This window comes from Vibrio sp. ZF 223, assembly GCF_003050585.1.
GTDB classification, from domain to species: Bacteria; Pseudomonadota; Gammaproteobacteria; order Enterobacterales; family Vibrionaceae; genus Vibrio; species Vibrio crassostreae.
This window is the reverse complement of sequence record NZ_PIGB01000005.1, coordinates 172,558-287,900: the sequence shown is the minus strand read 5'-3', so window position 1 is coordinate 287,900 and position 115,343 is coordinate 172,558. Positions and strand designations below refer to the sequence as shown.

Below are 115,343 nucleotides of genomic sequence, written 5' to 3'. Positions count from 1 at the left end.
CTGGCGACTTCCAAGAGAACGGTGACTACGCTCACGCTTCTCCAGTAGTTCGTCGTCTAGCTCGTGAATTTGGCGTTAACCTTTCTAAGGTTAAAGGTACTGGTCGTAAGAGCCGTATCCTTAAAGAAGACGTTCAGTCTTACGTTAAAGATGCACTTAAGCGTCTTGAGTCTGGTGCAGCTGCATCTGGCAAAGGCGGCGACGGTTCTGCTCTTGGTCTACTACCATGGCCAAAAGTTGACTTCAGCAAGTTCGGCGAAACTGAAGTTCAGAAGCTTTCTAAGATTAAGAAGATCTCTGGCGCTAACCTGCACCGTAACTGGGTAATGATCCCTCACGTTACACAGTGGGACAACGCAGACATCACTGAGCTAGAAGCATTCCGTAAAGAACAGAACGCAATCGAAGCGAAGAAAGACACTGGCATGAAGATCACTCCACTTGTGTTCATCATGAAAGCTGTTGCTAAAGCGCTAGAAGCATTCCCAGCGTTTAACTCTTCTCTTTCTGAAGATGGCGAAAGCATCATTCTTAAGAAGTACGTAAACGTGGGTATCGCTGTTGATACACCAAACGGTCTAGTTGTTCCTGTTTTCAAAGACGTGAACAAGAAAGGCATTTACGAGCTATCTGAAGAGCTAATGGCTGTTTCTAAGAAAGCACGTTCTGGTAAGCTAACAGCGGCAGACATGCAAGGCGGTTGTTTCACAATCTCTAGCCTTGGTGGTATTGGCGGTACTGCATTTACTCCAATCGTAAATGCTCCAGAAGTAGGTATCCTAGGTGTATCTAAGTCTGAAATTAAGCCAGTTTGGAATGGTAAAGAGTTCCAACCACGTCTACAGCTTCCACTGTCTCTATCATACGACCACCGTGTGATCGATGGTGCTGAAGGTGCACGCTTCATTACTTTCCTAAACAGCGCACTATCTGACATTCGTCGTCTAGTACTGTAATTGAGAAAGTAATTATTAAGGTGACTTTCGGGTCACCTTAATTCTTTATATAAAGACTATTTTTAGAGAACAGTTTCCTGCATTTCTCATAATCTGATAGGGAATTGTTGTCTAGCTCACAGGCTAACTTAAAGCTACTTTCACACTGTTAACATCTCTGTAAAATGTTTCCTGTTTGAAAGCCCAATAATTTTAAGAACATCTACTCAGCCTGTTAGGGATAATGACTACAAGAGGTCACAATGAGCAAAGAAATTAAAGCCCAAGTTGTTGTACTTGGTTCAGGTCCTGCTGGTTACTCAGCGGCATTCCGTTGTGCGGATTTAGGTCTAGAAACAGTACTAGTTGAACGTTACAGCACTCTTGGTGGTGTATGTCTAAACGTTGGTTGTATTCCATCAAAAGCACTTCTTCACGTTTCTAAAGTAATCGAAGAAGCTAAAGCGATGGCAGAGCACGGCGTTGTATTCGGCGAGCCACAAACGGACATCAACAAGATCCGTATTTGGAAAGAAAAAGTAGTTGATCAACTAACTGGCGGTCTTGGCGGTATGGCTAAGATGCGTAACGTTACTGTTGTTAACGGTTTCGGTAAGTTCACTGGTCCTAACAGCATTCTTGTTGAAGGCGAAGGCGAAGCAACAACTGTTAACTTCGACAACGCAATCATTGCTGCGGGTTCTCGCCCAATCAAACTTCCTTTCATCCCACATGAAGACCCACGTATTTGGGATTCTACGGATGCACTAGAACTAAACGAAGTACCTGAAAAACTGCTTATCATGGGCGGCGGTATCATCGGTCTTGAGATGGGTACGGTTTACCACTCTCTAGGTTCTAAAGTTGAAGTCGTAGAGATGTTCGATCAAGTTATCCCTGCTGCGGATAAAGACATCGTTAAAGTTTTCACTAAACGTATTAAGAACAAGTTCAAGCTAATGCTTGAAACTAAAGTGACTGCTGTTGAAGCGAAAGAAGACGGTATCTACGTTTCAATGGAAGGCAAAAAAGCACCAGCTGAAGCTGAGCGCTACGATGCTGTTCTTGTTGCTATCGGTCGTGTTCCAAACGGTGCACTTATCGACGCTGAAAAAGCTGGTATCGAAGTTGATGAGCGTGGTTTCATCAATGTTGATAAGCAAATGCGTACAAACGTTCCTCACATCCACGCGATCGGTGACGTTGTTGGTCAACCAATGCTTGCTCACAAAGGTGTGCATGAAGGTCACGTAGCTGCTGAAGTTATCTCTGGTAAGAAGCACTACTTCGACCCTAAAGTAATCCCATCAATTGCGTACACTGAGCCAGAAGTTGCTTGGGTAGGTAAGACTGAGAAAGAAGCGAAAGCGGAAGGCATCAACTACGAAGTTGCTACTTTCCCTTGGGCTGCTTCTGGTCGTGCAATCGCTTCTGACTGTGCTGACGGTATGACTAAGATGATCTTTGATAAAGAGACTCATCGTGTAATCGGTGGTGCTGTTGTTGGTACTAACGGTGGTGAACTTCTTGGCGAAATCGGCCTAGCAATCGAAATGGGTTGTGATGCAGAAGATATCGCTCTTACTATCCACGCTCACCCAACTCTACACGAGTCTGTTGGTCTAGCTGCGGAAGTATTCGAAGGTTCAATCACTGACCTTCCAAACAAAAAAGCAGTTAAAAAGAAGAAGTAATTCTCCTTTAACCACTCGCTAATGTTTTTAAAAGCCGCTGATTCGTCAGCGGCTTTTTTATGTCTGAGGTAAAGAGCAGTAACGTTTCACTTCGAGATGCGAGTACGCTGCGCTCCGAGATACGAAAAGCGAGTACATCAAAACAAAAAGGGTTGATCTACTAGGTCAACCCTTCACAATTTTTCTCGAATCTCGAATCTCGAATCTCGAATCTCGAATCTCGAATCTCGAATCTCGAATCTCGAATCTCGAATCTATTTATAAATGCACAGCATGTTTAAGTAGCTATCTGTTAAGCTTGAAAGCTCTTCAGGTGTTTCTACACGTTTCGCTTGGATGAATAGCGAGTAGCAGATGCCGTGGAATAGGTTCGCTAGATGCTTAGGATCGTGATCGTCACAAACTTCGCCGCGCTCAATCGCTTTACTAAACATGTTTTGTACCAACATTTGGTTAGTGCGGTTTGTTGTTACGAACAGTGGCCATACTTCATCACGCGTCGATGCGCTCCATTCGAACCATACGTTCAACCAGTGGCTGTCTTGAGCTACTAGTGTCACCATTTCAGTCGCAATATTATGTAGGTTTTGTTTTGCGTGAATATCTAGATCGATATTGTCTGAAAGGAAGTTTGAGAATTGACGGACAACATGATTAAGCACTTCATCAACCAGATCTTCACGAGTAGGGAAGTAGTTAAATACTGTTGCTACTGATACCTGAGCGATATCTGCAATGTCAGCGTGACCACCACGGCCAATGCCGCGACGAGAGAACACTTCAAGCGCGATTTCCATCAGCTGAAGTTTTCTTTTTAAAGGTGAAAGCCTAGTTCTAGGTCTCTTAGAGATTGAGTCCATTTTATTTTCCTTGCCAACGATTTTTTTATATTAATGATTTTATTATTATTTAAGCCAAGATGAGTGTAATGGTGCATATGCGAATGGTCAATCCTTTCAGCTTGTTTTATAGACAGTTACATCAAACTTGATACATAAAGCGTGATCAGCATTGATGTGAAAGGAGACGAGTATTGGATAAGGCACCAGCGCACATTTCGTTGAGAATCTGACAGTAAATTCGAACCATAAGGTGGTGTGGGTATTTGAGCAGTGCTAGACTTACGCACAAAATTGAGCGACACAACTGACGAAACTGTCAACATTCGTCGCAATCACCAAATAGAATGAGAGCAGTATGAAGCATACAGTTGAAGTCATGATCTCTGAGCAAGAAGTTCAGGATCGAGTGAACGAACTAGGCAAACAGATCACGGAGCACTACAAAGGTAGTGAAGATCTAGTTTTAGTTGGCTTATTGCGTGGATCTTTTGTCTTTATGGCAGATCTTGCTCGTGCTATCGATTTAACTCACCAAGTTGATTTCATGACCGCGTCTAGCTACGGCAACGGCATGGAAAGCTCACGTGATGTTCGTATTTTGAAAGACCTTGATGATGATATTCAAGGTAAAGACGTTCTACTTGTAGAAGATATTATCGATACGGGTAACACGCTGACTAAGGTGAAAGAGATTCTAAGCCTACGTGGCCCTAAGTCTATCGAAATTTGTACGCTACTAGACAAACCTTCTCGCCGTGAAGTGACTGTAGATACAAAGTGGATTGGTTTTGAAATCCCAGATGAGTTCGTTGTTGGTGTTGGTATCGACTACGCACAAAAATATCGTCACCTACCGTACATCGGTAAGGTAGTACCTCAAGAGTAATCATTGCGCTTGTGGTTTAGAAGTCATTAAAAAGCCCGCTTGATGCGGGCTTTTTGTATTTATTACAGAAGGGGGGTTAGCTTTGTTGACTAAGAAGAGGCGTCGTTAAGATCTTGTTTAATGCATCTAAGTGACTGTTCTCTAGGGTATCGTTACTTGAGCAACGTACGCCAAGGTCTTGCAGCTTGCCATCGCCAATACCATAAACCACACCGTGGATTTCAACTTCTTGGCCACGCTCCCACGCATTCTGCATAATGGTTGAGTTGCCTAGGTTATAAACCTGTTCTGCGACGTTAATTTCGCACAACTTGTCACCCCATTGCTCACGAGGTAGCCCTTCGATTTGCTTACGGTATTTTAGGTAGTTATCACGGATATGAAGTAACCAGTTGTTGATAAGGCCAAGTTTAGGGTTATCAATCGCCGCATTAACACCGCCACAACCGTAGTGACCACAGACAATGATGTGTTTAACTTTGAGTACATCGACGGCGTACTGCACAACTGAGAGGCAGTTTAAGTCGGTATGAACCACTTGGTTCGCCACATTTCGGTGAACAAACAGTTCGCCAGAATATAAACCAGTGAGACGCTCGGCCGGAACACGGCTATCTGAGCAGCCAATCCATAGAAAACCAGGGCTTTGACCCTCTTCAAGCGTTGTAAAATACTCAGGTCGTTGAGAGCGAATTTCTTCTGACCATTTAGAGTTGTTTTCAAAAAGCTGTTTAATCTCTGGCATTTTGCGTCTTACATCCCTTAATTAAGAATCTCAACTATACACAATGTTACAAATTCAATCTCGTAAAAACTGTGTCAAATAGTACTCATCTGACGTGTACTCGTCGTTAAAATCATTAACTTAGCGTAGAAGCTATGATCCGGTTATAAGACATGAATAATGTGATTGAATTAACACTTTCTGAACACTTGATACATTTGTTAAAGTGATAAGGTTTGTCATTTCATCATCAGGAAGGTGTGTTTTGTTTGGAAGTCGTTTTACGGATATCAATCTCAAAGGGGATATGTTTGGTGGTGTCACTACAGCCATCATCTCATTGCCTTTAGCATTGGCATTTGGTGTTGCTTCTGGTGCGGGCGCGGAAGCTGGCCTTTGGGGAGCCATCATGGTTGGCCTATTTGCAGCTTTGTTCGGCGGTTCAAGCAGCCTGATATCTGAGCCAACCGGCCCGATGACAGTGATCATGACGGCGGTAATGACCAGCATGGTGGCTAAATATCCTGAAACCGGAATGGCAATGACCTTCACCGTGGTAATGATGGCAGGTGCATTTCAGATACTACTCGGTACGTTAAAGCTCGGAAAATACGTTACTTTGATGCCATATAGCGTGATCTCCGGATTTATGTCGGGTATCGGCGTTATTCTAATTATTCTGCAGTTGTCCCCTTTATTAGGACACGCCGCCCCTTCTGGTGGGGTGATGGGCACGCTTTCCGCACTTCCAGATACACTGGCTAATCTTAAAATCAGTGAGCTGTTTTTAGGCGCTTTGACACTCGGCATTCTTTTCGGTTTTCCCGCTAAGTATCGTAAGTATGTGCCTGCTCAACTGGTCGCTTTGGTTGCTGTGACGCTCTTGTCTGTCATTATTTTTGATACCGATTCTATTCGCCGCATTGGTGAAATCCCAGCCGGTTTGCCTTCTCTCGTTATCCCTACAATCAGCGCTGAACAGTTCACTACCATGGTTATTGATGCCTTGGTACTAGGTACGCTTGGCTGCATTGATACGCTTCTTACCGCGGTTATCGGAGACTCACTGACTCGTAAAGAGCATGACTCAGACAAAGAACTTCGCGGCCAAGGCATTGCGAATATGATCTCTGGTCTGTTTGGTGCGCTGCCTGGTGCGGGGGCAACCATGGGGACAGTGACTAATATTCAGGTAGGAGCGCGTTCTCCGCTTTCAGGTGTTATTCGAGCTTTAGTACTTGCGCTAGTGGTATTGGTTGCGGGTGGCTTAACAGAACCGATTCCTATGGCAGTGCTGGCTGGTATCGCGATGTATGTTGGTTTCAATATCCTGGATTGGAGTTTTATCCAACGCGCACACAAGGTTAGCTATGCCGGCATGGGCGTGATGTACGGCGTGATGCTCCTGACTGTGTTTGTCGACTTGATTATTGCTGTCGGATTGGGCGTGTTTATCTCGAATATTCTGATTATTGAAAGATTGAGCCGAGAACAAGCCAGACAAGTTAAGGCGATCAGTGATGGTGATGATGAAGACGATATCCCATTGACCGATAGCGAACGTCAGTTACTCGATAGTGCCAATGGTAAGGTTCTTTTCTTCTATCTTTCAGGGCCGATGATATTCAGCGTTTCAAAGGCGATTTCACGCCAGCACTCAAGTATCTCTGACTATGAAGCGATGATTCTAGACCTGACAGATGTCCCTATGATTGATGTCACTGTTGGCCTTGCGTTAGAGAATGCGATTAAAGATGCGTTGGATGCGCAGTGTGAGGTGTACCTGCTGTGTCCTAATGAGAATACTCGTCAGCAACTAGAGAAGTTCCACGTGATTGACCTAGTACCTGAATCCAACACTTATCGATTCAGATATGAAGCGCTGACGGCAGCAACAAGCTATGTCGACAGAGATGAGCATCAATTTGAGTCAGTTTAATTTTCAGTAATAAGCGAACATGAATGAGCTGATATGAATAAGCTATAGACGCTCACTTCAAGGCTGATCATTAATGCCGTTAAGTGAATCACTTAGCGGCATTTTTATATTTACTGAACATTGATTTAGTCTTCACGTAGCCAAGACGCTTATTTTTTTCGAAATAAACTCTCACACGATATTTGTATTCATCGTTAATCAACGATAAACTTGTTTGCAAAATGGCCGAGTAAACAAGTTTGGGTTAGTTTTCTGCTAGCTCGTTTTAAGCATTACTCTCTTCCTCAAGCTCGGTCGTCTACATCTTATCTATAGCAAATGGCAGTCTATCTCTATGTATGCATTAGAAATTGAGCAATTAAGAAAAACTTATGCTGGGGGCTTCGAGGCTCTTAAGGGCGTTAGTTTACAAGTAGAAAAAGGCGACTTTTACGCACTACTTGGTCCAAATGGTGCGGGTAAATCAACCACCATTGGTGTTATCTCTTCACTGGTAAACAAAACTTCAGGCAAGGTTAAAGTGTTCGGTTACGACATTGATACTGATCTGGAGTTGGCGAAGCAGAACTTAGGTCTAGTGCCCCAAGAGTTCAACTTTAACCCGTTCGAAACCGTTGAACAGATCGTGTTGCAACAGGCGGGCTATTACGGCGTGCCAAAAGCATTGGCGAAAGAGCGAGCGAAAAAGTACCTATCTCAACTCGATTTGTGGGAAAAACGTGGCGAACGTGCGCGTAACTTGTCTGGTGGTATGAAGCGTCGTTTGATGATCGCGCGTGCATTGATGCATGAACCTCATTTGTTGATCCTTGATGAACCAACGGCGGGTGTTGATATTGAACTGCGTCGTTCAATGTGGGAATTCCTAAAAGAGATCAATGAGAAGCAGGGCATTACCATTATCTTGACCACGCACTACCTAGAAGAAGCGGAAATGTTGTGTCGCAACATCGGCATCATTAATCGCGGTGAGTTGATTGAGAACACAACCATGAAAGCGCTGTTGGGCAAATTGAGTGCTGAGACCTTTATTCTGGATCTGGAAGAAGGCACGACAGAACCTAAGCTTGAAGGTGTGAATAGCCAAGTCATGCTCAATGGCTCGCTAGAAATCGAAATCGATAAAAACCTAGGTTTGAATACCATCTTCGCTCAGTTGAGCGAGCAACAGGTGAAAGTCCTCTCTATGCGTAACAAAGCAAACCGTTTAGAAGAGCTATTCGTGAGTATTGTCCGTGAGGGGAGTAAATAATATGTACAGCCTATATTGGACAGCTTTCTGCAGTTTGTTGACGAAAGAGATCAATCGATTCACGCGTATCTGGGTGCAAACTCTGGTGCCGCCAGCGATTACCATGACGCTTTATTTCATCATCTTCGGTAACCTGATTGGTGCTCGTATTGGTGAAATGAACGGCTTCAGTTATATGGAATACATTGTTCCAGGCCTGATCATGATGTCGGTGATCACCAACTCATATTCGAATGTGGCCTCGTCATTCTTTAGTGCTAAGTTCCAAAAGAATATTGAAGAGTTGCTTGTAGCTCCGGTTCCTAACTACGTGATTATCGCCGGTTTCGTAATGGGTGGTGTAGTGCGTGGTTTGTTAGTGGGCACTATCGTAACCTTCGTATCCTTGTTCTTTGTCGACTTACAAGTTGACCATTGGGGGGTGATCATTGCGACAGTATTTTTAACGTCGGTAGTGTTCGCTCTGGGTGGCTTGATTAACGCGGTATTCGCACGCACGTTTGATGATATCTCTATTATCCCAACCTTCATCTTAACGCCGCTGACGTATCTGGGTGGTGTGTTCTACTCAATTAGCCTGTTGCCTGAGTTTTGGCAGGGTGTGTCGAAGCTGAACCCGATTGTCTACATGGTAAACGCGTTTAGATATGGCTTTCTGGGTGTGTCTGATGTGGGTATCGTGACGTCGTTTGGCGTACTAGGCGTGTTTATCGTGCTGTTGTATGGCATTGCACACTACCTAGTGACAAAGGGTATTGGCTTACGTAGTTAATACCTAGTTAGCCAGAATTGCAGGCAAAGAAAAAGGTCGATATTACATCGACCTTTTTTGTCTCTTTCACTTGTGCTTTTGCTTTGTGTTTAGAGAAGAAAGCGATTACTCAGCGGTTTCTTCTTTCACTTCTTCTTTGGTTTCCGTTACCAAGTCGAGAACTTGGTTGTCGATAAGACGAGTCTTACCTAGGAAAGCTGACATAAGAATCACAGCTTGAGTGGATTCTGGAGTGATCGCTTGTAGCGTTTTCGCATCACAAATGAATATCTCATCTGGTTGAAGATCTGCAGCGCGTAGCTGGTCGGTTGCATCTTCAATTACTGATGCGTAGTCATCGCGACCACCACGAATAGCACTGCTGATCCAGCGCATAGTACGCGCTAGAACTGGTGCTCGTTGGCGTTCGTCAATCGTTAGATTGCTATTGCGAGAGCTCATTGCCAAGCCGTCCATTTCACGAACGGTCGCAACGCCCACAACTTTAATGTCTAACGCTAAGTCAGTGGTCATCTGGCGAATAACAGCAAGCTGCTGGAAGTCTTTTTTGCCGAAGCATGCAAAGTCTGGCTGAACAATGTTAAACAGCTTGGTGACAATCGTCGCTACGCCACGGAAATGACCTGGACGAGATGCACCTTCAAGCATGTGAGATATGCCAGGGACCTCAACAAACGTCTGTTTGTCTAATCCATCTGGATACATCACCTCTGGCGTTGGTGTAAATACCAGCTCAACGCCTTCGCCAGTTAGTTTGCTTAAATCTGCTTCTAACGTGCGAGGGTAGTTGTTTAGGTCGTCGGCGCGGTCAAACTGCATTGGGTTTACAAAGATGCTTACCACAACGATGTCTGCCAGTTCTCGAGCTTTCTTTACTAGAGTTAGGTGGCCTTCATGTAGGTTTCCCATTGTCGGTACAAAAGCAACCGTACGTCCATCACGCTTAAACTGTTTAATCTGCTCACGAAGAGCCGCTATTTCAGCAAAAGTTTGCATACTTACTCCTAAGCGATTGTATGAGCTTCATCAGGGAAGCGCGCGCTCTCTACTTCTTCTTTGTATAGAGCTACTGCCTTACGCATATCACCGGTTTCTGCTAGGAAATTCTTAGAGAACTTCGGCATGTAGTTCGCAGAAATACCGAACATGTCATGCATAACCAATATCTGACCATCGGTAACATTGCCGGCGCCGATACCGATAACCGGTACGTCACAAGCTTCTGTAATTCGTTTTGCCAATGAAGCTGGCACACATTCAAGTAGAACGATTTGAGCGCCTGCGTTTTGCAGGGCTAGCGCGTCAGCAACCATTTTGTCGGCTTGCTCGTCGTCACGACCTTGAATTTTGTAACCACCAAAAATGTTCACAGACTGAGGTGTTAAGCCTAAGTGTGCACATACTGGTACTGCACGTTCTGTTAGCATCTTTACAGTATCAACCAACCAGCTTCCGCCTTCGATTTTTACCATATTCGCGCCAGCACGCATCAAGGTAGCTGCGCTTTCACAAGCTTGCTCTGGAGTCGCGTAGCTCATGAAAGGCATGTCAGCCATAAGAAGGCAATTAGGGCTACCAGCACGCACTGAGCGAGTATGGTAAGCAATATCTTCAACGGTGACAGGTAATGTATCGTTATGGCCTTGTAGAACCATCCCTAGTGAATCACCGACAAGTAGTACAGGCATCTCTTGGCTTTCGAATAATTGAGCAAAGCTCGCATCATAAGCTGTCGACGTCGCGAATTTACGGCCTTCACGTTTGCATTTGATCAGGTCGTTAATGGTTACTTTTTTCATTGGTTTTCCTTAATGCGCTTGGCTATTGTTGCCAAACATTGAGCCCGTTCTTATCTACTATTTTCAGTAGTTCTGTCAGCTCAGTCCCATCAGGGAGTTGTAAACTTGGTGCGATTTCAGCAAGCGGGTAGAGTACAAACTCTCGTTCTTTCATTCCGTAATGAGGAACGATTAAGCGCTCTGAATCGATCACCTCATTGCCGTATAACACAATGTCGAGGTCCAAGGTTCTTGGCCCCCAACGCTCGTCTTTACGGACGCGCCCTTGCTCTAACTCGATTTTTTGAGTGCAATCAAGCAGTTCAATTGGCGTTAATTCGGTTTGGATAGCGACTACCGCGTTGATGTAGTCCGGTTGATTTTGCGGCCCCATTGGAGTGCTACTATATAGCTGAGAGGTCGCAATAAACGTTGATCGCGGTAGGCTTTTTAGCGTTTCGATAGCCAAATTTGCTTGGCTAACTGGGTTGGCAAGGTTGCTGCCGACCGCAATGTAAGCCGTTATCATTCTGATTGCTTACTCTTTTTGTTTCGGTAAGTCTTACGGCGACGATGGCCTGACTTTGATGGTGCTGCAACGTCGTTAGCCATCGCTTGACGCATGTTGCGACCGGCTGTTTGATAACGCTCCCACCATTTCGCAAGATCTTTAGTTTCGCCACCTTCAATCTCACCACGCATTTCTAGGAAATCGTAGCCTGCACGGAACTTGTTGAGCTCCATTAGACGAACAGCGCGTTTACCGTTGCGACGAGGCAGTCGAAGTTGCAGTTGCCAAACTTCGCGAATGGTTGCGGTGTGACGACGAGGAATAGCAATAGACTTTACTTGCTGATCAAGAATGATGTTACTCGCTTCCATGATCGCGTCGTAGTGCGCCATACCCTGTTCAGCGACAAGTTTGTCTGCCAGCTTGTTCATTGGGTACCAAAGCATCGCTGCGAACATGAATGCTGGGTTTACTCGCTTACCATCTTCGATGCGAAGATCGGTTGAATCGAGAACCAAATCAAGCATCTGCTCTGTGTGAGAGTCGTAATCTTCTGTGAAGTATTCCGCTACAGCTGGGAACATCTGTTGAAAGAGGTTGTACTCGCGCATTAGGTGGTAGGTTTCTAAACCGTGACCTGATTGCAGCAATTTCAGAGACTCTTCGTAAAGACGCGCTGCTGGGATATCTCTTAGAAGGTGCGCTAACTCTTCAATCGGGTCAGCTGTGTCTTCTTCAATATCGAAATCCAGTTTAGCGGCGAAGCGCATTGCACGTAGCATACGTACTGGGTCTTCACGATAACGCGTTTCTGGATCGCCAATCAGGCGGATCAGTTTATCTTCTAAATCTTCTACACCACCCGCGTAATCGTGGATGCTGTAGTCAGCAATGTTGTAGTACATCGCATTGATTGTGAAATCACGACGCTCTGCATCTTCATCAACACTGCCATACACGTTATCGCGCAATAGCATCCCTTCTTTCGATTGTGCAGACACGTTTTTCGATGGCTCTTGGTGGTGGCCACGGAAAGTTGCCACTTCAATGATGTCACGACCAAACATGATATGTGCCAAGCGGAAACGGCGACCGATAAGGCGACAGTTTCTGAAGAGGTGTTTGATTTGCTCTGGCGTTGCGTTGGTCGCAATATCAAAATCTTTTGGCTGAGAGCCTAATAAGATATCGCGTACACCACCACCGACTAGAAATGCGTCAAAACCCGCACCATTCAGACGATATAGCACTTTTAGTGCGTTGTCGCTGATCTGCTTGCGTGAAATATTGTGCTCTTGACGAGTATAAATATTCAGAGCTAATTCGTGGAATCCGCGTTGTTCGCTTGGGGTATTGTCGTTTGTATTCATTAGTTTAGAACAAAGTAGGTATCGCCAACTTTGTTTTTCTCTTAGTCCAAAGTGGTAGTGCAGAGTTTAATTGCGGCTAATAATAGCTTAGCGCGAGCCATTTGAGAACATCGTCTGCTTAACCACAGTGGTTGGTTATGGCATTTTTATGTGTCGTTTTTGCTATTTGCCGTGAGTTTCGAGCTAATTACAGTGCTCTTTTTGTAAACTATCAGGTAACTGACTGACGTTCCATTGTTGGCAGCCCCACAATAAAATCTCATCCATTGAAGCCTCACAAAGGGCTGTCGGGATATCAAAACCTAAGAATCGCATCGCGTTGAGTAACATTGGTTTTGGATTGTCGAGATTGATTGCGGTGGCATGGTTCTGTTTTGACAGTTTATTCCCCAAGTCATCGGTTGCCAATGGTAAGTGCAAGTAGCTCACTGTTTTTTGCTTGAGCGTCTTATATAAACTGATTTGACGGCCTGTTGGCTCTATCAGGTCTGCGCCTCTTACGACTTCCGTTACTCCTTGTTCGATGTCATCAAGGACAACGGCCAAGTTATAGGCAAACAATCCATCTCTGCGTTTAATAATAAAATCTTCTTCAGCTAATGCTTTAGGGATTTGAATCGTGCCGTGGCGCACATCATCAAAGGACTCTACAGGAAAATCCATGCGCAAGCGCACCGCTTGTTCACCTGAATCGATTAAGCCTGCATCTCGACAGTGACCATTGTAAAAGCCACCCAAAGCCTTTATCTGCTTACGAGTACATTGGCAGTAGTAGGCTTGATTGTCTGCGACCCATTGATCGATTTGAGCTTGATACAAGCCATGACGTTGGCTTTGATAGACGACTTCACCATCCCAAAATAGGTGGTAAGCCTCAAGCGTCTTAAGAATGAGGTCTGCAGCGCCGGCCATTTCTCTTGGAGGATCTAGGTCTTCCATACGAACTAACCATTTTCCTTGGTTAGATTTCGCCTGAAAGTAGCTACCTAGAGCAGCAACAAGTGAGCCAAAATGAAGAGGACCTGACGGTGATGGTGCAAAGCGCCCGATATAATTCATGAGTGAACAACCTAATCTAAATGGTACCGCGGTAGCTGATTCTTAAGACGTTTAACTGTCGTATTATTGTTTCTAACTCGCGCTTTAACGCTGAGTTCACCAACAAAAAAGGGAGCCAAGGCTCCCTTTCTTTACATCTGCAAGAATTAACCTTGCATCTGTTTCTCTTTGATCTCTGCAAGTGTTTTACAGTCAATACAAAGATCAGCAGTTGGACGAGCTTCAAGGCGACGAATGCCAATCTCGATACCGCAAGAATCACAGAAGCCGAAATCGTCTTCTTCGATCTTGTCTAATGTCTTCTCAATTTTTTTGATAAGACGACGCTCACGGTCACGGTTACGTAACTCTAGGCTGAATTCTTCTTCTTGAGAAGCACGGTCAACTGGGTCTGGGAAATTCGCTGCTTCGTCCTGCATGTGGTGCACAGTACGATCAACTTCTTCCCTGAGCTGGTTGCGCCAAGCTGCTAAAATTTTTGTAAAATGTTCCGTTTGCTCAGGTGACATGTACTCTTCACCTGGCTTTTCTTGGTACGGTTCAACACCTGCGATGGCTAGGATGCCTAGCGCTTTTTTCTTAGATTCTGGCATACAGCATCTCCTATTTACACCTAGTCAACTGCAAAGCAGCTAATTTTAAGGCGGGTATCTATAGCAGAAAGAACGAATGGTGGCAAATACTCTTATTCAAACTTGCAATCAATGTGATTAGTTCAGCATCTTTGCTTAGCTATTGATAAATTCAACAGCTTGTTTTAGTTGTATTTGAGTATTGCTGAGCTCTGCTTTATAGCAAAGCACTTCAACTCCAGCGTCTTGTGCTTGTTTTAGTAATAACGAATATTTGGCGTCTATATGGTGTGCCGCAGACACTTTTTCAATACCTGAATGTAAAACAGTGAATAAAAGTATGGCTCTATTTCCAGATTCGACCATTTCTGTGAGTTCACGCAGATGTTTTTGGCCTCTGGTGGTGACCGCATCAGGGAAAAAACCTTGCCCTTTAGTTGACGTTTCTTGCTCGTCGAGCAAAGTGACGCTTTTTACTTCGATATAACAAGGCGGCTTTTCGTTATCTTCAAGCAGAATATCAATGCGACTATTCTCACTGCCATATTTTACTTCGGTTCGTAACGCGTTATAGCCTAAGAGTTCAACTATAGTATTATTTTCAATTGCTTCCACTGCCAACTGGTTTGCTCGTGCAGTATTTACACAAATCCGGTGACCTTTGTCTGTTTCTGAGATCTCCCAGCTGTTTGGGTACTTTCTTTTTGCATTATCGGAGGTTGAGTACCACACCGTATTGCCAGGAGTCGCACATCCTGTCATCGCTCCAGTGTTAGCACAGTGGATAGTACGCTCGCTGCCGTCGGGAAGTTTGATGTCAGTGAGAAAGCGTTTATAGCGTTTAATAAGAGTCGCTGGCTCTAATGGGGGATTGAAGTGCATATTACTTATTTAGACAGGTAGGTTTTTATGTACAATGTTGCCAACATTACACCACAAGGTTCTCCCATTGCCACAACTGCCCATAGAAGCTGTGATGCCAGATCTGCTCGCTGGCGTAGAAACACATACTCAACTTATTCTAAAGGCCGCTCCCGGTGCGGGTAAGTCAACATTCTTCCCTTTACAACTGGTTAAGACCAATGCTGTTCAAGGCAAAATTATCATGCTTGAACCTAGGCGTTTGGCGGCAAGAAATATTGCGACTTACTTGGCGAGTCAATTGGGAGAGAAGGTCGGGGAGAGCATTGGCTTTAGAGTTCGTGGTGAATCTAAAACCAGCAGTTCAACTCGCTTGGAAATCGTCACTGAAGGGATCATGACAAGAATGATCCAAACCGACCCTGAATTGACTGGGGTTGATATGGTGATCTTCGATGAATTTCATGAGCGCAGCATTCACGCCGATACCGCATTGGCGTTTAGCTTAGAGATCCAAGAGGCATTGCGTGACGATCTAAAGGTGGTTGTGATGTCGGCAACCTTAGATCAACACGCGCTGCAGTCTTTATTGCCTAGTGCCAAATACGTAGAATCACAAGGTCGCACCTTTCCGGTCGATTTCCGTTATCAGCCTCTTAGCGCAAATGAATATCTAGCCCCTAAAATGGCTAGCGTGATTCGCTCTCTGATGGAGAAAGAGTCAGGCTCACTTCTAGCTTTTTTACCAGGCGTTTCTGCGATTAAGCAGGTGGAATCTCAACTTGAACAGCTTGCTGGTCATATCGATGTGTGTCCTCTTTATGGGCAACTTAGCTTTCCTCTACAACAGAAAGCGATCGCGTCATCAGAGAAAGGGCGTCGAAAGGTGGTATTGGCCACCAATATCGCGGAAACCTCTTTGACTATCGAAGGTATTCGATTAGTGGTGGACTCCGGGCTTGAAAGAGTCGCTAAGTTTGATTTGAAAACTGGTATCACCAAGCTCGAGCAAGTGAAAATCTCACAATCTTCTGCTGAACAACGAGCGGGTCGTGCAGGACGAATTGAAGAGGGCTTGTGCGTTCGTTTGTACAGTGAAACGCAACTAATGCAGCAACCTGCTGTACCAGAGCCTGAGATTCTTCATTCTGATTTGTCTTCGTTGGTGTCTGAATTGACGCAATGGGGCGCTGTGAGTGCAGACGAGTTGCAATGGTTAGACATTCCGCCCCAAGCTTCAGTGGAGCAAGCCAAGCAACTGCTGCAAAGCCTTGAGATATTAGACAGCAATGGTCAATTTACGGCGCTAGGTAAACTGGCTCAACGTTTAGGCCTTGAACCACGTATCGCCAGCATGCTGATAAAAGCGCAACAGAACGGCCAAGCATTGCTGAATGCTGCGATTGTCGCAGCCGCTTTACTTGAAGAGCCTGAACGCAACGTCACAGATATTCAGCATTCGTTGCACCGACTTAAGCAAAGAAAACATTCGAAAAATAACGTGGTGATGCAGCGAGCGAAAAGTCTCGCCAGCAAACTCAATCATCACTTAGATTTGTCACAAGCTGACGAATCATTGCTACCATTAGTGCTTTGTTTTGCCTTCCCGGATCGGATTGCACAAGTGAGAAGCGCGACCAGCAGTGCTTTCCGTCTTGCTAATGGCCACGGCGCCGAGGTTCGTGACGATGACCCATTGGCGAACAATGACTATATCGTAGTGATTGATTTGATGCGCAGCACAGGGCGAGCCAGTCAGATTTTCTTGGCCACCGCGGTTGATATTGCGCTGCTAGAAGAAGCGTTTCCAAATCTCTTTGTCTGTTCAGATTATGCGGATTGGGATGAAAAGCGTGGCCGTTTAGTTGCCGAGCAGCGAGTGTCCCTGGGCAAACTGATTATCAGCACCAAAGCTTTACCTGAGCCCGATTCGAATCAGGCGAGCCAAGCGCTGCTCAACTATGTCGCTCGATGCGGGCTGGATCGATTACATTGGACACCTTCGGCTAAACAGCTGGTTGAGCGTGTGCGCTGTGCTGGTCTTTGGATGCCTGAACATGATTGGCCAGCGATGGATAACGCGAGTTTGGTCGAACATATTGATGAGTGGCTATCTCCATATTTGAATGGCGTTAAGTCGGCAAAAGGGCTCGCTAGTGTTTCGGTTGAACAGGCATTGTCTGCTTATCTTGGTTGGCCTTTGAATCAAGAGATAGACCAATGGTTACCAACGCACTATGTGATGCCGACAGGCAGCAAGAAGACCATTCGTTATCAATATCAGTCTGAACCCGTGATCTCAGTGCGAATGCAGGAAGTCTTTGGTGAACAAGACTCGCCATTGATCGCGCAAGGGGGTAAAAAAGTCGTGCTTGAGCTACTTTCTCCAGCACAGCGACCACTGCAAATTACTCAAGATTTAGCTGGCTTTTGGGCTGGCGCGTACAAAGAAGTACAAAAAGAGATGAAAGGCCGTTACCCAAAACATCCTTGGCCGGATGACCCTGCTAACCATGTAGCAACCACTAAAACCAAACGACAGTTGAATCGATGATGACCAAAATGTTAACGCCAAAAAAGGCACCACCTAAAAAAGCGCCAACAAAGAAGTCACCCGCGACCAAAGCCAAGCCAAGAAAACCAAGAGCGGCTGCGAAAAAGACCAAACCTAAGGCTAAGAAGTCAGGTCAAAGAGGTTGGTTGAAGATCCTGTGGGGTATTTCTTGGAAAGCGGGCATAGCGCTCGCGGCATTGCTGTTGTTTGTCGGTATTTATCTTGATTCTGTGGTCAAGCAGCGTTTTGAAGGTCAGCTGTTTGATTTGCCAACCGTGGTTTATGCGCGAGTACTAGACCTGTCTCCTGGAACTCCAGTGAGTTTGGTGCAGGTTAAGAATGAGCTCGATGTGCTTAATTATCGTAAGGTGAACGCGCCTCGTCACCCGGGCGAATACTCCTCTTCTTCAACCAAGATTGAAATGATTCGTCGTCCGTTCGAGTTTGTCGATGGACCCGAAGCGGATCGTCATGTGATGCTGCATTTCAACGGTAACGAGTTAACTCGAATTCAGTCGTTAGAGAAGAAAGGCGACATGGGGTATTTGCGTGTTGAGCCGAAAATGCTGGGCATGCTTGAGAAAAGCAACGACGAGCAACGACTGTTCTTAAAACGTAACCAATTCCCAGAAGTGATGGTTGATGCGCTACTGGCGACCGAAGACAGAAATTTCTATCAACATGATGGGGTTTCGCCATTGGCGATCGCTCGTGCGATGGTGGTGAATGTTAAAGCCGGGCGCACGGTACAAGGTGGTAGTACGCTGACTCAGCAGTTGGCGAAGAACCTGTTCTTGTCCAGTGAACGTACATTGTGGCGTAAGGTTCGTGAAGCCTACATTGCGCTTATCTTAGACCATCGTTACAGCAAAGATCGTATTCTAGAGGCTTACTTAAACGAGGTTTACCTTGGGCAAAATGGCGGGCAAGCGATTCATGGTTTCGGTTTGGCGTCTCGCTTGTACTTCGGTCAACCTATTCAAGAGCTCCGTATTGATCAGCTAGCACTGCTTGTCGGTATGGTAAAGGGACCTTCGTATTACAATCCGGTTCGTTATCCTGAGCGTGCTAAGACTCGACGCGATCTGGTGCTTCGCTTGTTGATGCAGCAAGACATATTAACTCCGCGACAATACGAAGAAGCGGCGAGTCGTGATTTGGATATTCAAGACAACCCACGTATTGCTAGCCGTCAGCCCGCTTACTTCCAGCAAGTCAATATTGAGCTTAAGAAGTATGTCGGCGATCGATTTGAAGCGAAAAAAGGCATTCGAGTTTTTACCTCTTTGGATCCGGTTTCCCAAGACAAGTTAGAGAAGTCGATTGCACGTAAGGTGCCTGATTTATCGAAAACCGCAGGTAACAAACTGGAAGCTGCAGCTATTGCTGTGGATAGAAATACCGGTGAAATCCGAGCTATGGTCGGTGGTAAACGTACTGGCTACGATGGTTTTAACCGTGCCTTGAATGCGAGTCGTCCTATTGGTTCTTTGGTTAAGCCTGCAATCTACTTAACCGCCTTAGAACAACCCCAAAAGTACACGTTGGCGACAACACTGAAGGACACGCCACTGAGCTTGAAAGGCAGTAAAGGCAGCGTATGGAGCCCAAGAAACTTCGATCGTAAGTTCCGCGGAGATGTGCCCTTGTATGTGGCGCTTTCTAAGTCTTACAACGTACCTACCGTTCGTTTGGGCATGCAGTTAGGCATTGATAGCGTCTCGGATACGATTGAAAAGCTGGGTGTCGATAAAAATGAGATACGCCCAGTGCCGTCGATGTTTTTGGGTTCGTTCTCACTGACTCCGTTCCAAGTAGCGCAGATGTACCAAACCATTACCAACTCTGGTCGTATCGCACCTTTGTCTGCTCTTCGTTCTGTGGTTGATAATGATGGCGAGGTTCTGTATCAATCAATCCCTCGCGTATCGCAAAGTGTTGATCAGCAAGCTGCTTGGTTAACAACTTATGCGATGAAGCGTGGTGTATCGGAAGGTACGGGTCGTTTCCTACAAGGTCAGTTTGCTTGGGCAGGGTTAGCCGGTAAAACGGGCACCAGTAATGACAGTCGAGACAGTTGGTTTGTTGGGGTTGATGGCCGTGAAGTCACCACCATCTGGCTAGGGCGCGATGATAATAAGCCGACTAAACTAACGGGCTCAAGTGGTGCGTTACGTGTCTATGCCGATTATCTTAAACATAGAACTCCGGAGCAATTATTACTGCCTTGGCCGAATGGGATTACGACGGCCAGTTTTACTCGAACTTCTGAAGGGGCTTTAGAGTTTGACTGTGATGGTGCGGTGAAACTGCCTGTTTGGGATGAGAATGGAAACATTAAAAAGGGCTGTGAAAGTCAACCAAAACAGTGGCTAAAGAAGCTTTTTCAGTGGTAAAGTCATAACAGAAAAGAATGACAAGGATAGTTTAAAGAATGATTTCTCGTTGGATAGTGAGCGGCTTAGGTATTGTGGGCACTGTAATCAGTTTTCAGCTGTTTGCATCTACCGCGACACAGGTTGATCAATCTCAGCAAGCTGAACAAGCTCATAAAAGGCCAACCGTTGCTGTCGTTCTTGCTGGTGGTGGTGCCAAAGGTGCAGCTCACATTGGTGTACTTAAAGCCTTAGAAGAGATGCAAATCCCGGTGGATTATATTACCGGTACTAGTATGGGCTCATACGTTGGTGGTCTTTATGCGACAGGGATGAGCGCAGACGAGATCGAGAGCTTTATTTATACGGTTGATTGGAATCGTGGTTATCGTGATCGCGTTAACCGTAGTGATCGCCGAGTGCGTGACAAAGAGTATGAAGACCGTTACCAACTGAACACTGACCTTGGTTTAGGTTGGGGTGAAATCAAAGCAAGGAAAGGGGTGGTTCAAGGTCAGAATATGTTGCGTATTCTACGTGAGACCACAGGTAACCTCTCTCCACTCGACTCTTTTGACCATCTTGCTATTCCTTACCGTTCAGTCGCAACTGACATTATCGAACTTGAAGAAGTGGTCATCGATCATGGTCACCTTGTCGATGCCATGATGGCCAGTATGTCGGTACCCGGTGCGCTTCCCCCTTATTCGCTAGATGGTCGAATGCTGGTTGATGGTGGTGTCACCAATAATATGCCAGTCGACGTTGCCAGAGCGATGGGAGCGGACATTGTCATTGCGGTGGATATCAGTACCAATTACAAAGGCAAAGAAGACTTCACGAATTTTCTAGCGGCAGCTGACCAACTTTCTAATTATCTGGTTCAACGCAGCACTCAGGAGCAAGCTGAAACACTGACCGATGATGATGTTTTCCTACGCCCTGATGTTGGGCAAATGGAGACGACAGAATTCGATAAAATGCCGGGTGCCTACCAAGCCGGTTATGACGCAGCGATTCAGAATAGCTCTGAGCTTTCTAAGCTGTCACTCTCTAACGCAGACTATCAGCATTATATCGAGGACAAACAAAAAGCACGCAGACAGCTGAAGCACGGTGATAAGACCGTCGTTGACCGAGTTGTTATCAATAACAATACTCACTATTCCGATAAGCTGATCGAAAACCGTTTAAACCTAGATTCCGGTAAGATCTTAAAGACCAGTGAAATTGAATCTAAAGTGCAAGACCTCTATGCACTGGATAGATTTGAGTTAGTCACTTATGAGTTTGATAATGTTGACGGTGAAGAGCAACTTACGGTGAATGTGGATGAAAAGTCTTGGGGGCCAAACTACCTCAACTTTCGTTTCTTTCTTGAAGATGATTTCTCTACTACCAGCCAGTACTCGATCGGTGTTTCAGCCAACTTTACCGATATCAACTCGCACGGTGCAGAGTTAAGAACCAATATCGAGATGGGTACGGATAAACGAATTGAGGCCGAACTCTACTCGCCATTCTTTTCGAGCCAAAAATTGTTCACTTCAGCATCGATTGTTTACAGTAAGCAGAACAGAAACCTCCCGGTCGATATTGACGAAATTGAAGAGCCAACACTAGACGTAACGAACGACTACTTTCCAATGACTTATAGCGAGTATGTCGGAGAGTTAGCATTAGGCTATCAACCTACCTTGTGGCAAGAGCTGAAATTCGGCCTTCGCTATACTGATGGGGATGTTGAGGTGGCTTCTTTACCTTCATTGGGCAGTGGTGGCTATAAACGTATTGGTGGCTTTATGGGCTATCGACTGGATACTTTGGATAATTTCAGCTTGCCGACTAAGGGCTTCTTTGTCGATTTGGAGTACCTTGTCTCCCATGATGATTTTGATAATGACAGCTCTGTTGGTGAATCGGATTTAACGTCTGAGAGTGATACGGTTTATGAGTTTTCAGCCAATTTCATGGCTGCACAAAGTATTGAGAAGCATACTTTAGTCGCAAAGCTCGATTACGGCATTGTAGAAAGTAAAAATTCAGTCTTTCCAATTGATCCGAAAGAGCTAGGAGGGTTCCTCAATCTATCCGGTATTCCAAGGAATAGCTTGATCGGTCAAAACTTAGCATACACCAGTTTGATTTATCGCTATAAGTGGTTTGAAAATGACTTCGGTCTCTTTAAATCACCATTCTACGTGGGGGCATCCATTGAACATGGTGGTGTTTGGTCGAACAATGATTTGAGTATTGATGAAGCGCCAATGTACACCGCGGGTTCTGTTTTCGCAGGAGTCGATTCACCCATCGGGCCGATCATTTTAGCTTATGGCCGAACCGAAGATAACTTCGATTCGGTGTATCTGATTGTGGGTACTTCCTACAAATAATCATGCGTAGAGTCGCCATTTAAGTGCGTAATTAGGCAAAAATAGTGGGACTTTCGTCTTAACTTGCTATGTTGGTCAAAATGATAAGATTTTAATTTAACGTTAAATTTGCTATTCTACCGCCCACAGTTTGGCCTCTATGACGCCGCTCATCAATACAAATTGAATGACAAAAATGGCAATGGAGAGCCAAGTTTCCAAGGATGTTCACTTCTTTATTTTACTAACAATTATGAAGGGAAGAAGTGAACCGCAATGAGAGGAAAAAAGTCGTGCTTGAAGCCTACCGTAAACACGTCGAAGAACGTGCTGCCGAAGGAGTTGTTCCAAAACCACTAGATGCTGAGCAGGTAGCTGGCCTAGTTGAACTTCTGAAGAATCCACCTCAAGGTGAAGAAGAAATCATTCTTGACCTACTAGAAAACCGCATTCCACCGGGTGTAGATGAAGCTGCTTATGTAAAAGCTGGCTTTCTTACGGCTATCACTAAAGGTGAAGTAGCTTCTCCACTAGTAAGCAAAGCAAAAGCTGCAGAACTGCTTGGTACTATGCAAGGCGGTTACAACATCGAATCTCTAGTATCTCTACTAGACGATGCTGAGCTTGCTCCAATCGCTGTTAAAGCTCTATCTCATACTCTACTGATGTTCGATGCGTTCTATGACGTAGAAGAGAAAGCGAAAGCGGGCAATGCATCTGCACAACAAGTACTTCAATCTTGGGCTGATGCTGAATGGTTTACAGCGAAAAACAAAGTAGCGGAAAAGATCACCGTTAAAGTATTTAAAGTTACCGGTGAAACTAACACTGATGACTTATCTCCAGCGCCTGATGCATGGTCACGTCCTGATATCCCAGTGCACGCGAAAGCGATGCTGAAGATGGAACGTGATGGCATTACTCCTGATGAGCAGGGTAGCGTTGGTCCAATCAATCAAATTGAAGAAATGCAAAAAGATGGCATTCCACTGGCTTACGTTGGTGATGTTGTTGGTACAGGTTCTTCACGTAAATCGGCAACCAACTCAGTACTTTGGTTCATGGGTGAAGATATCCCATTCGTACCAAACAAGCGTACTGGCGGTGTTTGTCTTGGTGGTAAAATTGCACCAATCTTCTACAACACAATGGAAGATTCAGGCGCACTACCAATTGAACTGAACGTACAAGACATGAACATGGGCGATATCATTGATATCTACCCGTACGAAGGTGTTGTTCACAAGAACGGTTCTGTAATTTCAAACTTTGAGCTAAGCAAAGTTCTTCTCGATGAAGTGCGTGCTGGTGGCCGTATTCCACTGATCATTGGTCGTGGCCTAACAGGTCGTGCTCGTGACGCTCTAGGTCTAGCTGAAACGGATCTGTTTGCTAAACCAATCGATCCATCTGCATCTGATAAAGGCTACACGCTAGCTCAGAAGATGGTAGGTAAAGCATGTGGTGTTGAAGGTGTGCGTGCTGGTCAGTACTGTGAACCTAAAATGACGACAGTCGGTTCTCAAGATACGACCGGTCCTATGACTCGTGATGAGCTTAAAGATCTGGCGTGTCTTGGTTTCTCAGCAGACCTTGTAATGCAGTCTTTCTGTCACACATCTGCATACCCGAAACCTGTTGATGTAAACACTCACCATACGCTACCTGATTTCATCATGAACCGTGCGGGTGTTTCACTTCGTCCGGGTGATGGCGTTATCCACTCATGGCTAAACCGTATGCTTCTTCCTGATACTGTAGGTACAGGTGGTGACTCGCATACTCGTTTCCCTCTAGGTATTTCATTCCCTGCGGGTTCTGGCTTGGTAGCATTTGCTGCCGCAACAGGCGTTATGCCTCTTGATATGCCTGAATCTATCTTGGTTCGCTTTAAAGGCGAAATGCAACCGGGTATCACGCTACGTGACCTAGTACATGCCATTCCTCTTTATGGTATCAAGCAAGGCCTACTAACCGTAGAGAAAGCAGGTAAGATCAACGAATTCTCTGGTCGTGTACTAGAAATTGAAGGTGTTGAGCACCTATCTGTTGAGCAAGCATTTGAGCTTTCTGATGCATCTGCTGAGCGTTCTGCTGCAGGTTGTACGGTTAAGCTATCTCAAGAGTCGATCGATGAGTACCTGAACTCGAATATCGTTATGCTTAAGTGGATGATCGCGGAAGGTTACGGTGATGTTCGTACGATTGAGCGTCGTATCACTGCAATGGAAGAGTGGTTAGCGAACCCTGAGTTGCTATCTGCTGATTCAGATGCGGAATACGCGCACGTTATCGAGATTGATCTTGCTGACATCGATCAACCAATCCTTTGTGCACCAAACGATCCAGATGATGCTCGTCTTCTTTCTGACGTTCAAGGTACTGAGATTCAAGAAGTGTTTATCGGTTCTTGTATGACGAACATCGGTCACTTCCGTGCTGCTGGTAAGATGCTAGAAGAGTTTAACGGCTCGCTAAATACTCGCCTATGGGTGGCTCCGCCAACCAAGATGGATAAAGATCAGCTGACAGAAGAAGGCTACTACGGCATCTTCGGTCGTGCTGGGGTTCGTATTGAAACTCCGGGTTGTTCACTGTGTATGGGTAACCAAGCTCGTGTTGCTGATGCTGCGACGGTAATGTCTACCTCTACTCGTAACTTCCCGAACCGTTTGGGTACAGGCGCGAATGTTTACCTAGCGTCAGCTGAACTTTCTGCGGTTGGTGCGATTCTAGGTCGTATTCCAACGAAAGAAGAGTACCTAGAGTACGCTGATAAGATCAATGCAACGGCTGCTGATACATACCGTTACCTGAACTTCCATAAAATGGGTCAGTACACGGAAAAAGCGGACACGGTTATTTTCCAAGAACCAGCCTAGTTCCTCGTCATATTTGTAGCGGCAGCGTTGTTGACTGCGTACGTTCACCCTAATCACATAGAGCTTCTATGCTCATAGGGATGAACGTACTTGTCGCCTAGCTGCCACTCCAACTATTTAGAGGAACCCAAATGATAGAGCGTCTACTTCGGTAGGCGTTTTTTTATGTCTGAATGTTAGAAGACGAGCGACTCGATCTCTTGATGACTTCGCTATATACTCTCGCCTCATTTTTAACCCTATCTGTCATTAGTGCGCGGAGCCTTTATGGAATTTGAATTTACAAGAAACACTTTAATGGGCGAGTACTATGTAAAGTGCAGTATGGGGCACGAGATCGTTGGCCGCTGGTTACAAGAAGAGATCGGCAAAGATAAGCAGAAACTAGATCATGTGATGGCGCTTATTGAGCAATCTCGACAAGACCTGAGCAATGAAGTGACGCTACTTGGCAAAGAGATTAGCCTTGCCATCAATGAAGATGAAGTCACGATTCAAGAAAACGTGTTAGCGCATGAGCAAGAAATGGAAGAGGGCAGTGAGTTCGACTTCTATAACTGTGAAAGCCAAGCAAGCTGTGGAATCGATGATTTTGAACTACTCATCGAACGCTGGATGGATTTTTTAGGTTACTAGTTTCTAACACCTATTTGTTAGTCATTCAGAGCTTTGAAGGCTCCGTTGCCCAAATCTGGAGCAATAAGAGCAATACGCATTAAGATAGTGAAAAGGCCGCACCATATTGGTGCGGCCTTTTTTGTTTTTATAGTCCTATCATGTGTATTTGATTAAAAATCAAACACTTAACTTTTTGGCACGCTACTTGGATTGTTATAAGAGAATTAACGGATTAAGTAAGAATTTAAGGAACGAATATGAAATTAATAAATGCCATTGTTAAGCCATTCAAATTAGACGATGTACGCGAAGCGCTCTCTGATGTGGGTATTGAAGGTATGACGGTTTCTGAAGTTAAGGGCTTTGGTCGTCAGAAAGGACACACAGAATTGTACCGTGGTGCAGAGTACCAAGTCGACTTCCTACCAAAAGTGAAGCTAGAGATTGCTACTCAAGCTGAAAACGTTGACCGAGTTGTTGAAGCGATCAGTCAAGCGGCACACACAGGTAAAATCGGTGACGGTAAGATTTTTGTGTATGACCTAAGCCAAGCCGTACGAATCCGTACTGGTGAAATGGATGCTGAAGCACTTTAAAGAATTACAAGGACTGGAGACTTTAATATGGAACTTACAACAACAGTAACGGAACTACGTTACGCACTAGACACTTTTTTCTTCCTCATTTCAGGTGCGTTGGTAATGTGGATGGCAGCAGGCTTCGCGATGCTTGAAGCTGGCCTAGTTCGTTCAAAGAACACAACAGAAATTTTAACTAAGAACATCTGCTTGTACGCGATTGCTTGTACAGCGTTCTTAGTGGTTGGTTACAACATTATGTATGTCGACAACGGCGAAGGCGGTTGGTTGCCATCATTCGGTACTCTGATTGGTACTCAAGGTGAAGGCGCAGACCACTCTCTAGAATCAGACTTCTTCTTCCAGGTAGTATTCGTTGCAACTGCAATGTCTGTGGTATCTGGTGCAGTTGCTGAGCGTATGAAACTTTGGTCGTTCCTTATCTTCTCGGTAGTACTAACAGCATTCATTTACCCAGTTGAAGGTTACTGGACTTGGGGCGGTGGTTTCCTATCAGAAGCGGGTTTCAGTGACTTTGCAGGTTCGGGTATCGTACATATGGCCGGTGCAGCAGCTGCATTAGCTGGTGTTCTACTACTTGGTGCTCGTAAAGGTAAATACGGTAAGAACGGTGAAATCTACCCGATTCCTGGTTCAAACATGCCGCTTGCAACACTAGGTACATTTATTCTTTGGTTTGGTTGGTTCGGTTTCAACGGCGGTTCTCAATTGATGGTTTCAGATTTCGAGAACGCGACAGCAGTTGGTCAAATCTTCCTTAACACCAACGCAGCAGCGGCAGCTGGCGCAATCGCAGCACTACTAGTATGTAAAACGACTTGGGGTAAAGCAGACCTAACAATGATTCTTAACGGTGCGTTAGCTGGCCTAGTAGCAATCACTGCGGACCCTCTATCACCATCACCTCTATTTGCTGTAGCGATTGGTTCGGTATCTGGTGCATTGGTTGTATTCAGCATCATCGCTCTAGATAAAGCTAAGATTGATGATCCAGTAGGTGCAATCTCTGTACACGGTGTGTGTGGTTTCTTCGGTCTAATGGCTGTGCCACTAAGCAATGCTGACGCAACGTTTGGTGCTCAACTAATGGGTGCAGCAGTAATCTTTGCATGGGTATTCGGTGCTAGCCTAGCGGTATGGGCAGTGCTTAAAGCAACAATCGGTATTCGTGTTAGTGAAGATGAAGAGCTAGAAGGTATGGACATGCACGATTGTGGTGTCGGCGCTTACCCAGAGTTTGTATCAGTAAAATAATCGATAGTATTTGTCTAATCTGAACGGGTTAGGCAGGACAAAGAAAACCCCATAGCCATTGGTTGTGGGGTTTTGTTATTAATGGTCGAGTAGTTTTGATTGATGTAGATAAACCGATCTAGCCGGCAACGCTTCGCACGCATAAGTGGTCGCTTTGAAATGAATTGTTACAAAAGTGCGAGGCTGATGGCGCAGAGCGAACAATTTTTTTGTCGGACATCATTGTAATTGTGTTACTGATGAATATAATAACGCAACTGATATAGATTATCATTTCGATATAAAGGATTTTACCATGAAAAAACTGCTAACACTTTCAGCTCTAGCGTGTAGTGTCATTGCCCCTGCTGCAATGGCTGCGGAAGAAGTGAACGTATACTCTTACCGTCAACCTTTCCTAGTTGAACCAATGTTCAAGGAATTCACAAAAGAGACTGGCATTAAAGTAAACGTTAAGTTTGCTAAAAAAGGTTTAGCAGAAAAGTTAGCTCAAGAAGGCGAATACAGCCCTGCAGACGTAGTGTTAACTGTAGACATCAGTCGTCTATCTGAGCTAACTAAACAAGGTTTAGTTCAGTCTGTTGAAAGCGAAGTTCTTGAAAAGAATATTCCTGCTCAATACCAAGATACAAACAATGAGTGGTTCGCTCTAACAACACGTACACGTAGCGTTTACTCTTCTCGTGACCGTGTTGGTCGTCTAGGTGAGGAGTTTACTTACGAAGATCTAACTAAGCCTGAATTTAAAGGTAAGATCTGTACGCGTAGCGGTAAGCACCCATACAATGTTTCTCTAGTATCTTCGATGATCGCTCACAAAGGTGAAGCTGAAACGAAAGAGTGGCTAGAAGGCGTAAAAGCTAACCTAGCACGCAAGCCTCAAGGTAACGATCGCGCACAAGTTAAAGCGATTAAAGAAGGCCTATGTGATGTTGCTCTTGGTAACAGCTACTACCTAGGCAAGATGGTTAACGATAAAGAGCAAAAAGCTTGGGCTGACGCTGTTTACATTAACTTCCCTAACCAAGAGACAACGGGTACTCACGTGAATATCTCTGGTATGGCAATGGCTAAATACTCTCCAAACGAAGAGAATGCCGTTAAGCTAATGGAATTCCTATCGGGTAACACAGCACAAAGCATGTATGCAGAAGTGAACTATGAATACCCAGTGAAAGCTGATGTTAAACCTTCTGAGCTTGTTGCTTCATGGGGTGAATTCAAAGCAGATACAATTTCTCTAGACCAAATTGCTGACCACCACGCAGCAGCAATTAAACTATTAGACGAAGTTAAGTTCGATCTTTAATTTATTACTGTAGGCTTCGGCCCAAGTAAAATGACAACCTCAAGTCGCCATTTTCGGTCACTTGGGGTTGTTTGTTTTGGAAAATCACTTTTTGATACAAAGCTCGCCGTTGATCCCTTGAGTTATTAGCATCTCACCTTGAAGTCATTACAGTATATGGGTATAAATAACCCCACCATTAAAAGGACATGAGATGTATTTACAAATGCATTTGTGTTTCATTAAGCCTCTTTGTAGTTAGGCGATGAAAGAAAAGAATTATTTATGGAACACCAGTAGCGGCATTATTGCTGTATTACTGGTTTTACCGATCTTAGCGATTTTTACGACGGCTGTTGGAGAAACAGATGAGCTATTTTCTCATCTGATGTCCACAGTAATGCCCACCTATGCTTACAATACGGTGGTTTTAGTCATGGGAACCTTATTCCTGTCTTTGGTTTTTGGTATTCCGTCTGCTTGGATTATGGCAATGTGCCGCGTTCCGGGAGAGCGGGTTTTGCAATGGGCGCTAGTACTGCCATTAGCAATGCCAGGCTATATTGTTGGGTATATATTCACCGATTGGTTCGACTTTGCTGGGCCTGTTCAAGTTCTACTGCGAGATCTTACTGGGTGGGGACCCGGTGAGTATTGGTTCCCGGATATTAGAACCTTATCTGGTGCTATTATTGTTCTGTCTCTCGTTCTCTATCCTTATGTTTACTTGCTGTGCCGCGCCGCATTTATGGAGCAAAACGTCTCCTTACTGCAATCCGCTCGGTTGCTAAAATGCTCACCTTGGGAAAGCTTTCGTCGTATCTCGTTGCCACTTGTTCGCCCATCAATGGCGGTAGGTCTATCGCTTGTTGCGATGGAAACTATCGGTGATTTTGGTACCGTGAGTTACTTTGCAGTCAACACTTTAACGACAGCGGTTTACGATACCTGGTTAGGTTATTCAAGTTTAACGGCTGCTGCGAAAATATCGGCAATTATGCTAGTTATCGTGATCCTGCTGTTGAGTTCAGAGCGCTACAGTCGTCGTAAACAGAAACTGTTCCAGAATCAATTCAGCAGTCGTGAAGACTTTCGTTACGACCTATCCGGTTGGAAGAAGTGGTTGGCACTGTTTTGGTGCTGGGGGTTAGTGTGCGTTGCATTCTTGTTCCCTCTGGGTCAGTTGATGATCTATGCCTACAAATACTTTGCACAAAGTTGGACGCCTGAATTCAGAGAGTATGCTGTTAACAGTCTTTATGTGTCAGTAGTCGCGGCGATTATTGGCGTTATCATTGCGATGATTGTGAACTTTAATCAACGTGTCAGCCCGAGTAAGAAAAATCAGGCTTACATGCGTATTGCTTCGATGGGCTATGCTGTTCCAGGCACTGTGTTGGCTATTGGTGTGATGGTGCCTGTGCTGTTTATGGATCACTTAGTCAATGATATTGCCAAAGTGATGGAGTGGGGACGCCCGGGGCTGATTTTCTCTGGTTCCATGTTTGCGCTGATCTTTGCAATGGTGGTGCGTTTTTCTGCAGTGGCGATTGGCAGTATTGAAAGTAGCTTGAGTAAAGTATCTCCTTCATTGGATATGGCTTCTAAAACCATGGGTTGCAATACCAACCAGATGTTACGTCGTGTTCATTTACCTTTGATTAAACGCGGCGCGCTGATCGCCGGTTTACTGGTGTTTATCGAATCAATGAAAGAGCTAAATGCGGCATTGCTGCTGCGCCCTTTCAACTTCGAAACATTGGCGACCTATGTTTATAACTATGCCTCAGATGAGCACCTCGAATTGGCGGCGATGCCTGCTGTATTACTGGTGTTAGTAGGTTTAATTCCTCTGATCATCGTAAACCGTTCTTTGGAGCAGAAACACTAATGAGTTGTGCATTATCAATTAAAGATCTGACTTGTAAGTATGAGTCGCAAACCATCTTGGAAGCGCTCTCGTTAGAAGTTGAGCATGGTGAAATTGTTTGTCTTCTTGGTGCAAGTGGTTGCGGGAAAACCACCTTACTTAAGGCGATTGCTGGCCTGCTTCCATTGAGTAGTGGCGTAATGAGTTTAAACTGTCAAACCATCGATGATGGCGATAATTGGTTGCCACCGGAGCAACGAAATATCGGTATGATTTTCCAAGACTACGCTCTGTTCCCGCACCTGACGGTCAACCAGAACGTTGGCTTTGGGCTAAAAGAACTCTCAGAGCAGCAAAAGAAAGAGAAAGTTCAAGAGATGTTAGAGTTGGTTCACTTAGATGAGTATGGTGACCGATACCCGCATCAACTTTCTGGTGGTCAACAGCAGCGTGTTGCGATTGCCCGATCTTTGGCATACAAGCCTGACTTACTGCTGTTAGATGAACCATTCTCGAACATTGACACTCAAGTTCGTCATGAGCTGATTTCTCAAATTCGTAAGATCTTTAAGAAGCAGGGTGTGACCGCTATTTTTGTGACTCACAGTCGCGAAGAGGCATTTGCTTTTGCAGATAAGATGGCTGTGATGAACCATGGTGTGATTGAACAGTATGGTTCGGCATCTGAGTTGTATTTCCACCCTTCGAGTAAGTTCGTTGCTGATTTCTTGGGTGGCGGTAGCTACTTAAAGGCACAGCGTATTTCAGACAATGAGTTTGAAACCAGCCTAGGTCTGATTGAAGCGAAAGCACAAACAGAGATTGAAGTGGGTGCGGATTGCGCGTTGTTGTTAAGACCTCAACATATTGTGGCAAGCCATGATGTCGACAGTAATCTGTCTGTATTGGAGCAGCAATTTATGGGCGATCACTGTCGCTATGTGATTGAAGCCAATGGTCAGAAGTTATTATCGACCTCTTCTGAAGCGCTTGAAGTCGGTATGCCAGTAACTGTGAAAGTAGACACCAAAGGCGTGCTTGCGTTCTAACTCAGTTTAGTCGCTAGCTAGACTCAGTAAATCTTACTCGGCTAAGTAATAGAAGTTCGCTATAAAAAAGCCCAGCACTTTAATTAAAGTACTGGGCAAGAGTTCTTCACCTATAGGCTTTAACAAGGCAGTGATTTGTTAAACCCCATCCAAAACTGCTGCACTCTATAGGCCTATAGAGAGAGGAAGTCTTTCACTTTCTGAAGAACACGTTCTGCTGTCTCTTTATCTTCCATTTCTGCGAAGATTCGTAGTAACGGCTCTGTTCCTGAGAAGCGAGCAATCACCCAGCCGCCATTCTTGAAGTACACCTTAGCACCATCTTCATAGCTGACTTTTTCAATTTCGTACTCAAATTCAGGCAGTTGTTTCTCTACGTAGATCTTAGTGTAGAGTGCCTCTTTCTCCGAAGGCTTAAACTTACAATCGCCTTCAGCGGTGTAGGCGTAGCCATACTTAGAGTAGATTTCATCAAGCAGTTCAGACAATTTCTTACCTGTCACACTGATCATCTCAACCAATAGGCTTGATGCGAATACGCCATCTTTACCTTTGATGTGACCACGAATGGTTAAACCACCTGAGCTTTCGCCACCAATCAGTGAGTCATCGGCTTCCATTTGCGAGCTAATATGTTTAAAGCCTACCGGAACCTCAAAGCTCTTCTCGCCGTGATCCGCCGCCACTTTGTCGAGTAGGTGTGTGGTTGCGATGTTGCGTACGACAGAACCTTTCCAGCCTTTGTATTCCAATAAATAGTAGTAAAGCAGCAATAGCACTTCGTTAGGGTGGATGAAGTGACCTTTCTCATCGATGATACCCAAACGGTCGGCATCACCATCAGTACCAATACCAATGTCATAACCTTCAGCGGCTACTAAGTGCTTTAAGCGATACAGCGTTGCGGCATTTGGTGATGGCATTAATCCACCAAAATCTGGGTTTTTGCCATCGTTGATCACGTCGACATCACAACGACCATTGATAAGAACCGTTTGCAGAGCGTTCTTTGCTACACCAAACATAGGGTCAATCAGTACGCGCAGATTCGCTTTCTTGATCGACTCGATATCGATGAAGTTAATGATCGAATCAACAAAGTCGTTCATTGGATTGATGATCTCGATCTCTTTGTCGTTCAACGCTTGTTCAAAGTCGACACGGATAACGTCTTCGTTGGTTAGAGTTGCGATTTGCTGCTCGATCTTCTCTGTGATGATCTCGTCAGCATCACGACCACCTTCAATGAACACCTTTATACCGTTGTAATCCGCTGGGTTGTGAGATGCGGTAATACATGCCGAGTAGGTACAACCCATCTCTTTTGCTTGGAACATCACGATAGGTGTTGGAACGAATTTATCAATGAAGCTTACTTTGATGTTGTTCGCTGCAAGTACTTCTGCAAACCAGCATGCCGCTTTATCTGAAAGGAAGCGACGGTCATAGCCGATCACAAATCCGTTCTTTGCAGCATCTTCGTTGTTGATGATGTTAGCGAGCGCTTGCGCTACCAAACGGACGTTTTCTCTAGTGAACTCCTCACCAATGAAAGCGCGCCAGCCACCTGTACCAAATTTAATCATTAGAAAATCCTTTTAGTCTCATTGTCTCAAGCCTGTAAAGACTTGAGACAAGAGCTGTTCGTTAAATTGAGTGACTAGCCTAGAACAACGACAACATCGTTCACGCTGCCTTCTGCTTGTACTGGGATTGCACCTTCAACTGACTCACCATTGATAGTGATAGAAGCAACGCCTTTGCTTACTGCATTCGGGTTTTGCACTGTGATGTTGTAAGTTGCGCCACGCCATTGACGAGTAACCTCGAACTCTGGCCAATCTGTTGGGATACATGGATCAACCGTTAATCCTTCAAAGCCAGTACGAACACCAAGAATGAAGTTGGTTACCGCAAAGTAAGCCCAACCAGAGGTACCGGTTAACCAAGGGTGGTTTGCGCGGCCGTGGTCTTGGTGGTCTTTACCCATGATGAACTGCACGTACGAGTATGGTTCTGCGTAACGTGTTTCAATCATGTCGTTTTGGTTATACGGGTTAAGTGCATCGTAGAATTTCATCGCACGGTCACCACGGCCAAGTTTCGCTTCTGCTACCCAAGCCCATGGATTCGGGTGAGAGAAGATTGCGCCATTCTCTTTTACGCCTTGGTAAACGCGAGTCACGAAACCGATGTCATCGTTTGGTGTTGCAAATGAAGGGGAGTTTAGGTGTAAGCCGTATTCAGAGAATAGGTTCTCATCTACTGCGTCCATCGCTTTCTCACCGCGCTCTTGAGAAACGGCACCAGACAGAACTGCGAGCGTGTTTGACTCAAGGTGTACACGGCCTTCAGCTTGTTGTGCAGTACCGATCTTGTCGCCATTTTTAGTCAGGCCACGGATGTACCAACCACCCTCGTCATCCCAAAGGTGAGTTTCACACGCTTCGCGTACGTTCGCTGCCATTTCTGTGTATTTAGCAACATCAGCATCGTTATTGCGGAACTTAGCAAGGTCTAAAAATTCTTGTAGCGCCCAGAAGTGTAGGAATGACACCATTGAAGATTCACCGCCACCTAGGTTCAAACAGTCATTCCAGTCAGCACGTAGACCTTTACAAATACCAGTTTGCCCCACGTATTCTGCAGAGAAGTTCAGTGCCGCTTTCATGTGTTCGTAGACAGTCGCTTCACCTCCGTCTGCGTATGGAATTACTTCATCAAAGAAGTCATGTTCACCGGTTTCCATCACATATTTGATGATGGTCGGAACGATCCACAAGTGATCATCAGAACAAGTATCTTCAATGCCGTGGATCTTGTCGTCATCTGACGGTGTTGGAACAACAGTTGGTGATTTTGAAGGCTCAACGTCTGCTTTCTCTGGATCGAACCAGTCTGGATCGAATAGGTGTAGACCGTAGCCCGCTTTTACTTGGCCACGAAGCAGGTCGATAATACGTTTCTTGGTCATTTGTGGGTTGGCATGAGGTACTGAAATCGCATCTTGCGCAGTATCACGGTAGCCAAGACCAGTACGCCCCCCAACTTCAATGAATGATGCAAAGCGTGACCAAACTACACAGGTTTCTGCTTGGTACAGTGTCCAAGTGTTGATCATGGTGTCTAAGCCTTCGTTTGGAGACTTAACTTGGAACTTGTTGCAACGCTCGTCCCAGTGATCTTTGATGCCTTGGAAAGCCGCATCAACGTTTGCTGTATCTTGGTACTTCTCGCGTAGGCGTTCCCCGTTGCCTTTACCTATACCTAGTACGTACGCAAAGCGAACTTCTTCACCCGGTTGAATGGTAAATTGCTTGTGCAGAGAACCACAGTGGTTGTAACAGGTTTGAGCGCTGTTAGAACACTTACCGTTTTCAACCGCAATTGGATTAGCTTCATCACGGTACATGCCAAGGAAGCTGTCACGTTGGCCATCGTAGCTGTCTGGCGAGAAGGTTGACGCTAGGTAGTAGAAGCCTTCAAAGTCGTTAGTGTTGTAGTATAGGTCGTATTCCAACACACCTTCTTGGTAAGACGTGCCCGCAGAGTACAAAGACATCTGGTGGTTCTGGTTGTCCGATTGGATGTGGCTGAACGAGAACTCAACAAATGAGAAGGTGCTGATAGTACGTGGCTTATCAGTGTTGTTCTTTAGCACAACGTCCCAAACTTCTGCATCTTCGCCTTTAGGTACGAATAGCGTTTTGGTTGCGGTAATGCCGCTGTATTCACATTTGAACTTTGAGTATGACAGGCCGTGACGAACCTCGTAGTTCGCTTCATCTAGGCTCTTGGCCACTGGTTGCCAAGAGATAGACCAGTAATCACCCGTCTCATCATCACGCAAGTAAACATAGTGTCCAGGACGGTCAAAGGTGCCGTTTGGACGGAACTTAGTAACACGGTTGTATTCCGGAGAGTTGTAGAACGAGTAACCGCCCGCATTGTGCGAAATCACGGTACAAAACTTTTCAGTACCTAGGTAGTTGGTCCAAGGTGCTGGTACATCAGGGCGAGTGATGACGTATTCGCGATTGTCGTTATCGAAATAGCCGTATTTCATTGTCATTTCCTTTTTAACAAACTGCATCTATGCAGCTAATTTTTAAATAGTGATGCTGAGTCTTATCTGACTGAGCACCTTAATTTGAGTTAGCAAGCGCTCGATGTGAGTGTTGCTTTGGTTTTGTTTTATTGAGCTTTCCAAGGGTTGCGATAGTCAACATTGAGTCTGTCGAGTAGCGGCAAGTGACCCTTTAGGCGAGACAGGTAATCTAGCCAGTTTCGGTTGTTTTTATGTGTCCAACATCCTTCAGCTAAAGCGCTAATTCTTGGAAATACCATGTAATCCATACGCTTTTGGTTGGTGACGATCTCACACCATAGAGCACACTGAATTCCGCGGATCCGCTTACGAATTGGGTCGGTGTCGGATATCTCAGCAAGCGCTTCGTAGGTATAAGCTTGTTCTAATGGGATAACGGCAGCCCAATCTACGCCCGGCTCTTCCGGTGCATAATCTTGGGTCATGTCGAGATAGGTAAATTGTGCAGGTTGCAATACCACATCAAAGCCTTGGCGAGCGCAGTTCACAGCCGCTTCTTCACTGAGCCATGAATAGATGATGGTCTCTTTGCTCACCTTGTCGCCGTGCTGAGCTTCTTCCCAGCCCACCATGCGTTTGCCGAGTTGCTTAAGCTTATTCTCGGCATAGCGGAATAGGTGACCTTGCAAATCTTTGCTGTCTTGGTATTGATGTTCTTTCATCAGCGCTTGAGCTGCAGGGCTGTTAGTCCATACGCCCGGTGGTACTTCGTCTGCGCCCATGTGAATCAATTCGCTAGGGAATAGCTCTGCGACTTCTTCAATAACCGCATCTAAGAACTGGTAAGTGCCCGGTAAACCTGGATTTAACACATTGTCGTTGTAGTGCTGAATGCTCTTGTATTGAGTAGTGTCTGCTTGCTCTACCAACATATCAGGCAGTGATTTGATTGCTGCACGGCAGTGTCCCGGGATATCGATCTCAGGGATAACCGTGATGCTGCGTTGTTCTGCGTATTCAATCACTTCGCGAATCTGTTGCTGGGTGTAGAAGCCGCCGTAGTTTTCAGCAATATGGGTATATTGTGGCTCTAATGCATGGTCAGGACCTCGCCAAGCACCGATTTCAGTGAGTTGAGGTAGGCTCTTTATCTCGATCCTCCAACCTTCATCATCGGTTAGGTGCCAATGAAAAACGTTGAATTTGTAGTGCGCCAACTGGTTGATTAAACGTTTCACTTGCTCCACCGAGTGGAAGTGACGTGCACAGTCCAACATCATGCCGCGGTATTTGAAACGAGGTTGGTCGGCGATTTTGCAACATGGCACAGAGAAGCGTTCAGCATTTTGTTGTTGAACTAATTGGATTAAGCTAGCTACTGCATGAGTGAAGCCTGATTGACTGCCTGATTCTACGACCACTTGTTGAGTTGTGATTGTTAGCTTGTACTCGGCTTCATCTAAAGTTGGGTTGCTACGAAGTAGAATGTCTCCGCTCGCTTCTGGTGAGAGTTCTGTTGAAATCGCTAGCTCGAACGTAATCAGTAACTCTTGTTGCAACCAAGCGCTGGCCTTCTCTGCAAGGTGAGATTGAACCTCAATTTTGCATTTACTATTTAACGCGAAGCTACCTTGCTTAAGTTCGAACTGATTCGGCTGAGGAATTAATGCCACCTCAGCAGCGTTCACTTCAGGTATCTGATTGCGTTCACGGTATGGTGACGCCAGAACAATAGGTGATATCGCGACTGGCAGCACCGAGGTTTCGCCTTGGTGATGCGTTTGGATAAAGGCATCGTTTAGACCGTCAGAATAAAAACGGAATGGGGCGCTTTGAATGCTGAATTCAAGGTAGTAATGGTTGTTCGCCTTTAACACTGACGAACTTGGTTTGAACGAACAAAAGCTGCCAACTTGAGTCAGTTCACCCTGCGATAAACTCTCTTGAAGGATGAATCGGTCAAACGCAAAATGCAGTGACCAATCTGTTACGTCAAGGTCACTTAAGTTATGTACCGTAAGGCCAAATCGGCAGTTGTTTTTTTGTTCAGAAAGAACAGCTAAGTCGATGCGATAATTCATATAACTTCCCTGCTAAGCCTGTTGATACAAGTTGTGTTGTGGTTTACCGGCAAACATCAATGCGCCTTCGATAGCGTCGAATTGAGGTTTAACGATCCATTGCTGTACTGGTGGTGATAGCCAGTTGAGAATTCGCTCTGCGATACTTCCCATCAGGCATACCTTGTCCGCACCTTTGTGATGCAGTGCTAGTACAAACATTTCGATATCAGCGGCGGTTTGCTTGAGCATCTCGATAGCCAGTTCGTCACCTTCATTAGCGAGTTGAAAAATAACAGGTGAGAATTGACCGTAATCCTTTGGAATCGCGCCTTTTGACCACTCTACAATGGCATCGACATCATTATTAAAGTGATTCATAACATGCTGAGTCAGTGGGGTTTTACTACGAATTCCATCTTCTGCAAGCAGGACTTGTTGAATCAAACGTAAGCCCATAACAGCGCCGCCGCCTTGATCGGATATCGGGAATTCACGACCGCCAACCACATGTTGTTCACCGTCTTTTAGGTAAATACCGCAAGAACCCGTACCGCCAATCATGATGGCACCGTTATGGCCATTGTGAGCCCCAATGCATGCACCATAAGCGTCGGTATTTAACGTCATGCTAGCGAAAGGGTGTGCTTGTGCCATGAAGTCGAACCATGCTGATTTCTGCTCGGCACCAGCCAGTGCAAGGCCGACATGCATATTGGAAAAATGATTAAAGTCGAGTTGCCCTTGCTGAGCTGCTTGAGTAATCGCATCGACAATTGAGCTCATCGCAACATCAACACCCAAAAGGATATTAGCGCTGCCGCTTTTCGCTTCACCAATGAGTGTGCCTTGGTCATCACGAATACGAGCACGACAAGAAGTGCCGCCACCATCAATACCTACGTAGTAAAGAGTCATGATTATTGCTCCTTACGTTGTGCTAGGAAATTGAACTGCGCAGCGGTTGCCAATAGGAACCAAGCGCCGTGAGGGATCCATTGTTCGCCCCAGCGCCAGTTTTGAAGCATGTCATCTTTTTGTGCTGGTGGATTAAACGCAATGTCTTGATCATCTTCAAAGCCAGCGGTGATACCGTTACAGATACCGCCTTTGGCATTGAAAAAACCAAGCTGAGGTAAGTAGTCAGGGTTGTTATGACCGTGACCATCAAGCATGCACATGTGGTATGGATTGAGACCTAAAATCCAGTCGAGGCTGTTCTGTGAAAGTTGGATTAAACGCTTTTGCAGTTCGCTGTCTTGAATGTGTGGCTGAACTAAATACGCCATGGTTGCGAGTGAGCCAAGACGTGCGTTCTCGCCTTGCCACCAGTAGCCTGTTTCGTTTTTCTGAGCGACGAAGAAAGCATCGCGCTTATCACCATCAACATTTTTAACGTACTGTCTTGGGTAGCCAAATGGGTTGGTTACTTTATCGGTGATGTTGATTTCGAATTGACATGCTTGTTCAACAACAATGCGAGCTTGTTCTTTGAGCTCCGTATCGGTTTCATTGTTGATGTACTCACACAAAGCAATTACTGGAAGGCCAGCTTCAGCTGCATGAAAGTATGGGCGAGAGCCATCAGAGTTTGCTGACCAGAAGTGCTCAAATAAATCATCTGACTGTTGGCGAGAGATTAAACGAGTCGCCCAAGTTCTTGCTTCTGAAAGGTATTGTTCGTCTTGTGTTACTCGATACAGCTCATTGGCTGCGAGTAGGGCGCAATACTCATCGATGATGTTCTCTTCACCATCGTTTAGGTATTGGAGGTTGTACTCTTTAAGATGCCAGTAACCTTTGGTCGCGGTATCAAGATAGGTTTGGCTAGAGTAGCTACCTGAAACCTCAAGTTCAGAAGCCACAGCGAGTGCCGCAATAGCAACACCTGCACCTTGTCGGTAGCCTGCTTGTAAGTCTGTTGATTTATGACCTTCTTGAGTCGCATAAGCACAGATATCGCGCTGGTTGATATCTTTACTCCACTTGTCGAATACTGTCATGTAGAAGTATCCAGCCGCGTCTTGCATACGTACTAAGAAATCAGCACCGAATAGCGCTTCTTCTTTTAGGCGAGTCATGGAGAATTTAGGGAAGTCTGGATTGCCACTGGTTAAGCGCACGCTTTTGAGCATGTTCCAAACAACCATAGGAATCTGTTGTGGATTGAGGTAGTTGCCGTAAGACAAGTGGCTAAAGTACTTGCTTACATCACCTGATGCGTCGTACCAGCCACCGTGGACATCGACGTATCTGTCGGTGCCAAGAATTTGTGCTTGTCGATCTTTCTTGTCAAAAGTGCCGCCACAACGTTGAGACTTAAAGTAATGAAGCACATCAGAAAAGGTGTGGTTCATTAATAGGTTGCTACCAATCTCGAAAACTTCTGAGCGTAGGTTATCAAAACGCAGGTAGTAGCGACCAGATTCAGTGGCTGAACTGAAATCAATAGTGAAGAATTGCCCTTGATGCCAATTTGCTACGCGGCCTTGTTTAACCACATCAAAACTTCCGACAGTCATATGGTTGTCAGCACAGACGAGTAGAGCCGTTGTGCTAGATAGGCGAGCTTTCTTAGTTTGTAAGATAGCTTGCTTGGGGCCTGTGGACTCATACCCAATATGGTTGGTCAATAACAGCATCAATATTCTCCGACAGTCCTAGTTTCTATTGGCTAGGTACTTGAATTTTTTTGGATATAAATAGTTAGGGCCCGCAGACCCTAACTTGGGTTTTTATGCTTAGCTTTCGTGTAGGTAACAGCGTACAAAGTGGTTATCAGCTAGCTGTGTAACCCCTGGTAGCTGCTCTTTACACTTGTCCATCGCATGAGTACAACGGCCTGCAAATGGGCAGCCTGCTGATACTGGTGTCCAAAGAGGAATCTCACCTTTGTTGCCAGCAAGTTGCTCGTGGATCGATTTCTTAGGATCTGGAACGGCAGAAACCAGCAGTTGAGTGTAAGGGTGTTGAGGGTTAGCAATAACGTCGTCGGTATCGCCCCATTCCACCATGTGACCGACGTACATCACTGAAAGATCCTCAGCAATATAACGAGCAGTTGCGATGTCGTGAGTGATGTAAAGCAGTGACATTTGCTTCTCAAACTTCATCTCTTCCATCAGGTTTAAAACACCCGCACGAATTGAAACGTCTAGCATTGATGTTGGTTCATCGGCCAGAACAACTTCAGCACCAACTGCGATGTTACGTGCTAGATTGACACGTTGACGTTGGCCGCCAGACAGTTGGTGAGGGTATTTCTTCGCCGTCTCTTTTGGCGGAATGAGACCAACTTGCTCTAAAAGATCGTAAACGCGTTCTTCTAGTTCTCTTTTATTGCCCGGAGATACTTTCTTGTGGATTAACAACGGTCGAGCAATGTGGTGGAAGATATTGTGCGTTGGGTTCAATGAACCAAACGGGTCTTGCCATACCATCTGCACGCCTTCACGGTAGTGCATAAGATCTTTTCTGCTTGAGATCTCTTGGATATCACGGCCTTTGTATTCTATCGTGCCGCCCGAAGGCGCGTACATTTTTGCGATCATCTTTGCCGTTGTTGATTTGCCTGAACCAGACTCACCAACCACCGCTAAGCCGCGACTTTTATACATCTTGAATGACACGTCGTTAATCGCACGCATCATTGGGGTTTGAATGGTGGTACTGCTTATTGGGAAGTCTTTTACGACATTTTTGCCTTCTACCAATAATTGACCGAAATCTTTGCTCATAATTGTCTCCAGAATCCTTATTCGCTTTGCTTGTTTTTAGGCGGACGGGCCGCCTTGTTCGTTATTCACGCCAAGTTAGCGTGCAAGCTATAGCTTCCTTTGTACTATTGGGTCACCGTACAGGTGGCAGTTAGACAAATGTCCCGGGTCGATAGAACGCAGCTTGGTTGGCACCTTGGTACACGTTTCATGTACACGGTCACAACGAGCTTGGAAACGACACCCTTCAGGGATCTCTAACAGGTTCAGAGGGTTACCTGGAATACCTGCTAACTTTGTCTTTGGCCCTGTCAGTGGAGGGAAAGAACTTCCCAGCCCTTTGGTGTAAGGGTGGTAAGGGTTTTCTAGAATATCTTGAGAGTTAGCCACCTCGATTAGCTCACCTGAGTACATGATGCCGATGCGGTCAGAGAACTCGACCATCAATGACAAGTCATGGGTGATGAACAGAATAGAGAAGCCAAACTCTTCTTTCAGTGCATAGATCTTTTGTAGGATTTCACGTTGCACAACTACATCAAGTGCGGTTGTCGGCTCATCCATGATGATCAGCTTTGGATTCAGTGCTAACGCGATAGCGATAACTAAGCGCTGACGCATGCCACCAGAGAATTGGTGAGGGTAGTCACTCAATCGGCTCGGGTGAATATCTACGATTTCAAGTAGACCTTCAGCACGCTGCTTAGCTTGCTCACGAGTCATGTTAGTGTGACGCATAATTACGTCACAGAACTGCTCTTCCATCGGTAGTACTGGGTTGAGTGCATTCATCGCACTCTGGAATACCATCGACATCTCGCTCCAACGGAACGACTGCATACGGTCATCGCTGTATTCAAGGATGTTCTCACCGTTGAAGATAACCTCACCACCACTGATGTAAGCGGGCGGCTTATGAAGACGCATAAGAGAGAAAGCGACCGTTGATTTACCACAGCCAGATTCACCAGCTAGGCCGAATACTTCACCTGGAGCGATGTCAAAACTTACGTTGTTACACGCACGAACATCGCCAGACTCTGTGATGTAATCCACGCATAAGTTGCGGATAGAAATTAGTGGTTCAGACATGATTATTTATCTCCGCTCCAAAGTGCATTTTGTGGTGGTAGTTCTGGTTCACGTTCTTCTTTGTCTTGAGCTGCTAGTTTTTTCCAACGCTTCATGCCTTTGTGAGAACGCAGTTGCGGGTTAGCAATTTCATCGACAGCGAAGTTAAGTAGAGCAAGGCCAGTTACAAGTAGTGTCAGTGCGATACAAGGAGCCAGCAGTTCCCACCAAGCGCCAATCAGCATTGATGAAGAGGTTTGAACGTTGTAAAGCATGATGCCCCAGCTGATTGTGTTCGGGTCACCAAGACCTAGGAACGAGATGGTTGCTTCCATCATGATTGCGTACATCACCGAACCGATGAAGCTTGCGCCAACGATAGAGATAAGGTTTGGCAGAATCTCTACGAAGATGATGCGGAATGAAGATTCACCCAAAACTTCAGCGGCTTTTACAAACTCTTTTTCACGCAGTGCTAAGGTCTGGGAGCGAACAACACGGGCGCCCCAAGCCCAGGACATAAAGCCGATAACCAAGGTTATGGTGAGTGGCCCTGCCTCACCGATAAAGGCTGCTACTACGAACAGTAATGGGTATTGAGGGATTACTAGCATGATGTTCATTGCGGCTGTTAGAACGTCATCGACACGGCCACCGAAGTAACCTGCAGAAACACCAATAACAGTTGCGAGTAAACATACGGTTAGACCCGCACCAAAACCTACAGCAAGAGATACGCGTGCGCCGTATACCACTTGAGACCAAACGTCACGACCCATGCGAGTTGTACCTAGTACGTGGTCCGCCTTTTTAGACATGATCAATGTACGACGGTCGTCTGCTAAGTTTTGAGCAACCCAGCCATCAGGGTTAGTTTGTGCAGACTTCACTACGAAACCAGGGTATTCATGTGGGTTGCCTGTACGCTTGTCTGGTACATGTTTAGTGATCAATGGAGCTGCAATCGCGCCAAGAATAAAAATACTTAGGATGATGACGCCTGTTAGGGCCATCGGGTTACGCCAAATGAGTTTTAGAAAGTCTTTCATGATTATTTACCACCCTTACGAAGACGAGGGTCAAGAACAACGTAAAGCATGTCTGCAACTAGGTTAAAGAACAGCATGAATAGCGTCATGATAAGCAGCTGACCTTGCAGTACTTGGTAGTCACGAGCGTTAATTGCGTTGAAAAGTACGCTGCCAAGACCTGGGTAGTTAAAGATGATTTCGATAATTAACTGACCACCGATTGCCATACCTAGCGACATTGAAAGGGCTGTCACACTCGGTAGCATCGCGTTACGAGCTGCGTAGTTGAATACCACTCTGTTTTCGCTCAGGCCTTTGCCTTTCGCCATGGTGATGTAGTCTTCGGCTAGTAGGTTGATCATGTTGTTACGCATGTTTACTAGGAAGCCACCAATTTGAACAACAGAAGCACAGAACAATGGTAAGAAGGCGTGGTAAGCGACATCTTTGATGAATGCCCAGCTTGTCCAATCAGGCATGGTACCTGCGGTGTAGGCATAACCGGTTGGGAACCACTTCAAGCCAATTGCAAAGGTAAATAGTGCAATCATCGCGATAACAACTTGAGGAACAGCTTGTAGAATCAGCATCCCTGGCGTTACGAAGGCATCGTATTTACTGCCGCGTTTCCACGCTGCGAAAATACCTAGGATCGAACCAATCGAGAAAGAAAGAATAACTGCGGTGCCGGCTAAGAAAAGCGACCAACCGAATGCTCCACCCAACAGTGTGTTTACAGAAAGTGGGTAGAATTGAATTGATGTACCAAGTTCCCAGCTAAGAATGTTCTTCATGTACGCTACGTATTGAACCAGTAGGCCACCATCAACGAAGCCTAATAGTTCTTTCATTGCAGCAATACGCTCTGGAGTAACTTGTACAGAAGCGTTCGCAAACATCATGGTAACGGGGTCACCAGGCATTGCTCTTGGAATAATAAAGTTTAACGTCGCAGCAACTAATAGCGCGACAAAATAAAATGACAAACGTCTTAAAAAATAACCCATAACTCACACCTTACTCACCCAGATTGTTTCCCTGTTTCTGGATTCAGGTCGCTCCTAGCGAAATTTGGAACGAAAAATCCCCTGACGACTAGCGCCATACTTTCAATTGAGAGTGTGGGGATTTTTATAAGCGGCGTAAGAGGTTACGCCGCAAGGATTGAACGATTACTTATTTAACTGGTTTTAGGTCCAGTACATGAAGTAGACGCTCTGGAATACCAGCCCAAATGTTTGGACGGCCTTTTGGATTTTCTTCGTTCCACCAGCCAGTGAAGCGAGTTGTGTTGTATTGGTACATGTAAGCACCAGACATCACAGGGATTGTCACTTGGTCTGCAGCGATGATTTGCTGAATACCGTGTGCAATATCTAGCTGCTCGTTCTTATCAGCTGTTTTGTAGAAGCTGTTTAGAAGACCATCTAGCTTGTCGTTTTTGTAGAAGTGCATAGCGAAACGAGGCATACCATCACCAGATTGTAGTGATGAGTTGTAAGCACTATTCCAGTACGTGTATGGATCCGCACCGTGGAAGTAGTTTGTGTATGCTACGTCGTATGTACCTTCAAGCATTGCTTGGTTGTAAACAGAGAAGTCAGGTGTACGAGCTTTCGCTTTAATACCGATTTCGTTCAGCTGTTCTACCGCTAGTTGAACTGTGTTGTTGAAGTCAGTCCAGCCGTTTGGCGATTGAATCATTAGTTCAAAAGACTTGCCTGATGGAGTGTCAACAAAACCATCTTTGTTTACATCTTTGAAGCCAGCGTCAGCAAGAAGCTTCTTCGCGCCTTCAGCGTTGTATGTGTTGAAGCCTTTGTACTTATCGTGAGTTTTTTCATCAGACCAAGCTTCAAACGCGTAGCCAAGACCTGATGCGAAATCGTTCACAGTACCGCCGCCGTAGAATGCGATGTCGATGATAGTTTGACGGTCAAGAGCCATAGAGAAAGCACGACGGAAATCAACGTTGCTCAATGCTTCATGCTTCGCAGCATCAGGGTGCTTGAAGTTAACGATGAATGCTTGTGTGCCTGCTGGCGGGTACCAGTAGTGGTGTTTAGGGCTAGCTGCTGCGTATGTACGGTCGATATCAGGAACGAAAGAAGACGTCCAGTCCATTTCACTGTTTACAACTTTACCTAGGAATTGGTCGTTGTTCGCAATTTGTGGAACACGTAGACAGTCAACATCTAGGTTGTCTGCATCCCAGTAGTTTGGGTTTGCACACTGGATGTATAGTTGCGCTGTAAACGTATCGATTTCTGTAAATGGACCAGAACCTACCGGATTCTCATTGGTAAACGTTGATGGATCTTTAACGTCTTTCCAGATGTGCTTAGGTACTACAGGTACTTTAGCAATCTCATAAGGTACGTTTGAGTTTGCTTCTGTTAGGGTGAACTTAACTTGGTTGTCGTTCAGTTTTTCTACAGAAGTTACCCAAGAGTTGATACCAGATTGGTCAAGCTCTGGCTTCTCTTTTACAAGGTTGAAAGAAAAAACAACATCATCAGCAGAGAAAGTTTCTCCGTCAGACCATTTAACACCCTTACGAATGTCGAAAACAACGCTCATCAGATCATCTGACATCTTGAAGTTTTCAGCTAGACGGAACACTGGAGTGTTACCGTGCATTTCGTTAAATACTACTAGCGGCTCATACATGAAGTCAGTTGTAGTATGTAGGTTAGTAGCACCAAGGTACGGGTTAAAGTTACGTACGAATGTAGTGTACTCTTTCGGGTGAACGGTCAGTTCACTGCGTTCTGCAGCTGTTGCTACTGATGCAAAACCTGTTGTAGCAGTTGCAATAATTGCTGTTGCTATTGCTGTTTTTTTTATATTGGCAAGCATAGCTGTTCCTTACTATTTGCTTTCATTTCACTAATGGATTGAATGTTATCTGTCGCTAAATTGTTTAGTAGATACACACTCTGGTTAAAGGCCTACCTCTTCTTCGTTGCTCCAGATTCATCGTTGATTCTGAGAAGTGGTAAGAGTGGCCTGTAGGCCTTTGGCAGGAGTAAGAAAACACCTTATCGATGAATTAATCAAACTCGTTTCCCGTCAAAAACGTTAAAATTAGATAATCCCACGTCATTAACGTCAAAATGGGTTGCTTTGGTGTTTTTTTGTGCGTAATTGTTAAGGTGATGTGACTCGCATTTGGTTTTGTGGTAATTGTTGGTTGTAAGTGGTCACTAACTTTAAAGGCTTTTTATTATAATGCTTTACCATGCGTTGGTATAATTGTAGATCTCGGTCACTTACCAGTTTTACGTTAAATTTCCCTAGAAAATTAAATCTGCCGTTCTGTTGTGACTCGCTTCTCAAACTGCAACAAAGAGTCGGAGGAATGTGAAATTCAGCCAAGAATAGGACTCAAAATAGCGATTGGATTGGTGATTGTTTAAGCTTGAGTAACGTGTCATTTTGCTTGTTTAAAGCAGTGAAAAAAGTGTATTTGGATTGACGATATTGTGCTTTGAGTGAGAAAAGTACGTACAAAAAAAGCCCACGCTAGGTGGGCTCCATTACTCTAAGTATCGTGATGTTGGTTCAGGGATTAACTGGTCAGTAGTTTCTGCAGCTTATCTCTTAGCATCTCAATATGCGTCCTTTCTGGCGTCTGTTCTTTACAGTGTTCCAGTATGAATTCGATTGAGCTCAGTACCGTTCGCCAGCGAGGCGTTTTCGGTAGCGTTTCTACGCGTAGATATTTGTCTAGCGTTCGTGTTTGTAGCGTACTGCGGTCTAAGTAGACCCGCCACAAACCACTTTTCTCTGCGAAAGCAAACTTGGTTTCACCAGTCACCGATTCCCAGTAGATGATGGCATTCGTCATCGCATCGACCAGCACCTCGCGCATCAACTCTTGCTTGTTTTTACCTTCACCGGTTGCCTTGTCAGCAAGACGAGTAAATTCTCCGCCAAGCTCTTTCAGTTGCTGCAACTTATCTTTGTCGCCTTCAAAGGCATAACTAGAGAGAGCCTCAACCGCTGTTTCAAGGTTATTGATTCGGTTGGAGTTAACACCACCACCTACATTGAAGATATACATGGTGTCGAGCCCTGAACCTTCAGGCAGCTTAAGGATGTCACTTGGTATGCGCTGACGTGTGTCATCTATATAGATATCAATGTCACCGCAGTAGTGGGCTTGTTCTACCTTGAGGTATTTAGGCGCAATGATCTCGTCGGCCATAGAGCGCTTAAGTTGTTCCTGTCCGCGTCTGAATAGTTTTGCCGCCGCTTCGTTGGCAAAGCGAATACGTTGGTCATCACGAATACAGATGATGGCTTCAGGTGCCGATTCTAGTTGCTCTAATAAGCGCCCTTGAGTTTCTAACAAGTTAGCTTCAACCATAGCTCTGTGTTTGAGCTCGAGTTGCAGTTGGTCATTTTCAAGGCGTCTCTGTTCGGCTTTACTTGCTGATAGATGCGCTGTAATTCGAGCCGCCAGTTCTTGTTTGTTGAACGGTTTAGACAAGTAGTCATTGGCACCTGCTTCGAAACCTCGAACACGGTCTTCTGCCTGGTTGAGTGCCGTTAGCATGATGATTGGCAATTGAGCATGGTCATATTGCTTTCTCAGAGCTTCACAAACCTGATAGCCGCTCATACCTGGCATCATGATATCGAGCAGAAGCAGCTCTGGCTTCTCTTTTTCAATCAGTTCAATGGTTTCCGGACCGTCACATGCAGTACGTACTCGATAACCTTCTAACTTCAAGAAGCTGTCTAATACTCGCAGGTTAACCGGCTCATCATCGGCGATAACCAGTAACGGGCCATCTGGGTTTTCACTGATAACACTGTTTTCTTGTTGGCTGTTATCTATTAAATCGGGCGCTTGGAAGTGCGAGTAATGACCAGATTCGTTGTAACTGTCCAGCTCATCTTGAGTAGCTAGGGGAAGGGTAAAGCTAAACGTAGTGCCAAGCATTGGTTGGCTACTTACGTACAGTGAACCGCCCATTAGCTCGATCAACTGACGACTGATCGATAATCCAAGCCCTGCACCTTGGCGGTAGTTACTCGCATCTTGGCCTGCTTGAATCAATGGTTCAAAGATGTGCTCAAGGTACTCGGCCGGTATACCTTGGCCTGTATCGACAACTTGTACACGAATGTTGTCATCGATAACGCTGGCAGAGATAACAATCTTACCTTCAGAGGTGTACTTGATGGCATTGCCAACTAAGTTATACATCACTTGCTCAAGTCGTTGAGGATCCGATGAGACTAGCCCTAAATCACTTGGGACTTGGTTAATGATGCGGATTGGTTTATTGCCCAATAGATGATGAGATAACTCTAGGACCAAGCTGGTGGCTGCAGATAAATCAACAGCTGATTTCTTAATGTCTAAGCTGCCATAGCGCATCTTGTGATAATCAAGCAGATCATCAACCAAGGTTGCTAATCGCTGACCGCTATTGATGATGATATCCAACTGATACTTCTGGTTAGCAGGGATGGGGCCATTCGCACCGGATATCAGCGCTTCAGCAATACCCACCATGCCATGCAGTGGTGTTCTCAATTCGTGTGAAGTAGTCGCTAAGAACTCATCTTTAAGTTTGTTCGCCAGTTGCAACTCTTCGTTTTGCTTTTGAATTGTCTTAAGGTTGTCTTCAAGTTCATCGTTTTGGTTTTTGATGAGCTGCATTTTTTCACGAATCGAGCGCTGCATTCTCTCGAAGCTCACCGCGAGTCGGCCTATTTCATCTTTGCGTTCGGTATTGATCATGGTTTCATCGAGATCACCCGCAGATACTTTCTCGGCAGCCCACGTCAGTTTGAGTAGTGGGGATGTGATGAAGTTAGACAGATAGTGCGATGCAACGACTACCAGAATGATCGCCGTTAGCATCACGATCACGAAGATCTTTTCTAACTGATGAATACGAGCAAACGCCTCTTTTTCTGGCAGCTCTACGACAAGAGCCCATGTTGCGTATTTCAGCTCAATTGGTGTATATGCTGCGATGATCGCTTGATCTAGGGTGTTGTCGAAGGTGCCAACCGCTGTTTCGCCAGCCAATGCTTTATCGACAACATCTAAGCTCAAGTTGATAGATTCTTGTGAATGAGCAAGGCTACGCGGCAGGTGATCATCACCTACAAGCAGAGTTTGAATATTCGAACTCTTGTTGAGATCCGCAATCAGCTTAGTAATGCCGTTGATAGGTAATCTAAACATCGCGTAACTGTGTAGGTAGCCCTGTTGAACGATAGGTGCACCTAGCCATGCGGTCTGTTTACCGTTCTCGTCTTTAAAGTCCGACACAATAACAGGCGTGTAATCCTCATTAGACTTACGGCGATCGGTGACATCTTTAGCGAGCCGTTGAAAGGTAACGCCTAGGTTTGAATCTTTGTATTTACCTGTCAGCAAGTTAGTGCCGTAATCGTCATTTTTAAAGACGGAGTAAGCAACGTTACCGTTGATATCAACCAATAGAATATCGTCAAAATCGGAGCGTTTAAGCAACTCTAGGTAAGCGTTATGGTAGCGCTTGTGCAGTAGGCGGTAACGCTCACTGCCAATGAAGCTACTGGATTCAGGAAGAATCGATGTTTTGATTTGATCGCCCGATCCTTGAATGTAGCGTTGCTGCGCATTACTGCGTGCTTCGTCAATATCTAACCCTAGACGTTGGAATGCATTGATCAAACCATAGAATCGGCCGCCACTGGCATTGGCTAGTTCAGAGCGAACAAAGCCCATCACTTGGGATTCTTGAGCTTGTAGGTAGTCGACAATCTGTTGCTGCTTAGTATCACGGACTGAAACAAGGTGTGAGGTGCTTTGTTCCTGAAGGTCCTGACTGTGCGATTGAAGGAAAAAGATCGCGATAAGTGTCACTGGGGTAATACTGAGGACAAGAAATGCCAGCATTAGGGTATTTTGAAGGCGCTTAAACTTCTGCTTACGATAAAATCTAAACATAAATTGGGTACTACTTTCCTTTGATGTACTGCTAAAAGGGGCGAAAACAAGTACAGAGAATAGAATTAATGGTTTCCAATTTAACGAAATTAACGAGTTTTTTTACTTTGACAAGTAAGTGGTATTTAAAGCGTGTGCAAAAGCTCACTTTTATAGAGTTTTGATAAAAATATGAACAGACAGCGCAGATAATGACCCTGCGCTGTGCTAGAGATGCTACTTACTTGCGTGGTAGATCGCGAATTTGGTGGTCTTATTTAGAGTCGCGCATTTTCCAAACGCTTGCTCAATAATTGGGATGTATTTTAAGAAACTGTTCGCAACAATAATCATCTCACCAGAGCGCTTCAAATGCTTAGGGGCCTGAGCAAGTAAGGTCTCAGTCGCGCTGTAGCTAGTGTCTAAACCAGAATGGAATGGTGGGTTACTGATGATGAATTGGTAGTCTTGTGCTGTATCAGAATAGACATCTGACGCGAAGACTTTACCTGTTAAACTATTTGCTTTCAGTGTGGCTTGGCTTGATGCTACGGCAAATGCACTGATGTCGCACATTTCTAGCTCAATATCTGGGTTACGAGATGCCATTACTGCGCCTAACACGCCTGCACCACAGCCAAAATCCAGTACCTTGCCTTTTAGTCTTGGCAGGGTATCCAATAGAAGTTGGCTACCAACATCGAACTCTCCGTGACTGAAGACGCCTGGAAGGCTTTTTACCGTGAGAGGTTGCTCATCAATGTTAACCGTGTAGGTCTTAAACCAGTCTTGTAAGTTGAACGCTTGTGGTTGCTCGAAGCATTGACCCCAGTAGAAAGAGCAGCGACGTGCTGAATCGTATTTAACGACTTTGCCGTAAGGCGCAAACATCTTCTCGATGCTTTTCACGCCTGAGCGGTTCTCACCAACCACGACGATTTCGGTATCTTTGCCTAGCTTAGCAAATAACATCGCCAACAGAAATTCCGCTTCCGCTTTGGCTTTCGGCCAGTAGAGCATCACTAAGTCAGCTTTGGTCTCTTCGGTAAACTCAGCACCGTAAAAACGTTGGATGCTGCTATAACCTTCAAGCTGACGGTAGTAGCTGTAATTAGAGGTGAACACAGAGACAGATTCACAATGCTTGGCTAATTCAACAGGGAATAAGTCTTCAGCCTCACCGGCAACTAAAACATGTTTGCCTTCAAAGTAGGCAAGTTGGCGCTCAGCAATCTGGCTTGGGGCAATATAAGCTGACATAGGACACTCTATTGAATCGTTAGCAAAAAATGAGGGCGGATTTTCGCATAATCCGCCCAAAGCTTGAAGTGTTTAATACTCGTTCGGCAAGTAAGTGATTGAAGAGCGGTTTAACTCTTGTCTTGCTGGTTTAAAAAGTCCTTAAACTCTTCATCGTAGATGTTGAATAGGACGATAGTAATCGCAAAAATCAGTGGGCCGTAGATAAGACCAATTAGGCCAAACAGTTGAATACCACCCAGTAGTGAGAAGAAAATCATTAGTGTGTTCATGCCTGCGCTGCCTTGCATTAGAAGCGGACGCAGAAGGTTGTCAATTGATCCAACAATTGCCACGCAGTAAACCGTTAGGAAAATTGCCCACGTAGTATCACCAGTTAGGAACAAGTAGGTCGCCGCTGGGATCCAGATTAGTGCTGTTCCCACTACAGGGATGAATGAGGCAAAGCCCATCATAGTGCCCCAGAATAGGCCTGGGAAACCTGCAATCCACATACCTAAACCGCCGGCAAAACCTTGCGCGATTGCTGTTAAGAATGAGCCCATTACTGCTGATTTCGATACTTGTTCTATCTCTGTTAGAAGCTTGTCTTCTTGGCTACGAGATAGCGGAAGAATATGACGAACCACACTGATGATTTTGTCGTGATCTCTTAATAAGAAGAACAGAACAAACAACATCAAGAAGAAGTCCATTAAGAAATTGGTCGCGTCACCTAAGATTTTCGCACTGATACCAACCAGTTTAGAGCCGAAGCTTGTCGCGAACTCACCCACCTTCTGTGCGATGGCTTGTGGTTCAATATTGTCGAAAGGCAGGTAGTTGTTCACGAATGACAGCGCTTTGACCACCAAGGGGTGTGCGAACAGAGTTTGAATGCCGCCGTGTGTTACCCATTGGTAAGTGTTCTGAGAGAGCAGGGAACCTTGCTGAACAATTGCTGCGAATACTGCCAATAAAGGGATAACAATAATGAAAGTCAGGATGATACAAGACAGCAAAGAGACGATGTTTTCTTTATTGGGTATCTTTTTTTCAAGCCACTCATGGATTGGGAACATCAATAGTGAAATGATAAAGGCCATCACAATTGAGTTAACGTACGGCTCAATAAGCAAGTAACAAGCATAAGCCGCCGCAAGTAGGGCGATGATGATCACCCAGTGGCTGGAATTGATTTTAATTTTTTCTGACACGGTAATGGTCTCTATATTTGCGTTCTGAGTTTATAATGGCTGCAAAACAGAGAGTTAGCAATGAGGAGTTTTGATTATGGGATGCTGTGATAAAGATAAGAAATGCCAAGACGAACAACAGCAAACAAAAAAAGAGATCCCTTGGTTCAGAATGTTCCTTGGTACGCTGATGTTGTTGGTTTTTCTTTTCTGGGAACGTTAGACGTTTTTCGTCAAGTTTTCGAACAAATTGACGCGTAATCTAAGCGGAAATATTCGAGTTTAATTAAGTCGATGCATTAAAAAGGGCTGCGTTAATGCAGCCCTAAATTCAATCGGTTAGCGACTTATAAAGTGCTTTCGATTATTTGCTTTCAGCAGCAATGATCGCAAGAGAGCGGTCAGCGGCTTCTAGTGTCGCATCTAGCTCTTTTGAACCATGAGCAAGAGAAGTAAAGCTTGCTTCGAATGCTGAAGGTGCAAGGTAAACACCGTGATCCAGCATTAGGTGGAAGAAGCGCTTGAAGCGTTCTACATCACACTTAGTTACATCTTCGTAGCACGTCACCGTTTCTTGGTCTGTGAAGAAGAAACCAAACATACCGCCAACTTGGTGTACTAGCATCGGGATACCGTGCTTGTCAGCAAGTTGCTTGAAGCCATTTGCCAGTTGCTTAGTTTTTGAAGCTAGACGTTTTTCGTTGCCTTCTTCTCGTAGAAGGTTCAAACACGCGTAGCCAGCAGCCATTGCAACAGGGTTACCTGAAAGCGTGCCTGCTTGGTAAACCGGGCCTGTTGGTGCGATGTATTGCATCACTTCCTTACGACCACCAAAAGCACCCACAGGCATACCGCCGCCGATAACTTTACCAAGACACGTTAGATCTGGCTTGATGTTGTAGTAAGCCTGCGCACAGCCTTCAGCAACGCGGAAACCTGTCATTACTTCATCAAAGATTAGCAATGCACCTTCTTGGTCACAGATTTCACGTAGACCTTCGTGGAAGCCTTCTACTGGTGGGATACAGTTCATGTTGCCCGCAACTGGCTCAACGATGATGCACGAGATCTCGCCTTTGTTTGCTGCGAACAGCTCACGTACTGAATCTAGGTTGTTGAAGGTTGCAGTCAGCGTGTGCTTAGCAAAATCAGCTGGAACGCCTGGTGAGCTTGGCTGACCTAAAGTCAGTGCACCAGAACCGGCTTTTACAAGTAGGCTGTCTGCGTGGCCGTGGTAGCAGCCTTCAAACTTAAGAATTTTGTCACGACCAGTGAAGCCACGAGCAAGACGAATCGCACTCATTGTTGCTTCTGTGCCTGAGCTCACCATACGTAGCTGTTCCATTGATGGAACCATCTCAGATACAAGCTCAGCCATTTTGATTTCAGTTTCGGTTGGAGCACCGAAGCTAAGGCCGCGTTGAGCTGCTTCAATAACCGCATCACGGATAACAACGTGGTTGTGACCAAGGATCATTGGACCCCAAGAGCCAACGTAATCGATATATGCTTTACCATCAGCATCAAAAATAAGTGGGCCATCAGCGCGTTCAACGAAGATTGGAGAACCACCTACGCCATTGAATGCACGAACTGGAGAGTTTACGCCACCAGGAATAGTTTGCTGTGCTTTTTCGTACAGCTCTGCTGATTTGGTCATTGATATATCCTCTTTTGACTGTCGGACCAATTGGCACGCATTGTACCTATCCCTAATCCAACTAGGAATGCTTTCGCCCAGATAATCACCCGAATCTGGTTGTTTTGTGTTGTTACACGTTTTAATTGCCAGATATTGACGAGTTTACAACAGTAAAAGGAAGGATCCGGTGGTGAATACTTGAACGTTTCAGTCAGGTATTAGATAATCACCCGAATATAAGAAAATACTCAACAACTATGGTCTCGAATTAGATTTGTATCATGTTGTTTTTGACACAGGTAAGAGAGGTTGTCGTGAGCGAAGTAAATATCCCATTGTCTTTTTCTGATGCAGCAGCTACCCGCGTACAAACGCTAATCGCTGAAGAAGAAAACCCAGAACTAAAACTACGTGTATACATTACAGGTGGTGGTTGTAGTGGTTTCCAATACGGCTTCACATTTGATGAAAAAGTAAATGATGGCGACACTACGATTGTAAATAGCGGTGTAACGCTGGTTGTTGACCCAATGAGCCTACAATACCTTATGGGCGGCATGGTTGATTACACAGAAGGCCTAGAAGGCGCACGCTTCTTTGTGAACAACCCGAACGCTACAACAACATGTGGTTGTGGCGCATCATTCAGCGTATAGCTTGAAAGATAGCTAGAGTTAAAAGACAGCTTTAGCTGAAAGCTACACCATAAGGTTGTAAACGCCGAACTTATGTTCGGCGTTTTTGTTTTTATATCCCCAAATTTCTCTTCATAACAAAGCTCGGTTCTGAACAAGGCACTTGTTTTTCACGCAGCTTCAAAATTGATAAGACATATTAAGTCATTGCTTTTAAAACCATTCCAACCCTCTATTTTGACATTTTTAGTACACGGCATATTTTTTAAACTGTCGATAGCGTCCAACTTCGTTTGATTTTGGTCTGTTAAGGTTACCTATGTGTATCAGGAAGTTGCACATGACAGTGTTAAGCCATTTAGCGCGCCTTAATCACATCGGACAAAAGGATTTGTTATGCCCACTCTATCTTCTAACTCACCACTTTTTCAGAAACTGAAACAGCCGTGGCTGGTGTCTCTGATTTTAGTGATGTTGTTGTCTATCTGGCTTGGTTTAGGGGTGGGGCAGGCAGAAGAGTCGCCAGAGAAAAAAGCGACAGAAATCCCGTTAGCCAAAGTTTCCTTTCAAACCTTCACCTCATCACCCACCTTTAAAACCATTGATTTATACGGTCGAACGGCACCCGATAGGCATGCTCGATTAGGCGCGGAAGTCGCGGGAAAGATTGTTCGATTGAACGTTGTGAAAGGCGATGCGGTTAAAGCAGGGCAGGCTATTGCTCAGATTGATAAAGGTGACTTGGAAATACAGTTAGAGCGTGCAACGGCTCTGTATCGTTTAAAGCAGAAAGAGTTCAAAGCAGCGCAATCACTGAAGAAAAGAGGTCTGCAAGGTGAGATCGCCTACACCACAGCAGAGGCTTCGTTAACGGAAGCAAAAGCCATGATGCGCAATGCGGAATTGGCTTTAAAGAATACCGTTATTAGCTCGCCTTTTTCGGGTGTGGTTCAAGATTTGATGGTCGAGTTGGGTGACTTTGTTGGGGTTGGCGATCCGGTTGCGGGCGTGATTGACCTTGATCCTTTGGTTATTGAGGCCGATGTCAGTGAACGTCATATCCAGCATTTGTTAGTTAACCAGTCTGCCTTGGTTCGCTTGCTAGGAAGAGAAGAGGTGGAAGGGCGCTTGCGTTATGTGTCTCGAATTTCTTCGGCCTCAACTAATACTTTTCCAATCGAAATTGAAATCGATAACTCTGAAGGCCTACTGCCTGCAGGTGTCAGCGCTGAAGTGAAGCTCAACCTTGAAACAAGGGATGCTATCAAAGTCACACCTGCGATGTTGGCTTTGGATGAGGCGGGTAACCTTGGGGTCAAAACGTTGGTTTCAGTCGATGACTCACCAGTTGTGAAATTTGTCGGTATTCAACTAGTGAAGGCAGAGCAAGATGGAGTTTGGCTCACAGGTTTGGGTCAACGGGTCGATATCATCACCGTCGGACAAGGGTTTGTGCGTGATGGTGATTCAGTGATTGCGGTTGAGCAAGAAGCCGAACTCTCGAATGTAACAACTGAGTAGGAGATAACAGATGTATTCAATTATTGATGCAGCCTTGTCTCGTGCTCGAACAATGCTCTCTCTTTTGGCGCTCATCTTGGTTGCAGGTGTCATTACCTATATCACGATACCTAAGGAGTCGAGCCCAGACATTACCATCCCGATTATCTACGTCTCTGTTGGGCACCAAGGGATCTCGCCAACTGATGCTGAGCGTCTGTTAGTTCGACCTATCGAGCAAGAATTAAGGTCGATTGAGGGCGTAAAAGAGATGACAGCAACCGCAGCAGAGGGTCATGCCTCTGTGGTGTTGGAGTTTAATGTTGGAGTCGATCTTACCAAAGCGATGGCGGATGTTCGTGATGCCGTTGATCTTGCCAAACCAAAGCTACCAGAAGACAGTGATGAGCCGACCGTCAATGAAGTCACACTCGCTTCGGAGCAGCCAGTACTTTCTGTTGTGCTGTTCGGCACCGTTCCTGAACGTACTATCGTACAAATTGCCCGAGAAGTAGGAGATAAACTCGAAAGCTATCGCCAAATATTAGAGGTCAATATTGCAGGTGATAGGGAAGATATCGTTGAAATCATCGTTGACCCTCTTTTGATGGAGAGCTACAGCCTAGATCAAGCGGATATCTACAACCTGATCGCTTTGAATAACCGAGTGGTTGCCGCGGGTTTTGTCGATACTGGTTATGGTCGTTTTTCTGTCAAAGTCCCTTCGGTATTTAACTCCTTAAAAGACGTGCTTGAGCTACCTATCAAAGTGGATGGCAAACAGGTGGTCACTTTTGGTGATGTCGCCACGGTTCGTCGAGCGTTTCGAGATCCAGAGAGTTTTGCTCGTTTAGATGGTAAATCTGCGGTGGTGTTGGACATCAAAAAGCGCGCAGGTGAGAACATCATCGAAACGGTTGAGTTAGTCAAAGCTGTAATGGCCGGGGCTCAGCAGCAAGCAGAATGGCCAAATAACCTGTTGGTCAAATACACCTGGGATGAATCGAAAGATGTGAAGATCATGCTTAATGATCTGCAAAACAATATTCTATCCGCCATCATCCTGGTGGTGATCGTCATCATCGCGATTCTTGGCGTGCGTACTGCTTTGTTAGTCGGCATTTCAATTCCGGGTTCATTCTTGACCGGACTATTGGTTCTTTCTGTATTTGGCTTAACCGTTAACATCGTAGTGCTGTTTTCGTTGATTATGGCGGTCGGGATGTTGGTTGACGGTGCGATTGTGGTAACTGAATTTGCCGATAGGCGGATGCAAGAAGGGGAAGGGCGTAAAGCAGCCTATCGAGATGCGGCTAAGCGAATGGCATGGCCAATAACCGCATCAACGGCTACAACCTTGGCGGCGTTTGCTCCACTCCTGTTTTGGCCTGATGTAACAGGCGAATTCATGAAGTTCCTTCCATTAACTCTGATCGCTACGTTAACTGCCTCATTGATTATGGCGCTGTTGTTTGTGCCCGTGTTAGGTGGTTTGATTGGCAAACCGCAATACGTCTCGTCTCAGAGCCAAGCTCGAATGGTGGCTTTGCATAATGGGGATTTCTCACAGGCGACAGGCTTAACCAAGGCGTATTACCACACACTTTCTATTGCGATTAAGCACCCCTTTAAGATTCTTTGTAGTGCGATACTGCTCGCGGTTGCGGTTGGTTTCACGTATTCAAAAGCGGGGCTCGGTGCTGAATTCTTCCCTGAAGTTGATCCGCCATTCTTTAATGTCAAAGTTCGCTCTCATGGCGATCTTTCTATTCAAGAAAAAGATGACATCATGCGCGATATTGAACAGATGATGCTGAATCATGATGAGTTCGATACCGTTTATACGCGAACCGGTGGTGACGACCAGATTGGTTTGATTTCGATAACGCCCGTCGATTGGCAATACCGCCGCAGTGTTAAAGCGATCATTGATGAATTAAAGGTGCAAACCGATCAATACGCTGGTGTCGAGATTGAATACAAGTTCCCTGATGCAGGACCTCCGGTTGAAAATGACTTGGTCATCGAGCTTTCTGCTAAAACACCTGAGCAACTTAATCAGGCCGCAAAAATTGTGAGAAACTGGGCTGATGGCAATCAAGCACTGACCAATATCAGCGACACTGCGAGTAAAGATGGCATCGATTGGAAGGTGGATATCCGCCGCGATGATGCCGCCCGTTTTGCAGCTGACGCGACCTTGGTCGGCAATACCGTTCAGTTCGTCACTAATGGATTAAAGATTGGTGATTACTTGCCTGATGATTCATCGGAAGAGGTCGATATCTTGGTGCGTTACCCGAATGATAAAAGGGATATCGGACGCTTTGACCAGCTGAGAGTGAAAACGCCAGCTGGCTTGGTGCCGATCACCAACTTTGCTCAGATTGTTCCCGACCATAAGCAAGATACGATTAAACGTCTCGATGGTAAGCGTGTGGTGAACATCATGGCGGATATGGAAGAAGGTTATAACCTTGCGCTCGAACTGCCAAAGATTGAGCAAGCGTTAAGTGAGTTAGGTTTACCAAGTAGTGTAGAATTTCGTATCCGTGGTCAAAATGAAGAACAAGAAAACTCTTCCGCCTTCCTACAAAGTGCTTTCTTGGTTGCTTTGGCGGTAATGGCTTTGATTCTGATTACTCAGTTTAATAGCTTCTATCAAGCATTCCTGATTTTGAGTGCGGTGCTGTTCTCAACGGTTGGTGTGTTCGTTGGTTTACTTATCTTCCAGCGCCCGTTTGGCATCGTGATGTCCGGTATTGGGGTGATTGCGCTGGCTGGTATAGTGGTGAATAACAACATCGTGCTGATCGATACTTATAACCAATTGATTAAAAGAGGCTTGGATAAGCGAGATGCGATTCTGAGAACCGGTGTTCAGCGTTTAAGGCCAGTAATGCTCACGACGGTCACCACCATTTTAGGTTTGATGCCGATGGTGCTAGAAATGAATATCGACTTGATTAATCAAAAGATAGAATTTGGTGCGCCGAGCACGCAATGGTGGTCGCAACTCGCTACGGCAATTGCGGGAGGTTTGGCATTCGCGACAGTATTGACCTTGGTCCTGACCCCTTGTCTATTAATGTTAGGTCGAGATAAGAAGCCGGAAAAATAGTAGATACAGTGGTTCGATGAACATAAAAAAGAGCGCCTTGATGGGCGCTCTTTTAGTTGGTTTATATGGCTATCAACCTAATTGGTTGCGAGTAACTGACCGTATCGCTCAAGGTTATTCAGTCGAATCTCTGAGTTCGCAATAAATGTTGCTTTTGCTTTACCCGTTAAAGACTTAGATTGAGGCAACTTCACGGTACGCGCATTCTTATGTACGCCATTAACCAAGAATTCATAGTGTAAGTGCGGGCCAGTAACTCGGCCTGTACCGCCCAAAGTACCAATGGTTTGGCCTTGTTTTACGCGCTGGCCTGTTTTCACCATACGTCGCTTCATGTGCAGGTACTTGGTGATGTAGGTGTTGCTGTGGCGGATAAACACGTAGTTACCATTGAATTGGTTGTAACCCGACTTCTGAACAATACCGTCACCGGCTGCCCAGATAGGCGTGCCAACAGGAGCTGCGTAGTCAGTACCGCGGTGAGCTCGAACCTTACCGGTTACTGGGTGTCTCCTAGTAGGATTAAAGTTCGATGTTACGCGACGAAAATCAATTGGTGAGCGCAAGAACGCTTTCTTCATTGCTCGACCATTTTCATCGAAGTAGTTGCCGCTCTTATCATCCAATACCGCGGTAAATGAATCGCCTTGGTTTTTGAATACGGCTGCCATGATCTTACCGCGACCAACCACTTCACCTTCAACCACTTTCTCTTGGTATAAGATTTTGAAGCTGTCGTTCTTACGAATATCTAACGCAAAGTCGATATCCCAACCGAAGATGCCCGCCAGTTCCATAATTTGGTTTGCGGTTAAACCTGCGCTGACGCCAGCGTTCCAGAAGTTAGAGGTGATGTTGGCTTCGGCATAATTGTATTGGTAGGCCACTTCTTTTTTGTCGAAACTTGATGAGAATGAATCGCCAGATTTAGTGATCTTGAAGCTTTCAAACGCACTAAGTTGTCGTTTTAACTGAATAAGGTCGTTGTTTTCATCGAAGCCGAATTGTAATACATCGCCAGGTCTTAGATTAGACAGCTGCTTCTTAATATCATTATTGGTATTGAGTAGCGTGATCAGCAGGCGGTATGACAGGCCAATACGCTCGAATAAAACAGAGGTACTTTCGCCTGAACGAACGGTGTATTTTTCCCAATTGAGTACTGCCGTTGGTGGTGCGTCACTTGAGCTAACAAGCGCAGATGCATCAATAGTCAGTGGATAATGTTTTCCCACAACTAAAGCGCCCGAATCGTCACGCAAACTGTTGACGTCGGGGAGTAAGAAGATCGCGACGAAAATTATGGCACTAAAAAATGCGATAAAAGCCCGGTGCAAAATAGGAAGGCGTGCAAAAATAGACAACATGTTCCGGTTCGTTCTGTAAATATTATGAAAATCGACGACGGAATAGTGTAACTGGTTTCAAAATACATCGCTATTCAAGTAAGATGTCTAATTAATGTATTTTTGCCAAATCTGTGGGAGTGAACAAGAATGGCGAGTATTGAAGCTGCACTAGCCGAGATCAAACGTGGCGTAGAAGAACTGATTCCAGAAGACGAACTAATTGCAAAACTAAAAGAAGGTCGTCCTTTACGCATTAAGCTGGGTGCCGATCCAACAGCTCCAGATATCCACCTAGGCCATACGGTTATCTTTAACAAGCTTCGTGCTTTCCAAGAGCTTGGTCATGAAGTGACATTCCTTATTGGTGATTTCACTGCAATGGTTGGTGACCCATCAGGTAAGAACTCAACGCGTCCACCGCTAAGCCGTGAAGACGTATTGAAGAATGCTGAAACTTACAAAGAACAAGTATTCAAGATTCTAGATCCTGCGAAAACGCAAATTCGTTTCAACTCTGAGTGGCTATCTGAGCTTGGTGCTGAAGGCATGATTCGTCTTGCTTCTAACCAAACTGTTGCTCGTATGCTTGAGCGTGATGACTTCAAAAAGCGTTACGCTGGTGGTCAACCGATCGCTATCCACGAATTTATGTACCCACTTCTACAAGGTCACGACTCTGTTGCACTAGAGAGCGACGTTGAGCTGGGCGGTACTGACCAGAAGTTTAACCTACTAATGGGTCGTGAACTGCAAAAAGCGGCAGGTCAAAAACCACAAGCGGTACTGATGATGCCACTACTTGTTGGTCTAGACGGCGTTAAGAAGATGTCTAAGTCTGCGCACAACTACATAGGTATCAGCGAAGCACCAAGCGAGATGTTTGGTAAGATCATGTCTATCTCTGACGATCTAATGTGGAGCTACTACGAGCTACTGTCTTTCCGTCCTCTTGAAGAAGTTGCGGAACTGAAAGCTGGCGTTGATGCAGGTAAGAACCCGCGTGACGTTAAAGTACTGCTAGCGAAAGAGATTATTGCTCGTTTCCATAGTGAAGCAGATGCTGAAGCCGCTGAGCAAGAGTTCGTTAACCGTTTTGCTAAGAACCAAGTTCCTGATGAAATGCCAGAATTCGAATTCGAAGCTGGCCTGCCAATTGCGAACGTTCTAAAAGAAGCAGGTCTTGTAAACTCGACTTCTGATGCGATGCGTATGATCAAGCAAGGCGCGGCTAAGCTTGAAGGCGAGAAGATTGAAGACAGCAAATTCGTACCTGAAGCAGGTACTGCCGTTTACCAAGTAGGTAAGCGTAAGTTTGCTCGTATTACTATTAAGTAATAATGCACATCAATGATTGAGCCAAAGGCATCCACGGATGCCTTTTTTATTGACCGAAAGTTGACGAAACTTTGAAACGCCTATTGCTACACTATGCGCGCTGTCAAATTGACAGTAATTCTGGAGATTTTTATGAACAATACCGACCATCCTCCTAGTTTGAATGGAGAAGAATAACCTGTCTCGGTATTGATCTATTGTCCTGCCGTTCAGGTAGGGTATCTTTGTTTTTCCCCCTCATTCTTTTCCACACACTAGATTCTAACAAGTAGACACACCAGTAGCTTTCAGCTCTTGGTGCGCATAAATCTATAAATCTATAAATCTATAAATCTATAAATCTATGCTATTTGTTTTGATGGTCGTTACCTTTGCCAATCGGGAGATTCGCCATGACGGTAATGAACAACACTTTTTTATCTATTGAAGCTCTGTACTCAGAGCAAGACATCCAAGCTGTGTCGAATGCATTTCAACAGTACGGACGTGAACAACAAATTAACCTTTTGAACCGAATGCCGCTCGAAGATGCGGTGTTAGTGCTGGGGCAATGCTCTCTTAGTACGATTCAGACTTTACTTAGTGAGCTAGAAGAGCAGGGCTTTGAGAAGCGCTCTCGACATCTAGCTCACCAACTAGGGCTGATTTACTCAGAGGTAGAACCTCAGCAGGGCTATCTTTCTACTGGCGTCATGAGCCACGTTAGACAGCGTATCGGTTGGATTATTGCGTTAGCACTATTGGGCATCGTCTCAGGGCTTATCATCGCTCAATATGAAGACATTCTCAGTCAGTTGGTACTTTTGGCTATCTACATGCCGGTAATTGCTGCAGCTGGTGGTAATACCGGGACACAAGCTGCGACTTTGGTTATCAGAGCCTTAGCCACAGGTGAGTTAAAAAAACGCCAATGGGCTAACGTTCTGTGGAAAGAGTTTAGAGTCGCTATTTGTTTGGCTTTAGCTATTGCTGTGGTGATGATTGGACGTATTCTGCTATTTAGCGAAAACCAATCGACAGGTGGCTATGACATCAACATGATTGCGTTAGCGATTGCGGTAGCGCTGTTTATTCAGGTGACCATATCAACTGTGCTCGGCGGAGGGTTACCGATCGTTGCTAGGCTATTCAAGCTGGATCCAGCGGTGTTAGTGAGTCCAGTGCTTGCTTCGATAGTTGATATCTCAGGAATGTGGATCTATTTCACTGTCGTGAACTCATTCCTAGGAATTGCTTAAAAGCTGATAAAAATAGCTAAATACATCTGAGAAATAAAAATGGCGCTGAAGATTGAAGGTCTTCAGCGCCATTTTTTAGGTAGAGGTTTACAAAGAGCCAAACATTACTTCGATTTGCTTTGTGTTTGACTGAACTCAACTACATCTTTGTAGAAAGCACGCTCAAACTGGGTGATTGGAGCCTCTACCGGTCTGTCTGGATCTTGCTCTTCAGGGAAGTAATCACGAATAAACTGCACAAACAAAGAGTTTGGTTTCCCGGACTCATCTAAACCATATCCCGCCATGTTGTACGTTCCGTACAAAGAACCACTTTTGGCTGTGATGTTGCCTTGAATCGGTGCTTTTCTCATGCTTTGACGGTATTTGAGCGTTCCATCAGTGCCTGATGTAGGCATAGCCTCAATTAGGTTGAGCTGTTGATCGTTTTCCCAGATATAACGAAGCACTTGAGCCATGGTCTGTGACCTCATTCGGTTATTTCTAGATAGCCCTGAACCATCGACGAGCTGCGCTTTACTGAGGTCAATATTAGCCTTGGTCAGCAATATCTGCTTTATCGCTTCAGTACCGTTATTGAAACTGCCTGGTTGAACATAAAATGTGGCTCCTAGCGTTTTAGTTAGATTATCTGCGATAAGGTTATCTGACTTCTTGAGCATGATATCGAGCAGTTCAGGAAGCTTTTCTGAGTGATGGCTAGCCACTAACGTCGTCTTGTTTGTGCTTTCCTTAGTTCCAATGATCACATCCCCCTTTACTTGTATTTTCAGCTCTTTAAGTAGTGATCTCACCACTTGAGAGGTGTAAAGCTCAGGATTTTGAATAGCGAACTTTAGTGGTAATGGCTTCTTACGTTCCACTAAGCAACCAGATAGCGTGTACGAGTTGTTTGGTGTGGTGATGAGCTCTAAGTCGCACTGTGTGGCTTTTTGTCCTGAGCGCGTCACAGTGGCTGCATTGGTTGTCACGTCGATTGGGTAATGGGTTGGAATATAGACGTGAGTGCTGCCGTTATCTTTTGTATAAATAGAGGCTTGTGCGCAGTTACTGTCTAAGGTCATTGCACTAGAAGGCGCGCTGTAACAAACGCCTAGAATGTCCCAAGGCCAACCAACGGCTCGCTGATAGCCGGTATAAGCCGAGTTATCGAGGTATAAGTTGCCTTTGATGGCTCTGGATTGAGACTTAGCGTATTGAGCTAAAAGGCTTTTAAGCTGTTCTCGTTGCAAGGTTGGGTCGCCACTAAATGAAATGATAGAGTCATTCCCAGAACGAGCAATGCTGGTCGTGTAGTGAAAGTCATCCCCTAACTCCAACTTAGCCGCCAACGCTGTCACCAGCTTTAAAGTACTAGCGGGGGGATAGAAGCCATCACTGTTGGAATTCATTTTGTTTGAATCGCCTTTCAGGGATTCCAAAATTACACTGGTGCTACTGCCATCAGGCAGTTTATTTAGAGGGGGGTAAGCGAAAGCGTTAACTGAGAAAGCGCTAATGGAAAAACTACATACAAGTAGTGTGGATAGAAGGCGCATAGAAGATTTCTTGGATGGCTGATGTTTTCAGTATACAGATATAAAAAAACGCCCGCTATCTAGCGGGCGTTTTGATTCTCAATTAACTAATTAATCAATTAGATAATCAGAATTAGAAGTCGTAACGTAGACCTAGAGCTAGCTCGTCTTCAGCATCTGCTTTAGATGCAGGGCCGTTAAGAAGGCCAACAGAACCTAACTTGTCACCTTCAGAGATAAGGTTGAAGTTGTACGAGATGTACGTACGGAAGTTAGGCTTGAAGTAGTAAGTCGCATCGATAGCAACGTTGTCAGCTGAAGTTTCACCGTCAGTTTCTGCGTTGTTGTACGTTAGCGTGAATGCAGTTTTATCTAGCGTGTACGCAGTTGCGAATTCGTAACCAGTGTAATCGCCGTTTTTGTCTGCTAATTCACCGTCAGTGAATGTACCAGCAAAGTATAGAGCTTCAGTGCGGAAAGATGCCGCTAGCATGTACTCGTTTTGCTCGTCTTGATCAGCGTAACCTGCACCTAGCTTAAAGCCAGAATCACCGATTGCGTAGATACCAGATAGAGAGTAGCCGTCTGCGTTGTTGTCAACGAATTCGCCAGCAGCATTTTCTGAGCGGTCAGCAAAACGGTAGCTTGCTTTAACGCCTAGGTCTTGGAATTGACCTTTGTATGAAACCATGTTGTCTGAACGGTCAGCTACAGCAATTTTCATTGCTGCAGAGTTACCGTGGTAAGACATGATATCGGTAAAGTCTGTGATAACACCTAGTGCACCGTCGTTTTTACCGTAAGTTACTTCACCGAATGTACCGCCGATACCAGCGTATGTGTAACGGTTAGTGATGTCGCCGTCGTTGTTATCAGTAGAGCCGCCGTTTTCAGCAGTTGTGAATTCGCCTTCGTAGAAACCAACACCGTATAGGCCGTCTTGGATTTCAACTTTACCTAGGAAGTTAAGACGTACACGTGTTTTGTCTTCAGCTTTGCCATCTTTTAGAGATAGACGAGCTTCAGCACGACCACCGATCTCTAGAGAAGTGCCGTTTGAGCTGTATACAGAAGTACCGTCAATACCACCAGCTTGTTTACCGTCCGCTGCTACTGCGTTAGTAGCAAGAGCTGCAGCAGATACAGCAAGCGCGATCATAGTCTTGTTCATGTTATTATTTCCTAATTACTGTCCATAGAAGTTTTATCAAGGATTTGAACCCTTTTGTGTATTGCCTGTATTAATCAGGCTTCATAACCATGATTAGAACAGAAGTCTGAAAAATGCCAGTACAATCCATGGGTTACTTTTTACCTCTAAAGTTCCATGGTCAGTTAGTAAAATGATATAAAACTAAAAAATGAACACTGTTTTATTATGTCTCTTGTTGTTTAAGTCATTGTTTTGTAGTTGCTTTTGTAAAAGTGTGATCTGTGTTTATTTTGTTTGTTTTTTGTTTTTTTAGGTATTTATTCCTGAGCTTATTGATGGGGAGGTTATTATTCATTTTTGTGATATCTGTAATTTAGACCTAGATAAAGCTTTTATAACGCAAAGTGGAATAAAGGTGATTTAGCCATAAAGTTTGTTTACACTAAGCCAAATCGTTTTGTTTCTATCACCCAATAACTATGTTGGGTGTATTTATGTTGGCCAAAGAAAGCTTTGGCATAGAGGTAAAAAATGGAAAAGGTTCCAATGACAGTACGTGGCGCTCAGCAGCTACGTGACGAATTAGATCGCCTACTTAAGCTACGCCCTGTTATCTCAGCAGCTATTGGTGAAGCACGTGAACTAGGTGATCTGAAAGAGAATGCTGAATACCACGCCGCTCGTGAAGAGCAGGGTATTTGTGAAGCTCAGATCCGTGATATTGAATATAAGTTATCACTGGCTCAGATCATCGATGTAACGCAAATGGATAATACGGGCAAGATTATCTTTGGTACGACAGTGACGCTAATCGATGTGGATACAGACGAAGAGTACCGCTACCAAATCGTTTCAGAAGACGAAGCAGACATCAAAACGGGTCGTATTTCTGTGAAATCGCCAATTGCTCGCGGCCTTATCGGTAAAATGGAAGGTGACGAAGTTATGATCTCTACCCCAGGTGGCGACAAAGATTTCGAAATCGACAAAGTAGAATATATCTAATTGAATTTTCTTTGTTTCTAATAAGTAAAAAGGTCGCTAAATGCGACCTTTTTCGTTTCTCACGCTACACTAAAAGATAAGCGCTGTGGCTTCCTATTAGTGAAGTTAGCTTATATTAAGCTCGCTTATTTACGTGGAATCTCGATTTTACGTGCTTCTGACTGACGGAACAGTACTAGAACTTTACCGATAGTCTGTACTTTCTCAGCTTTAGTTTCACGTACAATTGCATCGATAATCAGTTGCTTAGTCTCACGGTCTTCTGATGCAACTTTAATCTTGATCAGTTCGTGGTGGTCTAGAGCTAATTCGATTTCCGCTAGAACAGCTTCAGTAAGTCCATTTGCGCCCATTAGCACAACAGGTTTTAAACTGTGAGCTAGGCCCTTTAGATGCTGCTTTTGTTTGGTACTTAGGTTCATTACGCGGCCAATTTTCTTTACTATTAGGGTTGAAAAAACCTATTTTAACGCCATCTAAAGCTGAAGACTATAATTTATTCAGCAATTAGTACTTTCCTCCAATTTAGGTATCCAATGAGCAAACAGAAACACTCGGCCAGTTCAGGCCGTTGGTTGAAGGAACACTTCGACGACAAGTACGCAAATGAAGCAAGAAAGAAAGGCTATCGTTCACGTGCTTATTTCAAAATGGAAGAGATTCAAACGAAAGATAAATTGCTGTCTCCTGGGATGACCATTGTGGATTTGGGTGCAGCACCTGGCGGTTGGTCTCAATATGCTGCTAAGATTGTTGGAGACAACGGACAAATCATTGCGTGTGACTTGTTACCAATGGACCCGATTGCTGGCGTTAGCTTTTTACAAGGCGATTTCCGCGAAGAAGCTGTGCTAGATGCCTTGTTGGAGCGTATACAACCAAACATGGTTGATGTCGTGATGTCAGATATGGCACCTAATATAGCAGGCAACAATTCTGTGGATCAGCCAAGAGCTATGTATTTAGTTGAATTAGCTTTGGATATGTGTCGACAAGTTCTAGCTACCAATGGTAGTTTTGTTGTAAAAGTATTCCAAGGCGAAGGGTTTGACCAATACGTTAAGGACGTCCGCGAGATGTTTAAAACAGTAAAAGTTAGAAAACCCGACTCTTCTCGAGCTCGATCTCGTGAAGTGTTTATCGTAGCCACTGGTTACAAAGGTTAACGATTCTCTTCCAATAGTGAGAGTTAACAACATGGCTACAGGTTACAAACTGTAGTACCCTACCTTTAATTACAATTAGTTATCGAGAGGCTTACACCTTGAGTGACATGGCAAAAAATTTAATTCTGTGGCTTGTTATCGCGGTAGTGTTGATGTCGGTATTCCAGAGCTTTGGCCCTGGGGAAAGTAACGGCAGAGCAGTAGATTACACCACGTTTGTACAGGAAGTTGGCCAAGGCCAGATTCAAGACGCACAGTTCAATAACAGCGAAATCACTTTCACACGTCGTGGTGGTGGCTCTAAGTATGTAACTTACATGCCTGTTTATGATCAAAAGCTACTTGATGACTTAATTAATCAAAACGTAAAAGTTCAGGGTACACCACCTGAAGAACAGAGCCTGCTTGGCACTATCTTCATCTCATGGTTCCCTATGATCTTACTGATTGGTGTATGGATTTTCTTCATGCGTCAAATGCAAGGCGGCGGCGGCGGTAAAGGCGCGATGTCTTTCGGTAAGAGTAAAGCTCGAATGATGAGCGAAGAACAAATCAAAACGATGTTTGCTGATGTTGCTGGTTGTGACGAAGCAAAAGAAGACGTGAAAGAGCTTGTGGATTACCTTCGTGACCCAAGCCGCTTCCAAAAGCTAGGTGGTAAGATCCCAACAGGTATCTTGTTGGTTGGTCCTCCTGGTACGGGTAAAACATTGCTTGCAAAAGCGATTGCCGGTGAAGCGAAAGTACCGTTCTTTACTATCTCTGGTTCTGACTTCGTTGAAATGTTTGTTGGTGTTGGTGCATCTCGTGTGCGTGACATGTTCGAACAAGCGAAGAAAGCGGCACCTTGTATCATCTTTATCGATGAAATCGATGCTGTAGGTCGTCAACGTGGCGCTGGTGTTGGTGGTGGTCACGATGAACGTGAACAAACACTGAACCAAATGCTGGTTGAGATGGATGGTTTCGAAGGTAACGAAGGTATTATCGTTATCGCTGCGACTAACCGTCCAGACGTACTAGACCCTGCATTACTTCGTCCTGGTCGTTTTGACCGTCAAGTTGTGGTTGGTCTGCCAGATGTACGTGGTCGTGAACAGATTCTTAAAGTACACATGCGTAAAGTGCCACTATCGGGTGATGTTGAACCATCTCTGATTGCTCGTGGTACTCCAGGTTTCTCTGGTGCAGATCTTGCGAACCTTGTGAACGAAGCGGCGCTGTTTGCTGCTCGTGGTAACAAGCGTAATGTATCTATGGTTGAGTTCGAACTAGCTAAAGACAAAATCATGATGGGTGCAGAGCGCCGTTCAATGGTGATGTCTGAAGAAGTGAAAGAGTCAACGGCTTACCACGAAGCGGGTCACGCAATTGTTGGTCGCTTGGTGCCTGAACACGATCCAGTGTACAAGGTTTCAATCATTCCACGTGGTCGTGCGCTTGGTGTAACTATGTACCTACCTGAGCAAGACCGCGTAAGCATGTCTCGCCAACATCTAGAATCAATGATCTCTAGTTTGTACGGTGGTCGTCTTGCTGAAGAACTTATCTACGGTAAAGACAAAGTTTCGACTGGTGCGTCTAACGATATCGAACGTGCAACTGATATTGCTCGTAAGATGGTAACGCAGTGGGGCTTCTCAGAAAAACTGGGTCCTCTTCTATATGCTGAAGAAGAAGGCGAAGTTTTCCTAGGTCGCGGTATGAGCCAAGCGAAACATGTTTCTGACGATACGACTAAGCTGATCGATGAAGAAATTCGTATTCTAATCGACCGCAACTATGCTCGTGCGAAGCAAATTCTTGAAGAGAACATGGATATCATGCACTCGATGAAAGACGCGCTAATGAAGTTTGAAACGATTGATGCAGGTCAGATTGATGACTTGATGGAACGTAAAGACGACATTCGTGAGCCAGCTGGTTGGGGTGATCAGGCGAAAGCAGAACCTGCAAAGGAAGAAGCTAAACCTGAAGCGAAATCAGAAGAAGCAGCAGCCGAACCAAAAGCTGAAGAGTCGCAAGTTGAAGAAGTTAAGTCTGAATCAGATGATGCTCAAAACAAAGATTCTTAATCACTAGGCTTTAAATTAAAACCCTGAGTACGCTCAGGGTTTTTCTGTTTATAGCCCAAGATGTTTTTACCTTTAAGACCCACCTTCCATGATATTAAAAGCACATAATAAAACGCTCGTTTTAGACCGCCCACATGTGATGGGTATCCTCAATGTTACGCCTGACTCTTTCTCTGATGGCGGGAAATTCAATTTATTAGATAATGCTTTACTGCAAGCAGAGCGAATGATTCAAGCAGGTGTTAGCATTATTGACATTGGTGGTGAGTCAACTCGCCCGGGAGCACCTGACGTATCTTTAGAAGAAGAGCTCGCTCGCGTTATACCTGCCATTAAAGCAATTCGCGCCAAGTTCGATGTGTGGATCTCTATTGATACCAGTAAAGCTGAAGTGATGCGCCAAGCCGTTGAAGCAGGGGCTGATTTGATCAATGATGTGCGCGCATTGCAAGAGCCCGGAGCTCTAGAGGCAGCCGCCGATGCTAATGTGCCAGTTTGCCTGATGCACATGAAAGGTCAGCCAAGAACCATGCAAGCCAACCCAAATTACGATGATGTCCTAACGGATGTTGAAGCGTTCTTAAAAGAAAGGGTAGAAGCGTGTGAGGCTGTTGGCATACCAAAAGATCAGCTGATTTTGGATCCTGGTTTTGGTTTTGGTAAAACCATTGAGCATAATTACCACCTATTAGCGCACCTTGAAAAATTTCACAGGCTTGGGTTGCCAGTCTTAGCGGGGATGTCGAGAAAGTCGATGCTCTTTAAGCTACTAGACAAAGCTCCAGCAGATTGCATGGTTGCTAGCGTCACTTGCGCTACCATCGCTGCAATCAAAGGTGCACAAATTATTCGCGTTCACGATGTTGAAGATACATTGGAAGCGATGAAGATAATCGAAGTGATGAATAACAATCACTAATCATAATTAAGGAAAATCAATATGTCTGATAAGAGACGTTACTTCGGCACAGATGGTGTACGTGGCAAAGTTGGCCAATACCCGATTACACCTGATTTTGTTCTGAAGCTTGGCTGGGCTGCGGGTCGTGTTCTTGCGAAACAGGGCACTAAGAAAGTCATCATTGGTAAAGACACCCGTATCTCTGGCTACATGCTGGAGTCTGCTCTAGAAGCTGGTCTCGCTGCTGCGGGTCTTCAGGCTACTTTTACTGGCCCAATGCCAACACCAGCCGTGGCTTACCTAACACAAACGTTCCGCGCTGAAGCTGGTATTGTTATCTCAGCATCACACAACCCTTACTACGATAACGGTATTAAGTTCTTCTCTTCTGAGGGAACAAAGCTACCGGACGATATCGAGTTGGCGATTGAAGCTGAACTGGACAAAGACATTGAATGCGTTGATTCTTCGGAGCTAGGCAAAGCAGTACGTTTGAACGATGCCGCTGGCCGTTACATCGAGTTCTGTAAAAGTACGTTCCCACATAAAATGACATTAGCTGGCATGAAGATCGTTATCGATTGTGCCCATGGTGCCACTTACCACATTGCGCCTGCTGTATTTAAAGAGCTGGGTGCTGAGGTTGTGGCTATTGGTGTTGAGCCAAATGGTACTAACATCAACCACGAAGTAGGCGCGACGGATGTACGTGCTCTGCAAGCTAAAGTGCTTGAAGAAAAAGCGGCATTAGGTCTGGGCTTTGATGGTGACGGCGACCGTATCATCATGGTTGACGAGCTAGGCAACAAAGTTGATGGTGACCAAATCGCTTACATCATTGCACGCGATGCACTGCGTCGTGGTGAGTTGAAAGGTGGTGTTGTTGGTACACTAATGACCAACCTGGGTATGGAAAATGGCCTTAAGCAGTTAGGTATTCCGTTTGTTCGTGCTGCAGTTGGTGACCGTTACGTAATGGAGCAACTTCTTGCTAAAGGCTGGAAGATTGGAGCAGAGAACTCGGGTCACGTTATCCTATTAGATAAAGTAACGACGGGTGATGCTATCGTTGCTGCGCTGCAAGTATTGGCTTCAGTTGTTGATAGCGAAATGACTCTGAATGAGCTGTCTCAGGGCATGACGTTGTACCCGCAAGTTCTAGAAAACGTTCGTTTCAGTGGAGACTCAAACCCACTAGAAGCAGAAGCAGTAAAAGCAGCTGTTGTTGAAGTTGAAGCTGAACTTGGCGAGAAAGGTCGTGTGCTATTACGTAAGTCTGGTACAGAGCCACTATTGCGTGTGATGGTTGAAGGCGAAGATGCTGAGCTTGTTCAAGCATCCGCGCTTAAGATTGCCGATGCAGTAAAAGCAAACTGCTAATTTAACCTTTTACTAAACAGGCGCAATGAATAGCGCCTGTGATTAGAAGTGATTGACTTATATAACGGTCAAGATATAACGGTCAAAAGAGACGTAAATGAGTTTTGTGTCGCTTTTGACCTTTTTTTGACCATTCACTTGGTAAAGGCTTATTTTTTAGCAAATTCTCCTTGTCAGCCATCGTCGCATTCGCTAGTATTGCTCGGCCTTCAGTTAGGAGGTCGCTAGCCTTGTTCTTAAAAATAGTTTTTTGAACGGCGCTGGCTCAACAATTAGGAACATAGGTGGAAAAATGTTTACAGTTCTACTTGTGATTTACCTGTTGGCAGCGCTTGGTGTAATTGGCCTAGTGTTGATTCAACAAGGTAAAGGCGCAGATATGGGAGCCTCTTTCGGTGCTGGCGCTTCAAACACTGTGTTTGGTGCTGGTGGCTCAGGAAATTTCCTTACCCGAATGACTGCAATTTTTGCAACTACATTTTTTATCCTTAGCTTAGTGCTTGGTAATATGTCTACACATAAAACTGAGTCACAATGGATTGACCCGACTCAAGGTCAGGTAATTCAACAAGCTGATGACGCAGTGAGTGAAGTTCCGGCGCAAGGCGACGAAATTCCACAATAATCTGTAAAGATTTGATGCCGAGATGGTGAAATTGGTAGACACGCTAGCATGAGGTGCTAGTGCCTTAGGGTGTGAGGGTTCGAGTCCCTCTCTCGGCACCATGTTTACAAACTTGTAAAACATCTTGTTGGGCGTATAATGCTCGCAAGTCGGACGCGGGATGGAGCAGTTTGGTAGCTCGTCGGGCTCATAACCCGAAGGTCGTCGGTTCAAATCCGGCTCCCGCAACCAATTTCAATGCTATTATATAGCTTGTATTGGTAGCAAGTTTGCACAGTGTGAACCTCACTGTGAGTTAAGTGTGATATCGAATGTGATGGCACTTAACATATAAGGGTCCAGCAACAAAAACCCCGGCTTATACGGGGTTTTTTGTTATCTAAGCATTTATAAATGCGCTTAGATAATGTTTGCTTGGAATTTAAATTGGGCTTTGAGCCCTTTTTTTGTTTCTGGAGTGGTTAAATGACTGGTTTAGAAAGACAACTTACTGAAATGCTTGACGCTCCAGTAGCAGCATCAGGTTATGAGTTAGTTGGATTAGAATTTATTCGTGCTGGTGAGCACTCAACGCTACGTATTTACATCGATTCACCAAACGGTATCAATGTAGATGATTGCGCTGAAGTTAGTCACCAAGTAAGTGCCGTAATGGACGTTGAAGATCCAATTTCAGTGGCTTATAACCTTGAAGTGTCTTCACCAGGTTTAGAGAGACCACTGTTCAAAGCAGAGCATTACCAACAATTTATTGGTCACGAGGTAAGCATCGTTTTGAAAATGGCTGTCGGCAACCGTCGTAAATGGAAAGGTGATATCCAATCTATCGAAGGCGAGACAGTGAAAGTATTGGTTGAAGGACAAGAAGAAGAATTCGTCCTGAGCAATATTGCGAAAGCTAACCTGATCCCTAAATTTTAGTTCTCCTAGAGAGAAGAGCTTAAGAGGCTAGATTAATGAACAAAGAAATTTTGGCGGTAGTAGAAGCTGTTTCTAATGAGAAAGCAGTTCCTCGTGAGCGTATTTTTGAAGCGCTTGAAATCGCGCTTGCAACGGCAACAAAAAAGAAAAGCGAACTAGAAATTGAAGTTCGTGTTGAAATCGACCGTAAAACGGGTGATTTCGAAACTTTCCGTCGTTGGGAAGCTGTTGAGGAAGTTGAATTCCCAACAAAAGAAATCTCTATTGAAGCTGCAAAGTACGATGACCCAGAGATCGAACTTGGCGGTTTCATTGAAGATGACATCGAATCAGTAACGTTTGACCGTATTACCACTCAAACGGCTAAGCAAGTTATCGTACAGAAAGTACGTGAAGCTGAACGCGCTCAAATCGTTGAACAGTTTATTGATAACGAAGGTGAGCTAGTAACTGGTGCAGTTAAGAAAGTTAACCGTGACACTATTATCCTAGACCTAGGTAACAACGCTGAAGCGGTAATCCTTCGTGATGACCAACTTCCTCGTGAAAACTTCCGTCCAGGTGACCGTGTTCGTGGTCTTCTTTACGCAGTTAAACCAGAAGCTCGCGGTTTCCAGCTTTTCGTTACTCGTTCGAAGCCAGAAATGCTAGCTGAACTATTCCGTGTTGAAGTGCCTGAGATTGGTGAAGAGCTAATTGAACTTAAAGGTGCTGCACGTGACGCGGGTTCTCGTGCTAAAATCGCTGTGAAAACAAACGACAAACGTATTGACCCAGTTGGTGCGTGTGTTGGTATGCGTGGTGCACGTGTGCAAGCTGTTTCTAACGATCTTGGCGGTGAGCGTATTGATATCGTTCTTTGGGATGATAACCCGGCTCAATTCGTAATCAACGCAATGGCTCCTGCTGATGTTGCTTCAATCATCGTTGATGAAGACGCACACTCTATGGATATCGCTGTTGAAGCGGATAACCTAGCACAAGCTATCGGTCGTAGCGGTCAAAACGTACGTCTAGCTTCTCAACTTACTGGTTGGGAACTGAACGTAATGACTGTTGCTGACCTTGAGAAGAAGCACCAAGAAGAAGCAGTTGCTTCTATTGAAAACTTCATGAAGCACCTAGACATTGAAGAAGACTTTGCTCAAATGCTTGTTGAAGAAGGCTTCTCTACGCTTGAAGAAGTAGCATACGTTCCTGTGAACGAGCTTCTTGAAGTAGATGGTCTAGATGAAGGTATCGTTGAAGAACTACGTAACCGCGCGAAAGACGCACTGACTACTCTAGCGCTAGCGAAAGAAGAAACTTTCGATGGTGTTGAGCCTGCTGAAGACTTACTTGCACTTGAAGGTCTTGAGCGTGAAATGGCTTACAAGCTAGCAGCAAAAGGCGTTGCGACATTGGAAGACCTAGCTGACCAAGGCGTTGATGAACTAGAAGGCATCGAAGACCTAACTGCAGAGCGCGCAGGCGAGCTAATTATGGCTGCGCGTAACATCTGTTGGTTCGGCGACGAAGAATAATTCAGCAAGGAGAGAAAGCGGTATGACACAATTAACAGTTAAAGCACTGAGTGAAGAGATTGGTACGCCAGTTGACCGCTTAATTGAACAACTTGCTGATGCAGGCATGAAGAAATCAGGGTCGGATCAAGTGACTGATTCAGAGAAGCAAACATTGCTAACGCACCTTAAAAAGGAGCACGGCGATACTTCTGGTGAAACAGAACCGACTCGTTTAACTCTTCAACGCAAGACCCGCAGCACGCTAAGTGTTGCCGCTGGAGGCGGTAAGAGTAAGGATGTTCAAGTAGAGGTACGTAAAAAACGTACTTACGTGAAGCGCAGCACTATTGAAGATGAAGCGAAACGTGAAGCTGAGGAAGCGGCTAATCGTGAAGCGGAAGAGAAAGCACAACGCGATGCTGAAGAGCAAGCGAAACGTGATGCTGCAGAGAAAGCACAGCGCGAAGCCGAAGAAAAAGTAACACGTGAAGCGGATGCAAAACGTGAAGCTGAAGAGAAGGCTCAACGCGCACAAGCTGAAAAGGCTAAAAAAGACATGAATTCAAAAAATGCAGACGCTAACGCACAAGCGAAAAAAGAAGCGGATGAACTTAAAGCTCGTCAAGAGCTAGAAGCAACTCGTAAAGCAGAAGCTGAAGCAGCTAAGCTTGTTGAAGAAGCTCGTAAGTTAGCAGAAGAGAACCAAGAACGTTGGTCTGAAGAAGAGAAGAAGAAGAAAGAGCAAGAGAAATCTGCGGATTACCATGTGACTACTTCTACTTACGCTCGTGAAGCTGAAGATGCGGCAGATAAGAAAGATGAGAAAGCACCTCGTCGTCGCAAGAAGAAAGCAGCTCCTGCTAACCAACCTGCAAACAACCGTGGTGGTCGTAACCAACGTGGTCGTGGCGGTAAAGGTAAGCTTGCTAAACCAACTTCAATGCAGCAAGGCTTCGATAAGTCAGCGACTGTTGCTAAATCTGACGTTGCTATCGGCGAAACTATCGTTGTTTCTGAACTGGCGAGCAAAATGTCAGTTAAAGCAACTGAAGTTATCAAAGTAATGATGAAGATGGGCGCTATGGCGACTATCAACCAAGTGATCGACCAAGAAACAGCACAACTTGTTGCTGAAGAAATGGGTCACAAGGTAATCCTGCGTAAAGAAAACGAACTTGAAGAAGCAGTACTAGCTGACCGTGATAGCGATGCTATCGCTGAAGGTCGTGCTCCTGTTGTTACTATCATGGGTCACGTTGACCACGGTAAAACTTCAACACTTGATTACATTCGTAAAGCACACGTTGCTTCTGGCGAAGCTGGCGGTATCACGCAGCACATTGGTGCTTACCACGTAGATACTGACAACGGCATGATCACTTTCCTTGATACTCCTGGACACGCGGCGTTTACCGCTATGCGTGCTCGTGGTGCTCAAGCGACAGATATCGTTGTACTTGTAGTTGCAGCAGACGATGGCGTAATGCCACAAACAATCGAAGCAATCCAGCACGCGAAAGCGGCAGGCGTTCCTCTGATTGTTGCTGTGAACAAGATCGATAAAGAAGGTGCAAACCCAGACAACGTTAAGAATGAGCTAGCTCAATACGACGTTATCCCTGAAGAGTGGGGCGGCGAGAACATCTTCGTTCACATCTCTGCAAAACAGGGCACAAACATCGATGGTCTTCTAGAAGCAATCCTTCTTCAGTCTGAAGTTCTTGAGCTTACAGCGGTTAAAGAAGGCATGGCGTCTGGTGTTGTTGTTGAATCTCGTCTTGATAAAGGTCGCGGTCCAGTTGCAACAGTACTAGTACAGTCTGGTACTCTAAACAAAGGCGACATCGTTCTTTGTGGTCAAGAGTACGGCCGTGTTCGTGCAATGCGCGATGAGAACGGCAGAGACATCGAAACTGCAGGTCCATCTATCCCTGTAGAAATTCTAGGTCTTTCTGGCGTACCTGCGTCAGGTGACGAAGCGACTGTTGTACGTGATGAGCGTAAAGCACGTGAAGTTGCTAACTACCGTCAAGGTAAATTCCGTGATGTTAAACTAGCTCGCCAACAAAAAGCGAAACTAGAGAACATGTTCGCGAACATGACGGCGGGTGAAGTTGCTGAACTTAACGTTGTACTTAAAGCTGACGTTCAAGGTTCTGTAGAAGCGATTGCTGACTCTCTACTGAAACTATCAACTGACGAAGTTAAAGTGAACATCGTAGGTTCTGGTGTTGGTGGTATTACTGAAACTGATGCAACTCTTGCTGCAGCTTCTAACGCTATCATCCTTGGTTTCAACGTTCGTGCTGACGCAACTGCGCGTAACACGGTTCAGAACGAAAACCTAGATCTACGTTACTACTCAATCATTTACCAACTGATTGACGAAGTTAAACAGGCGATGGGCGGTATGCTTGCTCCTGAATTCCGTCAAGAGATCATTGGTCTTGCACAAGTTCGTGACGTATTTAAGTCGCCTAAACTTGGTGCAATCGCTGGTTGTATCGTTACTGAAGGTACGATTAAGCGTAGCAACCCAATCCGTGTACTTCGTGAAAACGTTGTTATCTACGAAGGTGAACTAGAGTCACTTCGTCGCTTTAAAGATGACGTTCAAGAAGTTAAGAACGGTTACGAATGTGGTGTCGGCGTTAAGAACTACAACGACGTTCGCGTTGGTGACCAGATCGAAGTATTCGAAATCGTTGAGGTTAAACGTACTCTAGACTAATCAGTCTGTACGACTCGACATATTGACTAAGGTTACTAACATTACTAATAAAGGTAATAAGTAATCGGTTGTTGAATACACCATGGGGGGCTGGTAATTACCAAGCCCCCCATCTTTCTAAGTGAGAAAAGAAAATGTCAAAAGAATTTAGCCGCACACAACGTGTGTCTCAGCAGCTTCAAAAAGAACTTGCTCTTATCCTCCAACGTGAAGTTCGTGACTCACGTATTGGTATGGTAACTATCTCAGATGTAGAAGTGTCTCGTGACCTTGCTTACGCAAAAGTGTTCGTGACTTTCCTATGTGTTGGTGAGCAAACACCTGAATCATGTCTTAAAGCTCTTAAAGAGCATGAAGTGCCAGTTCGTATGGCTCTTGGTAAGCGTATTCGCCACCGTTTAACGCCTGAAGTTCGTTTTACTTACGACAACACACTAGTCGAAGGCATGCGTATGTCTAACCTAGTAAGTGAAGTTCTGAACGACGACAAGCGCAAGCAAGAAGAAGCTGGCCGCACTGACGAAACTCAGTCTAAGGGCGAAGAGTAATGGCTCGCCGTCGTAAAGGTCGCCCTATCAACGGGGTAATTCTATTAGATAAGCCAACTGGCATTTCGTCTAATGATGCACTGCAAAAAGTAAAGCGTATTTACTTTGCAGAGAAGGCGGGGCACACCGGTGCTCTGGATCCTCTTGCGACTGGCATGCTGCCAATTTGTCTTGGTGAAGCAACGAAGTTTTCTCAGTTTCTTCTAGATTCTGATAAGCGCTACGTTGTTATTGCTAAGCTTGGTGAGCGTACCAATACCTCAGACTCTGATGGTGAAGTGGTAGAGACGCGTGATGTTAACGTGACTCAAGAACAGCTTGAGCGTTGTATTGCGAGCTTCAAGGGTGAAACCGATCAGATACCATCAATGTTTTCGGCATTGAAGTATCAAGGTAAGCCTTTGTACGAATACGCGCGTGCAGGTATCGAGGTTCCTCGTGAGTCTCGTAAAATCACTGTGTACTCTATTGAACTGCTTCGCTTTGAAGGTGATGAAGTTGAAATGGAAGTGCATTGTTCGAAAGGCACATACATCCGTACAATTACCGACGATCTTGGTGAAATGCTTGGTTGTGGTGCTCACGTGACAATGCTTCGTCGTACAGGTGTCGCGAAGTACCCATACGAGCGTATGGTGACTTTGGAGCAGTTAAACGAGATCCTAGAGCAAGCACAGGCGCAAGAAATTGCACCGAAAGAGCTGCTTGATCCTCTGCTGATGCCAATGGACACTGCCGTTGAAGATTTACCAGAAGTAAACCTGAACGCGGAACTGACTGACCTAGTTCAGCACGGTATGCCAGTTCAGGTTGCTGGTGCGCCAACTGAAGGCACGGTTCGTATGACAAGTGGCGAAGAGAAGCTGTTTGTTGGCGTTGCCCAGATTGCTGAAGATGGCCGAGTTGCACCGAAGCGTTTGGTTGTTTTCAGAGATGAAGAGCCACAAGCGTAACGCTTAAATCGAGTTAGATCTTAGCGGTTCGTCTTGAAATTCGAGCAAATGAGACAGAAAGCGAACACCTAATTTAGGTGGTTCGCTTTTTTCGTTTTTAATGGGTTCGATTGTTATTGCACCAACTGACAAACTTCCCTATAATCCTCGGCTCGCGTAGCGGCTGAATCAGAGATTGGCTGCTACAAATATAAACTTACTCTTATCAGGAGAGAATTATGTCTCTGAATGCAGAAACTAAAGCAGCAATCGTTGCAGAATACGCACAATCTGAAGGCGACACAGGTTCACCAGAAGTACAAGTAGCACTACTTACTGCTTCTATCAACCACCTACAAGGTCACTTCAAAGCGCACAAACACGATCACCACAGCCGTCGTGGTCTACTACGTATGGTTTCTAGCCGTCGTAAGCTTCTTGATTACTTGAAAGGCAAAAACCTTGCTCGTTACCAAGACCTAATCAAGCGTCTAGGCCTACGTCGCTAATAGCGATGTCTGCAAAGACAGTTTGAAGAAAAGGAGCATTTATGCTCCTTTTTTTGTGCCTGTAAGAAAATGCTAGGCCGGATGCTCAGAATATCATCTGGCTTTTTCTGATAGGAAATATATCTCCTAATAAAAATAGTTTATACTACGCCCGCCTATAGCGTTTTCAGCGTTTGGCAATCAACCTCTCAAGAGATTACAGTCACAGATGTCGGCCAATAGGTCGCGACTATTCAAAGGCGGATTTGGTCTTAATTCGGCGTATGAACTCATACAAAGAGTCACCATCCTAAGTCCCTTTTCACTAGTCGCGATTGGTAATATCTTGAGTCATTATTCACTTAATCTAAAGTTTGACTTTAGAGCTAAGGATATACAATGTTTGAAAAACCAGTTGTAAAATCGTTCCAGTACGGTAACCACACCGTTACTCTAGAAACGGGCGTAATTGCACGTCAAGCTACCGCTGCTGTAATGGCGACTATGGATGATACATCAGTATTCGTTTCTGTTGTTGCTAAGAAAGAAGCTGTTGCAGGTCAAGACTTCTTCCCTCTAACAGTTAACTACCAAGAGCGTACATACGCTGCGGGTAAAATCCCTGGTGGTTTCTTCAAGCGTGAAGGTCGTCCATCTGAAGGCGAAACACTAACAGCTCGTCTGATTGACCGTCCAATTCGTCCACTTTTCCCAAGTGCGTTTAAAAACGAAGTTCAAGTTATCGCTACGGTTGTTTCTATCAACCCTGACGTAAACCCAGACATGATCACTATGATCGCAACGTCTGCTGCACTTGCTATCTCTGGTGCTCCATTCAATGGTCCTATCGGTGCTGCACGTGTTGGTCACATCGACGGCGAACTTGTTCTTAACCCATCAAATACTGAGCTTGAAAACTCTAAACTAGACCTAGTTGTGTCTGGTACAGAAGGCGCAGTACTTATGGTTGAATCTGAAGCAGATAACCTATCTGAAGAAGAAATGCTTTCAGCTGTTGTTTACGGTCACGACCAACAACAAGTTGTAATCAAAGCAATCAACGAGTTTGCTGCTGAAGTTGCAACTCCATCTTGGAACTGGGAAGCACCAGCAGTTAACACAGAGCTTAAAGCTCAAGTTGCTGAACTTGCTGAAACACGTCTATCTGACGCGTACCAGATCACTGAAAAAATGGCTCGTTACGAGCAAGTTGGCGCAATCAAGAACGACGTTGTTGAAGCTCTAATCGCACAAGACGAAAACCTAGATGAGCGCGAAATCCGCGGCATGCTTGGTTCTCTAGAGAAAAACGTAGTACGTAGCCGCATCATCGCTGGCAACCCACGTATCGATGGCCGTGAAAAAGACATGGTTCGTGCGCTAGACGTACGTACTGGTGTTCTTCCACGTACACACGGTTCTTCTCTATTCACTCGTGGTGAAACTCAAGCACTTGTTACTGCAACGCTTGGCACACAACGTGATGCTCAAATCATCGATAGCCTAATGGGTGAGAAGAAAGACAACTTCCTTCTACACTACAACTTCCCTCCATACTGTGTAGGTGAAACTGGTTTCGTTGGTTCTCCTAAGCGTCGTGAAATTGGTCACGGTAAGCTTGCTAAACGTGGTATCCAAGCAGTAATGCCTTCTGTTGAAGAATTCCCATACACAGTTCGTGTTGTATCGGAAATCACAGAATCTAACGGTTCTTCTTCAATGGCTTCTGTATGTGGTACATCTCTAGCGCTTATGGATGCTGGTGTTCCAATCAAAGCTTCTGTTGCGGGTATCGCAATGGGTCTTGTTAAAGAAGGCGACGATTTCGTTGTTCTTTCTGACATCCTTGGCGACGAAGATCACCTAGGTGACATGGACTTTAAAGTAGCAGGTACTAACGCTGGTATCACTGCACTTCAAATGGACATCAAGATCGAAGGTATCACTAAAGAGATCATGCAAATTGCACTTAACCAAGCGCAAGGTGCACGTAAGCACATCCTTTCTGTAATGGATGAAGCTATCTCTGGTGCTCGTGAAGATATCTCTGAATTCGCTCCACGTATCCACACAATGAAAATCAGCTCTGATAAGATCAAAGATGTTATCGGTAAAGGCGGCGCAGTTATCCGTGCTCTTTGTGAAGAAACTGGTACTACAATCGAAATCGAAGACGATGGCACAATCAAGATTGCTGCTACTGAAGGCGCAGCTGCTAAAGAAGCTATCCGTCGTATCGAAGAGATCACAGCTGAAGTTGAAGTTGGCCGCATTTACCAAGGTAAAGTTGCTCGTCTAGCTGACTTCGGTGCATTCGTTACTATCCTTCCAGGTAAAGATGGTCTAGTACACATCTCTCAAATCGCTGACAAGCGCGTTGAGAAAGTGTCTGACTACCTAACTGAAGGTCAAGAAGTTCCTGTTAAGGTTCTTGAAATTGACCGTCAAGGCCGTGTACGTCTAAGCATGAAAGAAGCAGTTGAAACGCCAGCTGAAGGCGAAGCACCTGCTGCTGAGTAATTCTCAGTGTGTCGATGGTGATATCGCTTTTTAGTGATTTCTAACCTATCGTCAACAAAGCATGTTATAAAGGGGAGCATATCGCTCCCCTTTTTTATTGCGGTCATAACAGGAGTAATTATTTGTGAAATGGTTTCAAACCGCGAGTATGTGTTTACTGCTTGTACTAACAGGTTGTGCGACAACATCAGATAACGCCTCACGTTGGGTTTATCCACCGATGGCCGTGCCACTGCAACCAAGCGTTCAGCAAGAAGTTCAAATTGCACGTCTTAGTCAGTTATTACAGCGCCCAGATTTGAACGATGAAGTTCGAGCTAAGATGCTGTTTGAACGTGGTAACTACTACGACAGTGTTGGCCTGCGTGATCTCGCGCGTCTCGACTTCAACCAATCTCTTTCATTGAACCCAGCTCAACCTGATATCTTCAATCTTTTGGGTGTTTACTTTACGCAGGTAGGGGAGTTTGATGCGGCTTATGAATCTTTTGATTCTACGTTAGAGCTTGATCCTGCAAACTCTTACGCAGAAAGAAACCGTTCTATCGCGCTTTATTATGGCGAACGTTATGACTTAGCTAATGAAGAGATGATGAAGCACTATGCCGATGATCCTAGCGATCCGTTTCGCGCTCTGTGGTTGTACATCATTCAGCATGAGCTAACGCCAGAGCAAGCTAAGCTTGATTTACAAAAACGTTACGAGAGTCGCGATGAGCAGTGGGGCTGGGTATTAGTCGCGATTATGCTTGATGACATTACTGAAGAGCAGGCTTTTAAGGCGATCTTAACCGGTACTCGTGACAACACGTTACTAGCGCAGCGTCTAACAGAGACGTACTTCTACCTTGCTAAGCGTTACCATATGAATGGTGACTACGCGAATGCGATCTCTTTGTACAAGTTGTCAGTCTCTTTCAACGTGTATGAATATGTAGAGCACCGTTACTCTTTCTTAGAGCTAAGCCGTATCTTCACCACGCTTAAAGCCGAGCACTTAGCACAAGTTAAGTTAGCTGAGGCTGAAGAAGAAGCCAGTGCTAAGTAAGCAATACATTTTGACTCCGAGAAGCCGCTGCCTGTCAGCGGTTTTTTATGCTCTTCATCTCGTTTTGATTGCTTTTTATTTAAACAATACTAAAATAGTTAGCCTTGCTAACTAAATGCCATTTTTTGATTGGGTGAGTATGCTAAACCAGAATTTAGAAAAGATTGAGCGCTTCGCTTCAAAGATATGGCGAACTCAGGTAAATGAAGACCCTATTTGCCAATTGAGCTTCAATGAGTATGACTATTTGAAGGTCATTCAATCTTCTCCTGAACCGATCCGATTGACTGATCTTGCGATTGAGATGCAGGTGACCAAGCCTTCAGCAACCACTATGGTTCAGAGACTAGAGAGAAAGGGGCTTGTTGAGCGTAAAGCTTCGCTCGAAGATGCGAGGTCTAAGTTGGTTGTACTGACCAGCAAAGCTGAAGTCGGCTTAGAAGAAGAAAGTAAGATCTATCAGGTCATGGCACAAATACTGGAAAGTCGTTTGTCTGAGCAAGAATCTCAGCAGCTAAACCTATTATTAAATAAAGCTTTGAAGTAAATAATTTAGATATTTAGTTAGCCTTATTAACTAATTTTTCGAGTCATATCTTGTTGATATGCGACTCACAAATGAAAGTAGAGTAAGAAATGAGTAACTCAATTAGTCGTCAGTTTTGGCGATACACAATCCCTACCGTGGCAGCCATGTTGGTTAATGGCCTGTACCAAGTGGTGGATGGCATTTTCATTGGCCGCTATGTGGGGGCTGATGGACTTGCAGGTATCAATGTTGCGTGGCCTGTGATTGGTTCGATTCTCGGTATTGGTATGTTGGTGGGCGTGGGTACCGGTGCACTGGTCTCGATTCGCCAAGGTGAAAAAGATACTCAAGGCGCTAAGCAGATCTTAGCAACGGGCTTAACCCTGTTGTTAGCGATAACGCCTATTGTCTCCGCATTGCTGTTTTTGTTTGCTGATAACTTCTTGCTTTGGCAGGGCGCTGAAGGGCGAGTGTATGAACTTGGCTTGCAGTACTTACACATTCTTATTGGTGCTAGTGTCTTCACGCTAGGTTCGATCGCGATGCCGTTTCTACTGCGTAACGATGACAGCCCTAATTTAGCGACGATATTGATGATCGTTGGTGCTGTGATTAATATCGTACTCGATTACCTGTTTATCGCTCTGTATGGTTGGGAGTTGATGGGCGCGGCACTAGCAACAGCTATCGCACAATTTGTGGTAACGGGCTTAGGTCTGGCTTACTTCTTTTCACGTCGAGCAAATTTACGCTTACGTTGGAATGAGTTACGACTGAAGCTATCGGTTATCCCACAGATCTTCGCCATTGGTACATCAAGCTTCTTTATGTACGCTTATGGTTCGATGATGGTGGCGCTGCACAATGCGTTGTTCTCCCAATATGGCGACCAGTTGATGATTGGTGCTTACGCGATTTTGGGCTACATCGTGACGGTTTATTATCTCACGGCTGAAGGTATCGCCAATGGCATGCAACCTTTGGTGAGCTACAACCATGGTGCGCGTAACCAAGCGAACATTCGTAAGTTACTTAAGATTGCGATGCTGAGTTCGGTATTGATTGGTGTGGCGTTCGTGCTGCTTCTGAACGCATTCCCACGTGAGTTTGTATCAGTCTTTAACTCGGACGAACCTCAGTTAGTTGAGTACACCGTGTTGGGTATTCGACTTCACATGTTTGCCTTAGCCCTAGATGGCTTCTTGGTAGTAGCAGGTGCTTACTATCAGGCAGTGAACAAGGGTAGCAAGGCGATGTTTGTAACGATAGGCAATATGCTGATCCAGTTACCTTTCTTGTACATTATGCCTAAGTTGTACGGTGTGCCGGGGATCTGGATTGCATATCCACTGTCTAATATCGCGTTGAGCGCGGTGGTAATGGTGATGCTCTACAAAGACGTAAAGAAGCTCGACGCCTCGCCGATGGAAACCGCAACGGCATAGGTCGATTTTCTTGAGACGAACTAAAAAGGTCTAGCGAATGCTAGACCTTTTTTGTACCTGTTTCTGGTTAGTCCAATGCGAGGAACTAGATGTTCTTAACGTCTAAACCTGCAAGCTTATGCCAGTAACCATTACATTGGCGGCTTTCGATCTTCATCGGTTTTTGACCGTGTTCGTTCGCTCTGAAGTTATTGATTTCAGAGAAGGTATCAACGCCGAGTGGGCTTAAGCGAACCACATCAACCAGGTCGTGCATGTTCGGCAAATCATTGACTAGGTTGTAGCAGTAGCCTGATTGGGTCTGGATGCCATTAAGGTTGAAGACTGATTGGCCTTCTTGGCTTTCTACTTGTAGCCCTGTTGGGTACTTGATACAGCAGGTTTCGCAATCGTCTTTAGCTTTGTTTTCCGCGCGAGCGGTAAAGCAGCGTGCTGAGTAAGCAAGCGGCAGGTAGCCGTGGCTAAACACTTCTACTTCGAACTTATTACGGATGTTCAGTTCTTCACACTGGGTCATTACGTTGCTTAGCCATTCGCGAGAAAGCTCAACCGGCATACACCAACGCGTCATACCTTGTTTCAAGAACAGGTTCAGGGTGCGCGCGTTGTATGTATTTACTGCTGGGCCAACCACGAAAGGTACTTTGCTTTCGCTGGCCAGTTGAATCGCAGACACATCATTGGCTTCGATCGCAAAGTCACCGTTATCGATGTACTTCTTCATGATGTTGACTTCACTTGGCGCTTCGAGCAACGCCATGGTCGACAGTACCACTTGCTTACCTGAAGCAGACAGCTCTTTAGCGATGTCCATCCAGTGTTTTGCTTTCATCTCACGACGCTTTGAACACACGGCTTCACCGAGATAGATGATATCAGCAGAGCTTGATTTCGCTTGCTCATAGAAGCTTTCAACGTCTTGTTTTGGCCAAAAATAAAGTAGAGGGCCTAATGCGTATTTCATCGAGTTCTCCATTTGGCTCTATTGCCATTTACGGTGATAAGCGCCAAGCGTGGTTTGTGTACCTTCCGATACATTCGCCAGTGTCGCATTCCAAGCTTGTTCTACTTGGTATTGTTCAGGGTTTGCTAAGTAGCGATCAATAGCAGCGCGCCACGTACGAGTAACTTGCTCTACATAAGCAGGGCTACGCTGACGACCTTCAATTTTCACTGAAGCAACATTGGCAGCGAAAAGCTCTGGCAGCATTGATAGCGTGTTTAGGCTGGTTGGTTCTTCAAGTGCGTGATAGCGCTTACGTTCACCATCGATCTCTGCTTCAAAGCGGCCTTTACACAGCGTTGGGTAACCTGCGTTCTCACCTGCTTCATATTTATCGATAAGGATTTCGTTCAAGCGAGATTCGAGGCCTGTTTCTGTTTCTTGCCAGCGAACGTATTTCGCAGGAGAGCAAGCGCCAACCGTATTTGGTGATTCGCCAGTCATGTATGAAGAGAGGTAGCAACGACCTTCTGCCATGATACACAAGCTACCAAAAGCGAATACTTCAAGGTCAACGTCAGAAGTGATATTACGAGAAAGCTGTTTGACCTGATGAATCGATAATACACGCGGCAGTACCACACGCTTAACGTTGAAGTTTTTATGGTAGAAGTCGATAGCAGCGGCATTGGTCGCTGATGCTTGTACCGATAGATGCAGTTCTAGATCTGGATATTTGTTTGCTGCGTACTCAAGCACCGCGATGTCTGCGATGATCAGTGCATCGACACCTAGCGCAGCAGCGTTGTCTACGGCATTGGTCCAACGGTCGAAGCCATTTGGGTGAGCAAACGTGTTTAGGGCAACATGAATTTTCTTGTTGTGGTCATGCACATACTGTACAGCACGATCGAGCTTTTTACCCGCAAAGTTTAGGCCTGCAAAGTGTCGGGCATTGGTATCGTCTTTGAATCCGATATAGACAGCATCCGCACCACAATCAATAGCGGTTTTCAAAGCAGGTAAGTTACCCGCTGGGCATAAGAGTTCCATTTGCTCACTACCAGTAGAATTGAGTTGAAGCGAGCATTTTATGAAGAATTGTGAATGACGGAATTGATGTAAGGCAGGTTTAGATGGATAAATCTGCTTTTACTCCGTTTGAGGTACTGACGAGTGACCGTTTTACATGTTGGCTTGGTTTAAATATGAGGTACTTGAATCGGTTAGTTAGTTCTTATGACGGCGGTTTTGGGCAAACAACTCTTCGACATCTTGTTTTGGTTGCGGACGGTAGAAGTGGAAGCCTTGAATCGAACTACAGTTGAGGTTAGACAGTAGAGTCGCTTGCTCACTGGTTTCGACACCTTCTGCAACCACGGTCAAATCGAGAGATTTACCCAGGTTGATGATGTTTTCAATTACGGTGATTTGCTTTGGTAGGGTATCGATATCAGAGATGAAAGCACGGTCTATCTTTAGCTCATCAATTGGGAAGCGAGCAAGGTAAGACAGTGAAGAGTAACCAGTACCAAAATCATCGATGGAGAGAGCAAAGCCAAGTTTCTTGATGGCGTTAAGCATTTGAAGTGTGTGTTCACTATCACTCATCACCGCGCTTTCCGTTAGCTCAAATGTAATCGCACTTGGGTCTAGTTCTGTCGAACGTAGCAGTTTTTCCATGTAATCAATCAGTTTCGGGTTCCCAAACTGTTCAGGAGAAAGGTTGATTGCCACACGGCCAGGTAGGATCCCCTGCATCTTCCAGCGTTTAACTGTTGCGAATACTTCACGCATCACCACACGACCAAGCTGCTCGATAAGACCTGCACGTTCTGCAACTGGGATGAAAGCAGCAGGGCTGATGTAGCCTTCGACAGGGTGTTTCCAACGAACTAGAGCTTCTGCTCCGTTGATGGTGAAATCACGGGCATTTACTTTTGGTTGGTACCAAACCTCGAGTCCATTTTGTTGCAGCGCTTTCTGAAGCTCAATCTCCAGCCACAGTCGCATACGCGCTTCTTTGTTCATCTGTTCGTTGAACTTGATCAAGCGGTTGCGACCACGATCTTTCGCTTCATACATTGCTGTGTCTGCATTTTGCAACAAGATACGAGCATCAGTACCATCTTGAGGGAAGTTCACGCTACCAATCGAGCAGGCCAAGCGTTTACTGAAGTGGTGAAGATCGAAGGGTTGATTGATCAGGGAGATGATCTTTTCAGCGAGCATTTCAGGTGTTCGCTGATGTTCAGGTTCTGGCAGGATAATACCAAACTCATCCCCGCCTAAATGCCCAATCACAGCCTTACGGGGCAGTAAGCGTTTAAGGCGTGAAGCGACCTCTTTAATCACCTTGTCACCGATGTGATGACCAAGTGAATCATTGATATTCTTAAAGTTATCAATGTCTAAGTAGAGCATCACCACTGGCGTATCGTTGTGAATGAACTGCTCAAGACGCTTTGTAAACCCAACTCGGTTATAGAGCTTAGTCAGTGCGTCGATGTAGGCATCTTCACTGTTTGCCGGTGTATATTGTTTTGCGGTTTCTTGTGCGTCTTGGATAAGCACCAACTGAGTATTACTTCCAAGAACAGTGGTGGAGTCGATGTTGAGCTGAACCTTACGTTCAAAGCCGCATCGGGCACCCGTTAAGCAAACCAAACCAGACTCAGAAATAATAGAAGTGAGGTTATTATTGAAAACTGTTTTGGTTTGTTCATCGATAAATAGGCGTCCCAATTCTTCGCCAATTAACTCTGTGGTTGAGTTAAAGCCAAGCAAGCGAGCTGCTGCTGGGTTGGATGACAAGATGTAGTCACTTTCAACGAGCAGTAATCCGTCTGGGAGTAGTTGAGATAGCTTGTGGAATTTAGCTTCGGATTCTTCTAAAGAACGGACAAGTACTTGGTTTTCTGATGTGTCGAAGGCGTGAAAGACGATGTAGTCGGTTTTGTTGCCATTGGTAAGCGGAGATAGGCTGAAATGAAGGCTGGTATCGAGGTCAGTTTCGTTAAGGGTGACTTCGGCCTCAATCGTTTCGCCACTGAATGCACGCTCATAGTAAGGCTTAAGATGTTGGTAAAATTGTTCGCCCAATGTTTGGCGGTCATTCATGCCTGCAAGCTCTGTTTGACTCAAACCAGCAATATCGCAGTAACGCTCATTCACCATAAAATAGTTATGTTGAGCATCAAGTACTGCAAAAAAGAACGGACTATTTGCAGTTAGCTGGGTAAACCAATGTTGTAGTTGCTGGGGAGGCATCAAAGTACTACCAATTCTCCAAGAGCTTGAATATTCACTATCGATAAATATTTATTACTTTTTGTGTGGCTATCGATATTTACCTGTGAGTGCAGCGATCCGCTGTAATTCTCATTACCTGAGTTACTATAACTGTGATTTTCAGGATATTAAAGGTCGAGCATCAAACAGAAGTTAATTTGATGCATAACAGTAACTGAGATCTTAACATCATCTATGATGCATTCCATATTATTGACAAAGTTACGGATAAGTCACGTGATAAACAAGATTCGCACTCAACTAGTTCAAAATGCCGCATCAATTTTGCGATCTCCAGTCCAGTTATTGCCTAAAACAGTACAAAAAAGAGCCTTGTTGGAGGCGCTTAAGAATGTCTTTAAGGAAGCTTTAGAGGACGGTGACTTTGAGTTCTTAGAAGATAAGTGGCTTAAAGTCTCAATAAAAGATATGGGGTTAAGTTGGTGTATTAGTTACAAAAATGAGCAACTAGTTGTAGCTGATAAAGAGGTGGCTGAAGATGTAAGCTTTAGCGGGAATCTTAATGACCTTGTGTTGATTGCGGGGCGTAAAGAAGATCCAGATACGCTTTTCTTCCAACGTAGACTGTCTATTGAAGGCGATACCGAGCTTGGTTTAGAAGTCAAAAACTTGATGGATAGCGTAGATTTGGACTTATTGCCGACTCCTATGAAAACTTTGTTAAATCAATTAGCTGATTTTGTGCAGAAGGGAGTACAATCCCCAGATACACAAAGTGAGGTAATGAATGCTTATTCGAACTGAAGCACCGGCAGATATACTTGTCATTGATCGTTTATTGAAATCTGTTTTTGAAACAGATGCAGAAGCTAATTTGGTTATGAGCCTGCGTGAGAATAGTCATTTAACGCTATCGCTGGTGGCTTGTTCTGACGAAGGCGAGGTGGTTGGTCACCTGATGTTTAGCCCTATCACGCTTAAAGGTGACGATCACAATTGGCAGGGGCTTGCACCGCTTGCTGTGAAAGAAGAGTTCCGCAACCAAGGCATTGCTAAATCACTGGTTGAAGATGCTTTCTCTACTTTGGTTGATTTTGGTTACCCAGCCTGTGTTGTGCTTGGTGATCCTGCCTATTACGGCCGCTTTGGTTTCAAGGCTGCGAGTGAGTTTGGTTTGAGCTGCACTTGGAATGTGCCAGAGGGAGCCTTTCAAGCTATCGAGTTAGTTGAAGGTGCGCTTGCTGGGCATTCTGGTGAGATTGCTTACAGTCCTGAGTTCAATGACTTATAAGCCCATTTCCCACGCAATATGATGCAAACTGATTTAGTCTAAATAAAGGAGCTTGATGCTCCTTTATTTTTTGTTAGTATCAGCCCAGCTCTGATGAGCTCGTTTTTAACTTCGCTCTAATAAATCGCCCACTATAAACCTAAGGTTACACCGCTAGATATGTCACAAACACACGCACAATACCTGCAAGAGATGGGCATTAGCCAATGGGAGCTTAGCCACCCAGAGCGTTTAGCGGGTTATGAATCTGAATTGATGCCACTCTCAAATGACTGCAAGCTACTGTTGGTTTCGCCTGAAAAGCCTCAGGAAGATCTCGCCGTGATGTTTGAACGAGTACTCAAAAGTATCAAGCTCGACTTATCTCAGGCATTACACATTCAGCCTCAGCACCTATCTTCTGTGGATTTAGGGGCGGTTGAGTGGGTGTGGTTTGCTGGGTGTGAGCCGGCTCAAGAGCTGAAGGCTAAAACATTACAATCGCCATTACTGTCTGACATTAACGGTAATAACCAACATCGCCGCGACTTATGGCAACAAATTTGTGCTTATGACTAATCAATTTTTACCGACTTCACAACAACACCTAGACGCCATTTGGCAGATTGAGCAGGCCGCACATTCTCATCCATGGTCTGAAACCATGATTCGAGATCTTGAGAGTCGAGGCGCTTGTCATCATGTTCTTGAAGTCGATGGGCAAGTGGTCGGGTACTTCTTCGCGCAAAACATTGTTGGTGAAGTCACGTTACTTAATATAGCGGTAGACCCAAGCCAGCAAGGCAAAGGGTATGGTAAAGCGTTAACTGAACATTTCCTTGATATGTGCGAGCAAGCTGACGCGGAAAGCGCTTGGCTAGAGGTTCGCGAAAGTAATGTGAATGCGTTTAATCTTTACGAAAAAGCGGGCTTTAATGAAGTCGATCGTCGTCGTAACTATTACCCAATCAAGCAAGGCAACGAAGATGCGATCATTATGAGCTATCTTTTTATGTCTTTTAGCTAGTCATATCGAGTCTTTTCGTTATGCAGATAATTAGCCACAAAATAGGGTGTAAACTGACCCTTTAGAAAGTGACACGCTTTCTGTATAATCCGCACACAGAATTCAAGGGCAAGTATTATCTACTTGCCCTTTTTACGCTTTAGATCAGCAAAGGGCGACTATGTCTTTCCAACAAGAAGTGAGCAAACGTAGAACGTTTGCGATTATCTCTCACCCGGATGCGGGTAAAACCACGATTACTGAAAAAGTTCTTTTATTCGGAAACGCGATTCAAAAAGCGGGTACCGTAAAAGGCCGTGGCTCTAACCAGCACGCTAAATCTGACTGGATGGAGATGGAAAAAGAACGTGGTATCTCGGTAACTACGTCGGTAATGCAATTCCCATACAATGATTGCCTAGTAAACCTACTAGATACTCCAGGACACGAAGATTTCTCGGAAGATACGTACCGTACGCTAACAGCGGTTGACTCTTGTTTGATGGTTATCGATGCTGCGAAAGGTGTCGAGGATCGTACTCGTAAACTAATGGAAGTAACACGTCTACGTGATACGCCAATCGTAACGTTTATGAACAAACTTGACCGTGACGTTCGTGACCCAATGGAAGTGCTTGATGAAGTTGAGAGCGAGCTAGGTATGGCTTGTGCTCCTATCTCATGGCCAATTGGTTGTGGTAAAGAGTTTAAAGGTGTTTACCACATTCACCGTGATGAAACGATCTTGTATGAATCGGGCCATGGCCATGAGATCCAAGAAGTTCGCATCATCAAAGGTCTAGATAACCCAGAGCTAGATGAAGCGGTAGGCTCTGATCTTGCGGAAAGCGTACGTGAAGAGCTAGAGCTTGTTATCGGTGCTTGCCCTGAGTTTGACCACGAACTGTTCCTTGCTGGTGAACTAACGCCGGTTTACTTCGGTACCGCATTAGGTAACTTCGGTGTTGACCACATGCTTGATGGTCTAACGAAATGGGCACCTGCTCCTCAAACGCGTCAAGCGAACGAGCGTGATGTTGAAGCGACAGAAGAGAAGTTCTCTGGTTTCGTCTTTAAGATCCAAGCAAATATGGACCCTAAACACCGCGACCGTATCGCATTCATGCGTATCGTATCAGGTACTTACAACCAAGGTATGAAGATGAACCATGTTCGTACTGGCAAGAACGTAAGTATCTCTGATGCGGTAACCTTCATGGCGGGTGACCGTGCACGTGCTGAAAAAGCATACGCGGGCGATATTATCGGTCTGCATAACCACGGCACAATCCAGATTGGTGATACCTTCACTCAAGGTGAGAGCCTTAAGTTCGCTGGTATTCCTAACTTCGCGCCTGAGCTATTCCGTCGTATTCGCCTACGTGATCCACTGAAGCAGAAGCAGCTTCTAAAAGGCTTAGTTCAGCTTTCAGAAGAGGGCGCAGTACAAGTATTCCGTCCTATGCAGAACAACGACCTGATCGTTGGTGCAGTTGGTGTACTTCAGTTCGACGTGGTTGTAGCGCGCTTGAAAGCGGAATACAACGTAGAAGCTATCTACGAAGGTGTTAACGTTGCAACAGCTCGTTGGGTTGAATGTGATGACGCTAAGAAACTAGAAGAATTCAAACGTAAGAACCAATCTAACCTTGCGCTAGATGGTGGTGACAACCTGTCTTACATCGCACCAACTATGGTGAACTTGAATCTAGCTTCTGAACGTTTCCCTGAAGTTCAATTCCGAGCGACGCGCGAGCACTAATTACTCCGCGCTCTATTCGAGTTAAACAAAAACGTCTATTGTTCTGCAATAGGCGTTTTTTAATGCGTTTTATTTAAGGTTCAAAAGCTGAGGTTAAAGGCAAGTATGTTGGGTTGGATAAAAACTTGGATTAAGAAATACGATAAGTGGTGTGAAGAGCTTGGCTTAACGCCTGAAAATAAGCGTAGCTGTGTACCTTATCGTCGTGACCTTCAAGGCCAGAAAGCAGAGAATGGAAAATATGACACAGCAAATAAGTGACTTTCCGCTGTTTGATACTCATTGCCATGCGGATTTTGAGGCGTTTGAGCAACATATTGTAATTGATCAGGGAACTACACTTGATCAAAGTATTGATCGCTACCTTGAAGAAGCGAAACAAGCCCAAGTTGAGAAAATACTCATCCCTTCTATAGGCCAAAATAACTGGCGTAAGCTTGAAAAAATTGCGCAATCCTACCCGAATGTTTATTACGCGCTAGGCTTCCATCCTTACTTTTTAGAGCAAGCGGATGAGGTGCAATTTGAAGAACTTCGCCAATTACTCTCTTCAAAAAACAGCCAATGTGTCGCGATAGGTGAGTGCGGACTCGACTTCTTTGTGGGCGTCGAAAGGGAAAAACAAGAGCGTTTTTTTGTCCAGCAAATGGAGCTAGCTAAGACCTTTGAGTTGCCTTTAATCATCCATGAACGGAAGTCTTACAACCGACTGATCGAGTTAATAAAGCAGCATAATTTTACTTTTGGTGGGGTGATTCACGGTTTTTCAGGGAGTGAACAGCAAGCTTTAGCGTGGATCAAGCTCGGTTTCTATATTGGCGTCGGTGGAACGATAACTTACCCAAGAGCGCAAAAAACACGCACAACTATCGCAAAATTGCCCCTTGAATGCTTGGTATTGGAAACGGATGCTCCGGACATGCCGGTGTACGGAAACCAAGGAAATGTTAATCATTCCAAATATTTAGTTACGATATTAAATGAACTTATTTTGCTTAGAAATGAGACAAAGCAATCGGTTGCAGCGCAAATATGGCAAAATAGCCATCGCTCATTCGGTATATGTGAATAAAATCGAGGGTTTTTGTTTATCGTTTGCGTAAATTGCATTGAGCTTGTGATTTGGCTCACATTTGTGTGTGAATGGTACATGAATCTTGTACGAAAGTGTGAGGATGGCATTACTTTATTAGTGGTCGCATGAGTATAATTGCCTCCGCTTTATAGCCCCATTTTGTAACACGCCAATAAATAACTAATAAGGAAGTCATAAACTATGAGCCTGTTTATGAGCCTCGTCGGAATGGTTGCACTGATTGCAATCGCAGTACTACTATCTGACAACCGCAAAGCTATTAATCTAAGAACAGTGGGTGGCGCTTTCGCTATCCAATTCGCACTTGGTGCATTCGTACTTTACATCCCTTGGGGTCGTGATCTACTTGCAGGTTTCTCTGCTGGTGTAGCAAACGTGATCGACTACGGTAAAGACGGTACTGGTTTCCTATTCGGCAGCCTAGTTAACTTCTCAGTTGACGGTATCGGTTTCATCTTTGCTTTCCAAGTACTACCAACTCTGATTTTCTTCTCTGCACTTATCTCTGTACTTTACTACATTGGTGTAATGCAAATTGTAATCAAAGTTCTAGGTGGTGGTCTTCAGAAAGCTCTAGGTACTTCTCGCGCCGAGTCTATGTCTGCAGCAGCAAACATCTTCGTTGGTCAAACAGAAGCACCTCTAGTTGTTCGTCCATTTGTTCCTAAAATGACTAACTCTGAACTATTCGCAGTAATGTGTGGTGGTTTGGCTTCTGTAGCTGGTGGTGTACTAGCAGGTTACGCATCTATGGGTGTACCTCTAGAGTACCTAGTTGCAGCGTCATTCATGGCAGCACCTGGTGGTCTACTATTCGCTAAAATCATCAAGCCTGAAACAGATACGCCAGACGACAACATCGCTGACGAAATGGACGGTGGCGATGACAAACCAGCTAACGTTATCGACGCAGCAGCAGGTGGCGCATCAGTTGGTCTACAACTAGCTCTTAACGTTGGTGCAATGCTACTAGCATTCATCGGTCTAATTGCTCTAATCAACGGTATCCTAGGTGGCATCGGTGGTTGGTTCGGTATGGAAAACCTAACTCTAGAACTTCTTCTAGGTTGGATCTTCGCACCGCTAGCATTCATCATTGGTGTTCCATGGGAAGAAGCAACTATCGCTGGTTCTTTCATTGGTCAGAAGACAGTTGTTAACGAATTCGTTGCATACCTAAACTTCGTACCATACGTTGGTGAAAATGCTCAAGTTGTTGCAGCAACTGGTCAAGTGATGTCTGAGAAGACTCAAGCTATCATCGCATTCGCACTATGTGGTTTCGCAAACCTTTCTTCAATTGCGATTCTTCTTGGTGGTCTAGGTGGTATTGCACCAGCTCGTCGTCACGACATCGCTCGTATGGGTGTTAAAGCGGTTATTGCTGGTACTCTATCTAACCTGATGGCAGCAACAATTGCTGGCTTCTTCCTATCTTTCTAATCAAGTAGATTTAGATATATAGACGCCATAATAATATCGCCCCGTAGCAAGAAATTGCTGCGGGGCTTTTTTGTTTTTAGGCCTAGTGATTTTTAGTATGAGCACGAGCGATGCTGGGATTCAATAATGGGTCTAGAATGTTTTTTTGAGATACAAACCGTTTGCGTTCTAAGGAGCACTACAATTTATTGATGGATACCTATAATGTATAAGCTTAAGGGATAGGATGTCTCTTTTGGCAAGAAAGTGACCGCTTGGATTCATCCAAAGGTTATTCTTCTGGGATTAAGCCAAACTTAGCGATACGCTATAGATGTTAGACACAACATGACTGATTTGTTGTGCCATAGACCAAACTGGTACTGTGCGGTGACAAGGATTGCAATTGGTAGCGAAAGTTATCAAGTCTTCAAGGAACCAAGTCCGTTCATTTGTGACTACTGAGCATTACTAAAATATCCATCTATACTGGATGGATGGCGAAGTAGTTAACTATTTGAATATATTGATCGGAGATAGAAATGAGCGATTTAAAAGCAGCAGCTCTACGTGCACTTAAACTTATGGACCTAACTACGCTAAATGATGACGATACTACTGAGAAAGTAGTGGCGCTTTGTCATGACGCGAAGACTGCAGTAGGCAACACCGCTGCAATCTGTATTTACCCTCGCTTTATCCCAGCAGCTAAGAAAGCGTTGCGTGAGCAAGGTACTCCAGAAGTACGCATTGCGACTGTAACTAACTTCCCTCATGGTAATGACGACATCGAAATTGCTGTTGCAGAAACAAAAGCAGCGGTAGCGTACGGCGCAGACGAAGTTGACGTAGTATTCCCATACCGTGCTCTTATTGCTGGCAACGAAGAAGTTGGCTTTGAGCTAGTTAAACAGTGTAAAGCAGCTTGTGGTGACATTACGCTTAAAGTGATCATCGAAACAGGTGAACTGAAAGAAGAAGCACTGATCAAGAAAGCTTCTCAAATCTGTATCGAAGCTGGTGCAGACTTCATCAAAACTTCAACAGGTAAAGTGCCAGTAAACGCGACTCCAGAATACGCGCGCATGATGCTTGAAGTTATTCGTGACATGGGCGTTGCTAAAACAGTTGGTTTCAAACCAGCTGGTGGCGTTCGTACAGCTGAAGATGCTCAAGCTTACCTAGCAATGGCTGATGAGCTACTAGGCGCTGAGTGGGCAGACAACATGCACTACCGTTTTGGTGCTTCAAGCCTACTGACTAACCTTCTTAATACATTAGAAGTGACAGACCAAACTGCTGATCCAGCAGCATACTAATTTACTCGTCATATTTGACGCCGCAGCGTTGTTGACTGCGTAAGTTCACCGGTTCGCCGGCCGTCCTAATCACATAGAGCCTCTATGCTCATAGGAATGAACTCACTGGTCGCCTAGCTGTAACGCCAAATATTTAGAGTATTGAAAATAACAAGTCTGTTTGATGGAGTGACGTTAAGTCACTCCATATTACCTCTTTCCCTACAAACCATACTCACTAGAGTTTGGGAGGCACTAATGTATCTACCTCAAGAAATTATTCGCAGAAAACGTGATAACGAAGTACTGACCACAGAAGAAATTAACTTCTTCATTCAAGGCGTAGCTAAGAACACGGTTTCTGAAGGCCAAATTGCAGCATTTGCAATGGCTATCTTTTTTAATGAAATGACAATGCCAGAACGTATCGCACTAACTTGTGCAATGCGTGATTCAGGTATGGTGATTGACTGGAGCCACATGAACTTTGATGGCCCAATCGTTGATAAACACTCTACTGGTGGTGTTGGTGACGTAACTTCTCTGATGCTTGGCCCTATGGTGGCAGCATGTGGTGGTTTCGTTCCAATGATCTCTGGTCGTGGTTTAGGCCACACTGGCGGTACGCTAGACAAGCTAGAATCTATCCCGGGTTACAACATTACACCAACCAACGAAGTGTTCGGTGAAGTAACGAAAGATGCTGGCGTGGCTATCATCGGTCAAACAGGCGATCTAGCTCCTGCTGACAAGCGTGTTTACGCAACTCGTGATATCACAGCAACCGTAGATAACATCTCGCTAATTACGGCTTCAATCCTATCTAAGAAACTGGCCGCTGGCCTTGATTCTCTAGTGATGGATGTAAAAGTAGGTTCAGGCGCTTTCATGCCGACTTACGAAGCGTCAGAAGAGCTAGCGAAATCTATCGTTGCAGTAGCAAACGGTGCAGGTACTAAAACAACAGCAATTCTAACGGACATGAACCAAGTTCTAGCTTCTTCAGCGGGTAACGCAGTAGAGGTTCGTGAAGCGGTTCAATTCTTAACGGGTGAATACCGAAACCCACGTTTGCTAGAAATTACGATGGCATCGTGTGCTGAAATGCTGGTGTTGGGTAACCTTGCAAAAGATTCAGACGAAGCGCGCGAAAAACTGATGGCAGTACTGGATAACGGTAAAGCAGCAGAGTGCTTTGGTAAGATGGTAGCGGGCCTTGGTGGCCCAGCAGATTTCGTAGCGAACTACGATAACTACCTAGAAAAAGCAGAAATTGTTAAGCCAGTGTACGCGCTAGAAAGCGGTGTAGTATCAGCAATGGATACTCGTGCAATTGGTATGGCTGTAGTTGGTATGGGCGGTGGTCGCCGCGTAGCAACTGACAGCATTGATTACGCAGTCGGTTTTGATCACTTCATTCGTCTTGGTGAAGTAGCAAGTGAAGATAAACCATTAGCAATGATTCATGCTCGCAACGAACAACAGTGGCAAGAAGCTGCAACAGCATTACAAAATGCAATCACTGTGGGCGGAGAATATACAGCAACGCCAGACGTTTACCGTCAGATTCGTTCTGAAGACGTGTAAATAACAGGTATCGGCATACCTCGTGTATGCCGATAAACAGAGTTCTGGTGCAAAGAGCAATAAGTTGGTGAAGAAAATGAAAAGAGCATTTATTTTAGTTTTAGATTCATTCGGTATCGGTGAAACAGCGGATGCAGATAAATTCGGTGATGTAGGTTCTGACACTATGGGTCACATCGCAGATCATTGTGACCAAGGTCTTGCCGACAATGCAGATCGTAAAGGTCCTCTGACGCTACCAAACCTGTCTAAGCTAGGCTTAGCAATGGCTCATAAAGAGTCTACAGGTCGTTTTGCTCCTGGTATGGATGCAGACGCTGAAATCATCGGCGCTTACGGTCACGCTGCTGAACTGTCTTCTGGTAAAGACACGCCATCAGGTCACTGGGAAATCGCTGGTGTACCAGTATTGTTTGACTGGGGCTATTTCACCGACAAAGAGAACAGCTTTCCAAAAGAGCTGACTGACCGCATCCTTGAGCGTGCAGGTTTGTCTGGTTTCTTGGGTAACTGCCACTCATCAGGCACTGAAATCCTAGATAACTTAGGTGAAGAACACATGAAGACTGGCCTGCCAATCTTCTACACTTCTGCGGACTCTGTTTTCCAGATCGCTTGTCACGAAGAGACATTCGGCCTACAAAACCTATTAGACCTTTGTCAGATTGCTCGTGAAGAGCTAGAAGACTACAACATTGGTCGTGTTATCGCGCGTCCGTTCGTTGGCCCGGGTAAAGGTCAATTTGAGCGTACAGGTAACCGTCGTGATCTTTCTGTTGAGCCACCTGCAGCAACTATCCTGCAGAAACTTGCTGATGAGAAGGGCGGTAACGTTCACTCAATCGGTAAAATCTCTGATATCTACGCAGGCTGTGGTATCACTCAGAAAACTAAAGCAACAGGTATCCCTGCGCTATTTGAAGCGACTAAAGAAGCGATCAATGAAGCGGGCGATAACACGATTGTGTTTACTAACTTCGTTGACTTCGACTCAGCTTACGGCCACCGCCGTGATGTTGCTGGTTACGCAGCGGCACTTGAGTACTTCGATGGTCGCATCAATGAAATCATCGATATGATGAAAGAAGATGATGTACTTATCCTAACGGCAGACCACGGTTGTGATCCGACATGGCCAGGCACAGACCATACTCGTGAGCACATCCCTGTGATTGTTTACGGTCAGAAGGTTCCAGCGGGTTCTCTAGGTCGTCGCGATACGTTCGCTGATATCGGCCAAAGCTTAGCGTCATACTTTGGCACATCGCCAATGGGACACGGTACAAGCTTCCTATAATAGTTAACTAAGAGAGAGGGAAACCTCTCTCTTCTTTTTTGTTTTGAGATTAAGGATATTTTCAATGGCTACTCCACATATTAATGCTGAAATGGGTGATTTCGCTGACGTAGTTTTAATGCCAGGCGACCCGCTACGTGCTAAATACATCGCTGAAACCTTCTTAGAAGAAGTGGTTCAAGTGTGCGACGTTCGCAACATGTTTGGTTACACCGGTACTTACAAAGGTCGTAAGGTTTCGGTTATGGGACATGGTATGGGCATTCCATCTTGTTCTATTTACGCGACTGAGCTAATCAAAGATTTTGGTGTGAAAAAGATCATTCGTGTGGGTAGTTGTGGTGCAGTGAGCGAAGATATCAAAGTGCGTGATGTGGTTATTGGCATGGGCGCATGTACTGACTCAAAAGTGAACCGTATTCGCTTTAAAGGTCACGACTTCGCAGCTATCGCAGACTACAAAATGGTACGTGCGGCAGAAGATGCAGCAAAAGTACGTGGTGTTGATGTAAAAGTTGGCAACCTGTTCTCGGCTGAGTTGTTCTACACGCCAGATCCAGAAATGTTCGAAGTGATGGACAAATATGGCATTGTTGGCGTAGAGATGGAAGCGGCTGGCATCTATGGCGTATGTGCTGAATACGGTGCGAAAGCGCTAACGATTTGTACTGTTTCTGACCACATCAAGACTGGTGAGCAAACTACATCAGATGAACGTCAAACGACTTTCAACGACATGATGGTTATCGCACTAGACTCTGTGTTGCTTGGTGACCAAGAATAATCTTGATTTGTCTTAGCTTGATAAGTGAACAGATAACAAAAAGCCCCGTTGCTGCCTGAGCGTCGGGGCTTTTATTGGATAAGTTAAACGCGATGTTTATGAGCTTACATTCTTCAACAGTAAGTTCTCACCAGACTTGGTTGGCCTTCTGCGAATCAGCATAATGAACAGCACACCACTCACAAACCCCATCAACACCATACCGATCATATAGCGATCACTTTTTCGATAATGGTGATCAGAAATTGCTGTCATCTTACCGGTTTCGAAGGTCACTCGAATAAAGCCGATGATCGTTTTCTCCGGTGAATAAATAGGTTCAACTAATTGTTGTCTGCCAATACTTGCTGTTGAAAGTGGCGTATCTAAGCCAAGAACCTCGCGCACCGAGAGCGCTTTTTCACTCGAAGCCAGTCGGATACCCTCTGCATCATAGATGGTGGTATCGAACACCAGTCGGTCTTGAGACAGCTGATTAGTAAGATCAAGTAATCGCTCTTGGTCTTGTTGCGTGATCATCTTGCTGGCAGAAAGTGATGCCTGAGAGATAAGCAGCTTGGTAAGGGTTTCCAACTGTTTTGCTTGGATCTTCTCGTTACCTTTACTGATCACGACCGTATTTTTAATCGTTACAACGAACATGGTAGCCAACAAAATGAGGGCTAGCATTCGTAAAGCGTTACGTATTGAGAACAATGATTCATTCATGTTTCACGAAGCCTGAAATAAACAAATGTTATGATTAAGACATATTGAGACTTGCGTTTTCAAATTGCAATAGGTTAACGTTTAGCATAGTTAATTAGGAATCATACACATGGACGCTCAGAAATATCTGCCGATAAAAAGGCATACGACATTATTAACTCGACTCCCCGAGACTCGTTTCGCTTCTCAACTCGCTAAATCCAAAGCTAATTGGATTGTGTTTGGTGAGTACCTATCTCCACAATCTTTCGACGACATCGACTTTTTCACTGGCACTTACAACACCATCCTCGATACGTGGAAGGTTGGGCATTATGAAGTGGCTTTGATGTCAGGCAACCTAACACCAGCACATGAAGAAATCCTCCAAGCGCTAAAGCTTGATTATGCTTGCCTTAGCGAGGTCCCAGACTTATCTAAGCCAGGTTTGATCGTGATGGATATGGATTCCACAGCGATTCAAATTGAATGTATCGATGAGATTGCCAAACTGGCTGGAGTGGGAGAGTTAGTCTCTGAAATCACCGAACGAGCAATGCAAGGTGAGCTCGACTTTGAACAGAGCTTACGCCAAAGAGTAGGAGCACTGAAAGGTGCGGATGAGTCGATATTAGAGCAAGTGCGCCAGTCTTTGCCATTCATGCCAGATCTGGTTGGGCTTGTGAACACGCTTAATAAGCTTGGCTGGAAAACGGCGATTGCATCAGGCGGTTTTACTTACTTCTCTGACTACCTGAAAGATACCTTGGATCTTGACCATGCTCAGTCGAATACTCTAGAAATCGTTAAGGGTAAATTGACGGGGGAAGTGTTGGGTGACGTGGTTTCGGCGCAAACCAAAGCCGATATCTTGGTAGAGTTGGCTGAAGAGTACGAATTGGAACTGCACAATACCGTTGCTGTGGGCGATGGTGCCAATGACTTGGTGATGATGGGCTCTGCAGGTTTAGGCATTGCCTACCACGCGAAACCCAAAGTAGAGCAGCAAGCTCAAACCGCTATTCGTTACGCAGGTTTAGGTGGTGTGCTTTGTATCTTGTCGGGTGTATTAGCTAAGCAGCAAAAAATCAGCTGGCAGGCAAAACCTTAAGGCTTGATTGGGAAGTTGTATTTGCCGGAAGTTATAGTCGAGATCAGATACAAAAAAAGCAGGCGATGAGCCTGCTTTTTCTATTTTCCAATCCAGTCAATGGAGATTAACCTAACGAGTAAGCTCTAATCGAATCAACACTTCATCTGTGATGTCTTCAATCTCACCATAGCCGATAAAAGCGGTGATCTCGTTCTCTAGTTTCTTAGCTTGGTGCATGCTGATGCGTGAAAGCTCTTCTAAATCCGATTGGAATAAACTTGTTAGCGGATTAAAGATAGGTGCCGTGGTGACTCGCAATACATACACATCACCCAAGTGCTGCGCCTTCTTAATGAATAAGATGCGCTCTTTTGCTGAGGTGAAATCTTTCACCAACTTGGTATGCACCGATTGGATCTTGTCACCAAACTTTACCGCAGCAATATACACGTCATGGTGTTTGGGCTCTGCGCCTTCGATTCTTTTCAGCGGTTCAGCCAGTAGCGAGCTAGTGTGGCCCTTAAAGATCGGCTCTAGAGAGAACTTTTGGTTGTGTCCAAGTTTAGCTAGCAACGTTAGGTGCTTATTCAATGGGAAGTTCACACCTATGATCTTACAGCGCAATGTAGAGCTTGGCTTATCAATGAAGATAGGGTTACTGACCATCTTGCTAAGCAATATATTGTGTAACGATTCGAGCAACGAGTTGGTTGGCAGTATCTCTTTCTTTTTAATCAGCTTGCTTTGGTTCTGATCGATAAGCCCATTTAGGAAAGCGATAGTACGCATCGTCTTCGCGTTCTCGGCAATAACCAGCTGTACGTTGCGGCCATTCGGGCTCACTCGGATCACATGGTAAGGCACGGTGCTCAATGGCAGGTTCTTGTCATAGAGCTGCAGTTCATTGAAGTTCACCAATACCGGATCATTAATCTTGAGGACCATTGGGTGTTCAAGGTTAATGCTCAGTCCACGCTTCGAGATATCTAAAGTGTGTCCGCTTGCCGCAGCGCCATCTTGTGACGTAAGTTGTAACGGTGATTTAAATTGGTATCTCGGTTCTTTACGGCGAGTCTGAGAATCAAAGTAGATACTTTGAATATTCCCAACCACAGTGCGTGGGTGACGAAAGCGGTTCAGTTCACTGCTTGGAATACGTGGCTTTTCACTTAACAGATAATCAGCCGCACTTTCGTGATCGCCAATTTCTTGCAAGATACCGCAATGCGTCAGTTGCGCTGAGCTTTGAGCCAGAGTATCCGAGTGTTTGGCTAACGCTTGTTGCTCGGTGTCTGAAAGTTCGAAAACTGAGAACTTGAACGCCTTCCAACTTTTACGTTTACCGCCAATGTGCCAAAACAGTTGTCTTTGTTCGCGAGAGGCTTCAGGTAGCATCATTGAATAGAACAAGGTCTTGTTTTGGTGTTCATGGGTAAAAGAGTAGATAACGTTACTGGTTCCCTTCACTCCTGGTTTCGCCAGCAGGTTCATACGTTGCTCGTTGAACAGGGTGCCCAGCGCTTGTTGATTTCGCTCGTCGTGCCAGTATTGCCACAACGGATGGTTGTTATCCGTCAGTAGGGCAAGCTTTAGTTCACTGCCGCTGAAGAACAGCGGAAGGTTACAAGTATGCTTTAGATAGGTGTGTTCGATTCCTCGCGTACGAGTTCGAATGATCCTATCTTGGTTCTCATGGCTGGTTTTCTTACTGATGCTATTTAAAGACTCATCGAGTAAGCGAGCCACAACATTGTTGTCGCTTACCTTGATGGTTCTTAGAAATTTGACCGCGTTGTTCTCATAAGACTCGTCGATACCCAAAACACGAAATTCAACAGCTTGGTTAACATCGTTTTCTTGGGACTTTTCGATAAGCTCTGAGAATTTAACGCTGATGATCTCACCGAGGTTGTATCGAAAGGCGCTTGGCACCTTGAACTTTGCGCCCGACGGAGAAATATCAACCGTTACACCATGTAGGCTTTGCCCTTTCGATGTGGTGATCTCAACCTGTGAGCTAATCTTGAGTCTGTTCTCTTGACGCTTTAAGTCGTAACCTAGATTAATCGCTTCAGCTTCGTACGGGCTATTGGCGCTAGTAATGTCGTGGTTACCTTGAGAAGATGTTTTAACAACGCTCATTGGTTGAGTTCGCGGAGTCATTACTAACTCCCATGCGCCTTCTGTGTAACCTTTAAACTTTTTAGTGCCACGTTGATACGCGTTTAAAGCGATGTCATCGAGCCAGTGTTTACGGCCGTCTAACGTGAACTGACGACATTCATTATCAATGCGCCCACGTAAATCAATGCTCTTTGTACACGGAGCCATGATACGATTCAGTTCCATTTTAACCAGCAGTTTTAGAGACGGAGATTCGCCTTCTGTCATTTGAGAAAGAAGGAATTCGAAATCTTCGGCGTGGTAGGCCGGGATAAGACGTTCTGCTACAGATAGAATTTCAGATTGCTGCATACTTTTCTTGTTAGAATGGACGGTGCATTTATGTTATCGACTAGTTTAAATCGATCTTTAAGTATAAGTGGTATGACTGCAACGTTTATTTTCACCCGTACGGTCAAATAAGTCACAAATTGACAACATCATTGTGTAACTGAGTAAATTATTGAGGTTTTATGGCTAAGGCAAAACGAGCTTATGTGTGTAATGACTGTGGTGCTGACTTTCCACGTTGGCAGGGGCAGTGCAACGCATGTGGTGCTTGGAACACGATTACAGAAGTTAGGTTAGCCGCTTCACCTCAAGTAGCGCGCAATGAAAGATTATCTGGTTATGCAGGTGCAGTAACAGAATCGAGCGTTCAGACATTATCTGAAATTAATCTACAAGAAGTGCCACGCTTTAGTAGTGGCTTCAAAGAGCTCGACCGCGTACTCGGTGGTGGTGTTGTCCCTGGAGCTGCGATCCTGATTGGTGGTAACCCAGGCGCGGGTAAATCAACACTATTATTGCAGACCATGTGTCAGCTCTCTTCTCAACTGCCGACTCTTTATGTAACAGGTGAAGAATCCTTACAGCAGGTTGCAATGCGTGCCTCTCGACTTGGATTACCAAAAGAGCACCTAAAGATGCTCTCTGAAACCAACGTAGATAAGATCTGTCAGGTTGCTGAAAAAGAACAGCCAAAGATCATGGTTATCGACTCCATCCAAGTTATGCACGTTGCTGATGTTCAGTCTTCACCGGGCAGTGTTGCTCAGGTTCGTGAATCGGCAACCGCATTAACGCGCTACGCAAAACAAAATAATGTTGCGGTGTTCTTGGTGGGACACGTAACTAAAGACGGCACCTTAGCCGGGCCAAAAGTGCTTGAGCACATTATTGACTGTTCTGTTCTATTGGATGGCGGAACAGATAGCCGCTTTAGAACACTGCGCAGCCACAAAAACCGTTTTGGTGCGGTCAATGAGCTTGGCGTATTTGCCATGACAGGCCAAGGACTAAAAGAAGTCAGTAACCCATCCGCAATCTTCTTGTCTCGTGGTGAAGAAGAAACCTCGGGTAGTTCGGTGATGGTTGTGTGGGAAGGCACTCGTCCATTGCTTGTTGAAATCCAAGCGCTGGTGGATTATTCCCAGCTGGCAAATCCGCGTCGTGTTGCTGTAGGCCTTGAGCAAAACAGGCTTTCATTATTATTAGCGGTGCTGCATAAACACGGCGGCTTACAAATGGCTGACCAAGATGTGTTTGTGAATGTCGTTGGTGGTGTTAAAGTAACCGAAACCAGTGCTGATCTTGCGTTGGTGATGGCTCTACTTTCAAGTTTCAGAGACCGCGCATTGCCAAAAGATGTGGTGGTATTTGGAGAAGTAGGTCTAGCGGGTGAGATTCGACCTGTACCGAGCGGACAAGAGCGTTTAAATGAAGCATTTAAACACGGCTTTAAGAAAGCAATCGTACCGGCAGCAAACATGCCTAAAGGTGGCATTCCTGGAATGCAGATCCATGGTGTGAAAAAATTATCGGAAGCAATTAATGCTTTTGATGAGTTGTAATTGAACTCACTTCAGCTACTCTATACAGCAGCAATTCAGCCTAACCTTAACGCCGATTAGGCTTTGGGTTAGCACTATAATTAACAATCATTTAGATTGTTACTACTGAGTGCCTTTTTCTATATGTTAGAAAAAGGCAAAGTTTTTTAGTCCCAAATGCATGCAAAGCTATCAGTCTTCACAGATTGTGATATACTCTGCGCGCATTTTATATCCTATTAACAGAGTAAGACAATGGCAGATTTATCGAAATACAGAAACATTGGTATTTTCGCGCACGTTGATGCGGGTAAAACAACTACCACTGAGCGTATCCTTAAGCTAACTGGTCAAATCCACAAGACTGGTGAAGTACATGATGGCGAATCAACTACTGACTTCATGGAACAGGAAGCTGAGCGCGGTATTACTATCCAATCAGCAGCTGTAAGCTGTTTCTGGAACGGTCACCGTCTAAACGTTATCGATACTCCTGGACACGTTGACTTCACAGTTGAAGTATACCGTTCTCTTAAAGTACTTGATGGCGGTATCGGTGTATTCTGTGGTTCTGGTGGTGTTGAACCTCAATCAGAAACTAACTGGCGCTACGCTAACGAATCAGAAGTATCTCGTCTGATCTTCGTTAACAAACTAGACCGTATGGGTGCAGATTTCTACAACGTTGTTGACCAAGTTAAAAACGTTCTAGGTGCTACTCCTCTAGTTATGGTTCTACCAATCGGCCGCGAAGATGAATTCGTGGGTGTTGTAGACCTTCTAAGCCGTAAAGCATACGTTTGGGATGACACTGGTCTTCCTGAAAACTACGAAATTCTAGATGTTCCTGCGGACATGGTAGATGACGTAGAGCAATACCGTGAAGAGCTAATCGAAACTGCTGTAGAGCAAGACGATGACTTAATGGAAGCTTACATGGAAGGTGAAGAGCCTTCTATCGAAGACGTTAAGCGTTGTATCCGTAAAGGTACTCGTGACCTAGCATTCTTCCCAACTTTCTGTGGTTCTGCATTCAAGAACAAGGGCGTACAAATCGTTCTTGACGCTGTTGTAGATTACCTACCTTCTCCAACTGAAGTTGATCCTCAACCTCTAATGGACGAAGCTGGCGAAGAAACTGGCGAACACGCTATCGTTTCTACAGAAGAAACTTTCAAAGCGCTTGCATTCAAAATCATGGATGACCGCTTCGGTGCTCTAACTTTCGTTCGTATTTACTCTGGTAAACTGAACAAAGGTGACACGATTCTTAACTCATTCACTGGCAAAACAGAACGTGTTGGCCGTATGGTTGAGATGCAAGCTGATGACCGTAACGAACTAACTAGCGCACAAGCTGGTGACATCATTGCGATCGTTGGTATGAAGAACGTGCAAACTGGTCACACTCTATGTGATCCTAAGCACCAAGTAACGCTTGAGCCAATGGTATTCCCAACTCCAGTAATCTCAATCGCTGTATCTCCAAAAGATAAAGGCGGTTCTGAGAAAATGGGTATCGCGATCGGTAAAATGGTTGCAGAAGATCCATCTTTCCAAGTTGAGACTGACGAAGAGACTGGCGAAACTATCCTGAAAGGTATGGGTGAACTTCACCTAGACATCAAGGTAGATATCCTTAAGCGTACATACGGCGTTGACCTAACTGTAGGTGCTCCTCAAGTTGCTTACCGTGAAACTATCACTCAAGCAATTGAAGATAGCTACACGCACAAGAAGCAATCTGGTGGTTCTGGTCAATTCGGTAAGATCGATTACCGTATCAAACCAGGCGAAGCAGGTTCTGGCTTCAAGTTCAACTCTGTAGTTGTGGGCGGTAACGTTCCTAAAGAATTCTGGCCTGCAGTTGAGAAAGGCTTCGCATCTATGATGGAAAACGGCGTACTAGCTGGCTTCCCAACTCTAGACGTTGAAGTTGAACTTTTCGATGGTGGTTTCCACGCAGTCGATTCATCTGCAATCGCATTTGAAATCGCAGCGAAAGGCGCATTCCGTCAATCTATGCCTAAAGCTGGCGCGCAACTTCTTGAGCCTATCATGAACGTTGACGTGTTCACTCCAGACGATCACGTTGGTGATGTTATCGGTGACCTTAACCGTCGTCGTGGTATGATCAAAGATCAACAAGCTGGCGTAACTGGTGTTCGTATTAAAGCTGACGTACCTCTTTCTGAGATGTTCGGCTACATCGGTCACCTACGTACTATCACTTCTGGTCGTGGCCAATTCTCTATGGAATTCGCACAATACGCACCATGTCCAACTAACGTTGCTGACGAAGTGATTGCAAAAGTTAAAGCAGAAAAAGAAGCTGGTAAGTAATTAGCCCTTTTCTCAAGTAACTAAAAAAGCCCTGCAAGTGAAAGCTTGCGGGGCTTTTTATTGCTTGTAACATACTGCGAGAGATGCGAGAGATGCGAGAGATGCGAGAGATGCGAGAGATGCGAGAGATGCGAGAGATGCGAGAGATGCGAGAGATGCGAGATGTGATATGGTCCCTAAAAAGTAGACACAGGGGTTGTCCCGTATTTAATCAACACGGGACTGATAAAGCAGGGAGAGACTAACGCTTTAAGTCGATGTAAATCTGCTCTACCTTGGTGCGAGCCCAATCTGTTTTACGCAAAAATTTTAAGCTCGATTTAATGCTCGGGTCTTTTTTAAAGCAGTTGATGTTCACCATGTAACTCAACTCTTCCCAGCCGTAATGTTCAACCAATTCAGTCAGTAGCTTCTGCAGAGTGATACCGTGAAGTGGATTATTGTCTTGTGTCATGAGATGTTCTCGCCATTTATTTGAGCTAAGTATACCAGTTTCGCTTTATGAATTATCCGACCATTTTAGTTCGTAATCGGTGTGGATAATCGAAAGCTCTTCTCTACCTGTATTACCAAATAATCTAACCTGAGCCTGCATCCATTCTTCGAAACGTTTTATCTTTTCTCGATGAAAGTAACCTGGAGGCGCACATAAAAAGTAATTGTATTTAGGCTTCAGTGCGATGTTACCGATTCGGACGAGTTTCTTTTCCTGCAAGTAGCGATACACCAAGCTGTGCTTAACCAAGGCTACGCCTTGAACGGATAATGCACCTTCTAAAACAAAATGTGAGCCGTCAAATTGCAGTGACGAACGACCTGCCTTCGCCCCTGCAACGTCTAACCATAGATTCCAATCCATATCAGGCCAACGGTCTTCAATCAATTCTGCTTTATGCAGATCGTCGATGTCATAAATACCATGTTTCTCTTGATAAATTGGGTGACAAACTGGGTACACCACCTCGTCCATTAACCAACGAGACTCAATATTTGCGTAGTTACCGTGACCGTAGCGAACACAAATATCGACATTGGAATCCTCAAAGGTGACCAGTTTGTTGGTCGGTTCTATCAACATAGATAAATCTGGATGGCGATCGCGGAAGTCGCCAATTCTGGGTACGAGCCAATGCTGAGCAAAGGAAGGCACGGTAGAGATCGACAGCTGAGTAGGGTTAGGATCTTGGTTGATTCGTCTCACCCCATCTTGAATATGAGCAAAGCCTTTCTTCGCTTGCAGGTACAGTACTTCGCCTTCATGGGTTAATACTATTTTTCGGTGCTGGCGAATAAAGAGGTCAGCTCCTAACCATTCCTCAAGTTGACGAATTTGTTGACTCACCGCGGCAGCAGTAACAAATAGCTTTTCTGCTGCGAGCTTAAAACTGCCAGTTTCAGCTGCAGTATAAAAATAGTAGATCCCTTGGAATGGTGGAGTTCGCTCTCTCACATTAGTTTTCCTTAACTGAATGCCAGTATCTATCGTTTGTCGATGTTGCTCTGTTGGTCGATTATTGACCATAACAAAGCAAAAGATCAACAGGAGAAAGGGTATGAATACGATCACAGTAACAGCAAATACCAACCATTCACTTTTGTCATCGTTATCAACTAAGAAATTCTATTCTAAATTGAGACTGTATATTCGGAATCGTAGAACCAGAAAGCAGTTGTCTGAGCTTCCCGACTATTTATTGAGAGATATCGGGGTTACTTCAGAGCAAGTCGAGAAAGAACTGAAGAAGTCATTTTGGGAGTGATTCAGGGCAGCGTAGCTTTTAACTCAACGTTGCTTTTGCTCAACATAGTTTTGTCGGTGTCGGGAGGTTTACGTTACAGTTCTATGTTGAGTTAAGCTTGTTGCTTATTTAAGCTCATTGCTTATTTGAGGAATCGATAGTTGAGAGCTAATTCTCCAATAGCTCGTTTACTTCTTCGTGTAACCAATTGGTGAACGCTGTAATACGCTCTTTTCTCGGGGAGTTGGGGTCAAAACATAGGTTTACTTGAACACCAGGCGTCATGCCTATATCAAAGGGTTTTACTAGCAAGCCGCGTTCGATGAAGTCACCAGCCAAGCTGTCCGTTGCTAGGCAAACGCCATGTCCCGCCATGACTGTGGTTAGCCCCATATCAAATGTACCGACTTCCATCCATTGAATGGTGCTGCTTTGGGTAGATATGTTTGCTTGTCTAAACCATTCCTCCCAAGGGAAACAACCGCTATCAAACTGAATCAGCCAACACTTGAGGAGTTGTTCTGGTGATGTGAATTTCAGAGATTTTGCTAACTCGGGGGAGCAAAAAGGGTAGATAGGCTCGTTAATTAGCATCTTAAGAGTCAAGCCTTCTTCCACATATAAGTCTTCACCTTGTCGAATAGCTACATCAATCTCGCCATGCTTTAAATTTGGTGTGTCGCAGCCTGTTAGCACCTTGATCGGGATCTCTGGATGCTTCACTGAGAACTTCCAAAGCCTAGGTAGCAACCAACGCGTCGCAAAAGAGGGTGGACTTCTAACAACAAGTAGCCCTTGAATGGGTTCAGACTGGATCTTGTTCAATCCCAGTATCACCTCTTGAAATCCATCAGATACATGTTTAAAAAGCGTGTGTCCTTCGTGTGTCAAAGTCATTGCTCGCCCCTTACGAATAAAGAGCTTACATCCAACCTGCTGTTCTAACTGTCGAATCTTCTGGCTGACGGCAGCTTGACTGACGAACAGCTCTTCAGCAGCTTTGCTGTAACTGCTTAAGCGAGCCGCAACTTCAAAGTAACGGAGACCTGAAAGGTAGCGCAGTCTATTGTCCATAATCTCAGCTTATAGTTCTTGTTAATAATGGTTGTTCGCTTATCGAACAGGTAGTTTCCATAATAGCGACAAATAAACAGGGAATACAAGAGAGAGAAAATGAAAGCAATAACCTGTTGGGTTGGCAGATTTGTTACTCAGGCACTTAAAACTATTGATAAAAATAAGATGAGGAAGGTGACTAAATCGAGACAAATTATTTGCTCGGAATCGCTAAGTAGCCGAATGAGAGATGATATCGGTTTGGATAATGAGAGTAGTGATGCTGCGGATTATACTAAGTACTTATAATTTGAGCTTACAAAAAAGGAGCCGTAATGGCTCCCTCTCGGTTTTGATTATTCTTCCCAAACCACCAATTTATCTTTTGGCCAGTTATGTCCGATTTCATGGTATTTCTGCTCAAGAATATGTCGCTTGATTTTGAGAGTAGGGGTTAACACGCCATTCTCAATGCTCCATGGTTCCTTAATCATCAGTACACCCTTGATCTTCTCATGTGAGCCGAGCTGCTCGTTCATTTTCTCGATAACGCGCTTTGTCGTTCTCTCATAACGAGCTCGGTCAAAGTTAGGGAAGTCATGCGGTACCACCAGTAGGATTGGGCCTGGTAGACCAAGACCTATCAAACACATCATTTCTACGCGGCTGTACTCAAAGAGTTTATTTTCGATAGGCACAGGAGCAACGAACTTACCTTTAGCGGTTTTAAAGGTATCTTTCTTACGTCCACGAATCGTTAGGTAGCCTTCGCTGTCGATATCACCAATATCACCGGTATGCAGCCAACCTTCTGAGTTAAAAGACTCTTGGGTTGCAATGTCATTCTTGTAGTAACCAGAGAATAGGCCTTTGCCTCGAACCAAGATCTCTTCGTCTTCTGCAATCTTAAGTTCGATTCCTGGGCCTGCATTGCCAACCGTACCAATTTTATCGGCTCTGAATGGATAGTTGAGCGTGCTATAGGCGAAAGATTCTGTCATGCCCCATGCCTCGGTAATGTGCAAGCCAACACTCTCATACCATGCCAGTAGAGCGGGTGATACCGGAGCTGAACCACATCCAAGAACACGAGCTTGATCTAATCCTAAACCGTCAGCCAGCTTCTTCTTAATGATGTTGTTGATAAACGGAATCTTAAGTAAGAAGTTCAGTTTCTTCTGCGGCAATTTGTCTTGGATTCGCTGCTGGAACAGCGTCCATAAACGAGGAACTGAAATAAACAGAGTAGGACGATGCATTTTCACATCATCAATAAACGTGTCTAAAGACTCAGGGAAAGCCGTGACCACGCCACCCATGACTGAAGAACCAAAGATGTAAACGCGTTCTGTAATATGAGCAAGTGGTAGGTAAGAAAACAGGCGATCGCCGGGTTGGATACCAATATGGTCGATCAGTCTTTGAACTGACCATGTAAAGGCGCCGTATGTAAGCATTGCCCCTTTTGGTAATCCAGAGGTGCCGGATGTATACACTAATGACATTAGCTTGTCGTCGTGATGTTGGGGACGTTTGGTGGATGGTTCATGCGTATCGATCAGCTGTTCAAATGTGTGTTGGCATTTGGCAGCCGTATCGTATGGTAGAGAGATGCTGATCAAGTTCGGATTGTCATCCAATACCTTTTGGGTAGCAGCCGGATCATCTAGCTTACCTGCAATCACTATTTTACTTTCACTGTGCTCAATACAGTATTGGATGGTGTCTGCACCAGCTGTTGGAAAGATTGGGACGCTGACAAAATCTCCTAACATCATGGCAAGGTCGCAGATGAACCACTCTGCACAGTTTTTCGATACGAGAGCGACTCGATCGCCAGGTTTGGCTCCGAGTCCTTCTAATGCTGACGCCAATTTCAGTGCTTTGTCGGCTACTTCTTTATAAGTAAATTCGACAAATTGGCGGTTAATAATCTGTTTCAAATAGACTTCATCTGGGCGTTCTTCTGCCCATTTTAAAATCATGTCATTGGGTGTAGGGAGAGCTGTTGCTTGTTCTTGGCTAAACTCGTTAGGCTGAATCATTG

The 115,343-nt window shown here is 45.0% G+C and carries 89 protein-coding genes and 2 tRNA genes (1 of these 91 running past the window's edge); 55 read left to right on the top strand and 36 right to left on the bottom strand.

Annotated features, from left to right (window positions below; genetic code table 11):
• Positions 1–956, top strand: partial view of a pyruvate dehydrogenase complex dihydrolipoyllysine-residue acetyltransferase gene (gene aceF, locus CWO13_RS12840; protein ID WP_107898713.1) — the 3' portion only. It extends 934 nt beyond the left edge of the window; only the last 956 of its 1,890 coding nucleotides appear in the window; the start codon falls outside the window, past its left edge; the stop codon is at positions 954–956.
• A gap of 242 nt (positions 957–1,198) precedes the next feature.
• Positions 1,199–2,629: a dihydrolipoyl dehydrogenase gene (lpdA, locus tag CWO13_RS12835; protein ID WP_048659365.1), complete on the top strand. Its 1,431-nt coding sequence runs from the start codon at positions 1,199–1,201 to the stop codon at positions 2,627–2,629.
• 254 nt (positions 2,630–2,883) lie between these two features.
• On the opposite strand, the gene CWO13_RS12830 is transcribed toward lpdA, so the two are convergent.
• Entirely contained in the window at positions 2,884–3,489 is a 606-nt protein-coding gene (locus CWO13_RS12830) for a LuxR/HapR/OpaR family quorum-sensing transcriptional regulator (protein ID WP_019824386.1), read from the bottom strand.
• A gap of 337 nt (positions 3,490–3,826) precedes the next feature.
• Here CWO13_RS12830 and hpt point away from each other — a divergent pair, with 337 nt between their 5' ends.
• Positions 3,827–4,357 (top strand): hypoxanthine phosphoribosyltransferase, encoded by a 531-nt coding sequence (gene hpt, locus CWO13_RS12825; protein ID WP_017633235.1) that lies wholly within the window; start codon positions 3,827–3,829, stop codon positions 4,355–4,357.
• Positions 4,358–4,433: 76 nt separating this feature from the next.
• On the opposite strand, the gene can is transcribed toward hpt, so the two are convergent.
• Complete coding sequence (gene can / locus CWO13_RS12820) at positions 4,434–5,102, bottom strand: carbonate dehydratase (protein WP_048658190.1); 669 nt, start codon at positions 5,100–5,102, stop codon at positions 4,434–4,436.
• A gap of 286 nt (positions 5,103–5,388) precedes the next feature.
• On the opposite strand from can, the gene CWO13_RS12815 reads away from it, so the two are divergent.
• The 3 genes from CWO13_RS12815 (at position 5,389) to CWO13_RS12805 (ending at position 9,044) form a co-directional block, all read left to right on the top strand.
• Positions 5,389–7,020, top strand: a complete 1,632-nt coding sequence (locus CWO13_RS12815) for a SulP family inorganic anion transporter (RefSeq protein WP_170960822.1) — start codon at positions 5,389–5,391, stop codon at positions 7,018–7,020.
• A 334-nt stretch (positions 7,021–7,354) separates the two neighbouring features.
• Entirely contained in the window at positions 7,355–8,272 is a 918-nt protein-coding gene (locus CWO13_RS12810; RefSeq protein ID WP_048658189.1) for an ABC transporter ATP-binding protein, read from the top strand.
• A gap of 1 nt (position 8,273) precedes the next feature.
• Positions 8,274–9,044 carry an ABC transporter permease gene (locus CWO13_RS12805; protein ID WP_010435987.1) on the top strand — a complete coding sequence of 257 codons (771 nt, stop codon included), beginning with the start codon at positions 8,274–8,276 and terminating at the stop codon, positions 9,042–9,044.
• A 105-nt stretch (positions 9,045–9,149) separates the two neighbouring features.
• Here the strand turns inward: CWO13_RS12805 and panC are convergent, their stop codons facing one another.
• The 7 genes from panC to sfsA form a co-directional block, all read right to left on the bottom strand.
• On the bottom strand, positions 9,150–10,040 hold the full coding sequence (gene panC / locus CWO13_RS12800; RefSeq protein WP_048658188.1) for a pantoate--beta-alanine ligase: 891 nt from the start codon (positions 10,038–10,040) through the stop codon (positions 9,150–9,152).
• 8 nt (positions 10,041–10,048) lie between these two features.
• Positions 10,049–10,843 carry a 3-methyl-2-oxobutanoate hydroxymethyltransferase gene (panB, locus tag CWO13_RS12795; protein ID WP_017059433.1) on the bottom strand — a complete coding sequence of 265 codons (795 nt, stop codon included), beginning with the start codon at positions 10,841–10,843 and terminating at the stop codon, positions 10,049–10,051.
• A 22-nt stretch (positions 10,844–10,865) separates the two neighbouring features.
• Positions 10,866–11,351, bottom strand: coding sequence for a 2-amino-4-hydroxy-6-hydroxymethyldihydropteridine diphosphokinase (folK, locus tag CWO13_RS12790; RefSeq protein ID WP_107898712.1), 486 nt, complete (start codon positions 11,349–11,351; stop codon positions 10,866–10,868).
• The gene (gene pcnB, locus CWO13_RS12785; protein ID WP_019819797.1) at positions 11,348–12,703 is read right to left on the bottom strand and encodes a polynucleotide adenylyltransferase PcnB; all 1,356 of its coding nucleotides are present in this window, start codon (positions 12,701–12,703) and stop codon (positions 11,348–11,350) included. Before pcnB ends, folK begins: the two co-directional genes overlap by 4 nt.
• Before the next feature lie 183 nt (positions 12,704–12,886).
• On the bottom strand, positions 12,887–13,762 hold the full coding sequence (gene gluQRS / locus CWO13_RS12780) for a tRNA glutamyl-Q(34) synthetase GluQRS (protein WP_107898711.1): 876 nt from the start codon (positions 13,760–13,762) through the stop codon (positions 12,887–12,889).
• Between the two features lie 146 nt (positions 13,763–13,908).
• Positions 13,909–14,355, bottom strand: coding sequence for an RNA polymerase-binding protein DksA (dksA, locus tag CWO13_RS12775; protein WP_004738189.1), 447 nt, complete (start codon positions 14,353–14,355; stop codon positions 13,909–13,911).
• 135 nt (positions 14,356–14,490) lie between these two features.
• Complete coding sequence (sfsA, locus tag CWO13_RS12770) at positions 14,491–15,216, bottom strand: DNA/RNA nuclease SfsA (protein WP_107898710.1); 726 nt, start codon at positions 15,214–15,216, stop codon at positions 14,491–14,493.
• Positions 15,217–15,250: 34 nt separating this feature from the next.
• Here sfsA and hrpB point away from each other — a divergent pair, with 34 nt between their 5' ends.
• The 10 genes from hrpB (at position 15,251) to CWO13_RS12720 (ending at position 32,056) form a co-directional block, all read left to right on the top strand.
• Positions 15,251–17,749 (top strand): ATP-dependent helicase HrpB, encoded by a 2,499-nt coding sequence (gene hrpB, locus CWO13_RS12765; protein WP_108083044.1) that lies wholly within the window; start codon positions 15,251–15,253, stop codon positions 17,747–17,749.
• Complete coding sequence (mrcB, locus tag CWO13_RS12760) at positions 17,746–20,145, top strand: penicillin-binding protein 1B (protein WP_055319610.1); 2,400 nt, start codon at positions 17,746–17,748, stop codon at positions 20,143–20,145. The genes hrpB and mrcB overlap by 4 nt, the downstream gene beginning before the upstream one ends.
• A 38-nt stretch (positions 20,146–20,183) precedes the next feature.
• A complete protein-coding gene (locus CWO13_RS12755; RefSeq protein WP_102433048.1) occupies positions 20,184–22,517 on the top strand; it encodes a patatin-like phospholipase family protein in 2,334 nt (777 codons plus the stop codon).
• A gap of 272 nt (positions 22,518–22,789) precedes the next feature.
• On the top strand, positions 22,790–25,378 hold the full coding sequence (gene acnB, locus CWO13_RS12750) for a bifunctional aconitate hydratase 2/2-methylisocitrate dehydratase (RefSeq protein ID WP_057622291.1): 2,589 nt from the start codon (positions 22,790–22,792) through the stop codon (positions 25,376–25,378).
• 267 nt (positions 25,379–25,645) lie between these two features.
• Positions 25,646–26,014: a YacL family protein gene (locus CWO13_RS12745; RefSeq protein ID WP_019824378.1), complete on the top strand. Its 369-nt coding sequence runs from the start codon at positions 25,646–25,648 to the stop codon at positions 26,012–26,014.
• A 239-nt stretch (positions 26,015–26,253) separates the two neighbouring features.
• A complete protein-coding gene (gene glnK / locus CWO13_RS12740; protein WP_004738200.1) occupies positions 26,254–26,592 on the top strand; it encodes a P-II family nitrogen regulator in 339 nt (112 codons plus the stop codon).
• Between the two features lie 27 nt (positions 26,593–26,619).
• Positions 26,620–27,849, top strand: a complete 1,230-nt coding sequence (locus CWO13_RS12735; RefSeq protein WP_048658181.1) for an ammonium transporter — start codon at positions 26,620–26,622, stop codon at positions 27,847–27,849.
• Between the two features lie 295 nt (positions 27,850–28,144).
• Positions 28,145–29,158: a Fe(3+) ABC transporter substrate-binding protein gene (locus tag CWO13_RS12730; protein WP_048658180.1), complete on the top strand. Its 1,014-nt coding sequence runs from the start codon at positions 28,145–28,147 to the stop codon at positions 29,156–29,158.
• 244 nt (positions 29,159–29,402) lie between these two features.
• Positions 29,403–31,028 (top strand): ABC transporter permease, encoded by a 1,626-nt coding sequence (locus CWO13_RS12725; RefSeq protein WP_048658179.1) that lies wholly within the window; start codon positions 29,403–29,405, stop codon positions 31,026–31,028.
• Entirely contained in the window at positions 31,028–32,056 is a 1,029-nt protein-coding gene (locus CWO13_RS12720; RefSeq protein ID WP_048664518.1) for an ABC transporter ATP-binding protein, read from the top strand. The genes CWO13_RS12725 and CWO13_RS12720 overlap by 1 nt, the downstream gene beginning before the upstream one ends.
• 173 nt (positions 32,057–32,229) lie before the next feature.
• Here the strand turns inward: CWO13_RS12720 and CWO13_RS12715 are convergent, their stop codons facing one another.
• From CWO13_RS12715 to hemL, 14 genes are all read right to left on the bottom strand, one after another.
• A complete protein-coding gene (locus CWO13_RS12715) occupies positions 32,230–33,642 on the bottom strand; it encodes a phosphoglucomutase/phosphomannomutase family protein (protein WP_102433051.1) in 1,413 nt (470 codons plus the stop codon).
• A gap of 74 nt (positions 33,643–33,716) precedes the next feature.
• Entirely contained in the window at positions 33,717–36,122 is a 2,406-nt protein-coding gene (locus CWO13_RS12710; protein WP_108083043.1) for a GH36-type glycosyl hydrolase domain-containing protein, read from the bottom strand.
• Between the two features lie 128 nt (positions 36,123–36,250).
• Positions 36,251–38,185 (bottom strand): beta-N-acetylhexosaminidase, encoded by a 1,935-nt coding sequence (locus CWO13_RS12705; protein WP_057622292.1) that lies wholly within the window; start codon positions 38,183–38,185, stop codon positions 36,251–36,253.
• Positions 38,186–38,197: 12 nt separating this feature from the next.
• A complete protein-coding gene (locus CWO13_RS12700) occupies positions 38,198–39,082 on the bottom strand; it encodes an N-acetylglucosamine kinase (RefSeq protein ID WP_055319602.1) in 885 nt (294 codons plus the stop codon).
• Positions 39,083–39,084: 2 nt separating this feature from the next.
• On the bottom strand, positions 39,085–40,806 hold the full coding sequence (locus CWO13_RS12695) for a glycoside hydrolase family 9 protein (RefSeq protein ID WP_108083042.1): 1,722 nt from the start codon (positions 40,804–40,806) through the stop codon (positions 39,085–39,087).
• Between the two features lie 99 nt (positions 40,807–40,905).
• Positions 40,906–41,901: an ABC transporter ATP-binding protein gene (locus CWO13_RS12690; protein ID WP_048605696.1), complete on the bottom strand. Its 996-nt coding sequence runs from the start codon at positions 41,899–41,901 to the stop codon at positions 40,906–40,908.
• Between the two features lie 87 nt (positions 41,902–41,988).
• Positions 41,989–42,972 carry an ABC transporter ATP-binding protein gene (locus CWO13_RS12685; RefSeq protein ID WP_048605693.1) on the bottom strand — a complete coding sequence of 328 codons (984 nt, stop codon included), beginning with the start codon at positions 42,970–42,972 and terminating at the stop codon, positions 41,989–41,991.
• A 2-nt stretch (positions 42,973–42,974) separates the two neighbouring features.
• The gene (locus CWO13_RS12680) at positions 42,975–44,000 is read right to left on the bottom strand and encodes an ABC transporter permease (RefSeq protein WP_017056648.1); all 1,026 of its coding nucleotides are present in this window, start codon (positions 43,998–44,000) and stop codon (positions 42,975–42,977) included.
• Between the two features lie 2 nt (positions 44,001–44,002).
• Positions 44,003–44,989 carry an ABC transporter permease gene (locus tag CWO13_RS12675; RefSeq protein ID WP_017633262.1) on the bottom strand — a complete coding sequence of 329 codons (987 nt, stop codon included), beginning with the start codon at positions 44,987–44,989 and terminating at the stop codon, positions 44,003–44,005.
• 169 nt (positions 44,990–45,158) lie between these two features.
• Entirely contained in the window at positions 45,159–46,841 is a 1,683-nt protein-coding gene (locus CWO13_RS12670) for an ABC transporter substrate-binding protein (protein WP_017056650.1), read from the bottom strand.
• Positions 46,842–47,553: 712 nt separating this feature from the next.
• Positions 47,554–50,943 carry a response regulator gene (locus CWO13_RS12665; protein WP_055319598.1) on the bottom strand — a complete coding sequence of 1,130 codons (3,390 nt, stop codon included), beginning with the start codon at positions 50,941–50,943 and terminating at the stop codon, positions 47,554–47,556.
• A 216-nt stretch (positions 50,944–51,159) separates the two neighbouring features.
• A complete protein-coding gene (gene rsmC / locus CWO13_RS12660) occupies positions 51,160–52,182 on the bottom strand; it encodes a 16S rRNA (guanine(1207)-N(2))-methyltransferase RsmC (RefSeq protein WP_048658170.1) in 1,023 nt (340 codons plus the stop codon).
• 110 nt (positions 52,183–52,292) lie between these two features.
• Positions 52,293–53,378, bottom strand: coding sequence for an AI-2E family transporter (locus tag CWO13_RS12655; RefSeq protein WP_102433057.1), 1,086 nt, complete (start codon positions 53,376–53,378; stop codon positions 52,293–52,295).
• Positions 53,379–53,721: 343 nt separating this feature from the next.
• Positions 53,722–55,017 carry a glutamate-1-semialdehyde 2,1-aminomutase gene (gene hemL, locus CWO13_RS12650; RefSeq protein ID WP_048605689.1) on the bottom strand — a complete coding sequence of 432 codons (1,296 nt, stop codon included), beginning with the start codon at positions 55,015–55,017 and terminating at the stop codon, positions 53,722–53,724.
• A 296-nt stretch (positions 55,018–55,313) separates the two neighbouring features.
• Here hemL and erpA point away from each other — a divergent pair, with 296 nt between their 5' ends.
• The 3 genes from erpA (at position 55,314) to CWO13_RS12635 (ending at position 60,255) form a co-directional block, all read left to right on the top strand.
• Positions 55,314–55,655 carry an iron-sulfur cluster insertion protein ErpA gene (erpA, locus tag CWO13_RS12645; protein WP_004734539.1) on the top strand — a complete coding sequence of 114 codons (342 nt, stop codon included), beginning with the start codon at positions 55,314–55,316 and terminating at the stop codon, positions 55,653–55,655.
• A 375-nt stretch (positions 55,656–56,030) separates the two neighbouring features.
• A complete protein-coding gene (locus CWO13_RS12640; protein WP_108083041.1) occupies positions 56,031–57,155 on the top strand; it encodes an efflux RND transporter periplasmic adaptor subunit in 1,125 nt (374 codons plus the stop codon).
• 10 nt (positions 57,156–57,165) lie between these two features.
• Complete coding sequence (locus CWO13_RS12635) at positions 57,166–60,255, top strand: efflux RND transporter permease subunit (protein ID WP_108083040.1); 3,090 nt, start codon at positions 57,166–57,168, stop codon at positions 60,253–60,255.
• A gap of 77 nt (positions 60,256–60,332) precedes the next feature.
• Here CWO13_RS12635 and CWO13_RS12630 read toward each other — a convergent pair whose 3' ends face one another.
• Positions 60,333–61,622, bottom strand: coding sequence for a peptidoglycan DD-metalloendopeptidase family protein (locus CWO13_RS12630; protein WP_048658165.1), 1,290 nt, complete (start codon positions 61,620–61,622; stop codon positions 60,333–60,335).
• A 129-nt stretch (positions 61,623–61,751) separates the two neighbouring features.
• Between CWO13_RS12630 and tyrS the strand changes: the two genes are divergently transcribed.
• Both tyrS and CWO13_RS12615 read left to right on the top strand, forming a co-directional pair.
• Positions 61,752–62,939, top strand: coding sequence for a tyrosine--tRNA ligase (tyrS, locus tag CWO13_RS12625; protein WP_017059402.1), 1,188 nt, complete (start codon positions 61,752–61,754; stop codon positions 62,937–62,939).
• 392 nt (positions 62,940–63,331) lie between these two features.
• Complete coding sequence (locus CWO13_RS12615) at positions 63,332–64,177, top strand: magnesium transporter (protein ID WP_017068902.1); 846 nt, start codon at positions 63,332–63,334, stop codon at positions 64,175–64,177.
• A gap of 104 nt (positions 64,178–64,281) precedes the next feature.
• Here CWO13_RS12615 and dacB read toward each other — a convergent pair whose 3' ends face one another.
• A complete protein-coding gene (gene dacB / locus CWO13_RS12610; RefSeq protein WP_108083039.1) occupies positions 64,282–65,715 on the bottom strand; it encodes a serine-type D-Ala-D-Ala carboxypeptidase in 1,434 nt (477 codons plus the stop codon).
• Between the two features lie 112 nt (positions 65,716–65,827).
• The gene (locus CWO13_RS12605; RefSeq protein ID WP_108083038.1) at positions 65,828–66,865 is read right to left on the bottom strand and encodes a porin; all 1,038 of its coding nucleotides are present in this window, start codon (positions 66,863–66,865) and stop codon (positions 65,828–65,830) included.
• Between the two features lie 513 nt (positions 66,866–67,378).
• Between CWO13_RS12605 and greA the strand changes: the two genes are divergently transcribed.
• The gene (greA, locus tag CWO13_RS12600) at positions 67,379–67,852 is read left to right on the top strand and encodes a transcription elongation factor GreA (protein ID WP_102433387.1); all 474 of its coding nucleotides are present in this window, start codon (positions 67,379–67,381) and stop codon (positions 67,850–67,852) included.
• A 125-nt stretch (positions 67,853–67,977) separates the two neighbouring features.
• Here greA and yhbY read toward each other — a convergent pair whose 3' ends face one another.
• On the bottom strand, positions 67,978–68,274 hold the full coding sequence (gene yhbY / locus CWO13_RS12595; RefSeq protein WP_004738252.1) for a ribosome assembly RNA-binding protein YhbY: 297 nt from the start codon (positions 68,272–68,274) through the stop codon (positions 67,978–67,980).
• A gap of 114 nt (positions 68,275–68,388) precedes the next feature.
• Here yhbY and rlmE point away from each other — a divergent pair, with 114 nt between their 5' ends.
• The 17 genes from rlmE to CWO13_RS12505 all read left to right on the top strand — a co-directional run bounded on the left by rlmE (position 68,389) and on the right by CWO13_RS12505 (position 86,666).
• Positions 68,389–69,018: a 23S rRNA (uridine(2552)-2'-O)-methyltransferase RlmE gene (rlmE, locus tag CWO13_RS12590; RefSeq protein WP_017059396.1), complete on the top strand. Its 630-nt coding sequence runs from the start codon at positions 68,389–68,391 to the stop codon at positions 69,016–69,018.
• 107 nt (positions 69,019–69,125) lie between these two features.
• Entirely contained in the window at positions 69,126–71,093 is a 1,968-nt protein-coding gene (gene ftsH / locus CWO13_RS12585; protein ID WP_048658160.1) for an ATP-dependent zinc metalloprotease FtsH, read from the top strand.
• 88 nt (positions 71,094–71,181) lie between these two features.
• Positions 71,182–72,012: a dihydropteroate synthase gene (folP, locus tag CWO13_RS12580; protein WP_108083037.1), complete on the top strand. Its 831-nt coding sequence runs from the start codon at positions 71,182–71,184 to the stop codon at positions 72,010–72,012.
• Positions 72,013–72,033: 21 nt separating this feature from the next.
• A complete protein-coding gene (gene glmM, locus CWO13_RS12575; RefSeq protein WP_017059393.1) occupies positions 72,034–73,374 on the top strand; it encodes a phosphoglucosamine mutase in 1,341 nt (446 codons plus the stop codon).
• A gap of 292 nt (positions 73,375–73,666) precedes the next feature.
• Entirely contained in the window at positions 73,667–73,999 is a 333-nt protein-coding gene (gene secG, locus CWO13_RS12565) for a preprotein translocase subunit SecG (RefSeq protein WP_017059392.1), read from the top strand.
• A 16-nt stretch (positions 74,000–74,015) separates the two neighbouring features.
• A tRNA-Leu gene (locus CWO13_RS12560) sits at positions 74,016–74,100 on the top strand.
• A 53-nt stretch (positions 74,101–74,153) separates the two neighbouring features.
• A tRNA-Met gene (locus tag CWO13_RS12555) sits at positions 74,154–74,230 on the top strand.
• A gap of 234 nt (positions 74,231–74,464) precedes the next feature.
• A complete protein-coding gene (rimP, locus tag CWO13_RS12550; protein ID WP_004738265.1) occupies positions 74,465–74,920 on the top strand; it encodes a ribosome maturation factor RimP in 456 nt (151 codons plus the stop codon).
• Between the two features lie 35 nt (positions 74,921–74,955).
• Positions 74,956–76,443, top strand: a complete 1,488-nt coding sequence (gene nusA / locus CWO13_RS12545; RefSeq protein WP_017059230.1) for a transcription termination factor NusA — start codon at positions 74,956–74,958, stop codon at positions 76,441–76,443.
• Positions 76,444–76,465: 22 nt separating this feature from the next.
• The gene (gene infB, locus CWO13_RS12540) at positions 76,466–79,156 is read left to right on the top strand and encodes a translation initiation factor IF-2 (RefSeq protein WP_055319587.1); all 2,691 of its coding nucleotides are present in this window, start codon (positions 76,466–76,468) and stop codon (positions 79,154–79,156) included.
• 134 nt (positions 79,157–79,290) lie between these two features.
• The gene (rbfA, locus tag CWO13_RS12535; RefSeq protein WP_017065964.1) at positions 79,291–79,704 is read left to right on the top strand and encodes a 30S ribosome-binding factor RbfA; all 414 of its coding nucleotides are present in this window, start codon (positions 79,291–79,293) and stop codon (positions 79,702–79,704) included.
• Entirely contained in the window at positions 79,704–80,657 is a 954-nt protein-coding gene (truB, locus tag CWO13_RS12530; protein ID WP_017059233.1) for a tRNA pseudouridine(55) synthase TruB, read from the top strand. The genes rbfA and truB overlap by 1 nt, the downstream gene beginning before the upstream one ends.
• Positions 80,658–80,875: 218 nt before the next feature.
• Positions 80,876–81,145, top strand: coding sequence for a 30S ribosomal protein S15 (gene rpsO, locus CWO13_RS12525; RefSeq protein ID WP_010436144.1), 270 nt, complete (start codon positions 80,876–80,878; stop codon positions 81,143–81,145).
• 378 nt (positions 81,146–81,523) lie between these two features.
• On the top strand, positions 81,524–83,644 hold the full coding sequence (gene pnp / locus CWO13_RS12520; RefSeq protein ID WP_019819855.1) for a polyribonucleotide nucleotidyltransferase: 2,121 nt from the start codon (positions 81,524–81,526) through the stop codon (positions 83,642–83,644).
• A 124-nt stretch (positions 83,645–83,768) separates the two neighbouring features.
• Complete coding sequence (gene nlpI, locus CWO13_RS12515) at positions 83,769–84,692, top strand: lipoprotein NlpI (RefSeq protein ID WP_048658156.1); 924 nt, start codon at positions 83,769–83,771, stop codon at positions 84,690–84,692.
• Positions 84,693–84,831: 139 nt separating this feature from the next.
• Positions 84,832–85,239, top strand: coding sequence for a MarR family winged helix-turn-helix transcriptional regulator (locus CWO13_RS12510; RefSeq protein ID WP_009847536.1), 408 nt, complete (start codon positions 84,832–84,834; stop codon positions 85,237–85,239).
• A gap of 89 nt (positions 85,240–85,328) precedes the next feature.
• Entirely contained in the window at positions 85,329–86,666 is a 1,338-nt protein-coding gene (locus CWO13_RS12505) for an MATE family efflux transporter (RefSeq protein WP_055319586.1), read from the top strand.
• Positions 86,667–86,751: 85 nt separating this feature from the next.
• Here the strand turns inward: CWO13_RS12505 and CWO13_RS12500 are convergent, their stop codons facing one another.
• The 3 genes from CWO13_RS12500 to CWO13_RS12490 form a co-directional block, all read right to left on the bottom strand.
• The gene (locus CWO13_RS12500) at positions 86,752–87,630 is read right to left on the bottom strand and encodes a U32 family peptidase (protein WP_181359919.1); all 879 of its coding nucleotides are present in this window, start codon (positions 87,628–87,630) and stop codon (positions 86,752–86,754) included.
• Positions 87,631–87,648: 18 nt separating this feature from the next.
• Positions 87,649–88,662, bottom strand: coding sequence for a ubiquinone anaerobic biosynthesis protein UbiU (gene ubiU / locus CWO13_RS12495; RefSeq protein WP_017068227.1), 1,014 nt, complete (start codon positions 88,660–88,662; stop codon positions 87,649–87,651).
• Between the two features lie 177 nt (positions 88,663–88,839).
• Complete coding sequence (locus CWO13_RS12490) at positions 88,840–90,879, bottom strand: bifunctional diguanylate cyclase/phosphodiesterase (RefSeq protein ID WP_048658152.1); 2,040 nt, start codon at positions 90,877–90,879, stop codon at positions 88,840–88,842.
• A 258-nt stretch (positions 90,880–91,137) separates the two neighbouring features.
• Between CWO13_RS12490 and ubiT the strand changes: the two genes are divergently transcribed.
• The 12 genes from ubiT to deoD all read left to right on the top strand — a co-directional run bounded on the left by ubiT (position 91,138) and on the right by deoD (position 102,383).
• Complete coding sequence (gene ubiT, locus CWO13_RS12485; protein ID WP_032545250.1) at positions 91,138–91,665, top strand: ubiquinone anaerobic biosynthesis accessory factor UbiT; 528 nt, start codon at positions 91,138–91,140, stop codon at positions 91,663–91,665.
• Positions 91,649–92,152, top strand: a complete 504-nt coding sequence (locus CWO13_RS12480) for a GNAT family N-acetyltransferase (RefSeq protein WP_102433383.1) — start codon at positions 91,649–91,651, stop codon at positions 92,150–92,152. Before ubiT ends, CWO13_RS12480 begins: the two co-directional genes overlap by 17 nt.
• A 159-nt stretch (positions 92,153–92,311) precedes the next feature.
• Entirely contained in the window at positions 92,312–92,710 is a 399-nt protein-coding gene (locus CWO13_RS12475; RefSeq protein WP_048658151.1) for a DNA polymerase III subunit psi, read from the top strand.
• Positions 92,703–93,158, top strand: coding sequence for a ribosomal protein S18-alanine N-acetyltransferase (gene rimI, locus CWO13_RS12470; protein WP_108083035.1), 456 nt, complete (start codon positions 92,703–92,705; stop codon positions 93,156–93,158). The genes CWO13_RS12475 and rimI overlap by 8 nt, the downstream gene beginning before the upstream one ends.
• A gap of 160 nt (positions 93,159–93,318) precedes the next feature.
• On the top strand, positions 93,319–94,899 hold the full coding sequence (gene prfC / locus CWO13_RS12465) for a peptide chain release factor 3 (protein ID WP_048658149.1): 1,581 nt from the start codon (positions 93,319–93,321) through the stop codon (positions 94,897–94,899).
• Positions 94,900–95,004: 105 nt separating this feature from the next.
• Positions 95,005–95,160 carry a DUF5363 family protein gene (locus tag CWO13_RS23475; protein ID WP_157933150.1) on the top strand — a complete coding sequence of 52 codons (156 nt, stop codon included), beginning with the start codon at positions 95,005–95,007 and terminating at the stop codon, positions 95,158–95,160.
• Positions 95,141–95,971, top strand: a complete 831-nt coding sequence (locus CWO13_RS12460; RefSeq protein ID WP_108083034.1) for a TatD family hydrolase — start codon at positions 95,141–95,143, stop codon at positions 95,969–95,971. Before CWO13_RS23475 ends, CWO13_RS12460 begins: the two co-directional genes overlap by 20 nt.
• 204 nt (positions 95,972–96,175) lie before the next feature.
• Positions 96,176–97,438, top strand: a complete 1,263-nt coding sequence (locus CWO13_RS12455) for a NupC/NupG family nucleoside CNT transporter (protein ID WP_060982613.1) — start codon at positions 96,176–96,178, stop codon at positions 97,436–97,438.
• A gap of 521 nt (positions 97,439–97,959) precedes the next feature.
• On the top strand, positions 97,960–98,736 hold the full coding sequence (gene deoC, locus CWO13_RS12450; RefSeq protein WP_102433379.1) for a deoxyribose-phosphate aldolase: 777 nt from the start codon (positions 97,960–97,962) through the stop codon (positions 98,734–98,736).
• A 237-nt stretch (positions 98,737–98,973) separates the two neighbouring features.
• A complete protein-coding gene (gene deoA, locus CWO13_RS12445) occupies positions 98,974–100,302 on the top strand; it encodes a thymidine phosphorylase (RefSeq protein ID WP_102433378.1) in 1,329 nt (442 codons plus the stop codon).
• A 76-nt stretch (positions 100,303–100,378) separates the two neighbouring features.
• The gene (locus CWO13_RS12440) at positions 100,379–101,599 is read left to right on the top strand and encodes a phosphopentomutase (protein ID WP_048658145.1); all 1,221 of its coding nucleotides are present in this window, start codon (positions 100,379–100,381) and stop codon (positions 101,597–101,599) included.
• Between the two features lie 64 nt (positions 101,600–101,663).
• The gene (deoD, locus tag CWO13_RS12435; RefSeq protein ID WP_102433377.1) at positions 101,664–102,383 is read left to right on the top strand and encodes a purine-nucleoside phosphorylase; all 720 of its coding nucleotides are present in this window, start codon (positions 101,664–101,666) and stop codon (positions 102,381–102,383) included.
• A 96-nt stretch (positions 102,384–102,479) separates the two neighbouring features.
• On the opposite strand, the gene CWO13_RS12430 is transcribed toward deoD, so the two are convergent.
• Complete coding sequence (locus CWO13_RS12430) at positions 102,480–103,091, bottom strand: YtjB family periplasmic protein (RefSeq protein WP_076655999.1); 612 nt, start codon at positions 103,089–103,091, stop codon at positions 102,480–102,482.
• Positions 103,092–103,200: 109 nt separating this feature from the next.
• Here CWO13_RS12430 and serB point away from each other — a divergent pair, with 109 nt between their 5' ends.
• Positions 103,201–104,181, top strand: coding sequence for a phosphoserine phosphatase (serB, locus tag CWO13_RS12425; protein WP_108083033.1), 981 nt, complete (start codon positions 103,201–103,203; stop codon positions 104,179–104,181).
• Positions 104,182–104,292: 111 nt separating this feature from the next.
• Here serB and CWO13_RS12420 read toward each other — a convergent pair whose 3' ends face one another.
• Positions 104,293–106,638: a PilZ domain-containing protein gene (locus CWO13_RS12420; RefSeq protein WP_048658142.1), complete on the bottom strand. Its 2,346-nt coding sequence runs from the start codon at positions 106,636–106,638 to the stop codon at positions 104,293–104,295.
• 161 nt (positions 106,639–106,799) lie between these two features.
• Between CWO13_RS12420 and radA the strand changes: the two genes are divergently transcribed.
• Positions 106,800–108,179: a DNA repair protein RadA gene (gene radA / locus CWO13_RS12415; protein WP_017058826.1), complete on the top strand. Its 1,380-nt coding sequence runs from the start codon at positions 106,800–106,802 to the stop codon at positions 108,177–108,179.
• A gap of 234 nt (positions 108,180–108,413) precedes the next feature.
• Entirely contained in the window at positions 108,414–110,501 is a 2,088-nt protein-coding gene (fusA, locus tag CWO13_RS12410; protein WP_050633924.1) for an elongation factor G, read from the top strand.
• Between the two features lie 241 nt (positions 110,502–110,742).
• Here the strand turns inward: fusA and CWO13_RS12405 are convergent, their stop codons facing one another.
• Positions 110,743–110,955: a VF530 family DNA-binding protein gene (locus CWO13_RS12405; protein ID WP_012604684.1), complete on the bottom strand. Its 213-nt coding sequence runs from the start codon at positions 110,953–110,955 to the stop codon at positions 110,743–110,745.
• A gap of 45 nt (positions 110,956–111,000) precedes the next feature.
• The gene (locus tag CWO13_RS12400) at positions 111,001–111,951 is read right to left on the bottom strand and encodes a LysR substrate-binding domain-containing protein (protein WP_102432824.1); all 951 of its coding nucleotides are present in this window, start codon (positions 111,949–111,951) and stop codon (positions 111,001–111,003) included.
• Between the two features lie 103 nt (positions 111,952–112,054).
• Between CWO13_RS12400 and CWO13_RS12395 the strand changes: the two genes are divergently transcribed.
• Positions 112,055–112,261 (top strand): DUF1127 domain-containing protein, encoded by a 207-nt coding sequence (locus CWO13_RS12395; RefSeq protein ID WP_102432823.1) that lies wholly within the window; start codon positions 112,055–112,057, stop codon positions 112,259–112,261.
• Between the two features lie 147 nt (positions 112,262–112,408).
• On the opposite strand, the gene CWO13_RS12390 is transcribed toward CWO13_RS12395, so the two are convergent.
• Together CWO13_RS12390 and CWO13_RS12380 are read right to left on the bottom strand one after the other, a co-directional pair.
• Positions 112,409–113,314: a LysR substrate-binding domain-containing protein gene (locus CWO13_RS12390; RefSeq protein ID WP_102432822.1), complete on the bottom strand. Its 906-nt coding sequence runs from the start codon at positions 113,312–113,314 to the stop codon at positions 112,409–112,411.
• Positions 113,315–113,652: 338 nt separating this feature from the next.
• Positions 113,653–115,341, bottom strand: coding sequence for an AMP-binding protein (locus CWO13_RS12380; RefSeq protein WP_102432820.1), 1,689 nt, complete (start codon positions 115,339–115,341; stop codon positions 113,653–113,655).
• Positions 115,342–115,343 lie beyond the last annotated feature (2 nt).

Bases quoted from the DNA above. Each gene is read 5' to 3' on its own strand.
- hpt (WP_017633235.1), top strand. From the start codon at position 3,827: ATGAAGCATACAGTTGAAGTCATGATCTCTGAGCAAGAAGTTCAGGAT.
- CWO13_RS12380 (WP_102432820.1), bottom strand. From the start codon at position 115,341: ATGATTCAGCCTAACGAGTTTAGCCAAGAACAAGCAACAGCTCTCCCT.
- glmM (WP_017059393.1), top strand. From the start codon at position 72,034: ATGTCTGATAAGAGACGTTACTTCGGCACAGATGGTGTACGTGGCAAA.
- rpsO (WP_010436144.1), top strand. From the start codon at position 80,876: ATGTCTCTGAATGCAGAAACTAAAGCAGCAATCGTTGCAGAATACGCA.
- CWO13_RS12755 (WP_102433048.1), top strand. From the start codon at position 20,184: ATGATTTCTCGTTGGATAGTGAGCGGCTTAGGTATTGTGGGCACTGTA.
- deoA (WP_102433378.1), top strand. From the start codon at position 98,974: ATGTATCTACCTCAAGAAATTATTCGCAGAAAACGTGATAACGAAGTA.
- CWO13_RS12745 (WP_019824378.1), top strand. From the start codon at position 25,646: ATGGAATTTGAATTTACAAGAAACACTTTAATGGGCGAGTACTATGTA.
- greA (WP_102433387.1), top strand. From the start codon at position 67,379: ATGGAAAAGGTTCCAATGACAGTACGTGGCGCTCAGCAGCTACGTGAC.
- CWO13_RS12730 (WP_048658180.1), top strand. From the start codon at position 28,145: ATGAAAAAACTGCTAACACTTTCAGCTCTAGCGTGTAGTGTCATTGCC.
- rimI (WP_108083035.1), top strand. From the start codon at position 92,703: ATGACTAATCAATTTTTACCGACTTCACAACAACACCTAGACGCCATT.
- CWO13_RS12390 (WP_102432822.1), bottom strand. From the start codon at position 113,314: ATGGACAATAGACTGCGCTACCTTTCAGGTCTCCGTTACTTTGAAGTT.
- CWO13_RS12420 (WP_048658142.1), bottom strand. From the start codon at position 106,638: ATGCAGCAATCTGAAATTCTATCTGTAGCAGAACGTCTTATCCCGGCC.
- secG (WP_017059392.1), top strand. From the start codon at position 73,667: ATGTTTACAGTTCTACTTGTGATTTACCTGTTGGCAGCGCTTGGTGTA.
- CWO13_RS12605 (WP_108083038.1), bottom strand. From the start codon at position 66,865: ATGAACAAGACTATGATCGCGCTTGCTGTATCTGCTGCAGCTCTTGCT.
- CWO13_RS12640 (WP_108083041.1), top strand. From the start codon at position 56,031: ATGCCCACTCTATCTTCTAACTCACCACTTTTTCAGAAACTGAAACAG.
- deoC (WP_102433379.1), top strand. From the start codon at position 97,960: ATGAGCGATTTAAAAGCAGCAGCTCTACGTGCACTTAAACTTATGGAC.
- CWO13_RS12440 (WP_048658145.1), top strand. From the start codon at position 100,379: ATGAAAAGAGCATTTATTTTAGTTTTAGATTCATTCGGTATCGGTGAA.
- prfC (WP_048658149.1), top strand. From the start codon at position 93,319: ATGTCTTTCCAACAAGAAGTGAGCAAACGTAGAACGTTTGCGATTATC.
- CWO13_RS12395 (WP_102432823.1), top strand. From the start codon at position 112,055: ATGAATACGATCACAGTAACAGCAAATACCAACCATTCACTTTTGTCA.
- CWO13_RS12815 (WP_170960822.1), top strand. From the start codon at position 5,389: ATGTTTGGTGGTGTCACTACAGCCATCATCTCATTGCCTTTAGCATTG.
- CWO13_RS12455 (WP_060982613.1), top strand. From the start codon at position 96,176: ATGAGCCTGTTTATGAGCCTCGTCGGAATGGTTGCACTGATTGCAATC.
- fusA (WP_050633924.1), top strand. From the start codon at position 108,414: ATGGCAGATTTATCGAAATACAGAAACATTGGTATTTTCGCGCACGTT.
- CWO13_RS12810 (WP_048658189.1), top strand. From the start codon at position 7,355: ATGTATGCATTAGAAATTGAGCAATTAAGAAAAACTTATGCTGGGGGC.
- dacB (WP_108083039.1), bottom strand. From the start codon at position 65,715: ATGCGCCTTCTATCCACACTACTTGTATGTAGTTTTTCCATTAGCGCT.
- CWO13_RS12735 (WP_048658181.1), top strand. From the start codon at position 26,620: ATGGAACTTACAACAACAGTAACGGAACTACGTTACGCACTAGACACT.
- folP (WP_108083037.1), top strand. From the start codon at position 71,182: ATGATATTAAAAGCACATAATAAAACGCTCGTTTTAGACCGCCCACAT.
- truB (WP_017059233.1), top strand. From the start codon at position 79,704: ATGGCTCGCCGTCGTAAAGGTCGCCCTATCAACGGGGTAATTCTATTA.
- CWO13_RS12665 (WP_055319598.1), bottom strand. From the start codon at position 50,943: ATGTTTAGATTTTATCGTAAGCAGAAGTTTAAGCGCCTTCAAAATACC.
- CWO13_RS12680 (WP_017056648.1), bottom strand. From the start codon at position 44,000: ATGAAAGACTTTCTAAAACTCATTTGGCGTAACCCGATGGCCCTAACA.
- CWO13_RS12830 (WP_019824386.1), bottom strand. From the start codon at position 3,489: ATGGACTCAATCTCTAAGAGACCTAGAACTAGGCTTTCACCTTTAAAA.
- rsmC (WP_048658170.1), bottom strand. From the start codon at position 52,182: ATGTCAGCTTATATTGCCCCAAGCCAGATTGCTGAGCGCCAACTTGCC.
- can (WP_048658190.1), bottom strand. From the start codon at position 5,102: ATGCCAGAGATTAAACAGCTTTTTGAAAACAACTCTAAATGGTCAGAA.
- CWO13_RS12705 (WP_057622292.1), bottom strand. From the start codon at position 38,185: ATGAATTATCGCATCGACTTAGCTGTTCTTTCTGAACAAAAAAACAAC.
- yhbY (WP_004738252.1), bottom strand. From the start codon at position 68,274: ATGAACCTAAGTACCAAACAAAAGCAGCATCTAAAGGGCCTAGCTCAC.
- CWO13_RS12510 (WP_009847536.1), top strand. From the start codon at position 84,832: ATGCTAAACCAGAATTTAGAAAAGATTGAGCGCTTCGCTTCAAAGATA.
- CWO13_RS12405 (WP_012604684.1), bottom strand. From the start codon at position 110,955: ATGACACAAGACAATAATCCACTTCACGGTATCACTCTGCAGAAGCTA.
- ftsH (WP_048658160.1), top strand. From the start codon at position 69,126: ATGGCAAAAAATTTAATTCTGTGGCTTGTTATCGCGGTAGTGTTGATG.
- folK (WP_107898712.1), bottom strand. From the start codon at position 11,351: ATGATAACGGCTTACATTGCGGTCGGCAGCAACCTTGCCAACCCAGTT.
- gluQRS (WP_107898711.1), bottom strand. From the start codon at position 13,762: ATGAATTATATCGGGCGCTTTGCACCATCACCGTCAGGTCCTCTTCAT.
- infB (WP_055319587.1), top strand. From the start codon at position 76,466: ATGACACAATTAACAGTTAAAGCACTGAGTGAAGAGATTGGTACGCCA.
- CWO13_RS12500 (WP_181359919.1), bottom strand. From the start codon at position 87,630: ATGAAATACGCATTAGGCCCTCTACTTTATTTTTGGCCAAAACAAGAC.
- CWO13_RS12710 (WP_108083043.1), bottom strand. From the start codon at position 36,122: ATGAAATACGGCTATTTCGATAACGACAATCGCGAATACGTCATCACT.
- radA (WP_017058826.1), top strand. From the start codon at position 106,800: ATGGCTAAGGCAAAACGAGCTTATGTGTGTAATGACTGTGGTGCTGAC.
- CWO13_RS12460 (WP_108083034.1), top strand. From the start codon at position 95,141: ATGACACAGCAAATAAGTGACTTTCCGCTGTTTGATACTCATTGCCAT.
- CWO13_RS12675 (WP_017633262.1), bottom strand. From the start codon at position 44,989: ATGGGTTATTTTTTAAGACGTTTGTCATTTTATTTTGTCGCGCTATTA.
- CWO13_RS12505 (WP_055319586.1), top strand. From the start codon at position 85,329: ATGAGTAACTCAATTAGTCGTCAGTTTTGGCGATACACAATCCCTACC.
- CWO13_RS12615 (WP_017068902.1), top strand. From the start codon at position 63,332: ATGACGGTAATGAACAACACTTTTTTATCTATTGAAGCTCTGTACTCA.
- nusA (WP_017059230.1), top strand. From the start codon at position 74,956: ATGAACAAAGAAATTTTGGCGGTAGTAGAAGCTGTTTCTAATGAGAAA.
- sfsA (WP_107898710.1), bottom strand. From the start codon at position 15,216: ATGCACTTCAATCCCCCATTAGAGCCAGCGACTCTTATTAAACGCTAT.
- hrpB (WP_108083044.1), top strand. From the start codon at position 15,251: ATGTTGCCAACATTACACCACAAGGTTCTCCCATTGCCACAACTGCCC.
- rlmE (WP_017059396.1), top strand. From the start codon at position 68,389: ATGAGCAAACAGAAACACTCGGCCAGTTCAGGCCGTTGGTTGAAGGAA.
- CWO13_RS12635 (WP_108083040.1), top strand. From the start codon at position 57,166: ATGTATTCAATTATTGATGCAGCCTTGTCTCGTGCTCGAACAATGCTC.
- CWO13_RS12720 (WP_048664518.1), top strand. From the start codon at position 31,028: ATGAGTTGTGCATTATCAATTAAAGATCTGACTTGTAAGTATGAGTCG.
- mrcB (WP_055319610.1), top strand. From the start codon at position 17,746: ATGATGACCAAAATGTTAACGCCAAAAAAGGCACCACCTAAAAAAGCG.
- pcnB (WP_019819797.1), bottom strand. From the start codon at position 12,703: ATGAATACAAACGACAATACCCCAAGCGAACAACGCGGATTCCACGAA.
- lpdA (WP_048659365.1), top strand. From the start codon at position 1,199: ATGAGCAAAGAAATTAAAGCCCAAGTTGTTGTACTTGGTTCAGGTCCT.
- CWO13_RS12685 (WP_048605693.1), bottom strand. From the start codon at position 42,972: ATGTCTGAACCACTAATTTCTATCCGCAACTTATGCGTGGATTACATC.
- CWO13_RS12700 (WP_055319602.1), bottom strand. From the start codon at position 39,082: ATGACTCTTTACTACGTAGGTATTGATGGTGGCGGCACTTCTTGTCGT.
- CWO13_RS12475 (WP_048658151.1), top strand. From the start codon at position 92,312: ATGTCACAAACACACGCACAATACCTGCAAGAGATGGGCATTAGCCAA.
- CWO13_RS12715 (WP_102433051.1), bottom strand. From the start codon at position 33,642: ATGATTAAATTTGGTACAGGTGGCTGGCGCGCTTTCATTGGTGAGGAG.
- CWO13_RS12630 (WP_048658165.1), bottom strand. From the start codon at position 61,622: ATGTTGTCTATTTTTGCACGCCTTCCTATTTTGCACCGGGCTTTTATC.
- panB (WP_017059433.1), bottom strand. From the start codon at position 10,843: ATGAAAAAAGTAACCATTAACGACCTGATCAAATGCAAACGTGAAGGC.
- dksA (WP_004738189.1), bottom strand. From the start codon at position 14,355: ATGCCAGAATCTAAGAAAAAAGCGCTAGGCATCCTAGCCATCGCAGGT.
- CWO13_RS12725 (WP_048658179.1), top strand. From the start codon at position 29,403: ATGAAAGAAAAGAATTATTTATGGAACACCAGTAGCGGCATTATTGCT.
- ubiU (WP_017068227.1), bottom strand. From the start codon at position 88,662: ATGGAACTCTTATGCCCAGCGGGTAACTTACCTGCTTTGAAAACCGCT.
- deoD (WP_102433377.1), top strand. From the start codon at position 101,664: ATGGCTACTCCACATATTAATGCTGAAATGGGTGATTTCGCTGACGTA.
- CWO13_RS12430 (WP_076655999.1), bottom strand. From the start codon at position 103,091: ATGAATGAATCATTGTTCTCAATACGTAACGCTTTACGAATGCTAGCC.
- pnp (WP_019819855.1), top strand. From the start codon at position 81,524: ATGTTTGAAAAACCAGTTGTAAAATCGTTCCAGTACGGTAACCACACC.
- rbfA (WP_017065964.1), top strand. From the start codon at position 79,291: ATGTCAAAAGAATTTAGCCGCACACAACGTGTGTCTCAGCAGCTTCAA.
- CWO13_RS12490 (WP_048658152.1), bottom strand. From the start codon at position 90,879: ATGCCTCCCCAGCAACTACAACATTGGTTTACCCAGCTAACTGCAAAT.
- CWO13_RS12690 (WP_048605696.1), bottom strand. From the start codon at position 41,901: ATGAGCAAAGATTTCGGTCAATTATTGGTAGAAGGCAAAAATGTCGTA.
- CWO13_RS23475 (WP_157933150.1), top strand. From the start codon at position 95,005: ATGTTGGGTTGGATAAAAACTTGGATTAAGAAATACGATAAGTGGTGT.
- tyrS (WP_017059402.1), top strand. From the start codon at position 61,752: ATGGCGAGTATTGAAGCTGCACTAGCCGAGATCAAACGTGGCGTAGAA.
- CWO13_RS12480 (WP_102433383.1), top strand. From the start codon at position 91,649: ATGCTTATTCGAACTGAAGCACCGGCAGATATACTTGTCATTGATCGT.
- CWO13_RS12670 (WP_017056650.1), bottom strand. From the start codon at position 46,841: ATGCTTGCCAATATAAAAAAAACAGCAATAGCAACAGCAATTATTGCA.
- rimP (WP_004738265.1), top strand. From the start codon at position 74,465: ATGACTGGTTTAGAAAGACAACTTACTGAAATGCTTGACGCTCCAGTA.
- CWO13_RS12805 (WP_010435987.1), top strand. From the start codon at position 8,274: ATGTACAGCCTATATTGGACAGCTTTCTGCAGTTTGTTGACGAAAGAG.
- serB (WP_108083033.1), top strand. From the start codon at position 103,201: ATGGACGCTCAGAAATATCTGCCGATAAAAAGGCATACGACATTATTA.
- hemL (WP_048605689.1), bottom strand. From the start codon at position 55,017: ATGACCAAATCAGCAGAGCTGTACGAAAAAGCACAGCAAACTATTCCT.
- panC (WP_048658188.1), bottom strand. From the start codon at position 10,040: ATGCAAACTTTTGCTGAAATAGCGGCTCTTCGTGAGCAGATTAAACAG.
- CWO13_RS12695 (WP_108083042.1), bottom strand. From the start codon at position 40,806: ATGCTGTTATTGACCAACCATATTGGGTATGAGTCCACAGGCCCCAAG.
- glnK (WP_004738200.1), top strand. From the start codon at position 26,254: ATGAAATTAATAAATGCCATTGTTAAGCCATTCAAATTAGACGATGTA.